The organism is Gluconobacter sp. ESL1110 (genome assembly GCF_058107395.1).
Map to the genome: position 1 here is coordinate 334,476 of NZ_JBYLUK010000008.1, position 115,343 is coordinate 449,818.

The 115,343-nt window shown below is 52.2% G+C and carries 81 protein-coding genes, 6 pseudogenes and 3 riboswitches (2 of these 90 cut by a window edge); of the genes and pseudogenes, 47 read left to right on the forward strand and 40 right to left on the reverse strand.

The genetic code is table 11. The annotated features are described in order from the left end of the window. Positions 1-148, reverse strand: the start of a protein-coding gene (gene cbiE / locus AC3B6F_RS10175) for a precorrin-6y C5,15-methyltransferase (decarboxylating) subunit CbiE (RefSeq protein ID WP_489824264.1). 1,073 nt of this gene lie to the left of the window's left edge; 148 of the gene's 1,221 nt are visible here — the first part of the coding sequence; the start codon lies at positions 146-148; its stop codon lies off the left edge, out of view. Positions 149-177: 29 nt separating this feature from the next. Between cbiE and AC3B6F_RS10180 the strand changes: the two genes are divergently transcribed. Then, the gene (locus tag AC3B6F_RS10180) at positions 178-939 is read left to right on the forward strand and encodes a cobalt-precorrin-6A reductase (protein ID WP_489824265.1); all 762 of its coding nucleotides are present in this window, start codon (positions 178-180) and stop codon (positions 937-939) included. Here AC3B6F_RS10180 and cobJ read toward each other — a convergent pair. The 8 genes from cobJ to cobU all read right to left on the reverse strand — a co-directional run bounded on the left by cobJ (position 912) and on the right by cobU (position 9,941). Then, positions 912-1,664 carry a precorrin-3B C(17)-methyltransferase gene (cobJ, locus tag AC3B6F_RS10185; protein ID WP_489824266.1) on the reverse strand — a complete coding sequence of 251 codons (753 nt, stop codon included), beginning with the start codon at positions 1,662-1,664 and terminating at the stop codon, positions 912-914. The two genes, AC3B6F_RS10180 and cobJ, sit on opposite strands and share 28 nt — an antisense overlap. Continuing rightward, positions 1,661-2,386, reverse strand: a complete 726-nt coding sequence (locus AC3B6F_RS10190; RefSeq protein ID WP_489824267.1) for a precorrin-2 C(20)-methyltransferase — start codon at positions 2,384-2,386, stop codon at positions 1,661-1,663. The genes cobJ and AC3B6F_RS10190 overlap by 4 nt, the downstream gene beginning before the upstream one ends. Then, positions 2,383-3,024, reverse strand: a complete 642-nt coding sequence (locus tag AC3B6F_RS10195) for a precorrin-8X methylmutase (RefSeq protein WP_489824268.1) — start codon at positions 3,022-3,024, stop codon at positions 2,383-2,385. Before AC3B6F_RS10195 ends, AC3B6F_RS10190 begins: the two co-directional genes overlap by 4 nt. After that, the gene (gene cobG / locus AC3B6F_RS10200; RefSeq protein WP_489824269.1) at positions 3,021-4,205 is read right to left on the reverse strand and encodes a precorrin-3B synthase; all 1,185 of its coding nucleotides are present in this window, start codon (positions 4,203-4,205) and stop codon (positions 3,021-3,023) included. Before cobG ends, AC3B6F_RS10195 begins: the two co-directional genes overlap by 4 nt. After that, the gene (gene cobN, locus AC3B6F_RS10205; protein ID WP_489824270.1) at positions 4,202-7,570 is read right to left on the reverse strand and encodes a cobaltochelatase subunit CobN; all 3,369 of its coding nucleotides are present in this window, start codon (positions 7,568-7,570) and stop codon (positions 4,202-4,204) included. Before cobN ends, cobG begins: the two co-directional genes overlap by 4 nt. Before the next feature lie 7 nt (positions 7,571-7,577). Beyond that, positions 7,578-8,630 (reverse strand): cobalamin biosynthesis protein CobW, encoded by a 1,053-nt coding sequence (gene cobW / locus AC3B6F_RS10210; RefSeq protein WP_489824271.1) that lies wholly within the window; start codon positions 8,628-8,630, stop codon positions 7,578-7,580. Continuing rightward, positions 8,627-9,019 (reverse strand): DUF1636 family protein, encoded by a 393-nt coding sequence (locus AC3B6F_RS10215; protein ID WP_489824272.1) that lies wholly within the window; start codon positions 9,017-9,019, stop codon positions 8,627-8,629. Before AC3B6F_RS10215 ends, cobW begins: the two co-directional genes overlap by 4 nt. 120 nt (positions 9,020-9,139) lie before the next feature. Then, positions 9,140-9,373: riboswitch (cobalamin riboswitch) on the reverse strand. Positions 9,374-9,410: 37 nt separating this feature from the next. Next, on the reverse strand, positions 9,411-9,941 hold the full coding sequence (gene cobU / locus AC3B6F_RS10220; RefSeq protein WP_489824509.1) for a bifunctional adenosylcobinamide kinase/adenosylcobinamide-phosphate guanylyltransferase: 531 nt from the start codon (positions 9,939-9,941) through the stop codon (positions 9,411-9,413). Between the two features lie 60 nt (positions 9,942-10,001). On the opposite strand from cobU, the gene cobT reads away from it, so the two are divergent. The 5 genes from cobT (at position 10,002) to bluB (ending at position 13,608) form a co-directional block, all read left to right on the forward strand. Next, positions 10,002-11,063 (forward strand): nicotinate-nucleotide--dimethylbenzimidazole phosphoribosyltransferase, encoded by a 1,062-nt coding sequence (cobT, locus tag AC3B6F_RS10225; RefSeq protein WP_489824273.1) that lies wholly within the window; start codon positions 10,002-10,004, stop codon positions 11,061-11,063. Next, a complete protein-coding gene (gene cobS / locus AC3B6F_RS10230; protein WP_489824274.1) occupies positions 11,060-11,827 on the forward strand; it encodes an adenosylcobinamide-GDP ribazoletransferase in 768 nt (255 codons plus the stop codon). Before cobT ends, cobS begins: the two co-directional genes overlap by 4 nt. Next, positions 11,825-11,963: riboswitch (cobalamin riboswitch) on the forward strand. Its footprint overlaps the gene before it by 3 nt. Positions 11,964-11,996: 33 nt before the next feature. After that, on the forward strand, positions 11,997-12,215 hold the full coding sequence (locus AC3B6F_RS10235) for a CbtB domain-containing protein (RefSeq protein WP_489824275.1): 219 nt from the start codon (positions 11,997-11,999) through the stop codon (positions 12,213-12,215). Positions 12,216-12,230: 15 nt separating this feature from the next. Next, positions 12,231-12,947, forward strand: a complete 717-nt coding sequence (locus AC3B6F_RS10240) for a CbtA family protein (RefSeq protein WP_489824276.1) — start codon at positions 12,231-12,233, stop codon at positions 12,945-12,947. Between the two features lie 22 nt (positions 12,948-12,969). Beyond that, a complete protein-coding gene (bluB, locus tag AC3B6F_RS10245; protein WP_489824277.1) occupies positions 12,970-13,608 on the forward strand; it encodes a 5,6-dimethylbenzimidazole synthase in 639 nt (212 codons plus the stop codon). Here the strand turns inward: bluB and AC3B6F_RS10250 are convergent. Next, positions 13,598-14,152 carry a histidine phosphatase family protein gene (locus AC3B6F_RS10250; protein WP_489824278.1) on the reverse strand — a complete coding sequence of 185 codons (555 nt, stop codon included), beginning with the start codon at positions 14,150-14,152 and terminating at the stop codon, positions 13,598-13,600. The genes bluB and AC3B6F_RS10250 overlap by 11 nt on opposite strands. 136 nt (positions 14,153-14,288) lie before the next feature. On the opposite strand from AC3B6F_RS10250, the gene AC3B6F_RS10255 reads away from it, so the two are divergent. After that, positions 14,289-16,007 carry a M20/M25/M40 family metallo-hydrolase gene (locus AC3B6F_RS10255; RefSeq protein WP_489824279.1) on the forward strand — a complete coding sequence of 573 codons (1,719 nt, stop codon included), beginning with the start codon at positions 14,289-14,291 and terminating at the stop codon, positions 16,005-16,007. 38 nt (positions 16,008-16,045) lie between these two features. Here AC3B6F_RS10255 and AC3B6F_RS10260 read toward each other — a convergent pair whose 3' ends face one another. After that, positions 16,046-16,936: an NAD-dependent epimerase/dehydratase family protein gene (locus AC3B6F_RS10260; protein ID WP_489824280.1), complete on the reverse strand. Its 891-nt coding sequence runs from the start codon at positions 16,934-16,936 to the stop codon at positions 16,046-16,048. Between the two features lie 119 nt (positions 16,937-17,055). Between AC3B6F_RS10260 and AC3B6F_RS10265 the strand changes: the two genes are divergently transcribed. Then, positions 17,056-17,961: a LysR substrate-binding domain-containing protein gene (locus AC3B6F_RS10265; protein WP_489824281.1), complete on the forward strand. Its 906-nt coding sequence runs from the start codon at positions 17,056-17,058 to the stop codon at positions 17,959-17,961. Here AC3B6F_RS10265 and panS read toward each other — a convergent pair. After that, a complete protein-coding gene (panS, locus tag AC3B6F_RS10270; protein ID WP_489824282.1) occupies positions 17,943-18,878 on the reverse strand; it encodes a ketopantoate/pantoate/pantothenate transporter PanS in 936 nt (311 codons plus the stop codon). The genes AC3B6F_RS10265 and panS overlap by 19 nt on opposite strands. Positions 18,879-19,082: 204 nt before the next feature. On the opposite strand from panS, the gene AC3B6F_RS10275 reads away from it, so the two are divergent. Then, positions 19,083-21,716, forward strand: coding sequence for a M1 family metallopeptidase (locus tag AC3B6F_RS10275; RefSeq protein ID WP_489824283.1), 2,634 nt, complete (start codon positions 19,083-19,085; stop codon positions 21,714-21,716). 46 nt (positions 21,717-21,762) lie between these two features. On the opposite strand, the gene AC3B6F_RS10280 is transcribed toward AC3B6F_RS10275, so the two are convergent. From AC3B6F_RS10280 to AC3B6F_RS10300, 5 genes are all read right to left on the reverse strand, one after another. Next, positions 21,763-22,980 carry a cation:proton antiporter gene (locus tag AC3B6F_RS10280; RefSeq protein WP_489824284.1) on the reverse strand — a complete coding sequence of 406 codons (1,218 nt, stop codon included), beginning with the start codon at positions 22,978-22,980 and terminating at the stop codon, positions 21,763-21,765. A 411-nt stretch (positions 22,981-23,391) separates the two neighbouring features. Further along, positions 23,392-26,472 (reverse strand): efflux RND transporter permease subunit, encoded by a 3,081-nt coding sequence (locus AC3B6F_RS10285; protein ID WP_489824285.1) that lies wholly within the window; start codon positions 26,470-26,472, stop codon positions 23,392-23,394. Between the two features lie 10 nt (positions 26,473-26,482). Beyond that, positions 26,483-27,637: an efflux RND transporter periplasmic adaptor subunit gene (locus AC3B6F_RS10290; protein ID WP_489824286.1), complete on the reverse strand. Its 1,155-nt coding sequence runs from the start codon at positions 27,635-27,637 to the stop codon at positions 26,483-26,485. Next, entirely contained in the window at positions 27,634-28,917 is a 1,284-nt protein-coding gene (locus AC3B6F_RS10295; protein ID WP_489824287.1) for a TolC family protein, read from the reverse strand. Before AC3B6F_RS10295 ends, AC3B6F_RS10290 begins: the two co-directional genes overlap by 4 nt. A gap of 19 nt (positions 28,918-28,936) precedes the next feature. Continuing rightward, positions 28,937-29,194, reverse strand: coding sequence for a metal-sensing transcriptional repressor (locus tag AC3B6F_RS10300; protein ID WP_034880038.1), 258 nt, complete (start codon positions 29,192-29,194; stop codon positions 28,937-28,939). A gap of 333 nt (positions 29,195-29,527) precedes the next feature. Here AC3B6F_RS10300 and nagB point away from each other — a divergent pair, with 333 nt between their 5' ends. Continuing rightward, entirely contained in the window at positions 29,528-30,280 is a 753-nt protein-coding gene (nagB, locus tag AC3B6F_RS10305; RefSeq protein ID WP_489824288.1) for a glucosamine-6-phosphate deaminase, read from the forward strand. An 823-nt stretch (positions 30,281-31,103) separates the two neighbouring features. Further along, positions 31,104-33,380, forward strand: coding sequence for a TonB-dependent receptor (locus tag AC3B6F_RS10310; RefSeq protein WP_489824510.1), 2,277 nt, complete (start codon positions 31,104-31,106; stop codon positions 33,378-33,380). Positions 33,381-33,569: 189 nt separating this feature from the next. Here AC3B6F_RS10310 and shc read toward each other — a convergent pair whose 3' ends face one another. Next, complete coding sequence (gene shc / locus AC3B6F_RS10315) at positions 33,570-35,597, reverse strand: squalene--hopene cyclase (RefSeq protein ID WP_489824289.1); 2,028 nt, start codon at positions 35,595-35,597, stop codon at positions 33,570-33,572. A gap of 330 nt (positions 35,598-35,927) precedes the next feature. Here shc and AC3B6F_RS10320 point away from each other — a divergent pair, with 330 nt between their 5' ends. The 4 genes from AC3B6F_RS10320 to AC3B6F_RS10335 are packed head-to-tail and all read left to right on the forward strand — an operon-like array spanning position 35,928 to position 40,156. Beyond that, a complete protein-coding gene (locus tag AC3B6F_RS10320; RefSeq protein ID WP_489824511.1) occupies positions 35,928-38,135 on the forward strand; it encodes a TonB-dependent siderophore receptor in 2,208 nt (735 codons plus the stop codon). 10 nt (positions 38,136-38,145) lie between these two features. Beyond that, complete coding sequence (locus AC3B6F_RS10325) at positions 38,146-38,415, forward strand: hypothetical protein (protein ID WP_489824290.1); 270 nt, start codon at positions 38,146-38,148, stop codon at positions 38,413-38,415. After that, positions 38,412-39,872, forward strand: coding sequence for a PepSY-associated TM helix domain-containing protein (locus tag AC3B6F_RS10330; RefSeq protein WP_023941905.1), 1,461 nt, complete (start codon positions 38,412-38,414; stop codon positions 39,870-39,872). Before AC3B6F_RS10325 ends, AC3B6F_RS10330 begins: the two co-directional genes overlap by 4 nt. Then, on the forward strand, positions 39,869-40,156 hold the full coding sequence (locus tag AC3B6F_RS10335) for a DUF3325 family protein (RefSeq protein WP_023941903.1): 288 nt from the start codon (positions 39,869-39,871) through the stop codon (positions 40,154-40,156). The genes AC3B6F_RS10330 and AC3B6F_RS10335 overlap by 4 nt, the downstream gene beginning before the upstream one ends. Positions 40,157-40,158: 2 nt before the next feature. Here AC3B6F_RS10335 and AC3B6F_RS10340 read toward each other — a convergent pair whose 3' ends face one another. Next, entirely contained in the window at positions 40,159-41,493 is a 1,335-nt protein-coding gene (locus AC3B6F_RS10340) for a voltage-gated chloride channel family protein (protein ID WP_489824291.1), read from the reverse strand. 15 nt (positions 41,494-41,508) lie between these two features. Next, a riboswitch (Fluoride riboswitch) is annotated at positions 41,509-41,590 on the reverse strand. 88 nt (positions 41,591-41,678) lie between these two features. After that, positions 41,679-44,093 (reverse strand): TonB-dependent receptor, encoded by a 2,415-nt coding sequence (locus AC3B6F_RS10345; RefSeq protein ID WP_489824292.1) that lies wholly within the window; start codon positions 44,091-44,093, stop codon positions 41,679-41,681. Positions 44,094-44,810: 717 nt separating this feature from the next. Between AC3B6F_RS10345 and ybaK the strand changes: the two genes are divergently transcribed. The 3 genes from ybaK (at position 44,811) to AC3B6F_RS10360 (ending at position 47,765) form a co-directional block, all read left to right on the forward strand. Beyond that, the gene (gene ybaK, locus AC3B6F_RS10350) at positions 44,811-45,290 is read left to right on the forward strand and encodes a Cys-tRNA(Pro) deacylase (RefSeq protein ID WP_489824293.1); all 480 of its coding nucleotides are present in this window, start codon (positions 44,811-44,813) and stop codon (positions 45,288-45,290) included. Next, positions 45,274-46,518, forward strand: a complete 1,245-nt coding sequence (locus AC3B6F_RS10355; RefSeq protein ID WP_489824294.1) for a DUF2075 domain-containing protein — start codon at positions 45,274-45,276, stop codon at positions 46,516-46,518. Before ybaK ends, AC3B6F_RS10355 begins: the two co-directional genes overlap by 17 nt. Positions 46,519-46,646: 128 nt before the next feature. Beyond that, a complete protein-coding gene (locus AC3B6F_RS10360) occupies positions 46,647-47,765 on the forward strand; it encodes an SMP-30/gluconolactonase/LRE family protein (protein ID WP_489824295.1) in 1,119 nt (372 codons plus the stop codon). 70 nt (positions 47,766-47,835) lie between these two features. Here AC3B6F_RS10360 and AC3B6F_RS10365 read toward each other — a convergent pair whose 3' ends face one another. Beyond that, positions 47,836-50,190 carry a TonB-dependent receptor gene (locus AC3B6F_RS10365; protein WP_489824296.1) on the reverse strand — a complete coding sequence of 785 codons (2,355 nt, stop codon included), beginning with the start codon at positions 50,188-50,190 and terminating at the stop codon, positions 47,836-47,838. A gap of 419 nt (positions 50,191-50,609) precedes the next feature. On the opposite strand from AC3B6F_RS10365, the gene AC3B6F_RS10370 reads away from it, so the two are divergent. The 9 genes from AC3B6F_RS10370 (at position 50,610) to AC3B6F_RS10410 (ending at position 61,357) form a co-directional block, all read left to right on the forward strand. Continuing rightward, on the forward strand, positions 50,610-50,768 hold the full coding sequence (locus AC3B6F_RS10370; RefSeq protein ID WP_489824297.1) for a hypothetical protein: 159 nt from the start codon (positions 50,610-50,612) through the stop codon (positions 50,766-50,768). Positions 50,769-50,770: 2 nt separating this feature from the next. Then, entirely contained in the window at positions 50,771-51,820 is a 1,050-nt protein-coding gene (mdtN, locus tag AC3B6F_RS10375) for a multidrug transporter subunit MdtN (protein ID WP_489824512.1), read from the forward strand. Further along, positions 51,801-53,633 (forward strand): FUSC family protein, encoded by a 1,833-nt coding sequence (locus AC3B6F_RS10380; RefSeq protein ID WP_489824298.1) that lies wholly within the window; start codon positions 51,801-51,803, stop codon positions 53,631-53,633. The genes mdtN and AC3B6F_RS10380 overlap by 20 nt, the downstream gene beginning before the upstream one ends. After that, the gene (locus tag AC3B6F_RS10385; protein ID WP_489824299.1) at positions 53,633-55,288 is read left to right on the forward strand and encodes a TolC family protein; all 1,656 of its coding nucleotides are present in this window, start codon (positions 53,633-53,635) and stop codon (positions 55,286-55,288) included. The genes AC3B6F_RS10380 and AC3B6F_RS10385 overlap by 1 nt, the downstream gene beginning before the upstream one ends. Positions 55,289-55,700: 412 nt before the next feature. Then, on the forward strand, positions 55,701-56,252 hold the full coding sequence (locus tag AC3B6F_RS10390; protein WP_282859295.1) for a sorbitol dehydrogenase family protein: 552 nt from the start codon (positions 55,701-55,703) through the stop codon (positions 56,250-56,252). A gap of 18 nt (positions 56,253-56,270) precedes the next feature. Then, positions 56,271-57,731, forward strand: a complete 1,461-nt coding sequence (locus AC3B6F_RS10395; protein ID WP_489824513.1) for a c-type cytochrome — start codon at positions 56,271-56,273, stop codon at positions 57,729-57,731. A gap of 22 nt (positions 57,732-57,753) precedes the next feature. Then, on the forward strand, positions 57,754-59,388 hold the full coding sequence (locus AC3B6F_RS10400) for a GMC family oxidoreductase (protein WP_062018623.1): 1,635 nt from the start codon (positions 57,754-57,756) through the stop codon (positions 59,386-59,388). A gap of 104 nt (positions 59,389-59,492) precedes the next feature. Further along, positions 59,493-59,903 carry a GlcG/HbpS family heme-binding protein gene (locus AC3B6F_RS10405; protein ID WP_034881338.1) on the forward strand — a complete coding sequence of 137 codons (411 nt, stop codon included), beginning with the start codon at positions 59,493-59,495 and terminating at the stop codon, positions 59,901-59,903. Continuing rightward, positions 59,900-61,357, forward strand: a complete 1,458-nt coding sequence (locus AC3B6F_RS10410; protein WP_489824300.1) for a carbohydrate porin — start codon at positions 59,900-59,902, stop codon at positions 61,355-61,357. Before AC3B6F_RS10405 ends, AC3B6F_RS10410 begins: the two co-directional genes overlap by 4 nt. A 20-nt stretch (positions 61,358-61,377) precedes the next feature. On the opposite strand, the pseudogene AC3B6F_RS10415 reads toward AC3B6F_RS10410, so the two are convergent. Continuing rightward, positions 61,378-61,668, reverse strand: a pseudogene (locus tag AC3B6F_RS10415) (transposase); the annotation flags it as partial. 53 nt (positions 61,669-61,721) lie between these two features. On the opposite strand from AC3B6F_RS10415, the pseudogene AC3B6F_RS10420 reads away from it, so the two are divergent. Then, positions 61,722-62,438 (forward strand): annotated as a pseudogene (locus AC3B6F_RS10420) (IS5 family transposase). A gap of 18 nt (positions 62,439-62,456) precedes the next feature. On the opposite strand, the pseudogene AC3B6F_RS10425 reads toward AC3B6F_RS10420, so the two are convergent. Both AC3B6F_RS10425 and AC3B6F_RS10430 read right to left on the reverse strand, forming a co-directional pair. After that, positions 62,457-62,577, reverse strand: a pseudogene (locus AC3B6F_RS10425) (IS5/IS1182 family transposase); the annotation flags it as partial. Further along, positions 62,572-63,507: pseudogene (locus tag AC3B6F_RS10430) on the reverse strand (LysR family transcriptional regulator); the annotation flags it as partial. The pseudogenes AC3B6F_RS10425 and AC3B6F_RS10430, both read right to left, overlap by 6 nt. A 192-nt stretch (positions 63,508-63,699) precedes the next feature. Between AC3B6F_RS10430 and AC3B6F_RS10435 the strand changes: the two are divergent. Genes AC3B6F_RS10435 through AC3B6F_RS10445 form a run of 3 tightly spaced genes read left to right on the forward strand, consistent with a single transcriptional unit; the run spans position 63,700 to position 67,973 of the window. Next, on the forward strand, positions 63,700-65,364 hold the full coding sequence (locus tag AC3B6F_RS10435) for an MFS transporter (protein ID WP_489824301.1): 1,665 nt from the start codon (positions 63,700-63,702) through the stop codon (positions 65,362-65,364). 18 nt (positions 65,365-65,382) lie between these two features. Next, positions 65,383-66,459 carry an HlyD family secretion protein gene (locus AC3B6F_RS10440; RefSeq protein ID WP_489824302.1) on the forward strand — a complete coding sequence of 359 codons (1,077 nt, stop codon included), beginning with the start codon at positions 65,383-65,385 and terminating at the stop codon, positions 66,457-66,459. 8 nt (positions 66,460-66,467) lie between these two features. Beyond that, on the forward strand, positions 66,468-67,973 hold the full coding sequence (locus AC3B6F_RS10445; protein ID WP_489824303.1) for an efflux transporter outer membrane subunit: 1,506 nt from the start codon (positions 66,468-66,470) through the stop codon (positions 67,971-67,973). A gap of 140 nt (positions 67,974-68,113) precedes the next feature. On the opposite strand, the gene AC3B6F_RS10450 is transcribed toward AC3B6F_RS10445, so the two are convergent. After that, the gene (locus tag AC3B6F_RS10450) at positions 68,114-70,546 is read right to left on the reverse strand and encodes a membrane-bound PQQ-dependent dehydrogenase, glucose/quinate/shikimate family (RefSeq protein WP_489824304.1); all 2,433 of its coding nucleotides are present in this window, start codon (positions 70,544-70,546) and stop codon (positions 68,114-68,116) included. A gap of 188 nt (positions 70,547-70,734) precedes the next feature. Next, positions 70,735-72,426 carry an alpha-keto acid decarboxylase family protein gene (locus AC3B6F_RS10455; RefSeq protein ID WP_489824305.1) on the reverse strand — a complete coding sequence of 564 codons (1,692 nt, stop codon included), beginning with the start codon at positions 72,424-72,426 and terminating at the stop codon, positions 70,735-70,737. A 101-nt stretch (positions 72,427-72,527) separates the two neighbouring features. Here AC3B6F_RS10455 and AC3B6F_RS10460 point away from each other — a divergent pair, with 101 nt between their 5' ends. From AC3B6F_RS10460 to AC3B6F_RS10510, 11 genes are all read left to right on the forward strand, one after another. Continuing rightward, positions 72,528-73,457 carry a LysR family transcriptional regulator gene (locus tag AC3B6F_RS10460; protein ID WP_489824306.1) on the forward strand — a complete coding sequence of 310 codons (930 nt, stop codon included), beginning with the start codon at positions 72,528-72,530 and terminating at the stop codon, positions 73,455-73,457. Positions 73,458-73,945: 488 nt separating this feature from the next. Continuing rightward, the gene (lldD, locus tag AC3B6F_RS10465) at positions 73,946-75,094 is read left to right on the forward strand and encodes an FMN-dependent L-lactate dehydrogenase LldD (RefSeq protein ID WP_489824307.1); all 1,149 of its coding nucleotides are present in this window, start codon (positions 73,946-73,948) and stop codon (positions 75,092-75,094) included. 87 nt (positions 75,095-75,181) lie between these two features. Next, positions 75,182-76,762: a carbohydrate porin gene (locus tag AC3B6F_RS10470; RefSeq protein ID WP_489824308.1), complete on the forward strand. Its 1,581-nt coding sequence runs from the start codon at positions 75,182-75,184 to the stop codon at positions 76,760-76,762. 69 nt (positions 76,763-76,831) lie between these two features. Next, on the forward strand, positions 76,832-78,472 hold the full coding sequence (locus tag AC3B6F_RS10475) for a lactate permease LctP family transporter (RefSeq protein ID WP_415516096.1): 1,641 nt from the start codon (positions 76,832-76,834) through the stop codon (positions 78,470-78,472). A 437-nt stretch (positions 78,473-78,909) separates the two neighbouring features. Then, complete coding sequence (locus AC3B6F_RS10480) at positions 78,910-79,674, forward strand: triose-phosphate isomerase (RefSeq protein WP_023941870.1); 765 nt, start codon at positions 78,910-78,912, stop codon at positions 79,672-79,674. Beyond that, positions 79,671-80,510 (forward strand): DeoR/GlpR family DNA-binding transcription regulator, encoded by an 840-nt coding sequence (locus AC3B6F_RS10485; protein WP_489824309.1) that lies wholly within the window; start codon positions 79,671-79,673, stop codon positions 80,508-80,510. The genes AC3B6F_RS10480 and AC3B6F_RS10485 overlap by 4 nt, the downstream gene beginning before the upstream one ends. Positions 80,511-80,524: 14 nt before the next feature. Next, positions 80,525-81,007: a D-erythrulose-4-phosphate isomerase gene (gene derI, locus AC3B6F_RS10490; RefSeq protein ID WP_489824310.1), complete on the forward strand. Its 483-nt coding sequence runs from the start codon at positions 80,525-80,527 to the stop codon at positions 81,005-81,007. A 60-nt stretch (positions 81,008-81,067) separates the two neighbouring features. Next, complete coding sequence (locus AC3B6F_RS10495; RefSeq protein WP_489824311.1) at positions 81,068-81,988, forward strand: substrate-binding domain-containing protein; 921 nt, start codon at positions 81,068-81,070, stop codon at positions 81,986-81,988. A gap of 28 nt (positions 81,989-82,016) precedes the next feature. Then, entirely contained in the window at positions 82,017-83,522 is a 1,506-nt protein-coding gene (locus AC3B6F_RS10500) for a sugar ABC transporter ATP-binding protein (RefSeq protein WP_489824312.1), read from the forward strand. Then, on the forward strand, positions 83,512-84,531 hold the full coding sequence (locus tag AC3B6F_RS10505; RefSeq protein WP_489824313.1) for an ABC transporter permease: 1,020 nt from the start codon (positions 83,512-83,514) through the stop codon (positions 84,529-84,531). The genes AC3B6F_RS10500 and AC3B6F_RS10505 overlap by 11 nt, the downstream gene beginning before the upstream one ends. Positions 84,532-84,571: 40 nt before the next feature. Beyond that, on the forward strand, positions 84,572-86,335 hold the full coding sequence (locus tag AC3B6F_RS10510) for a dihydroxyacetone kinase family protein (RefSeq protein ID WP_489824314.1): 1,764 nt from the start codon (positions 84,572-84,574) through the stop codon (positions 86,333-86,335). Between the two features lie 127 nt (positions 86,336-86,462). On the opposite strand, the gene AC3B6F_RS10515 is transcribed toward AC3B6F_RS10510, so the two are convergent. From AC3B6F_RS10515 to AC3B6F_RS10525, 3 genes are all read right to left on the reverse strand, one after another. Next, positions 86,463-87,524 (reverse strand): Ldh family oxidoreductase, encoded by a 1,062-nt coding sequence (locus AC3B6F_RS10515; RefSeq protein WP_489824315.1) that lies wholly within the window; start codon positions 87,522-87,524, stop codon positions 86,463-86,465. After that, on the reverse strand, positions 87,521-88,834 hold the full coding sequence (locus AC3B6F_RS10520; protein WP_489824316.1) for a cation:dicarboxylate symporter family transporter: 1,314 nt from the start codon (positions 88,832-88,834) through the stop codon (positions 87,521-87,523). Before AC3B6F_RS10520 ends, AC3B6F_RS10515 begins: the two co-directional genes overlap by 4 nt. An 85-nt stretch (positions 88,835-88,919) precedes the next feature. Continuing rightward, positions 88,920-91,133 (reverse strand): TonB-dependent receptor, encoded by a 2,214-nt coding sequence (locus tag AC3B6F_RS10525; RefSeq protein WP_489824317.1) that lies wholly within the window; start codon positions 91,131-91,133, stop codon positions 88,920-88,922. A gap of 312 nt (positions 91,134-91,445) precedes the next feature. On the opposite strand from AC3B6F_RS10525, the gene AC3B6F_RS10530 reads away from it, so the two are divergent. Further along, a complete protein-coding gene (locus tag AC3B6F_RS10530) occupies positions 91,446-92,150 on the forward strand; it encodes a GntR family transcriptional regulator (protein WP_211569259.1) in 705 nt (234 codons plus the stop codon). A 188-nt stretch (positions 92,151-92,338) separates the two neighbouring features. Here the strand turns inward: AC3B6F_RS10530 and AC3B6F_RS10535 are convergent, their stop codons facing one another. The 7 genes and pseudogenes from AC3B6F_RS10535 to AC3B6F_RS10565 form a co-directional block, all read right to left on the reverse strand. Then, positions 92,339-93,226 (reverse strand): NAD(P)-dependent oxidoreductase, encoded by an 888-nt coding sequence (locus tag AC3B6F_RS10535; RefSeq protein ID WP_489824318.1) that lies wholly within the window; start codon positions 93,224-93,226, stop codon positions 92,339-92,341. A 1,359-nt stretch (positions 93,227-94,585) separates the two neighbouring features. Beyond that, complete coding sequence (locus AC3B6F_RS10540; protein ID WP_489824319.1) at positions 94,586-95,812, reverse strand: dicarboxylate/amino acid:cation symporter; 1,227 nt, start codon at positions 95,810-95,812, stop codon at positions 94,586-94,588. A 928-nt stretch (positions 95,813-96,740) separates the two neighbouring features. Further along, positions 96,741-97,634 (reverse strand): LysR family transcriptional regulator, encoded by an 894-nt coding sequence (locus tag AC3B6F_RS10545; RefSeq protein ID WP_023941852.1) that lies wholly within the window; start codon positions 97,632-97,634, stop codon positions 96,741-96,743. Between the two features lie 671 nt (positions 97,635-98,305). Next, the gene (locus AC3B6F_RS10550; protein ID WP_489824320.1) at positions 98,306-99,334 is read right to left on the reverse strand and encodes a methionine synthase; all 1,029 of its coding nucleotides are present in this window, start codon (positions 99,332-99,334) and stop codon (positions 98,306-98,308) included. Between the two features lie 29 nt (positions 99,335-99,363). After that, on the reverse strand, positions 99,364-100,347 hold the full coding sequence (locus AC3B6F_RS10555) for a DUF1852 domain-containing protein (protein ID WP_489824321.1): 984 nt from the start codon (positions 100,345-100,347) through the stop codon (positions 99,364-99,366). A gap of 414 nt (positions 100,348-100,761) precedes the next feature. Beyond that, positions 100,762-102,101: pseudogene (locus AC3B6F_RS10560) on the reverse strand (autotransporter strand-loop-strand O-heptosyltransferase). Beyond that, positions 102,098-102,340 carry a hypothetical protein gene (locus AC3B6F_RS10565; RefSeq protein WP_489824322.1) on the reverse strand — a complete coding sequence of 81 codons (243 nt, stop codon included), beginning with the start codon at positions 102,338-102,340 and terminating at the stop codon, positions 102,098-102,100. Before AC3B6F_RS10565 ends, AC3B6F_RS10560 begins: the two are co-directional and overlap by 4 nt. A gap of 115 nt (positions 102,341-102,455) precedes the next feature. On the opposite strand from AC3B6F_RS10565, the gene AC3B6F_RS10570 reads away from it, so the two are divergent. The 3 genes from AC3B6F_RS10570 (at position 102,456) to AC3B6F_RS10580 (ending at position 106,865) form a co-directional block, all read left to right on the forward strand. After that, on the forward strand, positions 102,456-103,535 hold the full coding sequence (locus AC3B6F_RS10570; protein WP_489823012.1) for an IS5 family transposase: 1,080 nt from the start codon (positions 102,456-102,458) through the stop codon (positions 103,533-103,535). A gap of 151 nt (positions 103,536-103,686) precedes the next feature. Further along, positions 103,687-103,977: an MFS transporter gene (locus tag AC3B6F_RS10575; protein ID WP_489824514.1), complete on the forward strand. Its 291-nt coding sequence runs from the start codon at positions 103,687-103,689 to the stop codon at positions 103,975-103,977. Between the two features lie 497 nt (positions 103,978-104,474). Continuing rightward, complete coding sequence (locus tag AC3B6F_RS10580) at positions 104,475-106,865, forward strand: TonB-dependent siderophore receptor (RefSeq protein ID WP_489824323.1); 2,391 nt, start codon at positions 104,475-104,477, stop codon at positions 106,863-106,865. 172 nt (positions 106,866-107,037) lie between these two features. Here AC3B6F_RS10580 and AC3B6F_RS10585 read toward each other — a convergent pair whose 3' ends face one another. Continuing rightward, complete coding sequence (locus tag AC3B6F_RS10585; RefSeq protein ID WP_489824324.1) at positions 107,038-108,276, reverse strand: YdcF family protein; 1,239 nt, start codon at positions 108,274-108,276, stop codon at positions 107,038-107,040. A 247-nt stretch (positions 108,277-108,523) separates the two neighbouring features. Here AC3B6F_RS10585 and AC3B6F_RS10590 point away from each other — a divergent pair, with 247 nt between their 5' ends. Continuing rightward, positions 108,524-110,941, forward strand: a complete 2,418-nt coding sequence (locus tag AC3B6F_RS10590) for a TonB-dependent receptor (protein WP_489824325.1) — start codon at positions 108,524-108,526, stop codon at positions 110,939-110,941. Between the two features lie 88 nt (positions 110,942-111,029). Here the strand turns inward: AC3B6F_RS10590 and AC3B6F_RS10595 are convergent, their stop codons facing one another. From AC3B6F_RS10595 to AC3B6F_RS10605, 3 genes and pseudogenes are all read right to left on the reverse strand, one after another. Further along, the gene (locus AC3B6F_RS10595; RefSeq protein ID WP_489824326.1) at positions 111,030-113,087 is read right to left on the reverse strand and encodes a phosphocholine-specific phospholipase C; all 2,058 of its coding nucleotides are present in this window, start codon (positions 113,085-113,087) and stop codon (positions 111,030-111,032) included. A gap of 99 nt (positions 113,088-113,186) precedes the next feature. Continuing rightward, positions 113,187-113,842, reverse strand: a pseudogene (locus AC3B6F_RS10600) (IS5 family transposase). A gap of 78 nt (positions 113,843-113,920) precedes the next feature. Next, positions 113,921-115,343, reverse strand: partial view of a TonB-dependent siderophore receptor gene (locus AC3B6F_RS10605; RefSeq protein ID WP_489824327.1) — the 3' portion only. Its footprint extends 791 nt past the window's final position; only the last 1,423 of its 2,214 coding nucleotides appear in the window; the start codon falls outside the window, past its right edge; the stop codon is at positions 113,921-113,923.

Consider the following 115,343-nt stretch of genomic DNA (forward strand, 5'->3'; position numbering starts at 1 on the left):
CTCCCCGGATCACGCTGCCCGCCAGCCTCAGATGACGCTCTCCGCCGACAACGATTTCCGCCTGAGCGATGATCTGACGCGCAAGAGAGGAAAGCCCCTCGACACCATCCTCGCCAATTCCGATAACGCTGAGCCATGGGGCTGTCATCGGCCTGCTCCGGCAGAGGGACAAATTCTATGCGCGTTCTGATCCTTGGGGGCACTACCCAAGCCAGCCAACTGGCTCAGCTGCTTGGCTCTCGTGACGAGTATGACACCGTTTTCTCCCTCGCCGGGGTAACGAAAAATCCGGTTTTGCCAACTGTTTCGGTGCGAATTGGTGGGTTTGGTGGAGCGGACGGACTGCGTGATTTCCTGCGGGACCAGAACGTGGGGGCCGTTGTGGATGCCACGCATCCTTTTGCAGCCCAGATGAGCCGCCATGCTGCGATGGCCTGTGCCCGCAGCGGTATTCCATTGCTTCGGATAGACCGCCCAGCCTGGACGGAAGTCGAGGGAGACCAATGGACGCATGTTTCGAGTATTGAAGCTGCCGCGGCGGCGCTTGGAGATGCTCCCCAGACCGTCTTTTTGACGACGGGTCGGAAGGATCTCGACCCGTTTCAACGCGCCTCTCAACATCATTACGTCCTGCGTAGCATTGACGCACCTGAGCCTTCGTCCCTGCCGCCGAACGTAACGCTTTTCCTCGCCCGGCCGCCGTTTACTGTTGTCAGTGAAATGGCCCTCATGAAAGATCATGCCATTGAGGTACTGGTCACGAAGAATGCGGGCTCCGATGCGACCTCCGCCAAGCTTGCTGCAGCCCGAAACCTTGGGGTGCCGGTTATCATGATTGATCGTCCGGTATCGCCACTGGCAGAGACTGTCTCGACCGTCCGTGAGGCACTTCTTTGGCTGCAAAAGCATCGTCATGCTGGAACTGACCGGGACGTGTAAAGCCAGGCTTCTCCCTGAGGCCTCTCAATCTTCCGGGTCAGTTCACTGCCGATAAGAACCAGCGTGCTCATATCAACACACTCTGGATCAGCATTCGTCAGATCCGTGAGCGTGAGGCGTTCATCGGGACGTCCAATGGCGCGGGCAAACGCAACTGGCACTGTACCCGGCAGACAGGTTCGGAGAATATCCAACGCCTCACCAAGCTGCCATGGCCTCGCTTTGGACCGTGGATTGTACAGTGCAATCACAAATCCGGCCTCTGCTGCCAGCTTTAATCTGCGGCAAACAACATCCCATGGCTTGAGATTGTCTGACAGGGACATGACACAAAAATCACCTCCCAAAGGCGCGCCGATCCGGGCCGCCGCCGCGAGTACGGCTGACACGCCGGGAACGACAGTGACCTCGGTAGTCCGCCATAGCTCCAATCCATAGTCGATCGCCTCAAACAGCGCGCTAGCCATACCAAAGACACCGGCATCCCCGCCTGAAACGATCGCAACACAGCGTCCCTGCCCTGCAAGTTCCAGAGCATGTCGGGCGCGATCCAGTTCCACCCTGTTGTCAGAGGGGTGACGCACAACGGTTTCGGGCAGTTCAAGACGGGCTACGTAAGGCCCGTAGCCAATCACGTCCGTTACCAGAGATAGCGCCTTGCGCGCTTCTGGCGTCTGCTGATCCGGATTACCCGGCCCAAGTCCGATGACGAAAATGCGACTCATCGGATACCCCGGCGCCCTGGCAGGAGAGCGAGGGAAAAATAGGGTGCAGGTTCGGACATGTCTGCCAGAGGCATGACGCGGGCATCATCCTGCGTTCCACGCTCAACGTAAACTGCGTCCTGCATCCTGCCAGCGCGTTTCAGGGCCGCCTCAAGCTTGGGAAGATTGCGCCCAAGCTTCATCACGACGGCCGCATCCGCCTTTTCAAGCCAGTGAGCCAGATCATCTTCCGGCATGGTGGCAGGCAGGACGCACAATACATCGTCACCATGGGTCATGGGAAGCGCGGCTTCCGTCCAGCATCCACTCATGCCCGTGATGCCGGGAATGACCTCACAGGGGATACCGGCTTTCAGACGATCAAACAGATACATCGCAGACCCGTATAGAAACGGATCTCCCTCGCACAGGATCGCCACATCTCGTCCAAGCTGGATTTCAGCTTCGATCTGCCCCGTGCAGCCATCATAGAAAGACGACATATCAGAATGATAGGACGGATCATTGACCTGACGTTCTGTGGTGAACGGATACGCAAATCGCAATTCGCGCGTCCCTTCCGCAATGTGAGCGTCCGCAATGCGGCGCGCATGGCCCATCCGGTCATGCCGACAGAAATACGCGATTGTGGGAGACTGGGCGATAACCTTCGCTGCCTTGAACGTCATGAGTTCAGGATCACCCGGGCCCACACCCACAACATAGACCGTAGCGTCTGTCATTCGGTTTCACTAGCCAGTGCATTGATGGCTGCGGCAGCCATTGAACTTCCTCCCAGACGCCCGCGAACAATCACATGCGGCAAGTCTAATCTTTCAGCCAAGGCATCCTTGGATTCAGCGGCCCCAACAAATCCTACCGGCATACCGATAATGGCTGCAGGTCGTGGGCCGCCCGCGTCAATCAACTCCAGAAGATGGAACAAGGCAGTCGGGGCATTCCCGATTGCAACAACGGCTCCTTCAAGCTGGTCTCCCCACAGATCGAGAGCAGCGGCTGAGCGCGTATTCCCAATGGTCCGTGCGAGTTCCGGCGTGCGGGGATCACGCAGAGTACAGATTACAGCGTTATTCGCTGGAAGCCGCGCCCGGGTGATACCGTGCGCGACCATCTCTGAATCGCACAAAATGGGCTTACCCGCTTTCAAAGCGTCCCGTGCAGCACTCACAAGATCGGCTGTCATGCTGACTGAACCTGCGACATCAACCATCCCACAGGCATGAATGATGCGAACCACGATCTGTGCCTGCTCGGGTGTGAAAGCAGACAGGTCCGCTTCGCCCCGGATGGTGGCAAAGGATCGGGCGTAAATGGCAGCGCCATCCCGGATGTAGTCGTAAGAATAAGGTCCGGCGCTCAAGCCTGTATCTCCTTCAGTTCGCGGGATAGCAGGGCCCGGATGTCGGGTAAGTCCCTGTTGGACCACGAGACCGTATCTTTCGTGCACCCATTGCGCACAGCATCATATTGTCCGTTTCTGGCAATGAGCGTCATATCCGCTGCGCCGGGATGAGCGCATCCTTTTACGCAGCCTGAAACATGCAGCACACAGCCAGGAGGAACGTCAGATGCCAGAGCCAGGGCAGTTTCGGCAACATCCTCTGTTGCTCTTTCACATCCTGACACACCGACACATGCTTCAATCCGAAGGCGCGGGTCAGCAGCGTCCACGATAAAACCTGGATGGTTTGTGGTATTTTCAGGCATGATGACACCTCGCCAAGGCGTCACGCGCAAACGGTCTTCTCCGAGCTGTTCGGCCAAAAAACTGAAGTTAGCAGCCTGTAGTCTACCGAGTGGAAGCCCTATTCCGGCCCTGCATCCGGGAAGTTGGCCCACAGGAAGCACGAAAACAGGGACAGGTTCGGTTGGAAGATATTTCCGGAAGCCTACCTTCTCCAACAAGGATTTTGTGACGCCATCATTATGGGCTGGACGCTTGATGCTTGACTGTCTGGCGAACGCATCAGAGAGGGCGATAACCCTTTGGACCGCCATCTTTTCGTCCAGGATCTCGGTTGTCAGACCACCACAGCGCACTGCCCACCCATCCTGCTGCGCCTGAAGAACTATATCGGCGCAGATTGCTCCTGCAGACACAAATCCGCCGCCATCCACACCCCACCCGAACTTACCGCTCAGGCTGTCAAGCCGATCATGCGCCAGGAGCTCTGCCTGAAGTCTTCTGGAAACAGCGAGTGTATCAGGGTTACACGCCGGATCATGTCCAGCCAAGGGAGAGACAAGAACTGCCCGTCTTCGCTCCCGTGCCGGGTTAGGGTCAGCAATTCCCCATTCCACTGCAATTTTACCGGCCAAGTGAACGCCGTCGAGCGAAAAGCCGCGAAGTTGCAGGTTTCCCCGGTTTGTCAGTTCGATTGTACCATTTCCATGTTCGGACGCGATGGCGGCTATCGCGTGCGCCTGCCCAGCATCGAGCCCCTCTATTGGAGGTCTGATCCGCACGAGAAAACCGTCGCGAGCCTTCATCGGCGCAAAAAGATCGGGACACCAGCCACGGACCAGAAAGGTATCGCTCATCCCTGCCCCTCATCCAGAAAAGCTGTTACACTATTGCTCCGAGGATGCCACAGGCCGCGACGGATCATGTCCTGAAAGCGCTCTCGCATCGCGTGTCTCGCCTGCGGATTGGCGCGTTGCAGGAACGTATTGCAGGTTTCGTCTCCAAGGGTAGCCGCAAAGACAAGATCGAACTGATGATCGAACCGCGTTGGCACAGTCGCCGCGAAGGCGCATAGTGCGTCCAGCCCACGTGCCATTTCCGCGGCCCCACGATAATCATGCCGCCGCATACCCTCCAGCCACCGCGGGTTTGCCAAGCGCCCCCGGACGATCCGCGCAACTTCTGCTTCAGTATCGCGCAGACGTGGTGCGTCCGGACGGGATGTGTCTCCATGCCAGAGGGCAGGATCTGCTCCCAGCATCTCAGCAGCAGCAAAAAGTCCACCCTCATGTGCGGCTACGTCAGGACTCTCTAGAATATCGGTTTCCGCATGGTCCTGAACATGCAGAATAGCATCCGTCTGTTTGAGCTTTTCTGCCAAAGCTGCCGCATTCCGCGTACCGTCACGTCCCCCCCCATACATCCAGTCATTCCCTTCAAGATAGGACTGACCGAGTTCACATCGTGTCTCCCACGTTCCTCTTGCCAGCATCTCCTCAATACCGGTTCCGTACGTTCCCGGAGCGGCTCCGAAGATCCGTGCTGTTGCCGCTTTGCGCTCTTCTCCTTCAAGATCGTGGACACTGGCGGCGAGAGGGTTCCACTCTTCCCCTTCCTCGCGGGCAGAGACGGCCTGAACGGCCTGATCGAACAAGGCAATCTGACCGGGAAAAGCATCTCGGAACAGGCCGGAAATTCTGAGTGTGACGTCTACCCGTGGCCTATCCAGAACAGCGATTGGCGTAACCTCAATTCCGGAAACACGCCCACTGGACGCATCCCAGAGAGGTTCAACGCCCATCAGAAGAAGCGCCAGTGCCAGATCCTCCCCACCAGTCCGGAGCGTAGATGAGCCCCACAGATCCATCACGATGCGCAGGAGTGGTTCACCCTCTTCCTGAAGATGTCGCAAAAGGATCTGCTGCGCCTGCGCTCTTGCCAACTCCACAGCGGATGCCGTTGGCACGGCCCGAGGGTCCATGGTGAACAGATTACGACCAGTCGGAAGAACATCTACTCGTCCTCGGGTCGGCGCGCCCGAAGGACCAGGTCGAACAAAACGTCCTTCCAGTCCAGCAAGCAGCGAAGCCATTTCCGCGTCCGCACTGGCTTCAATCAGGGAAGCAATCTCGCCCGCTGGAGTCTGAGCGACCGAAGACACCATCGTCGCGAGCCTGTCTGCATGAGGAGCGATTTTCCCGAAAACATGCAGTCCGTCCCGGATCTGAAGATCTTTCACATCACAAAGATAAGCATCCAGACGGGCCAGAGCCTCAGCTTCATCCCCCTCGCCCGCTTTTACACCGCTTTCTGCCAGCAAGCCCATTCCGGATGCACGGTCCAGAATGTCACGCCGTAGGATGGCACCCCGTCGACGGTCCAGACCGTCGGCTTCCGCGAATTCGTCAATCAACTGCTCCAGTTCGGCCATTCCAGCATCAAGTCCCACCTTCATGACAGGTGGCGTCATGTGACCGATGGTGACAGCACCAAGACGCCGTTTGGCAGCCGCAGCCTCCCCTGGATTATTGACGATAAAAGGATAGAGAACAGGCAATGCGCCCCGCAGAACAGCAGGAGCACAGTCTTGCGATAGTGCAACGGCTTTTCCCGGTAGCCACTCCAAAGTGCCATGCGTTCCAAGATGAACCATCACGTCAATCTGGCACACCTGACGCAGCCAGAGATGAAACGCGACATAGGCATGACGCGGGGGCGTATCAGGATCGTGATACTGTGCCTTGCGGTCCAGTGCTGCGCCACGATCAGGCTGGACTGCGATGACTATATGCCCAAGTCTCAGGGCTTTCAGGCAGAAGCCATCGTCCTGAAAAGCGGCGTCGTCCTCTGGCTCGCCCCACGCGCTCAGAACAGACTGCCGGAACTGATCCTGCAGACTTTCAAACGCTTCTCGATACTCCTGAAGGCTGAGAAGCTGTTGGACTGGCTTGTTACATAACGAGTTTACAAACTGGGCCTTGGACCATGTTTCGGCGCCTCCGCAATTATACCCTTCGTCTTTCAGTGCCTCCACAATGGCACAGAGACTGGCAAGCGTGTCCAGGCCAACGGCGTGAGCCGACTGGCCTTCTGCGCCCGGATAGTCAGACAGGATCAAGGCCAGATGTCTGCTTTCAGGCTTGAGATGCCTCAGTCTTGCCCACGCATTTGCCTGGGCGACAACAGCCGATATGCCTGCCGGATAAGGATCATGCCTCGCTGCATCCCCGGGAGCCGTTTCTGACTTGAACGAAATAGGCCCTGCCAGAAGCCGCCCATCCAGTTCGGGAAGAACAACCTGCATTGCGAGATCGGATTGAGACAGGCCGCGTCCGCTCTCTTCCCATGACTGACAGGTTGAATTGGGTTGCAACACCTGAAGGACCGGCACATCCGCGTCGTCCAGTGGAGAACATCCGTCCTCTCCCCGAGCAGAAAAGAAGGTTGCATTCAGGATGATGTCGGGGCGTGACTGGGTCAGATAATGACGCAGGTATTCGGCGACGTCAGGATTTTTGAGAGAGGAAACATAGAGCACGTCTGCGGAGAGACCCGCCACCTCCAAGGCATCTGCCAGATAGTCGATGGGCGCTGTGTCCGCGGCAAGAAGATGGGCGCGATAGAAAACAACTGTTGCCCGCAAAGAGAGGTTGGGCTTTCCGGCGCGATAGAACCCGACAGATGGCACAGGCTCCGGCATCCCAGCCAAATCTGCGCAACATCCGGCAAGATATGCCATCAGAATCAGTGCACGGCGGGCGTTGTCCGGACCTCCTTCTTTCAGAAAGCTCGTGAGCCGTTCATGATCGGTCGCGTGAACATTGGACCATTCTTCCAGCCTTGCGTCCTGACGGGCATCTCCGGGTAACAAAGCTAGCGAAATGGACTTTCTGGCACAGGAGTTTCTGACTTCTTCCGCACCATATCGCCAGTAATCAATCCCCCCCAGAAGACGCACCACAACACAATGCGCTTCAGAAAGTGTCTGCTCGATATACAGATCGACGGACATCGGATGTCTGAGCCGCGAGAGATTGACCAGTCTCAGCGAGAAGCCAGCCCCTCCCTGGGACGAGGCGTTCAGCTTTTCGTAGGCCTGTTCCAGCGCCAAAAGATCACTGTCCGAAAAAGACAGAAACACGACGTCCGTTGGCGCATGGTCGAGATCCTCGGCCACGTCCTGATCGTCTATTCCATGTCGTTCGCGGACAAGCAGATGCATGACGAACTCAGACGCCCAGTAACGCGGCTTCGATGGCGGCACGATCCAGACCGGTCTGTCCGATCACGACCAAGCGTCCGTCACGCGTGCCGTCTGTCCAGGGCACATCGAATTCATGACGAAAGCGTGTTCCCACGCCCTGTACAGCCAGGCGCATTTTTTTGCCCTGTACTGCCACAAAACCCTTCATTCTCAGGATATCAAACGTGCCAGACACATCACTGAGGCGCTTCAGGACCGCATCAGCACTGACCTGCTCCGGCATGACAACAACAAAGCTCTCAAAATCATCATGTTCATGATCATCCGCTCCATCATGATTGGACGGTCGCGCCTGAAGATCATCTTCCGCACTGGCTGCAATTCCAAGTAAAACGGCCGGATCAAGACGTCCTTCCACGGCCCGCAATATTACGACCTTACGCGGTACAGCCTTGATGATGCCTGCCTCGACAGCATCCGCCTCGACGGTTTCCAGAAGATCGGTTTTGTTGAGAACAATCAGATCTGCCGCATTCAGCTGATCCTCATAGACTTCAGCGAGAGGATTATCGTGATCAAGAGACGGATCAGCCGCCCGCTGGGCTGCTACTGCAGCCGGATCATCGGCAAAACGGCCTGCTGCTACGGCAGGTGCATCAACCAGCGTAATCACGCCATCCACCGTCATGCGTGTACGGATATCAGGCCAGCTGAACGCTTTCAGGAGAGGCTTGGGGAGCGCAAGACCGGACGTCTCGATGACAATATGTTCCGGCGGATCGGGACGATCAATCAGGGCCTGCATGGTGGGAATGAAATCGTCTGCAACGGTGCAGCACAGGCAGCCGTTTGTCAGTTCGACAATATCTTCATCCGGGCAGTTTTCGATGCCACAGGAGCGCAGAATTTCTCCATCGATTCCAAGAGAACCAAATTCGTTGACCACAATGGCGATCCTGCGCCCGTTCGCTTGCGCCAGTAGATTGCGCAAAAGCGTCGTTTTTCCGGCACCGAGGAAGCCTGTGATGATCGTAACGGGAATCTTGCGACCGATACCTGAAATGGACTGGGACATCATGAAAGTTCCTGTGAGGCAGAAAGGGACGCTGGCAGACGGGCGAGGATCATATCAGAAAGAGAGGCCGGGCGCTTTGACGGCATGACCGTTCCCGTTTTTGAGGCTCGGTAGAGGCCCAGGAACGTCCGTAGGTCCTCGATTTTCTCTGGACCAAGTTGCCCCAGGATCAAGGTCCATTTTTCCGGCATCGACACAGCCGCGACGCAGCCGCGACTACATGTGGCCATACAGTCTACAGGCTGGATGCTGAAATTGTCTTTCTCGGCATGCTGGGCAAGTGCCTCGTAAAGCTGACGCCCCTGAACGGGATCGTCAGTCAGCGGCAATCCACGACGGCATGTTACGCAGACATGCAGGACGGGTCTGGTCTGAGGCAGGGTTTCTGCCATGGTTTCGTCTCTCTTGCAGCCCGGACGGGCATGACAAAAGGCGCAGTAAAAGGCCTCCGCACTTCGGAGGGGACGTACCACAACGGCGCGCCCTCACAGTCCGGGCACCCCGCCGGATCATGACACTTGGCTCTGATGGCAGGTCTCCTGACTTACGACCGAGACGCGTTCAGCGCCTCCTCTCCTGCCAGACCTTCCCGGACGTATTTCCAGTGGTCGCATGATCCGAAAGCCATGCTGGCAGGACAGATAACCGTCCACAGTTGCGGGGGCAGTGCCGGATTTGATCCGCAAGATCGCACCGGCTTCCCTTTTCATCCTCCTTTCGGAGGAACCATCACTTTCTTTCCTATCGCTGGTATTCTGGAGTGTCAAAAGCCTTGTAGGGCACCTACTTGAGTTTCAGCGATAACCCCGCAGCAACAAAGAGCACCTCGTCCGCGATAGCGGCAATCCGCTGATGCAGAAGACCCGCCTCATCCCGGAAACGCCGTGCCAGAGCATTGTCCGGAACAATTCCCAGCCCCACTTCATTGCCCACCAGAACGGTCTGATGCGCGCGCGCTGAGAGCGCGGAAAACAGGTCTTCTGTCGCTGCGCTTACATCTCTTTCATCCAGAACGAGATTGGTCAGCCAGAGTGTGAGGCAATCGACCAGAACAGGTTCCGGCCCTGCATTCCGAAGTACGTTCGCGATATCATAAGGTTCTTCGATCGTCTGCCATCCCAAAGCTCCACGACTGGCACGGTGTAAGGCGATCCTGGCGTGCATTTCTTCGTCGTAGGCACGACCGGTCGCCAGATAGATCCATGGCGCAGGCTGGCTAGTGACAAGGGCTTCAGCAACGCCACTTTTCCCGGATCGTGCTCCCCCCAGAACAAGCGATAATTGTCGCTGGCCTGTTGGGCCATCCGAATGCATCACGTCTTCTCCCGTCTCATTATCTTGCATGTGCCCGGATAACAGCACAAAAGACACCTCATGCCGACTGATGCTTTATTTTCCGTTCCAGACATTTCTTTCCCCAGCATGAAGGACCTCAGGACGGCCTGTCTGTCGCTACCTGAGCCAGATCGTGCCTGTAGAGACCGCATCAGGCAACGGGATGCCCTGCTGACCAAACCTCCCGGTAGCCTGGGGCGACTTGAAGAGCTTGCGCTCTGGCTTGGTGAATGGCAGGGCACGGACAGCCCTGTTCTGGATAAAGTCCAGATCACAATTTTCGCGGGCAATCATGGTGTTGTTCAGCGTGGCGTCTCGCCCTGGCCCTCGGACGTTACAAGCCAGATGGTTGCAAACTTTGAGCATGGCGGAGCCGCTATTAATCAACTTGCCCGTACTGCCGGAGCCGATCTGAACGTGGTTTGCCTTCAGAACCTGAAGGCAACGGAAGACCTTTCACAAACCGCAGCAATGACGGAAGAGGATTTTCTGTCTGCTGTTTCAGCCGGGTACAGAGCTGTGCCAAAGGACGCAGATTTGTTTTGCCCCGGTGAAATGGGAATTGGCAATACAACACCCGCCGCAGCTCTATGCGCGGCTCTTCTGGGCGGAACAGGCAAAGACTGGGCAGGTCGTGGGACGGGACTTAACGATGAAGGTCTCAAGCTGAAAGCAGCGGTCATTGATGAGGCCATCACGCTTCACAGGGGCACTCTGTGTGACCCATTAGAGGTCGCCCGCCGCCTTGGTGGATACGAGCTGGCAGCTATCATGGGAAGCGTTCTGGCCGCGCGTCATCATGGCATTCCCGTCGTGCTCGATGGATTTGTATGTACCGCGGCAATTCTTCCTCTTGTGAAGATAGCCCCGGAAGCACTTGATCATACACGTCTTTCCCATTGCTCCGCAGAAGCGGGGCACCGCAACCTGGCTGCATCTCTCATGCTGGAACCTCTTCTGGATTTCGGACTGAGACTGGGAGAAGCATCAGGATCAGGTCTGGCCATTCCGCTTCTGCGCGGCGCCATAGCCTGCCATAATGGCATGGCAACATTCGCGGAAGCTTCTGTTTCCCAGAAGTCCGCGCCCTCAACAGAATGAAACTCTGGCGAACCATTCGGGAAGATATTGCCTGTGGTGCAGGGTTATTGACGCGCCTTCCCTTGGGATGGCTGCGCGTCACGGGAGAGGAATGGTCCTTGTCCCGGTCGGTCTGGTGCTGGCCACTTATTGGCGCTTTTACAGGTGTTTTAACCGGCCTTGTTTTTCTGGGCCTATGCGCTGTTCATGTGCCGGTTACAGTCGCGGCAGTCTGGAGCATTGCAATACAGATCCTTCTGACAGGAGGCCTGCATGAAGATGGTTTGGCCGATATGGCTGATGGCTGTGGCGGCGGTTATACTGCAGAGCGACGACTGGAGATCATGCGTGATAGCAGGATTGGAAGTTACGGAGCATTGGCACTCGGGCTCTGCATTCTGATCCGTGTTACAGCACTTGCTGCATTACCAATTATTCTGGTCGTTCCTGCTCTTGCCCTGACAGGCGCCTTATCGAGAGCTGTGCTACCACTTCTGCCTCTTACTTTGCGTCCCGCTCGGGACAATGGCCTGGCACGGCAATTGGAGAGGTTGACGCGGGATCAGGTCCTAGGATGCCTGTTCTCGGCGTTTTGTGTCACGGTGCTCTCCGTTTCATGCCGTATCGCTGTATTAACGTGTCTACTGTCTCTGTGCGTCGCAGTGGTCTCAAGAGCTACGGCAAAGAGGTTTTTGAACGGATATACAGGTGATGTTCTAGGAGCCACAGCCAGCATCACGGAGTGTGTTATTCTGACAGCACTCGTTGCGACAGGAAACAGTTGACACGCCTGTATGGAAGATTACTTTGGTAACCAGAAAAGTAAGGGGAAATCGGTGTAAACCCGGTGCGGTCGCGCCACTGTAACGCATTTGCTATCGTAATGCGGAGTCAGACCTCCTTTTCCAAAGCAGTTTTCACCGCAGAACGCGCATTTTCCTTGCGGAGCCCAGCATGAGCCAGAGCCTCTCCTCACTTTCCAGCAGCGCCACAGCACCAATCGCTATTCCTGTCCGCGCTCTTGTGCCGTGGGCTGTTTTTACGGTCATACTGAGCCTGATACTGCTCTACTTCGTAGGCGCAGAACAGGGTGCAACATCCCTGATCTCAGGCCACGAAGTGCATGAATTCGTTCATGATGGCCGTCATTTGCTTGGCTTCCCCTGCCACTAACGGCAAGTCTCAAACATGGCTGGTCGCCTTCTGACCCGCGGCATGATGGCCGGGGTTGCTGCTGCTTTTCTCGCATTTCTGTTCGCTCGTATCTTTGGGGAGCCTCAGGTCAATCTGGCCATCGCTTTTGAAGGTGCTAAAGATCTTGCTTCTGGGGAGCTGCCCGAACCTGAACTGGTCAGCCGATCCGTACAGGCTTCCTTTGGACTTCTAACGGCTGCTGTCATGTACGGTGCAGCGTATGGTGGGATTTTCGCAACGATTTTCGCATTTGCCTACGGCCGCGTAGGGCGCTTTTCGCCACGCGCACTTTCAGCCCTGCTGGCAGCCGCTGCCTTCGTAATTTTTGTGCTTGTCCCGGATCTGAAATATCCTCCCAACCCTCCTGCCGTAGGTTTGCCCGAAACGATCACGCTCCGAACTGAAACCTATTTCGGGATGATCCTTCTTTCGCTCTGTGCAGCAACCGCCGCTTTCATGACCAGCCGACCTCTTGTCCGGCGCCTTGGTCAATGGAATGGAATACTCGTGACCATCGCAGTGTTCATCAGCCTTATCGTGGCAGCTCAAGCTGGAATGCCTGATATTGATGAAGTGCCTACGGATTTTCCTGCGACGGTTCTCTGGCGGTTTCGTGAAGCGGCGCTTGGAATGCAGGCCGTTCTGTGGATTACGCTCGGATTACTTTTTGGTCCGCTGGCCGCTCGCGTCCTTCAGAAACAAGTCGACTGAAAAGTTCGGAAAAGAAAAAACTGTGACAACTGCTGCATTTTCTGAAGATTTTCGGCTTGATCTTGAGCGTCTTTTTACCTGGCGGCGGGATGTCCGTCATTTCAGGCGTGAACCTGTTGCTCCTTCACTTCTTGATGATCTGCTTCAGGCGTCAACGCTCGCTCCTTCTGTAGGATTGAGCGAGCCGTGGCGCTTTGTTCTTGTAGAAGATCAAACCCGAAAATCAGCGGTTCGAAAAAGCTTCGAAACGTGCAATGCCCGCGCACTTGAAGGATATGACGGAGAACAGGCAGCTGGATATGCCAGCCTCAAACTGGCCGGGCTGGATGATGCTCCTCACCATGTTGCAGTTTTTTGCGAAACCACACCAGATCAGGGGCATGGCCTTGGACGCGCAACAATGCCCGAAACCACGACATGGTCTGCCGTCATGGCAATCCATACCTTCTGGCTTGCCGCAACAGCATCGGGGGTCGGGCTCGGATGGGTGTCAATTCTTGATCCTGAGACCGTTTCAACAATACTGAACGCTGAACCTAACTGGGATCTCGTAGCCTATCTCTGCGTGGGATACCCCACAGAACAGGCGAATACGCCTGAACTGGAACGCATGGGCTGGGAAAAACGGAATCCGGAACGTCGTCAGTGGATCAGACGCTAACGTAGTACAGTCGGCTGCTTCCCTGCGGCATGGAGGGCGCCAGAAGATCCGGTTGGTTTATTCCGCGGGCCAGACCGTCCAGCAGGCGTAATGGTCCACCATGAGAAATGACCAGCGCTGGTCGCGCTACCCGAAGCAGGTCTAACCAGAAGGACTGCACTCTCTCCTGAAGGCTTTTTCCGTTTTCTCCTCCGGGTGGAGAAAAACCCTCTGGATCGCTAGCCCAGTGGTCCAGAGCCTGACGCGGAATAGAAGCCCACTCCAGCCCCTCCCAACATCCAAAATACAGTTCTTGAAGACGATCATCCTGCAACACTGGCAAACCGCTTCGCTCTGCCATTTTTTGCGCGACAGCCAGACAACGCGAAGACGGCGATGTATAAATAACTGAGCTGCCAATTCCTTTGGCAAGCGTCAACAGGCCAGCCGCAACTGGCTCCCATCCTGCCACCAGTGTCATATCCTTTCGTCCGTAACAGACGCCTTCAGCCTCTGCGACCTGGGGATGACGTGAGAGAAGAACCGGGAATGTGGCAAGTTTCATGTGTGGAAACATGGGGGTGGCGCATGTTTTTCGTCAACCCGCCCTACAAGCAATTTTAGACCATTTCCGGAACGGCCGTGTGATGTGTAAAGTGCCTGTTATCTCATCAGACCTGCCTTCAAAACACACTGAGGACATGATGCACACATTGTCTTTCCGCCAGCGTTTACGGCTGGCCACCGGGTTAGCGGCTTTCGCTTCAACTTCTTTTTTAATTGGCCTTTCCACCGCGCAGGCAGCTCCCAACACCGGCGCCTCCGGCCCTATTGATCCCGCCCGGATGTCCGAAACAATGCGTGTGCTGTCGTCGGATGAGTTCGAGGGTCGTGCACCGGGTACGCCGGGAGAAGCCGTTACGGTCAAATGGCTGATCGAGCAGTATCAGAAGATCGGTCTTGAACCGGGTGGCGAGAACGGTGGCTGGACGCAGAACGTCCCGATGATCCGCACCCGCCCTGACCCCAAAGCCACAGCGACCGTCACCACGCGCGGCCATACTTTGGAACTGCACCAGCTTAAGGACGTGGCGCTCTCCACGTTGCAGCCCATCCAGCGCCTCCGTCTGTCCCATGTTCCGATGGTATTCGTCGGGTATGGTGTCACCGCTCCCGAGCGTCGCTGGAACGATTTCAAACAGGTTGACCTGCACGGAAAAATTGCGGTCTTTCTTGTCAACGATCCGGATTTTGACGCTGGACCAGAAGAGCCTGTAGCCGGACGTTTTGGCGGCAAGACCATGACCTATTATGGCCGCTGGACGTACAAGTTCGAGGAAGCAGCCCGTCGCGGTGCCGCAGGTGCGCTCATCATTCATGACACGCCGGGCGCATCCTATCCGTGGAGCACCGTTGTTGCGCCGCAGGGTGAGGAATATGACATCCTGCATGACGACAAGGATCTGAAGTCCGTTCCGCTGATTGGCTGGATCGAAGGCAATGCGGCCCATGCGCTCTTTGCCCAGGCCGGTCTGGATCTGAATCGTCTGCGTCGTCAGGCCCGTTCGCCAGACTTCCACCCGGTCAATATTCATGACACGACGTTCTCGCTTGATATGTCGGTCAAGGTGGATCATCTCCAGAGCCAGAACGTGATCGGCAAGATCACAGGTTCGACCTATCCGGATGAAACCGTCATGTTCGGTGCTCACTGGGATGCATTTGGCAAGAGCACCGATGCACAGGGTAACACCGTCATCCGCCGTGGCGCGATCGACGACGGTTCCGGCATTGCCGCTGTTCTTGAAATCGCGCGTGCTTTCAAAAACGGCCCGAAGCCAAAGCGCACTGTGAGCTTTGCGTCCTGGACGGGTGAAGAGCGTGGCCTACTGGGATCAAGCTGGTATGTGGCGCATCCGCTCGCCCCGCTGGACAAGACTGCCGCCAATCTGACGATGGATGTTCTTCAGATGGCGGGACCGGCTCATAATGCCTTCATCATCGGTGCGGGCCAGGACACGCTTCAAGATGACTTTGCTGCAGCAGCTCTGAAGCAGGGCCGTACAACGCAGCCGGAAGCCATGCCGGAGCGTGGCGCGTTCTATCGTGCAGACCACCTCCCCTTCGCTCGTGCAGGCGTACCCGTTCTCGCCGTTATGGACATGGCTGGGCCGTTTGATCTGCTCAATGGCGGAACAGCAGCAGGCAGCAAATGGTTGACGTCTTACATGGCTTGCTATCATCAGGCCTGTGATGCTTGGAGCGCCGACTGGGATGTGCGTGGCGCGGCGCAGGACGTCGAAGTCGTGCGTCAGGTTGGCTATAGCGCCGCCTTTTCGCATGACTGGCCGACCTGGAAGGGTGGTTCGGAGTTCCGCGCTATTCGTGAGAAGAGCGACGCCACCCGCTCGGTTCACTGAGCTATAAGATCCGAGCGGTTCATTCCATTCGGATCTTTTCAGGCAATATCCTGCCGGATCCAGTCCGTCACTGAATGATGGGCTGGTGTCCAGCCAAGTTCCCGCCTCGCTTTGTCAGCCCGGACACGGCTGTTGGAACTCAGGCCAAACACCGCAAGTTCACGTCCCCAGCGCTTGATCGCCTCGTCAGGGGCCCAATCCTGCGATGACCCAAGACCTAAAGCGGCACCAATCGCATCCGTAATCTCGCGGAATGAAGCTTCGCCGTTTTCAACAAAGTAGAAGCTGCCAGCTGGCGCTTTCGTCAGAGCCAGTTCGTATAACGCGGCAACGTCTGCAATATGGACGTTTGACCAGCGATTGAGACCACGGCCGATATGTCGGCTGATGCCGCTTTCCCGGGCCTGCGCCACGAGAGGCGGAATCTGAACACTTCGCGAAACTGGCCCCAGATGGCGTCCGTAGATCATGGTGTTGCACAGAACCACTGAGCGGACATCAGGTGCGGCATTCCGAATGAGAGTATCGATTGCGATACGCGCGACCTTATCTGGCGCCGGAGCTACAGGGGTTTCTTCCGTAAAAATCGCATCGGACGGTTCACCAAGAGCTTCGTCTCCGACCAAGGAGCTGCCACTTGTATGCAAAAACGGCTTTCCGCTGCCTTCGAGCCCCTTCAAGAGCGCTTCAACTGCACCACGGTGATCACTGTCGGCTGCATTGATCACGGCATCTGAATTCTGTGCCTCGGCCATCAGAAGGTCGTTCTCATCGAGGGTGCCTACAACGGGTTCGATGCCAAAAGATCGAAGTTCTCCCGCGCGGGATTCATTGCGGATCAGGCCTCGGATCTGATGGCCTTTTGCGGCGAGATGGGCTGCGACGGAACCCCCGATATAGCCACTTGCGCCGGTGATGAAGATTTTCATCTGTTTTGCCTCTGCTTCAGTAAAGCTGGAACGTGAGGGGAAGATGATCTTTTCTTTGAGACTTGATAATTCCCTCAGATTGCACAAAACCTATGAAAGGAATTCATAGGTGGCGTTGTATGGATAATCGCGTCGGCGAAATGCAGGTTTTCGTGCGCGTTGTGGAAAGTGGCAGTTTTTCAGAGGCAGCGCGTCTTCTGAGAATGACGCCTTCGACGGTCAGCAAGCTGATTGCACGCATCGAGGCACGTCTGGGATTGCGTCTGATTGAACGATCCACACGTCGCCTTTCCGTGACACAGGAAGGGCAAGCTTATTACGCACGGGCCACAGCCCTGATTGCGGACCTTGATGACATTGAACGCAGTCTAACGACCGGCAACATGCAGCCACAGGGTACGGTTCGGGTGAATGCTTCGGTTGCATTCGGAACGCTTGGGCTTGAACCCCTTCTGCCTGCTTTCTGGGAGACTTACCCGGATATTGTGATTGACCTCTCCCTGTCAGACGAAATGACCGACCTTTATCTGGATCGAACGGATGTTGCGTTCCGGGTAGGGCGTTTGCAGGATTCAGGATTGACCGCCCGGCATCTTGGATCTGCTCCGCGCAAGATCGTGGCCTCTTCTGCCTATCTGGCCCGATATGGAACGCCTCAGACTGCCAGAGATCTGAGCCATCACCGGTGTCTGGGTTTCAATTTCCAACGATCAGCGCCTGTCTGGCCTCTTCATGAAAAAGGTAGATTGGTTGATCGGCTAGTGCGTGGGCCGCTTCTGGCCAACAACGGGGAAACCGTACGGAGGCTGGCCGTTCAGGGTGCGGGATTGGCACGGTTAGGCGAATATCATGTGCGGAATGATATTCAGGCAGGGCGGCTGATCGAAGTGTTAGCGGATGCAGGCGTGCAGGATGAGGAAGACATTCATGCGCTCTATCCGGGAGGCCGTCAGAGCCCACCCCGAGTGAGAGCCTTTCTGAATTTCATGGTCCCTCGCCTTCAGGATTATCTGGCGGTGTCCTGAATGTCAGGATTTTTCGCTTTTAACGGACGGGCAGCCCAGAATGTGGCGAGAACAGACCCTGACACGTTGTGCCATACCGAGAACACAGCTCCCGGAAGAGCTGCCACGGGCGAGAAATACAGTCGGCCTAGTGTGGCTGCGAGAGCGGAATTCTGCATCCCGACTTCAAGAGCCAGTGTTCGGCAAACGGACTCATCAAAGCCTAGAAGCCGTCCTCCCCAATACCCTCCCGCAAGCCCGATAGCGTTATGCAGAACGACGCCCAACATAAGGAGCGGACCAGCCTGAGCAAGGGAAGGCCCTGCTCCAGCCACTACACAGCCAATAATCAGCAGGATGGACACCATGGCGATGGGTGGAAGAGCAGCCTCAACGCGCTTCACCATGCGCTGGCAGAGTGTATTGACCACAACACCCGCCAGAACAGGCAACGCCACCATCGTAATGATACTGCGGAACAGGCCCCAGCTATCAACGGACACTCCCGCCGAGACATAAAGACGGGTGAGCAAGGGGGTCGCAAAAATCCCGACCAGGGTGGAGAGCGCGCTGATACTGACAGACAGGGCGACATCCCCTTTGGACAGGAAGATCATGACGTTAGACGCAGTGCCGCTAGAAACGCACCCAACGAGGATCATGCCCGTCGCCAGTGCAGGTGGCATTCCAAGCAGATGCGCAATACCCCAGGCGGCGAGAGGCATCACCAGATAATGAAGGCCCACCCCCGCCAGAACGGGATAGGGGCGGCGCGCGATCCGGGAGAAATCCTGAACCGTAAGGGAAACGCCCATCGTGAACATGATGAATGCCAGAAGTGGCGTGATGATGGGCAGAAGCTTCAGGAATGGTGCAGGAAATACAACAGCACCGACCGTCACCAGAATGGCCCAGACAGGGAAAAGGCGTGTCATCATCTAACGGGACGTCTCCATTCTCGCGCAGTGGGCTTCCTCATACTGGCATCGGGGAGATTTTAACACATGCCAAGATGGAGAGGTCCGGCAATCTCACTTCCACCCTTTCCTGTCCTAACCGAGTATGCAACGTTCAGATCACCATTGAAACACAGCGTCATACGCCGTTTTCGCTATTCCTTTTACCGATCAAGGACAGACTTCATGATGCGTCGCCTTTTGGCTCTTAGTACACTTCTTGCCGGCCTGCCCTATGCGATGGCTCATGCCGAGGGCACTTTCTCGTTCCAGCAGACGCCAGGAGAACTTCCAAAGACAGTTGCTCCGGAAACCTACGTCATTGATCTTGAAACTGATCCTGAGCACCTGACCCTCAAAGGGCAGGAAACCATTGACGTGAACGTCCTGACCGATACGCAGGATATTGTCCTCAATCAGGCTGGCCTGAAACTCTCGGCAGCCATTCTGGATGGCACGCGTCACGCCATCATCAAGCAGGATGATGCCGCACAGACAGCGACCCTCCATTTCGAGCAGGTGGTCCCTAAAGGCCCCCATACGCTCGCCATCAGTTATACGGGACCGATCCTCAAAACACCGAACGGCCTGTATATCAACGACTACACCTCAGCCAAAGGCGAGAAGCGCCGGATGCTGGTGACGCAGTTTGAAGTCGCCGATGCACGCCGGATGTTTCCGGGGTGGGACGAGCCCGCGTTCAAGGCCAGCTTCCAGCTCAACGTGACCCTGCCCTTCGATGATGTCGCCGTCAGCAATATGCCCATCATCGGCACCACGCAGCAGGATACAAAAACCAAGCGCGTGTCTTTCGCTCCTACTCCCCGCATGTCCAGCTATCTTCTGGCGCTTGTTGCGGGTGATATGGGTGCAGTCCATGGCGGCGCTGACGGCACGGACATGAGCGTGTATGCGCCAGCAGGCCTTGAGGAACAGGGCCGTTACGCCCTTGAATCCGCCGAGAAGATCTTGCCGTATTACAACACCTATTTCGGTGTAAAATATCCTCTTCCCAAGATGGATATGCTGGCTATTCCCGGCAATTATCAGGCCGGTGCGATGGAGAACTGGGGCGCCCTCACCTACATCGACAATGTTCTTCTCTTTGATCCGAAGAACAGCACGCCCCGTACTCGCGAGTTGATCCACGAAGTCGTTGCGCATGAAATGGCCCATCAGTGGTCGGGCGATCTCGTGACGATGGGCTGGTGGAACAATATCTGGCTCAATGAAGGTTTCGCGTCCTGGATGGAAATCAAGGTCACGGACAAGCTGAACCCTCAGTGGGACATTTGGCCGCGCCAGCATGAGACCCGCGAAGAGACGATGGCAATTGATGCTCTCGCCACCACACATCCGATCCAGCAGACGATCCATAACGTCAGCGAAGCCAATTCGGCGTTTGACAGCATCAGCTATGGCAAGGGTGAACTCGTCATCCGGATGCTGGAAGGCTGGCTGGGCGAAGACAAGTTCCGCGATGGAATGCGCGCTTACATGAAGGCCCATGCGTACGGAAACGCCACCAGTCAGGATCTGTGGAACGCCTTGTCCTCCACATCCGGCGAGGACGTTGCCAAGGTCGCCCGCAGCTTTACGGAACAGCCGGGTATTCCGCAGGTTAATGTGACGTCGTTTTGCCAGAACAATCAGGCGACTTATACGCTAACGCAGAGCCGCTTCACCATTCATGACCCGCAGGCCCAGCCCTTGACGTGGAGCATCCCGGTTGTTTCTGGTGGCCCCGGACTTCCCAGCAAGACGATCGTTTTGGGAACGGAGCCTGTCACCATCACGACGCGGTACTGTGGTGCATCGTTCAAGCTCAATCTTGGCGAAAGCGGCTACTATCGTGTGTCCTACGACAAGGGCGCGTTGGCTGCACTGGCTGCGTCCATCAGCAAATTCTCGCCTGTGGATCGCGCCAATCTGCTTGGAGACCAGTATGCCCTCTTCCGGTCAGGTCAGGCGGGGCTGGCTCCGTATCTGGATCTCGTGGACCGTCTGACGGCGGCACATGAGAGCGATATTGCGGTTCTCGAAGAGATTATCGACCGTCTGGAAACGATTGACCTTTATGAAATTGGCAATCCGGATCGCGCTGATTTCCAGGCCTATGCCCGAAGCCGTCTGGTCCCTGTTCTGGCGCGTCTTGGCTGGGACGAAAAGCCTCACGAGAATGTTCTGGATACGATGCTGCGTCCATCGGTCATCAGCGCACTCGGAGCTTTCAACGATCCAAAGGTTACCGCGGAAGCCAAGCGTCGCTTTGCGCTCTGGAAGGCCAATCCGGCGTCCCTACGTCCTGATCTTGTCGCCGCGGTCACAACGATTGCCATGAAAAGCGCTGACGAGCAGACTTGGGCCTTTATGGCCGACAAGGTTCGCACGACGCAGGCCACTGAGTTGAAGCTGCGCTATTTCGCTGCACTCGCCAGCGCAACAAACCCGGATCTGATCCGGAAGACTGTCCAACTGGCTTATAGCGGTGCCATTCCGAATGGAAGAATTGCCCGTTCGCTCGCGGTCGTTGCAGCCTCCAGCGAAAACCCGGATTTGGTGTGGAAGTTGGTGAAGGAACACGAGGCCGATATCCGCACCCATCTTGCACCTTGGTCGCAAGACGACTTCCTCGCCACCATTGCTGCTCACTCCAACAGCCCGCAGGTTCTGGCGGCTCTGCAGAGCGATCCATGGGGCACGAAGACAACCGGCTCCAAGATTGCGACGGCCAAGGCGGTCAATACAATCAATGCCCGTCAGGACGCCATCCGTGCCACCCAGACACAGATCCACGACTGGCTTTCAACGCATCGCTAATTTTTAGAAAACAGAGTTTGGGAGGATCCAATGATCCTCCCATTCCTCAGGCTTCGATTTTGGGTCGAGGCGCGACAAGCTTGAACATCGGGCCTGTCAGGATTGTGGAAATCACAGCCAGAACCATTAAAGATGCAAACGCAAATTCTGAGATCATGCCCTGAGCATGGAAGATCGTTGCGGCGACAATCTCCATCAACCCTTTGCATTGCAGCAGCACGCCGACGCTCAGCGCCTGACGACGACTGAGACCTGCTGCGGGCGGGAAAATGTACACGGCAACAATCTTGGTCACGATCGAAATGGCGACCAAAGATAGCGAAGCAATGACAGAAGGCCATGTCAGGGCGTCACCATCAATATTCAGGCCGCTATGGCCGAAGAACATTGGAGCAAGCCAGATCAAGGAGAATGCCCCGACCTTCTCAACAGGAAGGCGACGGACCCAGGATGGTGGCATAATCGCACCCGCGAAATAGGCGCCAATCAGTTCATGGAGACCAAGCTGCATACTCGCCCAGGACCCGGCCGCAAGATAGACGGGAACAGCAAGCCAGATTACGGCCAGAGGCGGATGGCGAAAATGACGAGACGCCCAGTTCCCAAGCAGAGCCAGTCCGACTAGCAGTGCAATCGCCAGCACTTCCAGACCGGTCCAGCCATGCAGTGCAGTTGTGCCACGTTCTGCAACCTGCAAAGCAGCCAGCCCGATCCAGAGCGCCGCATCGTCTACAACCGCAAGTTTGAGTGCAAGCTGACCCAGTGGGCGCTGTGCTGGATTAAGCTCCCTGACGACACCAATCAGAACAGGCAGCGCGCTGACCGCAATACATAGCCCGATCGACGCTGCGGCAACCCATGGCTGGGCATGGGGAGGATGCCATCCCGGCAAGGGCAGGAAAAATTCGTAAGCGAGAACAGACCCTACCAGCAGCGGTCCACCAAGGGCCACAGCAGCTCCGCCCAGAAGCCGCCCCAAAGAGGGAGCCGGCAAGGTATGGTCTGCTGCTGTCTCCTCGGGGGACTGCCACATCTCCAGCCCGGCAGTAAACGCTAGAACCAGAACAGCAACCCAGCCAATATCGCTCCCGTACATAGACGGAATACCAAGTGATTTAACCGGAAGATGCCAGACGGAGATCACTATACCGATAAGTATAGGAAGGACAACAATCGGTATTGCTCTGTAAAGAAGACGCCACAAAACCCACGGGAGAAAAACGAAAACCGCAGCATCTGCAAAAAGTGCCGTAATGTTTGTCATCAGCCTCCCCTAATTTACCTATATGGAGGGACAGGATACGCGATTATAAGCCATAAGTGCAAACCGATACAATCGCGATGGCGCCAGTGAGGCGGGCGGAGACTGCTGTCCACCTCCTCGCCTGCTCCTTAGAACCGACTGTCGTCGTTACGACGGAAAGCGAACAAGACAGTCACCGCAAGACGATACTTCGCAAAGGTCACAAGTCCGACCGCAATCTATCTTCGCTCGGAAATCAAACTGTCTGAACAAACTAGAATAACCGCCGTAATCAGATCAGTTCCAATCCAATTCTGTCAGAACACCTTCCTGAGTGACAGTCAATCAACAAGGAAATCACCTTGACCGTGACCTTAATGGCGCGAACGCACAGGTCTTAGTCATATCTTGGAAAATAAAGGGCCCCTCCTTTTAAGCTTCCGGATCTGTCACTTGATCAGATTTATCCTTGAAAAACCGCGCATAAAGTGTTGGAAGAACAAGAAGCGTCAGAAGTGTCGACGAAATGAGGCCACCGATTACAACGGTAGCCAAAGGCCGTTCGACCTCGGCACCGGCACTGCCAGAAAACGCCATCGGGAAGAATCCGAGACTTGCGACCGACGCCGTTGCAATCACTGGTCTGAACCGTGCGCTGGCAGCAGAAAAAGCAGCTTTGGCCGCACTCATACCCTGCAGGCGGTAGGTTCGGATCTGACTGAGCAGGACCACGCCATTCAGGATCGCTACACCAAAAAGTGCGATAAATCCGATACCAGCGGCAATACTGAATGGCAGTCCACGTAAAACAAGTGCCAGAATACCACCAGTTGCAGCTACAGGCAGATTGACGAATACCAATACCGCTGCCCCGAATGAGCCGAGTGCTGCAATCAACAAACCAAAAATAAGGGCAAGGGCGATAGGGACAACAATTTCCAGACGCTTCATTGCTGACTGAAGATTTCTGAACTGTCCCGCCCAATCCATGCGGTAACCATGGGGCAGTTTGACCTGCTTTGTAACCGCTACCTGTGCAGCCGCCACAAAGGAGTTTACGTCCCGTCCCCGTACATTGGCCTGAACGACGACACGTCGATGGGTGGTATCCCGATCAATACGTGACGTCCCATCCACAAGCGAGATATGTGCTACATCCGCCAAAAGTACCCAGCCCGTCCCATCCACACGCCTTATCTGAAGATGTGCAATTTTATCCTGAGAGTTTGCGATCCCCTCTCTAAACTGTACTTGAGTTGGGATGATGGCATTGTCGACTGTGACTGATCGGCCGATATGGCCACCAATCGCCTCGACTTCGGCAAGAATATCCGAAACGGAAACCCCCAGACGCGCTGCAGAATCACGGTCCACATCTACATGAAGATATGGGATTGTACCCTCGCTTTCTGAAGAGACATCTGCCGCACCTGGTACGCGCTGCACCACCGTCACAACCTTTTGAGCCAGCCGATTCAAGGTATCCAGATCATCTCCATAAATCGAAATGGCAAGCTGGGTACGGACGCCGGAAAGAAGGTCATCCATCCGCATCTGGATCGGCTGCGTCCAGGAGTAGTGAGCGTCAGGGACTTTTGTGGTCAGTTCCGCATTCATCTTCTCAACAAGGCCAGCCTCATTGGACGAGGTGGTCCATTGGGAACGGGGCTTGAGAAAGACGTATGTATCGGTCTCAGATGTTCCCATAGGATCTGTAGGAATGGCAGACGTGCCGGTATTGCTGACGACCGTCTCAACGTCGGGAAAAGATTTGAGAATTTTTTCCTGCTGTGTCACGCCATCCAGAACAGTTGGAAGTGAGGCGCTTGGGAGGCGAACCCCGACCACAAGCAATGCCCCCTCATCCAGTTGGGGGACGAACTCTCCACCAAGACGACCGGCAAGAAACACGGAAAGCAGAAACGCTCCGCCCGTGAGAACGATCAGGGTTCTGCTATGGTTTTCACTCCATACCAGTGCTGGCTCGTAATAACGACGTAGTGTCCGGACGAAACGTGTCTCGTGGTCTGGCGGGCTTCGGTGCATGACCAGCGCGGTCAGAACCGGAATACAGACCACACAATAAATCAACGATGCCAGCAGCGCCATAATAACAGTCTGCGCCATCGGGCTGAACATGCGCCCCTCAATGCTTTGAAGCGTCAGGATGGGCAGATACACCATAATGATCACGAAAATCGCAAACGTCACAGGGCGAATGACGGCTCTTAGCGCTTCCGTCGCCAGTTCGGGCAAGGCAGCCCGATCTCTGTTCGTCCCCCGGATAGCAAGCAAATGCTCGACCACGACGAGGGAACTGTCGACAATCATGCCAAAATCGATCGCTCCGAGGCTTAGCAGGTTGGCAGAAACACCAAAGAACCTCATACCAGCCATGGCAAAGATCAGGGCAGCCGGAATGACGGATGCGATAACAAGCGCAGCGCGCCAGTCTCCCAGAACGACAATCAGAACGAGCAGAACCAAGGCCGCGCCAATGAGCAGGTTTTCCTTGACCGTATCAATCGTCTCACCCGTCAGGGTCGAGCGTGTATAGAACGGGTCCAGAGTCACACCTGCGGGAAGCGACTGGGCAATTCCAGGTAAAGCGGCATTGATGGCTGCAAGCGTGGCATTGGAACTGGCCCCATTCTGCATAAGAACGACACCATTCACAATTTCACCCTTCCCATCTCGCGTTACAGCGCCAAGTCGTGTTCGAGGCCCCTTGGTTACCTGCCCGACGTCTCGCAGACGCACCACATTACCGTTTACCCCCATCCGGACAGGAATGGCCCCGAAAGCTTCGAGACTGCCAATCAGAGCCCGCCCTACAATGACCTGCTGTTCAGCGTGATGAGCAATCCAACCGCCCCCTGCGGAGGCATTGTTCTCATCAACAGCTTTGTAGACATCACTTACCGTAACACCCAAGGCGCGCAGTAGAGCGGGATCCAGCAAAACCTGATATGTTTCTTCCGCACCACCATTGACGTTAACATCGACCACTCCCGGCACGAGTTTGAGCTGTGGAACAACAGTCCACTGCATCAAGCGATTGAGATCCATGAGAGAGTATCCCTCCCCCTTGATCTGGATCTGCATGATTTCGCCCATGCCGGTGGCAAGTGGCCCCATGGAAACCGAAATATTAGGAACAGTAATTGTTTCCCGAGCGATCTGCATCTGCGCGCTGACGCGTGTACGATCAAGATCAATATCCGTATGATCGTCAAACTGAAGATAGACAACAGAAACACCCGTACGAGAAACGGACCTAAGGTCCGTCACTCCAGGAATCCCGGTCATGCTGGCTTCGAGTGGAAATGTAATGAGTTTTTCCACTTCTTCAGTTGCCAGACCGGGGGCAGTTACGGATACGAGTACCTGCTTCGGCGAGATATCCGGTACTGGCTCAACAGGAAGCCCGGGAATTGTCAGCAAGCCACCAATCAGCAGGACGCAGACAAGCCCCAACAGAACGAAGCGGTTCGTCTGGAAAAATTTCAGCATGATAGTTTGCTCAGTCCTCGTCATTTCCAAGGAGCGACATACTCTTCAGCATGAAACTTCCATGCCCGACGACAGACGCTCCTTGTGGTACATCCGCGTCCACAACAGCCTGTTCGTCATTTTCGAGGAGGAGTTTAACGTCATGAGGCTGAAAGTCCTGCTGGCCGGTTTTGACATAAACGACGGTATGGCCATCCACCCGTTCAACAGCAGATGCAGGAACCACAAGGCCATGCACCGCCCTGCTGGTTTCAATCGATGCATCCAGCATACTACCCGGCCGCAATTGCTCTTCTGGATGATCGACGACACAGACAACCCGCACCAACCCTGTCGTGGCATCAGTCATGCCATCAATGGTCGAGATATGTGCGATCAGTGGCTTTACTGATGCGTCTCCTGCTGGCTTTACAAAAAGCCTGTTCCCGATTGCTAGTTGCGACGCCTCCTGAGAGCGGACCTGAGCCACGATCCAGACAGCAGACAGATCGACGACCGTAGCAAGAGCTTCGCCGGGATTGATATCCGACGCTGCTGACGTACTGACGGTCTGCACAACACCATCGACAGGTGAGATCAGACTAGAAGCTTCATCCTGGACGATTTTCTCGGTAACGGACGTGAATTCCTCATTCACTCTATGCTCAATCGTGCCCATATCAGCTTCACGAGCCACCACAACACTTCGCTCCTGCTGAAGTGCTGCCAGTCGTCGTTTGACTTCACCTACCGAAACAGTACTGCCCGATAGAGCCAGTCCACGTTTATAGGCCTGTTCTGCCTCGGCGACTGCGGCTCGCGCGGACATCAGGGCGGCTTGAACCTGCATTCGCTGCAGATGCAGTTCGTGCAGCGTGTGGTCTGTATAATTAATCAGAGTTTGTCCCTGATGGACGCGTTGCCCTGGAGTAACCAGAACATCGGTGACCTTTCCACCTCCTGCCGGACGGATAACCACCACACGCGACATGTCTGCGGTTACGGTAGCCATGGCGGATATAGTGTCATGCAGATCGCCATACCCTATCGTGCAGAGCTGAAAATTTGCGTTTCGTTGCGCTACAGGGTCAAGTTTCAAAGGAAGAAGCCAGTGAGGCGTTTCTGCCATAAGAGGCTGGATAAAGCCTGACATGAGCAGAACGGCCAGACCTGTGACTTTTTTCATGGCATCGTCCCTGTTGCGATTCCAATCCGGATAATGGCCTCATGCCATGCAATTTCAGCCCGGTTCAGCGTGAGAAGGCTTCTATAAGCGTCCGTCCGCGCTCTAAGGGCTTCAATCAATGGAGTTTCTCCGATCCGCCAGGAGTGTTCCATAGCATCGGCACGACGCAGCATCGCACTCGCAGAAACACGGGCATCATCCAGTGTTGCTGTTGCCGTTTCCACACGGGCACGCACCTGTGCCATTTCATTCTGAACGGCTCTACGGGCCTGAATTTCCTGCCGGCTAGCCATGGCAAGACGGTCCCGTGCAGCAGACGTCACCGGCGTCGTTGTCACCGCGTTGGGAAGTGGCACACGGACGTTGAAACCGACCTGCGTATCCCATGGACTGCCGTACTGGGCTTGGTCAATCGCATCCACCCCCACTTCAGGGTTTGGCATGAAGCTCGCGCGCGCGAGATGGACCTGTTCCTGCGCAGCAATCACCTCTTGATGAGCAGCCCGAACCCGCGGGTCATCATCTTCCATCCATCGCAGATTATTAGCGCGCGTCAGAACCAGCCAACGACGATCTGCCTGTGTAATATCAGGAATTCCCTCACCCCCTAGCAGGGTTTGAAGGGCCGTACGGGACGTCACGATTTCTTCCCTTGAACTTTCAAGTTCCGTCCGCGCATCTGCAAGTTGTGCCATGACGGCCTGACTGTCTACCGACGCGGCTTCTCCTGCCCGAACAGCACGAAAAACAGCATCGGATATCCTTTGCAGTGCGGTCAGGGTCGAAAGAACCGCAGTTTCTCTTTTACGCGCCAGAATGGCATTCCCAGCCGCCTCGACGACACGAACGGCCACCACCATTCTCTCGACATCAAGTCTCATGAGCGCCGTGCGAGCATCTGCATGAGCAACTTTTTCGGTCGCGGTTCCCTGCCCTGGCAGCCATAGAGGAACAGAAACACCACCCTGCCAGGTAATATATCCCAGATTGGAACCCCCAATGCGATCATCATAGTAATCAGCACTCAACGTGGGACCACCTGCAAACCATGATTGAGCAGCCTTGGCCCGTGCATCTGCTGATTGCTGATTGGTCTGCAATTCGGTTCTTACAGGATCGTTATTCCAGGCCGCTGCAATGGCTTCATGAACAGATATTGAAACTTCGCGCGGTGCAGTTTGCCCCTGCGCCTGACTGCAAAAAATGAGCGTTACTAAACCCAGAGCACAGCCAAGATAAGTGCGAATGTTCGGAAGAGGCTTTGAAAGAAGGCCGTACATAAGCACAAAAAGTCCTGCTTTAGAGATATTTCGCTAGGGCGGAAAATTCTCGGATGGCCGTTTCCCGACTCATATTTCCATTCGCCACTTCATCTACAACGCAATGTTCAAGATGATCCTGAATCAAACGGCGCTTGGCGTTATGAATAGTACTCTCAACAGCCTGGATCTGCTGGACAAGCTCTCCGCACGGCCGCTCTTCTGTCATCATCTCAAGAATTTTGGCTAGATGACCATGCGCCTGCTTTAGACTCTGAACATGTGTTCTATGCTTCATAAACCCCTATCCCCTAGGGGGGGTGGGGATGTCAATATTCTTCTCTCAACAAGAGACCAACTTTAGCGGGCTATCAGTAAATTTCTGTTTAATCCACTGCTCCGTTTCAGTTTAATTTCCACGAAACCGCATTGAAATGATCATATGGATGATTTATTCTTGTAATTTACGATCATAATTATGACTTGACATGATCGATCATGAGCACCTCAATATCACTCAGATCTGAACAAATTTCTCAAGAACTGCTCATCCCTTGTGAACGAACGTCAAAACTTACCCTCTGGCACACGCTTTCTTTCTAACGGCATCAGACAGGACGTCATTCCGACTATGAATATCATCGTCACCGATCGCCCAGAGCAGGCTTTCAAAAAAGCTGCGGACATAATTGCCTGCGAAATTCATCATAATCCTCGGCCTGTGTTGGGGCTGGCAACAGGCCGCACGATGGAAAGTGTGTATCGACTTCTGGTCGAACGGTACGAAACTGCTATGCTGGATTTTTCCACAACAACGTCTTTCAATCTGGATGAGTATGTTGGCCTCCCTCCAACAGACAAAAATTCATATCGTCATTACATGCAGAAGCATCTGTTCGCGCATGTGAACATGCCAGTCGCACAAATTCACGTACCAAACGGAACCGCGACAGATCTGGATGCAGAATGTGCTGAGTATGAAGCAAATATCCAAGGCACTGGAGGTATTGGACTTCAGATTTTGGGAATAGGGAACACCGGACATATCGGCTTCAATGAGCCCCCCTCCCCATTCGACAGTCGCACGCGCGTCGTACATCTTGATGACATCACACGCCGTCAAAATTCCGGAATGTTTGGCAATGATCCAGCACGCGTTCCTGAGCGCGCCTTGACCATGGGAGTCGGAACGATCCTGGAAGCGCGCAAGCTCGTACTTGTGGCAATTGGCGCAGGAAAAGCCTCTATTGTTGATGCAGCGCTGAATGGACCAATAAACGAAAACGTCAGCGCTACAGCCATTCGTTTACACCCTGACTGCACCGTCATTCTAGATGACGCCGCCGCTTCAATCTGGAAGGGAAATCGTAGGCAAGGCTCTTAATGGAAAAATTAAGAATATATAGGCAGTCTGGTCAACACACCTTGAGTTCAAAACTTTATTTTCAAAGCTGATACAAGCTGGGGCGATCCAAGCGAAACATGATTGACATATTTTTACATAATAGGTGCCATAAATATACGCATGATAGATGATCTCTTCGCGTAAAAATCTGCGCCTCAGACCATCACACTCCCTAAATTCTGCTGTATAAGCTTAAGTTATTGATCAAAGCGCGAGATAAATTTTCGTGACGAATTAAGAACGAAATCCATTCAGTTTCTTTGACGACACCCCCATGAACAGTGACACACACTTCACAGCCTTTCTGGGCATTTCTTCATCGCAGGACAGGCACTGGGCAATCATGAATATGGCATCGTATCACACCGAACGATAACGAATGTCCAAATGTCTTTTCTTAATTCCTCCACCTCACATTTCCTCATTTCATTACAAACAAGAGCCATATGTTACAATTAACAATAATAATGAAATATTATTATATATATCAATCATATCAACATAGTAAAAAACAGTTTCATTGGTAATTATAAAATTACTTGTAATATAATATTCAAAATTAAGCTTAAAATTATTATTTTTTTCTTATGAAGATAATGCCAATAAGCACTCCATGAAGAAAACATCCTTCCCTGCAAGAGGCATCATGCTTTTTCGTTTGAAAAATTTCTTGTTCGCAACGTCTGCCTTGGCGATCAGCGCCTCTTGGGCGTCCGCTCAGACAACGGGGACGAGCAGTAAGGTTGTGAGTAATCACAGCCACAAGAAAACAGCACAAATCAATCGGGACGGTGGTCCATCAATGATGGGCGCAACAGCGCCGACAGATGCTGAAAAAGCAGAAACTGTTCAAGTCCACGGTGCCCGCCATAACGCGCCAGGCGGAGGATTGATGGTCCATGAAGATGCTGCAAAATCCCGCTCGACCGTAACGCAGGAGTTCATAGCCACCCAGACGCCCGGCGTTAACCCGATGCAACTTATCGCGCTACTTCCAGGCGTGAATACAACATCGGTTGATCCGCTCGGATTAAATGGCGGCAATATGACCCTTCGTGGACTGAATTCCAGCCAGATCGGCTTCACACTCGAAGGGTTTCCAATCAACGATATTGGTAACTATGCTGTTTATCCTCAAGAAATCGTAGATTCTGAGAATCTTCGTACGATTAACGTTGAGCAAGGGTCCGCCGACCTAGACAGCCCGCACATCAGCGCATCAGGCGGCTCAGTCAACATGTATCTGCTTGATCCGAAAGATAAATTTGGCGGTCACCTTGACGGCACGTATGGCAGCTACAATGCTCGTCGTATCTTTGCTCGCGTTGACACAGGCAAGATCGGCAATACCAATCTGAAAGGATATATTTCGTTCTCTGCTGCAGATGAAAATTCATGGCGCGGCCCCGGAAGCCAGAAGAAACTGCACGGCGAAACAAAATGGGTCAATGAATGGGGCAACGGTAACCGCGTCTCCCTTGCCATCGTAGGAAACCAGTCAGACAGCACTCTTTTTCCATCCATGTCTCTGGCAAACTGGAAAAAATATGGAGTGAACTACACCTATCAATCCAAATGGGATTCAAATAACCCAAGTGCCAATTACTATAAACTTCATCAAAACCCCTTCACAAACATTTATGCGAGTGCTCCATCTACATTCCGCCTCACAGATAACCTGACCTTAACCGAAACTCCCTATTTCTGGTACGGAAACGGAAATGGCGGCGGCGCATATTCAGAAAGCCTCAGCAGTCAGCAGTACGGCAGTCAGACCATGTCTGCCTCGATTGGCCAGTATAATTCTTCCAACACCAAAAGCATTCTTCTCTATAATCCTTCCAACACCCAGACTTATCGCCCTGGAGCAGTAACGAAGCTAACGCTCCATACCGGAATCAACCGTTTGATGGTTGGTTATTGGTTCGAATATTCAAAACAAATTCAAACCTCCCCCTATAGTCTGGTCAACATGACAACGGGTGAGCCTTATGATGTCTATGGTGGCGGCGTGAACATGGTTCTCGCGAACGGTCAGACGGCACAGTATCGGAATACTCTGACGCAGACCCGCATCCACACCATGTTCATCGATGACAGCCTGTCACTACTGAACAACACACTGACACTCGAAGCTGGCCTGAAATATGCCATCGTCATGCGTAACGGGCACAATTTCCTACCTGATACATCGACAGGCTCTTATATTAATGGTTCCTGGAACGAGCCTCTGCCTGCAGTTTCCATCCGCTACAAGCTGAATAACCAGATCCAGCTTTTTGCGTCTTCCACTACCAATTTCCGTATTCCAATGAATACATCATTGTATGATGCAGGAACCTATACGTCTGGCAGGGGATACAGCACCCAAGCCAATACAAACATGAAGCCGGAAATTTCTATTTCCGAAGAAGCCGGAATTCGCTATCAGGGCGATCTGATCAACAGTACACTGACATACTTCCATTATAACTTTACTAACCGTCTTTACAGCCAGACAGTTGTTATGGCTAACGGAAGTTATTACTCTCAAAGCATTAACGGCGGAAGTTCACATGCAGATGGCGTAGATTTTGAAATCGGAACAAGACCGATTTTGTACCATCTCCGTCCATATATCTCTGCAGAATACATAGATGCCAGAACGGACAGCAATGTAGCGGCATCCAGTTCTGGCGATTACGTGTTTAGTAAAGGAAAATTTGCACCGCAGACGCCAAAATTCCAAGTCGCCTTCCACCTCGATTACGATGATGGCCACCTCTTCAGCGGTTTTGGACTGAAGTATGTCGACAAACAATATGCGACATTCAACAATGACACTTCCATTCCAAATTATGTAACAATGGATGTTCACGCAGGCTATCGTTTCAAGGACTTCAGTTTTCTCAAAAACCCGATCCTGCGCCTGAATATTCAAAACATCACAAACAAGCAGTATCTCGGTTTTGTAAACGGCACGGCTGCAAATGGGAAAGCGACAACCGGTGTCTACGGATCAAAGCTTTCAGCGGGCAGCAGCACATATTATGTTGCCGCTCCTTTCTTTGTAGGTGGCAGCGCAAGCGTCGATTTCTAAGACCGGTATTCATAGGTAAAATATAATCACGATTACTGCGGGACAGATGGTTGAAAAGAAGATATTCAGGCATCTGTCATCGCATGTCATGCGAGTACAGTTCTAACGAACTATCAAAAACCAAGATCAATCCAATCCCCAAAAGAGAAAGAGGGCTATGGCTCTCTTTCTCGGGGGGCGGTTAAAAAATCATATGTCCTCAGCCAGCAAACGGGATGCTCGCGCAAGCGCCATGATCGGGAAATACTGACGGTACATATCGTAACGCAACATAAACGCCCGGGAGAGTTCCGCTCCTTGCATCAGACGCTTTGACAAAGCTGGGTCATCCAGTTTGATCGTCTGACCAACGCCGTAGCCCGGAAAGCCGGTACCAGTGAACTCCTCTTCCGTCCAGCTTCCGTCTGCCTCCTGCCGATCAATCAGAAACCGGCATCCCTTGGCAATTGCCTCATGGTCCTGAGGACGACCCACAGCGATCAGTCCCATCAAGGCCCAGGCCGTTTGAGACGCAGTTGTACTTCCGCGACCTATGGATGAAATATCCATATAGGACGCACAGCTTTCTCCCCATCCACCGTTATCCTGCTGACAGGAAACCAGCCACTCACACGCCTTGAGGATGTAAGGCTGCGTCATATCTTCCCCAATAGCCGCAAGAGCAGGCAGAACGGCTCCTGTTCCATACAGGTAATTTACACCCCATCGGCCAAACCACGGTCCTTGAGGGTCCTGCTCCAACCGAACATACGCAAGTGCTTTTTGCACCACGGGAAGATCGCGCGACAAACCAAGAAGACCAAACGCTTCCAGAATATGGGCCGTGACATCAACAGACGGCGGATCAAGAGCCTCGCCAAAATCACAGAACGGAATTTTGGAGAGCAGGATTTTGTTATTATCCTTGTCAAAAGCACCCCACCCGCCGCAAGAGCTTTGCATGGCGATCAGCCAGTTCACAGCCCGATCAATCGCCTCATCAACACCCTTACGCTTCCACTCTTCCTTGTGGCGGCAGAATGACAGTGCAATCAGGGCGACAGCCGTATCATCGGTATCCGGGTACCGATCATTTGCGTATTCAAAAGACCATCCGCCCGGTTCGACATCCGGAAGCTTGATGGACCAATCTCCCTTGACGCGCACCTGTCGGTTCAGAAGCCAGTCCAACGCCTTGTCCATTTCCGGCGTAAAGCGCTCCTGTGCATTTGCGTCATGCAAGGCCATCAGAGCCAGCATGGTATCCCAGACAGGACTATTCGTTGCCTGAATCCAGGATGCTTCTCCCCTGTCATAACGCCATCCCGGATCATCAAGAGCCGCCAGAGCCTTGGCCATGACAGGATGATGAAACGGGTAACCCTCTCCATGTAGCGCCATTAGGCCGTATACCCATGGTGGCTGGATACCGCCCCATCCGCCATCTGCATCCTGATGTCGGATGATCCATTCCAGCATGTGGCGAATTGCAGCTTCACGAACTGTATTACGCTTGAGAAATCTGGACTGAAGCCAGTGCAACCCTTTGTCAGTCGTCCTAAAAAAGCTTGACCACAGATCCACCCGGTCTTTTTTGGGAAGAGTGTAATCAAACTTTTCGCGCCCCTCGGGGAACAATGCATCCAGACGGTCCTGTGGACGCAAAGGACGACTGGGCCGACGTGCGGACAGAATGGCAAGTGGAGCCAGAGTTGCGCGTGCCCATTGAGCAAAATTATAAATGGAAAAAACGAAATTATTGGGGAACCAGATGATCTCAGGCGGAAGATTGGGCGTTTTTTCCCATGGCCACTCGCCAATCAGAGCCAACCAGTAGCGCGTGAAAACACGGATGTTTTTCAGGCCGCCTTTCTCGGAAATCCACGCACCGGCCTTGAGAAGCACAGGGCTGTTCGCGGAATAGCCAAGAGAGCGCAAGGCGGCGTAAGCCTCTACCGTTGCATTGATGTCACCACTTTGAGCACCAAGGTACACGCCCCAGGCTCCATCATCCCGCTGCATTTCCAGCAGCGCATTCCCCAGTCGTGGACGGAGCGGATGATCTTCCAGTCCAAGAAACCAAAGAGCGAGGCACCACTCCGCTTCCATGGATGCATTGGATTCAACTGATCCAACCCAGTGGCCGTCTGCTTTTTGTTGTCCAATCAACCAGTCACAGGCGCAAGACACGGTATGAGCCAGACTGTTACTCATCCCCTTGAGTATTGGTGCACTCATTCTCCAAACACCCACATAGTCTATAAAATCATGTTTCGGGGAGCTTATTATCAGTCTTACCTCACAACGTCAGCCTCTGATATCTGCAGATGCGACAATTTATTTCAGACCTTTTAAGTCCAGAAATTTCGGAGGGTTACAAAACGGCACTTGATGCTGCCTGAAAGCCATCATTTGGATCTCTGCAGCCACAGGATCTGTAACGTGTGGCTTCTCCGCCGCACTCCTGACAAGGATGAAGCATCCAAATCAATCCTACTTGCAAATGACTCTCAATACCGATAGGAGCCGTGACCCATACGCAAGCAGGAGCGAGTAAAGATGTTGGGTATGCATCGTAACAGGGCCGTTTATGTAATCCCCCTGTCCCTGCTCATGGGCAGTGAAGCCTTCGCAGCAGATCAGACCGTAAAGCAGCCTGACCAAACAGGAAACGTGAAAGCCGCTGCCCAGACCCGACAGGTCCTCCCGTCCGAAACGCGAGCAACAGCTGTGGAAAGCCTGCGTGTGCAAGGACGCAAGCCTTCTACAGTGGCGTCGTCTGCAACAAAAACGGACACTCCTCTTGTCGAAACAGCGCAATCCGTTACAGTCATCACCCGTAACGAAATGGACATTCGAGGGGTCCTGAACCTCAATCAGGCCGTTAGGTACGCTGCTGGTATTACGCCTGATTTACGCGGGGGCGAAGGCACGCGATATGATCAGTTTCTGCTACGTGGGTTTATGGTCCCGACATTCCTCGATGGCCTGAAACTTCAGGACAGTCCCACGGGTTACGCCAGTGCTCAGACCGACACTTCAAGGCTGGAACGCATTGAGATCCTCAAGGGTCCTGCATCCGCAATCTACGGTCAGTCGAGCCCTGGTGGTCTTACGGCTCTCTCCAGTAAACTTCCGACGGACCAGAGATTCTACGGAGGAGTCAATGCGACTGGCGGCATGTTCGATCTGTATCGCGTAGACGCAGATGTAGGTGGCTTTGCAACGGATAACGGGTTTGTCCGATATCGTATCAACGGCACAGTCAACGGCCAGCATACACAGCTTGCCAGGACAGGAAGCCGCCGTTTCAGCATCAGCCCGTCCTTTACTCTTGGTGGTGACGGCCCCACGACACTCACGATTCTTGGTAACTATCAATACGATCCCGAAAACGGATCATATGGCGGCGTGCCGCTGGTTGGCTCTCTCAAGCGCGCATCTTTTGGCTATCTGCCGCGCAATTTCTATGATGGTGATGCCAACTACGAGAAGTTCAACCGCAAACACGGTTCTATCACGTATATCTTCAATCATCGCTTTAACAAGGACTGGTCGTTCACGTCACGCGGCCGCTACGATGACATTAAAACACAATACCGCAGCGTCTATAACAGCGGTTATTATACAGACGAAGCAAACGGCCTCCTCGCCCGATCTGCTTTCGGGACGAATGAACACACGCATAATCTGGCTTTCGACAGTCAGTTCAAAGGGCGTGTCCACACAGGGCCTCTTACTCACTCACTGATGTTTGGCTTTGACTACATGCAGCAAACGGCCTCGGAACAGGGTTTCTATGGTTCTGCACCAGATCTGAACGTTTTCCACCCAGTCTCCTACATGGCCATCCCCGCTGCGGCCCCCTACATCAGCTACAACACAACATCCCATCAGATCGGAGCCTACGGTCAGGACGAAATTCGCTGGAAGCATCTGATCCTCACGGGCAGCATTCGGAACGACTGGTACCGCTCTCACCAGGTTGAACATATTTACGGATCAGACACCCGCCAAAGTCCGAGCCAGATCACCTGGCGTGCTTCAGGTCTCTACCATTTCAACTTCGGTTTGGCGCCGTATATCAGCTACTCGACATCCTTCCAGCCACAGTCTGGTCTGGTTTCCAGCAATGGAGGAGCAACCCTCCGTCAGGCCAATCCATCACTTGGCAAGCAGCTTGAAGGCGGTGTGAAGTATCAGGTTCCGGGAACGTCCATCCTGCTGAGTGCGGCCGGTTTCCACATTGAGCAAACAAACGTCCTTGTGGCTGTAGCCAACACATCATACAGCCTCGAAAGTGGCAAAGTTCATTCGGACGGATTTGAGTTTGAAGCGCACGCCGAACCTTTCAAAAATCTGATGCTCACTGCAGCCGTCAGCTTCCAGAAGGTTAAGGATGATTCTACTGGCAAGCCACTCATCCAGTCTGGCCGTGGTAATGCCTCCCTCTTTGCGTTCTATACCCTGCCGTCTGGCCCACTGAAGGGCTTCGGTTTCGGTGGCGGCATGCGTTACACAAACAAGTCTTACGGTGGCGAAGCGAACTATGGCAGCGTCTGGGTTCCACAGTACGCCGTCTTCGATGCCTCTATCCGCTATGACCTCTCAAAGATGTCGCACTCTCTTCGTGGCTGGAATGCTTCAGCGAGCGTCCGCAACCTGTTCGACAAGAACTTCGTTGCGAACTGCCTGAGCTATGCCTCCTATGGTCAGGAATTCTGCTATTACGGAGAGCGTAGAAACGCTCAGGCGACCATTGGCTATAGCTGGTAAATCATCGCCGTTGAAACGCTGGGATCTGACCTGCCGAATTCTGGCAGCCGTTCCCGGCGGTTATGCACTCTCGGCTTTCGCCGGGATCTGCATTGCCCTTTGGCTACCCGGCTTGCGGGTCGAACGCGCCATGATTGGGATGCTGATTGGCCTCTTGATCTGGCCTGTCGCTTTCATGATGAGCTTCGCTATTTCTAACGGACGCAAAGTCTTGGGAGGCACCGTGGTTGTCCTCCTTGCCCTGATAGGTCTGGCAGTACTTAAAGGGTGGCGCCCATGAAGGGAAGATTCCGGGCGTCCATGGCATGGCTGCATACAGGTCTTGGTCTGATCACAGGCTGGATCCTGTTCGCAATCGCACTGTCAGGAACCCTCAGCGTCTTCAGGGAAAGCATCAGTACCTGGATGCGGCCGGAACTCCCGACTGCCCCCGTGCAAACCATTGATGCAACAGCCCGTGCAGTATCCTGGCTTACAGATCAAACACCCAAATCACCGGCCTGGTATCTTGCCGTTCCCAACCATCGCGCACCTTATGTCTTTGGAACTTGGGAACGACCTGATGGAAGCTACATCCAGAAAGCCCTGAACCCTCTCACCGGCAGCCCGGACGGTATCCGTGATACTCTGGGAGGCGAGTTCTTCTATCGTTTTCATTTTGAACTCCAACTCCCTTACCCCTATGGTCGTCTGATCGCTGCCGTCGCTGCGCTCGCTTTAGTCGTAGGTCTCATTACCGGCCTGATCATTCATCGGCGCATCTTCGCAGATTTTTTCACATTCCGTCCAAACAAGGGACAGAGAAGCTGGCTGGATGCCCATAATCTTCTGGGTGTTATCGCTTTTCCTTTCCACCTGATGATTTCCTTCACGGGAGCCGTCACTCTTGTCACGATGTTACTGCCATGGGGACCGCAAGCTGTTTACAAGCAGGACATCATGGCAGGCTATACGGACCTCAATCCAGCCATTGAATCCCGCCCTGCCAGCGGAAAACCCGGTCATCTGACGCCTATCATCCCTGTGCTGCAAGAGGCTGAAAAACGCTTCAAAGGAGCTGGAATCTCACAGGTCTATATTTACAACCCCTCAGACGCGGCTTCCCTGATCACAGTTATGGCCGGGAATAACGGTACCATCAGTACCCTTTCTCACAGCCTGACGTTCGATGGGACGACAGGACTTCTCATGAAAGAGCACATCGAGACGCGTCCAGCCGTTCGCACCTACACGTTTCTGTATGGGCTACACATTGCACGCTTCACACCGGACGTAACACGATGGCTCTATTTCATTTCCGGCCTGATGCTGACCGCCGTCATTGGGAGTGGGATGCGTCTGTGGACTGTCAAACGCCTTCGCCTGCCCCATCTTGGGCATGTTCTGACAGATCGTCTGAACGTTGGCGTGCTGGCTGGCGCGCCTCTCGCCTTCGCATCCTACTTTTTGGCCAACAGACTATTGCCCCCGATGTCTGCGCACCGTGCAGATCATGAAGTGCAATGCGTTTTCATTGTCTGGGGGTTGGCACTGGTGTTTGCTCTCGTGCGCCCTGCCAGACGCACATGGCCCGAGATGCTAACAGCCTGCACATTGGCCTGCTTTGGAATTGCAGTGATGAGCAGTCCATGGATCAATCCTGTCACCCAAAGCACCGCCCTTGTGAGCCTGTTCTTCTCTGGTGCTTTTGGTTACGCCGCCTTCCGTGCGCTCAACGGAAAAGCAAAGCAGACATGATCGGGCCGTCTTTCCTGTGCGGGCAATTCGCAATGCTGCTCCTCGCCGCTGGATCAGCTCGTGGCGGTGGCATTTTCTTCCGAAAATCTCCCCCCGGCTCTTATCGGCTTGGACTGCAAGCAGCTGGCTTTGCGCTTCTAACGCTCAGCCTGCTTCTGGAACTCTATGACAGCGATTTCCCGATCGTTGCCACGACAACCTGGATAGGGCTGCTCAGCCTTGAGGTGCTGATCACGGCATTGATCTGCACAGCTTTAAATGCCCGCAAGCGGTCATCGCGGTAGTTTCATTTCCTGAGATCCCGCAAAACCGCTCCTGAGCGTTCGAGCGCAAGCGATGTCTTGGGCGTTCCAATCCGCTGCGCCTGATAAATTCCACTGTGGCCGGACGCCAGATAGGCAATGAAGCATCCCGCCGCATAGTAAACGACATCCGTTGCCCCGAAGAGCTCAACGGCCATGAACGTACAGGCCAGAGGCGTATTCGCTGCCCCTGCAAAGACCGCTACAAACCCCACACCAGCCAGCAGATCTGCTGGCACACCAAGTACCGGCGACAGCGCATTTCCAAGCCCGGCGCCAATGAAGAAAAGCGGCGTAACTTCCCCGCCCTTAAATCCGGACGCGAGTGCTACCAGCGTGAAGACCAGCTTCCAGAACCAGCTCCAGGGATAATACCCGTGGCCGAAAAAATTCATGATGCTGGCGCCGTCGATGTCAGGAGACACCACGCCAAGACCGAGATAGTCCCGCGTTCCCAATAGACCGACCAAAAAAATCGTCAGAACTCCACCCAGTGCGGGGCGCAACCATGTCTGCGGGCAGAGTTTCTGAAAAATACCCGCCAGCCGATGAACACCCAAGGCAAAAGCCCGACTGGCAAGACCAAAGCACATGGCGGCAAAACTGACTTTTACAAGAAGCAGCGCATCGACATGGAACATCGTGCCATCGGCAGACGGAATACCCCGAAAACCAACATGATATGCTGCATGGTGAATACCCCAGGCATGGCAAGTCCAGTCCGCAACAATGGAGGCCACGGCGACTGGAAGAAGCGCTGCATAGTCCAACCGCCCCAGCGTCAGAACTTCCAGACCGAAAATGGCACCCGCGACCGGGGTTCCAAACACGGCCCCAAAGCCTGCAGCAATCCCCGCCATCAGAAAGAGGCGCATTGCGCGGTCATTGAGGCGGAACATCCGCCCGATTGCCGCAGCAAAGCTGCCACCAATCTGAACAGCCGTCCCTTCGCGACCAACCGAAGCGCCAAAAAGATGGCTGATGACCGTCCCAAACAGGACAAGAGGCGCCATGCAGAACGGCACACCCCCGCCCGGCTTGTGAATTTCATCGATAATCAGATTATTACCCGCCGCAGCCCTGCCACCGTAACGCTGATAGAGAAGCGCTACCCCGACACCCGCTGCGGGAAGCCCTATGAGCAAAGACAGATGCAGAAACCGTAAATGCGTCGCCTGATCGAGAAGCCAAAGAAACAGCGCACAGACGGAGCCGACACTAACGCCCAACAGCGCCAGGATCAGTCCCCAATGCAACGCGATCCGAAGAAGTCGTGGGAAATTCTGAAGCGTGCGCATTGGATACATCTCTCCTGTCATGCTTCTAGAGAAGCGGGTTTGACAGGAATCATCAGCATCTCGCCGTGGAGAGCGGTTCGACCATAATGGTCAGGCAGAATCCATTGCCATTACGAAGATGCTAGCGATGACGCCCTACGATGTCACCCCTATCATCTGAAAATGGCTTTCCCTGAAAATAGAGAAAGCCATTTTTTAACCTAATATCAGAACCCGACGGAAATATTCCCCGTTACGCTGAAGCGTGGATACAGGTAGTAGGTGGGCGTACCACTGGAACTGATGGTGCTGCCATAAATACCCTTGGCAGCCTTGGCGTTGGAGACGAGGCTGTAGACACCAGTTCGCACAAAATCACCTCCAAGATTGCTGAAGTTCAGCTGGAACTTCGGCGCCTTGAAACGGCCGAACGAATTGAAGCGATAACCGAGCGACAGATTATCGGTGATATAACCCGGAATCTTCTCGTCATTCATGAATGTTGCATACTGGGACGAGACATAGCTGACGCTGCCATTGGCAAAGAAATGCCCATCGTCATAGGTCAGACCCGCGCTGGCATGAACATGCGGAGACTGAACGGCCTTCTTGCCCTTCGTCGGCAACAGGTCGCTGACTGTCTGGCCATTCAGCGACCCCGTCGTCAAGATATTGGAATCCATTGTCGCGTTCAGGTACTCGACAGAGACATACGGGCTGAAATGATGCCACGGATGGGCTGAGATCATGAAATCTACCCCACGCGCAGTCTGATTACCCGCATTAATCGTAGAACTGATCGCCTGATTGTTGATGTAAACGCTCGTAGAAAGCAGACGATTGGTGATGGAATAGTTGAACATTTCCAGATCGGTCATGAAGTAATCATTGTCAAAGCGCCATCCGAGTTCTTCCTTGATGGAATATTGCGGCTTCGGATTATAAGGATTTCCGACATAGCCGCCCGTCTGCGCGTCATAGACCTGACCAAGCGATCCCGGATCAGGCATACGGAAGTCACCCTCAGCATTCACATAAATCATGTTGTGCTGATCAATGCGATAGCTGATCCCCACCTGTGGCAGCGGGACGACCTGGTTCTGCTCCGTACGAGGTGTTGATGAGGCCCCGTTGACCGTCCAGCGATTGATCATGGCAACCTTGATGCCACCGTTCAACGTCAGGCGGTCATTCAGCAGCTTTGCTGTATTCTGGAAGAACAGCGAGTGAATTTTCCAGCCCGCATCTCCCTGATAAGGCATGTAACGCTCACCATTGACGTACACTCCTCTGGAACTGTTGTACGGGAAATACTGTCGGCCGTTGCTTTGCAGCACAGAATACATGTTATTGACCTGGTTGTCCTGATAGTCGAACCAGTACCCCAGTTCCATATGATCCCAACTGACAGGATCATAATTCAGCTTGGCAACAGTCCCGGCATGCGGACGATACACGCTGTAATAGGATGCGGCCGGGACACTTCCCGTAATACTGCTTCCACCCTGCCCGATCGTCGCGTTACGGCCAGAGCCGTTAAATAGGCTACCGTTGTAAGTATAGCCACCGTTATAAACGTAATATGGTTTAAAATCGAAAGAGAATTTTTCTGCCAGATGCAGATGTACGGGCAGAGTCACGAAGACCTGATCCCACATGTTACCATTCAGCATTCCATACTTTGAAGGATTGGATGGGTCATAAGATGAAGAATAGTTATACGTCCCCAGCCCATCTTTCTTGTTATAGAACTGCTTCGCCGTAGGCTTGAGTGGTTCCATTGTGAACTGATGGTTCCACGATACGAACAGATTTACAGACGAACCGTCCTCAAAGTCCTTGGCAGCACCGAAATCCAGATGACGGCGCTCGTTAGTGCCGGGGCCATTCCAGTTGCGAGAATGGGTATGGGAAAATGATGCAAACGTACGGATCCCGGAATTGCCGATGTCACCGCTCTCAACACGAATGAACTCACGGGATAGGTTGTTGGTCCCGTATGAGAAGTCCATCAGACCGCCAAACTTGTGAGACGGAGTCATGGTCTGAGAGTCCATGATGCCAGCAGCCGCAGACGTCACAGGCAGATCAATGGCAGATGACCCCGGTGTGACCGAAATCATGTTGACGTTCTCTGTATCGACGTTCTGATTCAGATAATATGCCGTGGCAACCGGCACACCATTCAGAAGAATGCCCATATCTGAATCTGTCAGGCTGCGGCTGTTGATCTTGCCTCCCAGAATACCCGAACTATCGACAGTCGAAACCGTGACGCTCGGCAGGTTCTTGATCATGTCGAGCGCCGTGCTGGCGGGGCTTTGCATCTCAATATACTGCTTCGTAACCGTCTGAACGGAATGAGGCGCGATTTCCCGGCGCATCATGCCACCACCACCATTCAGGGCCTGACGCGACACACGAACGGAAATGGCTTCCGCATCCTGCGCATTAACGGAAGTACGCGGATGCATGATCTTCACCGGCACCCGACCATGTGCCTTCACCTGCGAACCACCCGTTGCAGCAGGATGGTTGCCACGGGACTGCGAAGCAGCATGGCCGCTTCCATCACAAAATACCCCAGCCAGCACGGTAGCTGTTAGCAATATAAGGCGTCTGGCACCAGTTTTCATCTTCATCCGTCCTCAGATATGTCGTCTGTTGCGCAGAAAATATTTATAACAGCACCCATGACAAGTCAGACAAAGAAAATATATGACATTTATTCTAAATCATTTCATTCATAATCTTTTAATGTGACTTTTTTGTCGCAAAATATTATTTTATATATTGTAATATATTTAATTATTTCCAAAATAAATCTATAAGTATTTGTGTATGATTTGAAATATTTACATACCTATAAAATGCACCACATCGTTGCATATAAGAGAACACTTAATTTTCAAGACTATCCCTCTGGTGATTTTTTTCAGATATCCGTCTTGTTATGCGCGCGGAACGACGAAAGAAAATCATGAAAATCGCCCGATTTGTGCAACAAATTATGCCATGCTTTTGTGCCCTCCTTCCCCTGAGGAGGAGCTTTTAGATTTCAAATGCCTAACAAGTGGCTGGCTTGGCGTCGCCAAGGGCGAAAAACTCTTGGCCACCCCAAAGTTATCCGCCCTAAAAACGTAAAGGACCATTTATGCACGGTCGTCATAGAGCAAATATTGCGACGCTTGTCTAAAGCGTTCATACACCATATCCAACCTCCCTGTGCGTAAGGCGAGGATAGACATAGAAGCACCCGTCCTTCTGCTTCAGTGGTCAACAGGACATGTTTTCTTTCAGTCATGCTCTTGCTGACGGCTCCTGTCGGGAATGCTTCGCGACAAAATGGGAGATCACATATGACCCGCGAAACCGGCGCTACCCTTTTTCTTGAAAAACAAAATATTCCATTCAGTCTGCACAACTACGAATATAACCCAAACGGCGGCTTGATCGGAATGCAGGCTGCAGACGCAATTGGTGCTGATCCAGCGAGCGTTCTGAAAACCCTGGTTGTTGAAATTGACAAAAAACAACCCGCTTGCGTGGTGGCACCCGCACACCAAAAGTTAAATCTCAAGAAGGTTGCAGCACTTTTCGGTGGGCGAAACGCTCGCATGATGCCTCCTGAAAAAGCTCATGAACTGACAGGATACCAATCCGGCGGGACCAGTCCCTTCGGGCAACTCACGCCCATTCCCGTTGTTTTGTCGCAGGATGCGATAAACCAGACATATGTCTATATCAATGCGGGCCATCAAGGCTTCGTTGTACGCATCTCCCCACAAGACGCCCAGCGCATTACAGACGCCAGAGTTGCCGATGTCGCGGCTGACTAACCAACAGAACGAGTTCATTCGGGAAGCACTGCCCTCGTACGCAAACACAGCGACATCAAAGCTCTCTCCGTGTCGTTCTCTGTCCAAGGAACAGAGCACTCTTGTCCAGGAAGTCCTGACATTCTGCTCTGAACACTTGCACGACCGAAGTGCACTTCTCGTCATTGAAGGCGCGGCGGGCACCGGCAAGAGCGTTGTGCTGAATGCTATTTTTAATAACATTCAGACACGAGCGCGTTCCAAAAATTCTGCCGATCCACTCAATGGTACGCGCAATGCGCTTCTGGTTAACCATCCCGAAATGCTGAAACTCTACCGCAATATCGCGGCAGACATGCCGGCGCTTAAAAAAGCGGATTTCGAACGCCCTACAACATTTATTAATCGCCACCATAAAGCTGAGACCAAAGCAGATATCGTGCTGGTCGACGAGGCCCACCTGCTTCTTACCCGGCCAGATCGCTACAACCATTTTAAACAACAGAATCATCTGGAAGAAATCCTGGATCTGGCTCGGGTGGTTATTATCGTTTTTGATCCATCCCAGGTTCTAAAATTCAAAAGTCATTGGTCCAGCGCCCTACTGGATCAGTTCTGCCAAGGTCGTTTGACCCGAACCCTGCATCTGACTACTCAATTCCGGATTGAAGCAGGGCCTGCAATCAGACATTGGCTTGATGCGCTGACAAAGGGCCACCTCTTGCCCCGCCCCCGGGATCAGAAGTTTGACCTACGCGTCTATGACGACTGCGCAAAGCTTTACGAAGATCTGCAGGCTCGCAACCGGGAAGTCGGTCTCTGCCGACTGCTATCGACCTACGACTATCCCTACCGTTTAGACGGCAAAGACCATTTCATTGAAGAAGGAGATTTCCGCCTGCGCTGGGACCGCTCCAAGCCAGAAGAGAAACTGCCTTGGGCAGAGCGCCCGGACACCATTGATGAAGTCGGCTCCGTTTATACCATTCAAGGCTTCGACCTGAACTACGCTGGCGTCATTCTGGGGCCTTCCCTGGTCTACGATGACACAACCGACAGAATTCGTGTTAATCCGTCGCGTTATGAGGATAGTGCGGCATTTCAGGGACGTGAAGGCATAGAAGCTCCTGATGAGGCGAAACAACATATCATTTTGAATGCTTTGAATGTTCTCCTGACACGCGGGATGAAAGGACTTTATCTCTACGCACATGATCCTGCTCTCCGGAAACGACTTTTAGACAATTGAAGATTCCTGACAGAACAGTTCACCATCACGTGCGTTCAGTCCTGGTTACCCAATAATGTTTAGCGCTCAAGAATGATTGACTTGCTATTCTTCTGTACGCCGCTCAAATCATGCAAGGAGATCCCGTTATGACGTTCAAGTCCCCATTTGCTCTTGCCGCATTTTTTAGTGCGTCCTTTCTTTGTTACAGCGCATATGCAGCTGACACTATTGACAAAGGCTCTATCTCGTCAGGTAATGTCGAGATCATTGGGCGTTTTCAGGAGGCTCAGCCTTCCGGGATTGCTGCATTACCAGATGGCCGCCTGGTCCTGGGCTTCCCTCGCAGCGTCAAAGATCACTCCGGGCCACGTCTGGCCACCTATGCAGACGGACATTTGACCCCTTTCCCAGATGCAGCAACTCAGGATCGCTTTGTTTCCCCCCTGGGCATGACTTTAGACACGAGAGGTCATCTGTGGGTTCTGGATGAGGGAATGTTGGCTGGACAGGGAACGGTTCCTGGAGCACAGAAATTGTTCGAGATCGACCCGGGCACTAACACCATCTTGAACGTCCTCTCACTTTCTGCGCCAACCCTACTACCAGACAGCCACGTCAACGACGTACGGATTGATCTGACCCACGGTAAAGTAGGTACAGCCTTCATTACCGATACCTCTACCGGCGTTCACCCCGCCTTGATTGTTGTGGATCTCGCTTCGGGAAGACAGCGTCGCATTCTGGCCGATACGAAACCTGTGATGCCGGAAACGGGCTTCGTCGCAGTTATGGATGGTCGTGCTGCGCGTTATGATGCCAATCATGCCCAGATGCCCCAAGGTGGAGCAAACGGGATCGGTATCAGCCCGGACCAACAGACACTTTACTGGCAGCCACAGACCAGCCGTAGGCTCTATTCAGCCCCAACTTCCGTGCTCTCTGATCGTACCGCGACAGAAAAGCGGATAGAAGCTTCCGTCCATGATGAAGGCGAAACAGGCATGGGCGATGGTATGGCAACGGGGCCAGACGGCTCGCTTTACATCACTGACGACGAACGTCACGCCATTTTAAGGCATGCCCCGGATGGAACACTCTCCGTAATCGCACATGATCCCCGCATGATCGAGCCTGATGGTCTGACTTACGGAAAGGATGGCCTGTACTCAACAATCGGCCAGTGGGCACGACTGCCAGATTTCCACAATGGGAAAGATATGCAGGAATTACCCTACATCGTAGTTAAAATCACACTTCCACAATAATTATATGAAATAAAATAATAAACCCACGCGTGCATAATCGTGGGTTTATTATTACTTAGAAAATATTCTCTCAGTATGCGACGCTAACTTCACCCAGGAACATACGTCCTGCAGACGGCGTTGCTCGGTTTGAGAAAAGACTCTGGTAATTCAGTCTATTTGCCAGATTGTAGCCATTCATGGAAACTTTCCAATGCTGGTTAAATCGATGGGAAATCATGGCACTGAAATCCAGATTTGCCGGAGCGCGCAAGGTATTGGCTGCATTTAGCCAGACATGCTCACGCCATGTCAGTCCTCCACCCATTGTTAGGTTGTAAGGTTTGTTCGGGAAAGCACTATATGCTGACCAGAGTGTCGCCTGATTATGCGGCACATACTGAACATTCTTGCCGCGGTTCGCCTTGGTGGCAGAATACGTCGTACTACTGTCGTAAAGAGCATAGGTCGCAGAGATATTCCATCCTGGTAGAATGACACCTCCGACAGAAAGCTCCAGGCCCTGATTGCGCTGCCGATCAGAAGAGCCCTGAATTTCGCCGGTCACAGGATCAGCATTCAATGCATTCCCCTTGTCCAGCCGGAACAGCGATGCTGTCAGACCCAAACGGTCATGCAAAATACTGTACTTGGCACCGAGTTCGTAAAGCTGGGCTTTTTCCGGGCTCGCAAAGGAGTTGGTTCCTGGCCGGATCGGTACAGACCCATTGGTCACATACATGCCCATAGGGGTCGTCGAATTAGCCCATGTAAAGTAATACGTCTGATGCGCATCCGGCGTGATGACAAGACTTGCATTAGGGTTAAAAACGCCCGTGACATCATGAAAGTGTTGATCGGGATTTTTGGCGACGTTTCCGCCAGTCAGATTGTAGCTCGTCTGCCAGCGGTCCCAGCGGAAACCACCTTTCACAGAGAGCCACTTGGTGAACCAGACCTGATCGAAAAAGAACAGACCCGTATCAAACCCATATCCATTACTATGAGACTTTGCGCCCAAAGAACCCAGAGAGACCAGTCCTCCAGGGTTCAGGTCTCCCGGAACCAGTTCAAGATTACCCACATGCGGATTGGGGTTCACAAGGCTCGCATAGGGTTTTGGTTTCAGATAAGTCGACTGTGATCGAACATCATTAACACGCTCGATATCAAATCCTGTCACAATCTGATGCCGAAGAAAGCCAGTATGGAAGTCCGCAACCATAGAGCCGACATTCTGTACCGACCAACTCGTCTGCTCATATGGCAAAGGCGCCATGTATGTTCCTGCTCCGGTGCCATTTCCCGCCCCGCTAGGACCAGAGCGCGCAACAAGAGCCTTTGATGCATCTCCATTGAAGTAATTATTCACGCAAGTCGTGTCACAGGTCGCTTTCGAGGCTGCAAACGAGCGGAAATATTCTCCTCCCCGCAAATCATCGTAAAACGTGATGTGTTTGTTCAGCTTAAAGCTGAAGCGTGCGGTTTCCATGTTGGCATTTGTGGCGTTCTGATCGTTATCGGTGCCGTACCAGTTCGTACGACGGATGCCATATTCCGTGATGGGCTGGCCATATTTCGCTCCCGGCTTCGTAACGACGGGAACACCGAAATCAGGAACAGAATTTTCCTGCTGATGCATGTATTGAAGAACCAGCGTCGTTCTTTTTCCAATACCGAATGCAAGGGACGGAGCAACCCCCCAGCGATGGGAGAAGATATAATCCCGCCCTACAACGTTATGTTCATCCCCCATCCCAGTAATCCGGAAAGCAGTAGAATCATTGATTTTCTGATTCACATCCAGGGTGCCACGGTAATAACTTCCTGACCCTCCGGAAAAATCAGCATTATAATGATTTTGCAAGCCAGGCGTCTTGGTCACCATATTAATCGCGCCGCCTGTCGTCCCATTTCCGAAGACTTCGGAAGATGGCCCCTTGATGACAGACACACTTTCAAAGTTGAATAAATCACGCGAATAAACGCCGAAATCTCTCAGGCCATCTTCGTAAATATCATTCTGTGCCTGAAATCCACGGATCAGAAACTGATCCCCGTTCATTCCACCAGCACCTTCACCGATGGACGTAGTCACACCCGGCACATTCCTCAGAGCCTCATCAAGAGATTTGACATTCTGCTGCTGCATCAAAGCTTGCGGCACAACATTGATGTTCTGCGGCGTATGCATCACATCCTGCGGCATGCGGGAAAGCCCAAGAGCCTGATGCATGGTGTTAAAACCATGTCCCTGCACTGTCAGATGTTCGACATCTGACCCTTCAATATCCGCAGTCTCCTTTGAATGCCGCGTTGATGTGTCAGGTTTTCGATCTGGCTTTTGACCGTGTGTCTCAGGCGCTGCAGCATAACCCTGCGAAGACATTAAAAGAGTACCAGCAATGGAAAGAGACGTGATGTGCGTACGCAATGAATTTGTCACCAAAAACCTCTTTTATGTGAGCTGATGTTTCACAACATGACACCCATATAGTTTTAGTGATAATCATTCGCAACAAAAATTTTTACAGCCAGAATTGCACTGGATTTTCCCTAGGTTCAACTACGCTATCGGGATGTGCCCCTCACGCAGAGGTCTTCCCAATCTCTTCATCTCTGATGATCCAAAAGACACTTCAAATGACGAAAATTGATTGACTACCATGCCGACGTAGTAGCGTTTGAAAAGGAATGTGATAGATTTGCTCTCTCGTTTTTCAAACGCAGAAAGCTCTGACATTGACCATGAGATATATTCGGCTGCGTTTTTTCATCCCATATTTTTCTTTACTTGCAAGTGAAGGGTGTTCCTTTCAGGGAGCCCCCTCTTTTCCTGTAGCCGGTGCATACTTTCCAGGCTGGATGGTCTGTGGGCTTATTGGTGTGGCAGTCGCTGTGGGATTGCGAGTGGTATTTCTTCTAACCGGAATTGATGCCAGTCTCAGCTTTCGGCTTTTTACTTATGTGGCTCTGGGCGTCATCGCTGCGCTGACGGTGTGGACGCTGGTGTTTGGTCCCTGATGATGCAGCGCACTCGTATCTCTCATACAAAGCCAATTGGTATCATCATTGCAGTTCTCTGTGTGAGCGCGGCTCTTTTGTTTGGCATCCATGTCTCACACGAAGACAGCACTCACCCTTCCTCCGACAGCGCGAGCATTGATGCAGAAGTGGTCCATATCGCCTCTACAGTTGGCGGCCGGTTGAAGGACTTGCACGTTTCGGTCAATCAGCATGTCCATAAAGGCGAAGTCCTTTATCAGCTCGATCCGGAACCTTACGAACTGATCGTCCGACAGGCTCAGGCCAATCTGGATCTCGCCAATGCGGAAGTTGAAAACCAGACACGCCTACTCAGTATCAAGACATCGAACGCAGCTACAGCGGAAGATCAGGTCGTTCGTGCCAGAACCAACCGCGATCTGGCCGCACGTACAGTTGAGCGACTAAAACCACTTGCGGGACAATCTTATATTCCATGGCAGCAGTATGATCAGGCCCGTGTCGCATTGCATGACGCTGAAGTCTCACTTTCGCAGTCACAAAACCAATCAACTGCGGCAACAACGGCAATTGGAAATCTGAAAAGCTCTCTTGCTGCACGGGATGCTAGCCAGGCAGCTCTCGATCATGCCAGATACGAACTTCGTCAGACCGTCGTGAGTGCCCCAACCGATGGGTATGTCACTAGTCTGCGCGTCAAAGAAGGCGAAGTTCTCGCGCCATCCCAGGTTCTTTTCACGCTGATTTCCGATGATGAATGGTACGCGACTGCCAATATTCGTGAAATCAATCTTTCTTCCGTGCAGATTGATGACTGCGTGACCGTTTATTCCATGATTGATCGACATATTCCCCTAAGAGGACATATCGAGAGTATTGGCTGGGGTGTTCTGTCCGTAGACTCTGCTGGGATTGCCCGATCGTTACCTGTTGTCCCGCGTCAGATGGACTGGGTTCACGTCGCCCAGCGCTTCCCGGTCCGTATCAGGTTGGAAAAAACAAATCCACATCTTCTAAGGCTCGGCGCTACAGCGACTGTGGAGATCCGACATGGCGCAGCCTGTCCCTGATACGGCGGCGAGCGCGCCCTCTCCCCCTCCCAACACACAGATGATGCCAGGACTGACCATGGCCCGGATCTGGCGACTAATCTGCGATCAATCGCCTGGGCGCCTTGGATATGCCCTTCGTATGGCCGCAGCCTGCACGACGACCGTTCTGATTGGAGAAATCTGGCAGGTACCCGAACTGGCAGTTCCGGCTCTCGTAACAATGGCACTCTGGCAGAAAGACCGCGTCACCAATGCAGTAGCCGGGATCGCCGTCAATGTGCTCATCCTCATCCTGCTTCTGGTCATCTACGGTCTGGTCCGCGTGACGCTTGATCATCCCATGGGACTGGTAATCGTTATTGCCCTGTTGTCATTCAGTTTCTTTTTCCTGGGGTCAGCCAGCAAACTCAAACCCGTAGCCTATATGCTGGGTCTGATTACAGTTTACGGATTGGTGGCGATCGATCAGGTTCCCGTAGGAGAAATCGTAACACGCGCACTCCTTTATACGGATTTGTTTCTGGCCATCCCCGGGGCTGTCATGATCGTACTTGGCCTTCTGATTTGCCCATCCCCAAAAAAAATCCTGACAGACGACATCGCTGCCCGGCTCCACATGGCCGCCTCTCTTCTTCAGAACCCTAGCCTCCAGACACGTGAACGGGCTACTGCTCTGCTTAGAGACGGTACGACAGGGATGATGAAGTCTGCCAGAATGGCTGCACTTGAAAAAATCTGGTCTACCCATGATCTGGCTTGCCTGAAACAGGCTGCCAGCAACAGTTTTGCCATTCTGGCACTTGCCGATCATGCGAGCCGAACATCCCTGAGAGAAGAACCGTCCAGTTGTCTTTTAAAAACTCTTGAAAGCATGGCGGATATTTTTTCAGACGGCGATTATCCTACAAATATTCAAAGACCTGTCATAAAGCCCGAGCAACCCATTCTAGAAGCGATGGCCAATCTTCTGCCGAATTTTACAACCCCATCTGCCGCTTACAATGAAACGCCATCCAAGTCGAAAAAATCCGGCTTTTTTACAGAAGATGCTTTTAGCAACCCTGATCATGTCCGTTTCGCAGTGAAAGGGACCGCTGCGGTGATGCTAAGCTATCTGACCTTCAAAGTACTGGACTGGCCCGGTATCCATACCTGTATCATCACCTGCTTCATCGTAGCACTTCCTACGATGGGCGAAATGATTTCAAAGCTGACATTACGAATTACAGGCGCTCTGATGGGAGGTTCTTTGGGAATTATCTCCATCATCACGATCATGCCGCATCTGAATGACATCACTGGTTTTCTGATATTGGTTTTCGTCATTTCCCTGCTTGCCGCGTGGATCAAGACAGGAGATGAACGGATTGCCTATGCTGGTTTTCAGATCGGTCTGGCCTTTTATCTAACGGATTTGAAAGGCTATGGCCCAACCGCTGACATGGCCACCGCACGAGACCGCATTGTCGGTATCATGCTTGGGAATTTTATCACGTATATGATGTTCACCAGTTTCTGGCCTTCGAGTGCCTATGACCATCTCGGGTCCAGCCTTCGAAAGTTGGCGGAGTGCCTAAAGAACCAAGGTAAGGTACAAGCCGTTCAGGATAAAATCCAGGCTGCTATCAGCAGTCAGGCAGCATTGGCTGAAAGCGAGCGAACACTTGAGTATGCCATGTCCGAGCCGCTCCATATGCGCGCAGACAAGCCACGCCTTCGGGCTGCCAGAGAGGCTCTCGATGATACGGCAAACCTCACTGAAGAACTGCTCGTCACTTGTGAGAAAACTGACCTTCTCGATCGCATAGCACGACTGAAACCGATTATCTGATGACCTATTCCACCCAAACTTCCTCACAGTTCGTATCGTCTTCCAGACCGCCCTCTAGCCGCCTCTGGTTTTTATTGACGCCGTTGCTGTTGTCTGGCTGTGCTACGCAAGCTCTCGATACGGCTCCAGGCCGCCCTGATCGTCCCTGGCAGCCTAATGTCGCAGTGGGGGGAGAATTGGTACCCGGAAAACCAAGTTCGCACACACTGACTGTTCCAGCGGGATATACCCTTCCTTCCAATGAGAAAATTCATGTTCGGCCACCAGCTTCCGAGTTGAGTTTCCAAACGGGGCATGCCTATTCCCTGTCTGAACTGATTGATATTGCGCAGTCCTCCAATCCTGAAACACGACGCGCCTGGAACCTTGCCCGTGATGCCGCTTTGGCTGTCGGCATCACGAAGAGCACCTATCTTCCCCGCCTGACAGCAACTGTCGTTGGAGGCTACAATCACAGTCGTAATGATGGTGCCAGCCCTTCCATCAGTAATGGGGGCCTTGCAGGAGACGCTATCAATTCAGGTTTGAACGGCCTGAACAGCGCCTTGGGAGGAATCCGCAATAATAGATCGGGAGCCGGTGAAATTCAGACCCTTGGTCTGGAATGGCTTTTGTTCGACTTCGGAAAACGTGAAGCGATCATCGCAGCCACAGAGCAATCACAGATTGCGACCAATATCCTCTTCACTGCAGCCCACCAGAAGATCATCTATAACGTTACGACCGCCTATTACACGCATGCTGCTGCACAAAACCGCGTTGCTCTGCTGCACAAAGCACAAGATAATGCTCGCTTCGTTGAAGCAGCCGCGACTGCCAGGTTACATCAGGGTCAAGGAACTATTGTCGATGTTACCCAGGCGCGCCAGGCAACAGCTCAAACTGAGCTCAGACTTGTTCAAGCAGAAGGCGACGAGCAGAATACTGCACTGGAGCTTCTGAATGCCATCGGGCTTTCGCCCAACACAAAACTTGAGACGCTGGATATTTCCGGGCGCCCTCTGGGTCTGAACGATATTCGATTAACGGATGCCCTCGTCCAGCAGGCTGTTTCACGTCGCCCAGATGTTCTGGCGGCATATGCTCATGCCAAAGCCGCCAAAAGCAGAGTTCAGGCCGCCAAAAGCGAGTTCCTTCCGAAAATCTTCATGACCGGGAACGTCGCCTATACCACAGGCCGACTTGCACTTTCCTCTGTACCAGGCGTTGGAAGCGAAGCACCTCCCACCCTCAATCTTTCGAGTAATGCATTCAGCAGCCTGATCCTGGGTGGAATTACCGTACCCATTTTTGATGGTGGGACACGAATGGCCCTCCTCAAGCAGGCAGAAGACCAATCAGACAGTGCGGAAGCCACAGTACAACAGACAGTCGATAGTTCGGTGAAGCAGATCGTGGCTGCGGAAAATGCACTGCATACAAGCCTAAGTGCCTATGCTGCATCCGACAAGCTCGAGACAGCTGCAATGACGGGTTTCAAGGCATCCACAGCAGCGTATCAGAGTGGCGTAGGATCAATGACCCAAGTCAGCATCTCGCAAAATGCTTATCTGGATGCGATGCTCAGTCACTCGGATGCGTATTATGCAGCCTTGATCGCAGCGGCCAGCCTTGCTTTTGGGACCGGATCCTTGAGTCAAAATGAAGGACTGTAGACTGCGTCCGGTATCTGCCTAAACAAAGCGAGCCGCCCCAGACCTCGATGGAAATACATGATGTGATTTCAAAATTATTTCTTGATGACATTCTTTAGAGAATAAATTTCTTATTTTTCTTTAACGATACAGATATTATAAGATATATTAATTCAAGATAATAATAGTAATTAATAAAACTAAAATAAGTTAAAAATAATTTTTTTAAGGAATTTCTCAACTAGAGATAATTTTTATCAACAAAAAATATGAATATATTATTTTATAATAACTATCTCGGAAACGTTACCAGTAACAAAACAAAAAATCACCATCGCGTTATTCCAAACAAAAAATAGTCATTTCTGTTATTCGTGAAAATTTTGAATGAAGAGGCACACGCATATCAAATTATGTCTTCAGGAGAAGGCCATTGGAAAAAATAGCTGATTCCGGCCCTGTTCAAATCTTTCTTTCGCGTAGAAAGCTTCTGGCTTTTTCCGGTGCCTGCCTAACAGTCGCAGCAATTGGAACACCATCGAAAGGATCTACTCAGGACGTTGTGGCATCAAATCGCGATAGCATTTCGGATTTTATGCAGCTTTCTGCTTTTGCCACCGGTCACAAAAATCTGGATCTCAATATCGGATCAGCACTTCTCTTGGCATTTGAAGCTCAGAAGCATGATTTTTCTGCTCAAATAAAGGCTCTCCGCGAACATATTACTAAAAATAATTATCAGGATGTTGAAGCACTGGATGCAGCCATAAAAGATGATCCTCTGCATTCTACACTCCTTCAAATTATCCGAGGCTGGTATTCAGGCGTTGTTGAGAGTGGAACAAACGCTAAAGTTTACGCCTTCGAAAAAGCACTCATGTATCAGCCGTCCCGCGATGTCGTGGTCATTCCGACATATGCTCATAACGGACCCAATTATTGGGTCTCGGAACCCGCATCCGTCGATGTCATGCCGGCATTTTAAGGACTTTATTCCGTGATTATGCGATATTTTCGCCCTCTGTCCGCCACAGCCATGACAACCGTTCTGCTTCTCGCAGGGACGAACGTACGGGCGCAACCGACAGAACCAACACCCGTTTCAGCGCATCGCCCCTCCATCAGCCGCGGTCATTATCTGGCAATTGCCGCCGATTGTGCGGCCTGCCATACCAATGGGCGGGACGGTCAATTTCTTGCTGGTGGTTATGCCATTTCTTCCCCAATGGGGAATATCTATTCAACCAATATTACGCCGTCGAAGACGCATGGTATCGGAAACTATACACTGGAGCAGTTTTCTAAGGCTCTCCGGCACGGTATTCGCGCCGATGGTGCGCAACTGTATCCCGCCATGCCTTATGACGCTTACAATCGTCTGACGGATGAAGACGTCAAATCGCTCTACGCTTACATAATGACTGAAGTAAAACCCGTAGATGCACCTTCCCCCAAGACGCAACTCCCCTTCCCGTTTTCAATTCGTGCATCACTCGGTATTTGGAAAATTGCGGCAAGGATCGAAGGCAAACCCTATGTCTTTGATCATACGCACAATGACGACTGGAATCGTGGTCGCTACCTGGTCGATGAACTCGCCCATTGCGGTGAATGTCATACACCCCGTAACTTTTTTCTGGCTCCTAATCAGTCCGCTTATCTTGCTGGTGCGGACATAGGATCATGGCGTGCGCCAAATATTACCAATGACCCTCAAAGCGGTATTGGCAGTTGGTCGGATCAGGATCTCTTCCAATATCTGAAGACTGGAAAAACCGCACATGCTCGTGCAGCAGGACCAATGGCAGAAGCAATCGAGCATAGCCTACAATATCTTCCGGATGCCGATATTTCTGCCATAGTTACATATCTGCGTTCGGTTCCAGCAAAGGCAGAAAGCGGTCAAACAGTCGCTAATTTTGGGCATGCCGGCCGCCCATCCAGTTACAGTGTTGCTGACGCTAACTCCCGTCGCAGCAATAGTACTCTGACAAAAACAACCGATGGTGCTGCGCTCTACGAGGCTGTGTGCGCCAGTTGCCACCAATCTGACGGTAAAGGGTCCAAAGACGGTTATTATCCGTCCCTCGTAGGAAATACGACGACCGGACAGCTCAATCCAAATGATCTGATCGCCAGTATTCTTTACGGTGTGGACCGCACAACGGATAACCACGAAATCCTGATGCCGGCTTTTGGTCCAGACTCTCTCGTACAGCCCCTGACAGATGAGCAGATCGCCACAATCGCGGACTACGTTTTAAGTCACTTTGGCAATGCCCAGGCCACGGTCTCGGCAGATGCGGTCAAACAGGTGCGGGCGGGCGGGAAACAGGTTCCTCTCGCCAGGCTCGCCAGCCCGGGCGTGATGCTGCTTCTCGGAACTGGTGGCATCTTGGGAGCCATTCTGGTGGTAGGCGGCCTGTGGTGGCTGATCAGCCGTCGCAAAAAGCGTTCCGCTTAAATAAGATTCAAGGGTCAAAATTATGTCTAATGAAACGCTTTCGGCTGATGTCGTCATCATTGGAGCAGGCATTTGCGGTTCCCTGCTCGCACACAAACTTGTCCGCAACGGACTTTCTGTGCTGCTCCTGGATGCAGGTCCCCGCCGGGACCGCTCCCAGATCGTAGAAAACTGGCGGAACATGCCGCCTGACAACAAGTCCCAGTACGATTATGCAACACCTTACCCCAGCGTACCTTGGGCTCCGCATACCAACTACTTCCCAGACAATAACTACCTGATTGTCAAAGGCCCGGACCGGACGGCTTACAAACAGGGAATCATCAAAGGCGTCGGGGGTACAACCTGGCACTGGGCGGCTTCAAGCTGGCGGTACCTACCCAACGACTTCAAGCTGCATTCCACATATGGCGTGGGCCGCGATTACGCCATGAGCTACGACGAACTTGAGCCTTACTATTACGAGGCCGAGTGCGAAATGGGCGTGATGGGACCAAACGGCGAAGAGATTACACCGTCTGCGCCTCGCCAAAATCCATGGCCGATGACCTCCATGCCTTACGGATATGGAGACCGGACTTTCACGGAGATCGTCAGCAAGCTCGGCTTCTCAAACACTCCTGTTCCGCAGGCACGGAACAGCCGCCCTTATGATGGCCGACCACAATGCTGTGGCAACAACAACTGCATGCCAATTTGCCCGATTGGCGCGATGTACAACGGCGTATACGCGGCAATAAAAGCGGAAAAGCTGGGCGCAAAAATTATCCCCAATGCTGTCGTCTATGCGATGGAAACGGATGCAAAAAACCGGATCACAGCGATTAGCTTCTATGATCCCGACAAGCAGTCCCATCGCGTCGTTGCAAAAACATTCGTGATCGCCGCAAACGGGATCGAAACACCGAAACTGCTGCTTCTGGCGGCAAATGATCGAAACCCTCATGGGATTGCCAACTCATCAGACCTTGTTGGCCGGAACATGATGGACCATCCGGGCATCGGCATGAGCTTCCAGTCTGCGGAGCCCATCTGGGCTGGTGGAGGCTCAGTCCAGATGAGTTCCATCACCAACTTCCGTGATGGTGATTTCCGCTCGGAGTATGCTGCCACGCAGATCGGCTACAACAATACGGCCCAGAACTCCCGCGCTGGCATGAAAGCCCTGTCCATGGGGTTGGTTGGCAAGAAGCTGGATGAAGAAATCCGCCGCCGCACAGCACATGGTGTGGACATTTATGCCAACCATGAAGTCCTCCCGGACCCCAACAACCGCCTTGTTCTCTCCAAAGACCATAAGGATGCTCTCGGTATTCCACATCCTGAAGTCACCTACGATGTTGGGGAGTATGTTCGGAAGTCAGCTGCCATCTCACGACAACGCCTGATGGATATCGCCAAAGCCATGGGCGGTACGGAAATCGAGATGACTCCGTACTTTACGCCCAACAACCACATCACCGGTGGCACTATCATGGGCCACGATCCACGGGACTCAGTGGTCGATGAATGGCTCCGGACCCATGATCATTCCAATCTGTTCCTTGCAACAGGCGCGACCATGGCAGCGTCCGGTACGGTCAATTCAACGTTAACAATGGCCGCACTGTCATTACGCGCGGCAGATGCCATTCTCAATGACCTGAAACAGGGGTAAGTCTTTTGAACACAGTGTTTCAACGCCACGCTATTGGCGCTTTTCTAAGTATTTTCATCGTATCAGCAAGTCTGACTGGTCTCGCATCAGCAAAGGATTTGACCGTGAATCTGGAAACATCCAATACTCTCATCGACCAAGCCAAGAAACTGGCAACTGCCAGTCATAACCGCGTCGCCATCGCTATTGTCGATGCAGGCGGAAATCTTGTCTCTTTTCAGAAAATGGATGGTACCCAACTTGGGAGCATCGAACTGGCGATCCGTAAGGCCAAGACAGCCCTTTCCTTCGCCCGCCCGACTGCTGACATGGAACATGCCCTCAATAGTGGGAATTACATGATCAGCACGCTCCCCAATGCTCTGCCCGCAGGTGGAGGATACCCGATCATGGTGAACAATGAACTTGTGGGGGCTCTTGGCCTCAGCGGTGGCGAAGGCGAAACTGACGCTCATCTGGCTCAGTCCGCAGTCACTGCATTCCTGCAGACCTCAAAGGCAAAGACCACGGAATGAAAACCCGACGTCACATGCACAGGAAAAAACTGGCTGTTTTTTTTCTGTGTGCGGTTTTCGGGAGTGTTGGCTCCAGCCATCATGCGTTCGCACAGAGCGAAACGTCTCAAAACCTCTCTACGCCTGACTTTTACAAATCCCGCGCTTTCGCGATGGAAGGCGTCGGCACATTCGCGGTAGGACCGTTGGTTCCATCTCTGTATGGAAACCCGCATCTTTTCGGAGACTGGGGAGGCGCGCAGACATGGCTGACCAAGCATGGCATGTATCTGAACGTCGCCCTTAACGAAGAATATATGGCCAATGTAACAGGTGGCCGGACACGGGATAATGTTCTTGCAGGGCAGGTCGCAGCAGAACTGGACGTAGACTGGCAACAGCTTGCGGGGATCAAGGGTCTTTGGACTCATCTTCTCGTGATTAACGGTCATGGGCGAAGCTTCAGCCATACGCTTGGGGATTCAGTCACCAACCCGGAACAGATCTATGGCGCCCGCGGCAATGTCGTGGCTCATCTTGTTTCCATGTATGCGGATAAGTCTTTCCTGAATGACCGTATCATCCTGTCATTAGGTGACATTCCAACGGGTAGTTTCTTTGCTTTCGATTATGTTGCCTGCTCTTTCATGAACGTTTCGGTTTGCAGTAACTTCGCGCCCGGGAAATATGTTCCAGGCGGTCGAGACTGGCCCTCAGGCAATCTTGGCGGTGTACTGCGTCTTCGGCCGACAGAAGAAACTTACATCATGGGCGGTGTTTTCGCGGTTTCTCCCCATAGTTACAATGGTGGGATATCCGGCTGGGCTTTAGCACAGAGTGGTCTGGGAAAAGTCTCTTCACAGATTGAAATCGGCTGGATGCCCTCTTTTGGCAAAAACAAGCTCCGAGGAAATTACAAGATCGGTGCCTGGTACGACAACTCCCGTTATCCCAACCTCTATGAGGACATCAACGGAAATTCTTTTCAGGCTACAGGACTGGAACGCCGCTATGAAGCTGGAATGACATCTGCCTGGTTTATGTTCGATCAGATGCTGGTTCGCAACGGACCAGGCATCACGGACGGTCTTATTCTGCTTGGAGGTGTGGGATATGCGCAAGGCAATCTCGTCGCCATGCGAGACCATGAATGGATCGGCGCGGTCGAGAGTGGAACGCCCTGGCACCGCAGTGGCGATCAGGCAGGTATCATGTTTCAACACATGGACATGAGCCGCACCGTTTCCCTCCAGCAGGAATCCTCTCTGGCTCTTGGGCTTCCTTTTCTGGCTAATCAGTGGGGCCCTGTCTATGGGGTACAGAATTGGGAAAATGTCTACGAGGCATTTTACAGCACCCATATCATGCGCGGCACAACCTTACAGGCCGACTTTCAGTATCTTCAACGCCCGGGAGCCACAACGACATTCAAAGATGCTGCGGTTATTGGTGGGCAGTTAACATCAAACTTCTAAACTATCGTTAGGCTCAGGACTCATAACCAGAATATAATGGTTGCGGCGAGGCAGATGGCTGAAAAGGAGACGCTCGGGCATTTGTCGTAGTGGGTTGTGACCCGCCGCCAGTCCTTGAACCTTCCGAATATAATTTCGATGCGGCTGCATCTTTTGTATTTTCTCGTGTCATATTTGACCGACTGTCTGCGAGATTTCCATCCCAGGATGCAAAGCCTGATCCCTTTTTTCTCTAGGGCACTCCTGAACCAGTCAGCATCATAACCCTAGTCTACCGGCATCCATTGTGCAGCAGGAAGGCTGTCTAGGACCTTTTATGCCTTGAATAACGGAACGGACTGCATGGCTGTGTATGATGAGCGTGATGCAGTCTGTCTTTTCCGATACCGCCTGGTCCGTATGGGAGCCATTAATCTAGGAGGTCCATCCGAAGGGGAAGACGCCACAAAAAAACCTCGACGAACGATTTTCGCGATTTTCTGAGGACATCAGAATGACGCGAAATGGCGCGCCCTTCCGCCTGGGTTTGGTCCCTGGTGGGTTGCTGCACAGTTGTTCATTCGATGGTTGAAATTCGGAGTATGGCAGCGCTTCTTTGAAAAGGTCAAAGACAGGGATCAGGCTCTCCACATGATCTTTCTCGAGGGCACGACCCCTGCCCATCACAAGGCGATCGAGGCCGCCAAAAAGGACGATGCAGAGAGTGCCTCAGGCGCTTGGCCGCTCATGTAGAGGCTTTGGCACGAAGGTCTGGTAACTACAGATGACATGGCAGGGCACTGTCCTTCACGCTGTCGCCCGGCCAAACCCATCAGCCTATGTCGTCTGTGACCGTGGGTATGCATCGCATAAATTCCGTGAATATCTCTGGAACCTAGGATCTCGCCCTGTCATTCCACCAAGGAAGAATGATCCAGAAGTCGCCTGTCCCAGATGAGCTTACAAACACCGACATCTGGTCGAAAATCTGTGGGCAAGGCTTAAGGAGTAGCGGGCAGTCGCAACCCGATATGAGAAAACCACCACATCTTTCCTCCACGTCATCCTCATCGCTGCTACAGCAGACCATATCAAGGCCTAACAGGCCCTAGCAAGGCACCGCACCGGTATAATCACTGATCTGTCCCGCAGTCATGAAAAAGCTCAGCGGTCGTCCGTTCTGATCGGTGAACACATTACAGCTTCGTGTTCATGTCGCCCTTTGTCCGTTCGATCAGTCGATCTTGCTCTTCACGAATAGCGAAATAAACCGTGTTTCTAAACCAGCGATGAAGAGGATCAGCATCTACACGAGGATGCCAAGCCTGAAACGCGCGAACAGGAGGCAGATCAAAGGGAAAAGAAAAGGTTTTCAAACCTAGTGAATTCAATGGCAACCGATCAGTCACAATTTCCGGCAAAGGAAGTATAACATCCGTTTCTTTCATGGATTCAATAAGAGAGTAATAGGTTGGAACCACCAAAGCAATTCTACGAGATAACCCGTATCTCTCCTTTAAAACGGTATCAATAGGACCATTCTGCTTCCCTTTTCGTGATACACTAACATGATCATACTTTACTAATTCCTTGGGCGTAATTTCGCTGTCGAATATTGGATGATTTTTTCTAACCAGAGCATTGAAATTCGTTTCAAAAAGAGTTTTCCGCATAATTTCAGGGCGCAGATCATCTGTAGCCCCAATATAAAGATCTATCCTGTTTCCCCTTAGGGATTCACTGGCCGTTTCCTCGGACTCAGGCGAAAAAACAATTCGGCAGTTCGGGCAGTCCTGACGGAGCGCCAGAAGAATAACCCGCCCAAACGCCCCAACAACAAGATCATTGGCACGAATAGTAAACAGAGGTGCCATTCCTTGCAGGTTGAGAGTTGCCCCTTCACTTAACAGATCGTCCGCTTCACGCACCAAAACCTGAACTCTGTCACGGATACGGTTCGCAAAGGCTGTCGCAACCATCCTGCGACCTGACATAACGAGGATTGGATCGCCGAAAACAGTTCTGAGTTTGGCCAAGTGCCGGCTCATGGCAGGCTCACTGACTTTAAGCCGTCGCGCAGCAAGAGAAACGCTCTGTTCCTCCACCAGAACCTGAAGGTAACGCAAAAGATCCAGATCATAGCGACGCCCGAGCGACTGCTTTTCCGACATGGCATTTTCCTTCCTTCAGATAACGGCAAACATTCCCGTGACCATAAACAGGAACGATGAAGTCCAACATACAGAAATGAAAGACTTCTCAGCCATCCTTCCAAAAAGTGAAATCCTAACCTGTTCGAAGTGAGGGTTTTCTCCTCACAGAGTTACCCCGATAGATGCGCTCAGACAGCAAGAGAGCAGCTGATGGCATCACCTTCACAAACCGCAGCACCACCCGCGCAACCGTCCTACATGCCTCCTTTCGGAATACGCACCCTGATCGGGTGTCTGGGTATGTTGCTGGCCGTGCATGTCGCAGGGTTTAACGAACACATCACCGAAATCGGCCTGTCGGACATCCGCGGCGCCATGCATATCGGCCGTGATGAAGGCACGTGGTTCATCTCGACCTACGAAGCCTTCAACATTGCCGCCATGGCCTTCACGCCATGGTTCTACATGACGTTCTCAATCTACCGCTTTTCGATCTTCATGACGGCAGTTCTGGCTCTTCTGTCCATTCCCCTGCCCTTCATGCCGGACATGGTTTCCCTGTGTTTTCTACGTGCGGCACAGGGTCTCAGTGCGGGATGTCTGCCACCCGTCCTCATGACCGTGATGCTTAAATATCTGCCACCTCCCATCAAGGTGTTTGGTGTGGGTGGGTACGCCATGAGTGCGACATTTGGCCCCAATCTTGGTGGTCCGCTGGAAGCCCTGTGGTTTGAGCACTTCGGCTGGCACTGGCTGTACTGGGAAGTCATTCCCCTGAGCGCCGTTGCCATCGCCATGATGGCTTACGGCCTTCCCAGAGACCCGGTGCATCTCGAACGGTTCATGAAGTTCAACTGGCGTGGCTTCTTCATCGGTGTGCCGTCCATTCTGTGCGTGGTCACAGTCCTTTATCAGGGCGATCGACTAGACTGGTTCCGTTCTCCGATCATTTCCCATCTGACATTCTGGGGCGGTGCGCTGTTTGTGGGTTTCCTGTTCCACGAATGGCACCATCACAGTCCGTTCTTCCGCCTTCAGTACTGGAAGAACCGGAACATCGCGATGTCCATGCTTACCCTTGTGGGCGTTCTGGTCATCTGCGGTCTGATGATGGAAATTCCGTCCACGTATCTGGCGGAAGTGCGCGGATACCGCCCGTCTCAGACAGCTCCTATCGCGCTGATGGTGGCTCTGCCACAGCTCATCATGCTTCCGCTGACGGCGGCCCTTTGCAACATGCGATCGGTGGACTGCCGTTATCTGCTTGGCATCGGCATGAGCTGCCTCGGGCTGGCGGCATTCCTCGGAACCTGGCTTACGCCGGACTGGGTGCGGGATAATTTCTATCTTCTACAGGGCCTCCAGATCGTGGGACAGCCCATGGTGGTCATTCCCGTGCTGATGCTGGCAACCATGTCCCTTGGCCCGGCGGACGGTCCGTTCATTTCCGGCATGGTGAACATGCTCAAAGGAATGGCCAATGCCGTGGCTGCGGCCCTGTTCGCAGTCCTGCTTCGGCGGCGCGAGCAGTATCATTCCAACATGCTCCTGGACCGCTCCGGCAATAACGCGACGTCCCTGTCCAGCATGGGAAACCCGATTGAGAGCGCGATCCAGAATACCTCCCCGGATACGGCGCATGTTTCCCGCAACACATTGGAAATCTTTCATGACTACCTGCACGAACAGTCTGTCGTGCTCGCTCTGGCCGATATCTATCTGGTCGTTGCCGTGCTGTGCGCAGGTTACGTCGTTCTGAATTTCATTCTTCCAAAACGCGTCTATCCGCCCGGCAAAGGCCCGGCACCCAAGCCTGCTCCCGTCCCCGTCTCCACTCCTGTTCCGGCGGCTCAAGTGTCCGCCCCCGCACATTAAGATCCGGATCTCTCAGACATGATTTATGGAAAGCCTCTTCTTCTCGCCGGCTGTGCCGTCGTGGTTCTGACTGGACTGGCCTGGAGTGCCGATCGTTTCTTCGTAGGTGACGGCGTTCATCAGAAAACCAATGACGCATATGTCACGGCTGACTTCACGACCGTTGCCCCCAAAGTCTCGGGCCGGATCGACCGCGTCCTGGCAGAAGACAACGAAACCGTTCACGCGGGCGAAGAACTCGCCCACATCGAAGACGACGACTATCGCGCTGCTCTCGCAGCAGCCAAAGGTGACGTGGCAGCCGCAGAAGGCGATGTGACCAACCTTCAGGCGATGCTGACCCGACAGGGCAGCCTGATTGCCGCAGCATCCGATACCGTCAAGGCTGACGAAGCCAGTCTAGCCTTCGCCCAGCAGAACGCTACCCGCTATCACAATCTTTCCGCAGGCGGTGCCAGCACCCTTGAACAACAGCAGGGTGCCGATGCCCATCTCCGGGAAGCCATGGCAGCCCTCGCCCGGGACAAGGCTGGCGTTGACAGCGCCCGGCAGCAGATCCCGGTTCTTCAGGCACAGATCCAGCGTGCGCAGGGTGCTCTGCTCAAAGCACAAAGCGCCGAACATCAGGCCGAACTGAACCTGTCTTACTGCACCGTCCCTGCACCCGTTGACGGCATTGTCGGTGAGCGCGGTGTTCGTATTGGCGCGTATGTTCACCCGGGCTCAGGTCTGCTGGCTGTCGTGCCCGTTCAGAAAGCGTATGTGCTGGCCAATTTTCAAGAAACCCAGCTCACCAAGATGCAGACAGGCCAGCGGGCTACCATCTGGGTCGATACTTTCCCCGGCCATCCGCTCCATGCCCATGTAGACAGTCTGGCCCCAGCGACCGGCGTCGCCTTCGCTGCGATCCAGCCGGATAATGCGACAGGCAACTTCACAAAGGTGGTCCAGCGTGTGCCGGTCAAGCTGACATTCGATGCCGGACAGCCTCTGGCAGCCAAGGTTCGCGTCGGCATGTCTGTTGAAGCGGAAGTGGATACGGCCTCACAGCCGGAAGGACCACATGCCCGCGACAACCGTTACGCCTGGCAGTGAGACGGTCCATGCGCCTTTTCCTATCGCCGCGAATAGCCACTCTTCTGTCCGTCACAGCTCTGAGCGCCTGCACCGTTGGACCGGACTATCATAAGCCGACTGACAACTCGCCCGCGCACTATCATGAGAGTGTCGCCCCAGCGACAGACCATCCAACCGAAGCGGCCCTCAATCCGCAATGGTGGCACCTCTACAACGACCCTGTGCTGACGCAGCTTGAAGCAGAAGTGGTCCGCAGCAATCTGGATCTGCGGACGGCCACCCTGAACCTTGCTGAAAGTCAGGCGGAGCGCCGCATTGCCAGTGCGGCACAGATGCCCCGACTGGATGGGGCTGCGTCCTATGCGCGCGAGCGTGCCAGCACTAACGGTATCCTCGGCCTTTTGGGAACCACTGAACAGGCCAGTCCGGGGGATATTGCTAGCGGAGCGCAGGGCTTCGGACCTGCAGCAGCTGATGGCGCCAAGGGCAATCCCGCCTTTAATCTCCCACAATATGGGCTGAGCGCGTCCTGGGAAGTGGATTTCTGGGGGCATGTTCGTCGGCAGGTTGAAGCAGCTACGGCAGCCATGCATGCCACGGAAGACATGCAGCGTAATGTGCTTGTTTCCCTGATGGCGGAAACAGCCCAGAATTATATCGCGCTAAGGAATATTCAGGCCCAGATCGCCATCACACAGCAGAGCATCGAGATCGCACGTCATAGCGTTGATCTGACAAATCTCCGCTTTACTCAAGGAACAGCGACCAAACTCGATGTCGCCTATTCCCGTGGGCAGATGCATAGCTTCGAGGCGCGCCTTCCTGTTCTGAAAAGTCAGGAAGTGCATCTCATCAATGCCCTCAGTTTCCTTGTCGCTCGTGAGCCAGGTGCTTTGGCCAACACCCTCGGCAAGCCCGGCGCCATTCCGCCTGTGCCCACAATCATCCCGACCGGCCTACCCTCACAACTGGCAGACCGGCGACCGGATATTCGTGCCGCACAGGAACGCCTCCATGCCGCGACGGCCAGTATCGGCGTCGCCATTGCAGATTTTTATCCGCGTATCACCCTCTCTGGCAGCCTTGATATTCAGGCTCTCCAATTCAGTGGACTTGGGTCTTGGGCCTCTCGTCAGTATGGCTTTGGCCCGACCATGACATTGCCTCTCTTTGAAGGGGGGCGGCTCACAGGCCAGCTTCATCTTCGTAAAGCCCAGCAAAAAGAAGCTGCGATCGCGCTTCAGAAAACAATTCTGCATGCCTGGGAAGAAATCGACGACGCCATGACCGATCTGAGCACCGCTCAGGAGCGTCAGAAGCGGCTGGAGGAAAGTGTCACGGAGAACGAGACAGCCGTTCATATTGCTCAACTACAATATAGTCAGGGCGCTGGAGACTTCCTAAATGTCCTGACAGCACAAAGTGCTCTTCTATCAACCCGGAGTGCACTCTCTGAAGCCCGCGCAAACGTCGCTCAATCCGTAGCGCATTTGTATCGAGCTCTTGGAGGAGGATGGGAGAAAGTGCTTTAAACCATAATCCTCTAAGTAATACCAAAGAACAGGATGGAAGACAGGCGATCTTTGCTTCTACCTTCCATCCTGTTCATAACGATCAAGACCGTTTATCGAAATTAACCCAAGTAATCATACCTTGGGTCAATATAAAATAGTTATTCCCCTTCTCCGTCAGGCAGCGTGTAAGCAATAATTTCATCGCTCACATCTGGCGAGTGGCTCATGCCTCCTGCCGAAATCACGACATATTCCTTGCCATTCTTCGGAGAGCGAAACACCAGAGGTGCTGCCGGAGCCCCGGCTGGCAGCCGGGCCTTCCACAGCTCTTTGCCAGTCAATGAATTCAACGCTCTTAAATAATAATCCTGCGTCCCCGCGAAGAACAGAACACCTGATGCCGTAGCCGTTGGACCTCCCAGCGTCGGCAGCCCCATTGGTACAGACATATGCGTCTTCAAACCCATGGGGCCGGTGTCTTTCACCGTTCCAAGAGGAACCTGCCACAGCAGCTTCTTCGTATGCAGATCAATGGCGTTCATCGTTCCAAATGGCGGCGTATTACACGGTACAGCCAGTGGCGACTGAAGAATATCAATACGAACACCACGATAAGGGCCTGCCACCTGCGGGCGCAAAGTGCCCATGAATCCTGGAACCTCATCCATCGAGATTGTGTAATGAGAAGCGTTCTTTTCGTTCACAAGCATCATGCGCAGCGGTACGCGCATGTCATTCACGAACATCAGACCCCGGGCTTCATCAATAGCGATACCGCCCCAGTTCATCCCACCAAGCAGACTTGGATATTCAATATAGGGCTTCTCGCCAGGTGGCGTAAACGGACCTTCATAAACAGAGTTACGGAACATAATCCGGCAGTAAAGCTGATCGAACGTGCTCACGCCCCACATTGAATTTTCCGTAAGCGGCTTATTGCCGATACCCGGCATCCCAACAGAAAATGGCTGCGTCCTGGCCAGATGCTCCCCTTCCGCCGCACCTTGGAGTGGAACACTTTTCTCGACCACATCTGTCACCGGCTTCCCGGTCCGACGATCAACAACAAAGATATTGCCCGTCTTTGTGGTCTGGATCAGAGCAGGAACTCTCTCACCCTTGGCGTTACTCACATCATAAAGAACAGGCTGGGACGGAATATCATAGTCCCAGACATCATGATGAACTGTCTGGAACAACCATTTTGTCTGCCCAGTCGTAGCATCAACCGCCACGATCGCCGCGCCGAACTTCTCTTTCACTGCATCGCGATCACCACCCCAGTAATCCGGCGGGCCACCACCCGTCGGCAGATAGACCAGGTTCAGATCACGGTCATATGTCGGAATGGTCCAGACATTTGGTGTTTCCAACGTATAGGTCTTGGAAGGGTCTGTGGCATTGGCGTTATCCGGATCACCAACATCCCATGTCCAGGTCTGAGCCCCCGTCCGCACATCAAATGCCCGCACGGCCCCTGAAGGTTCGCCATGCACAATATCACGCACCCAGCCACCAATCACCGTCGTATGACCCATGATGACGGGAATACCCGTAGGATGATACCGTTTGCCGTTTTCCACCGGCCCCATGCGGGACTTCAGATCAACAACGCCATTGTTTCCAAACTTCGGGCACAGCTTTCCCGTATGTGCATCAAGAGCGATCAGACGGGCATCGACCGTGTTTACAATGACGCTCTGACGGCAAGGCGCCTCCAGATCGACAGATTTTTCCTCGGCTGTCAGCATCAGATCTTTGTCGGTATCGTAATACCCTACCCCACGGCAGCTTACATGCTCTGCGGAATGAGCCTGTGGGTCAAACGTCCACAGAGCATGCCCCGTATCGCCTTCAATCGCGGCAACCTTATTTTCCGGGGTGCAGGAATAAAGAACATTACCAATCTGCTGCGGCGTATTTTCATCAACGCCCGTACCAGTCCCAGTCACGCGCCGCCCTGTGTGATAAACCCAGGCAACTTTTAGATGGCGAACATTCTCAGGCGTAATGGCCGTATACGGCACATAACGTGTTCCATGTGCATTTCGACCGAAATACGCCCAGTCATCCGGAACATCATCACTGGCCACGACATCTTTAGCGCGTGTCGCAACATCGCTCTCATTGTGGATGGCACCATGCGGTGTAAAGGCTTCAAACACAGTAACGAGAAGAGCAAGTACAAGACCCGCGCCACCGATAACGCTGCCCTTGCGAGCCCCGGAACCAACATCTGCAAGTGTCGCCGTTCCCCATAGTCCCAGAACACACAGGACTGCTGGAACGGTCAGACGAGGCAACAGCGCCCAGTAACCGATTTCCGGCGTATCAGCCAACGCCCAGAGCAAAGTGGCGAGAAAAACCGCAACCGTCGCAGGCAACGCCAAACGCTGCCGCAGAAACATAAGACTACCAATGGCAAGATACGCCAAACCTGCGGCGCAATAATAAAGAGATCCGCCCAAAAGAATAAGCCGGAACCCTCCAGCCAAAAGCGCAATGCCAACACAGAAGATAACTGCCGCAAACAGAATACGACATGCGGAGCGTATATCGGCGCCGACTTTTCCTGAAATATTATTCTTCACACCAAAAAACTCCGCATGAGCGACCTTCTATCCGCCACAATATTTTCTATTTCTGCGCTGCAGAACGTCATATGGACACTCTGGAACCGTGGTTCCTGCCTTATGCCGACAGACCAGACCGAGCACCAGTGGCATAAAAAAACCAGAGCCCGCAAAGGCTCTGGTTTTTCCGTCTCAGATTTGTGCTTTCAGCTACGCTGTGGCTTCCGGGAGTTAGCAGCAGCGACGCGCTTACCCCATGCGACAAGTGCATCCGTGCAATCCGTACGATCAAGTTTACACTCGATCAGAGTTGGACCACGGGTGTTCTTTCTCGCTTTTTCAATAGCCTCCGCCAGTTCTGCACCCGTCGTAGCCTTCAGGCCCAGACCCGACTTGCCACTTGCTTCACCTGGAACACCACCATTGAAGACATTGACAAGTGCGGCGTAGTCCCAGTTCTGGATATAGTTATATGGCCCGTCGTGAATCTTGATTTCAATCACATAACCATAGTTGTTGATCAGGAAAATAATGACCGGCAGTTCATACCGAACCATCTGTGCGACTTCCTGAGCTGTAAGCTGGAACGAACCATCACCGACCATCAGAACGTGCTGACGCTCCGGCGAGCCTGCCGCGTTCCCGAAAACAGACGGGACGGACCAGCCGATATGCCCCCACTGCATCTCGGATTCAACGCGCGCGCCTTCCGGCAGATGCATACGGGTCGCATTGAACCAGGAATCGCCCGTCTCGGCGAAAAGAGTCGTGTTACCATCCACCAAAGCGTTGATCTGACGCGTCATCTCGTCATTCGTCAGTGGAGCAGACGGTTCAGCCTTTGGCAGAACGACAGGCTCATAGCGTCCGGTCAAGGATGCAGACTTATGAGGAGCCTTTGCAGTGAGAGCCTTCACGAATTCCTTTAGACGGAAGCCTTCAAACGTCTTGCCATTGACCGTTACGCGGTCCGGGTTAACCTCAAGGACGTTCTCACCACGGATCAGATCATTCCAACCCACGGAAGAATAGTCGTTCCAGACAGGTGCGAGCGTAATGACGCCATCTGCACTTTTGACGACCGCTTCTGCACCGGGGCTGCTGACTTCACCCCAGTAAACGCCACGGAAACCCGGGTGCGTCTCAGGGAAGAAGCTTTTAGCCGCACTCATGACTGTAACGGCACAACCCAGCTTGTCCGCCAGAGCTACGGTTTCCTCAAGAGCTTCAGCCGCACGAAGCTTGCTTCCAACAAGGATAACAACCTTCTCACGCTGCTTGAGGAATTCTTCCGCTTCCTTAAGAGCGGCTTTCAGACTGGCATCGTCCGGAGCCGGATAGGACAGCAGGGAGTCCACCGGGCCAGGGCGAGCACAGGGAGCCGCAGCCACGTTGCAGGAAATTTCCAGATAGGCAGGCTTCTTTTCACGAAGAGCCGTGCGGATGACATGGTCAATCTTGGCTGGTGCTGATTCAGCATCCGTGATGCTCTCAGCCGCGCAGGTGACATGCTTTACCATTTCAAGCTGGTAATTATAGTCCGTCGTGCCGATCGTATGATGCAGCACGCGCCCCGAACCATAGTCATTCGTATTGGGCGCGCCCGAAATCACGATAACAGGCAGGTTCTCGGCATAAGATCCACCAAGACCGTTCATGGCTGAAATGGCACCGACGCTGAACGTCACGATAGCTGCAGCAGCCCCTTTGGCCCGCGCATACCCTTCAGCAGAAAAGCTGCAGTTCAGCTCATTACAGCTGTAGATCTGGCGCATGCCGCCATGTTCGAGAAGCTGATCCAGTAGGACGAGGTTGTAATCTCCCGCTACGGCAAAATGGTCTTTCAAACCGATCTGCGTCAGCCGTTCAGCAAGATAATGTCCAACAGTAAAGCTCATCACGATATCCTCTGAGGAATGTCTGACACGACTCTCGGCAGGATACGGAATAAAGTCCAATATATAGTTGAATGCATTTCCATACATGATACATATGGATCATGGACCTGCGCCACTTACGCTATTTCGTCTCCATTGCGGATCACGGGAGTTTTACCCGTGCAGCCGAAGCTCTGCATATCGAGCAGCCACCACTCAGCCAGCAGATCAAAGCGCTGGAAACAGAACTGGGGCTCTCCCTCTTTCATCGTTCCCGACGGGGTGCCACCTTGACGGAAGGGGGCATACACCTCCTGGCAAAGGCGCGACATATTCTGGAAATGGAACGCGAGTTCTATTTACTGGCAGGAGGGCTGGCACGAGGTGAGCAAGGGCGACTGCGCCTTGGTATGGCAGGTGCGGTCGCCCTCCTCCCCCTCATTCCGCGCGCTATCCGACTGTTTCGAGAACGCTGGCCAGATATCGTCATCACTTTGGACGAAAGCAATACTCCTGCACTCTGCGAAGCTTTGCATGAACACCGACTGGACATTGCCATCGTCCGTCCGCCAGCGCCGGATCCGCGTATCACCCTTCACCCCCTGTTTGATGAACCCACGGTTCTGGCCATTCCCAAAGGCCACCCCCTCTCGCAGCAGGATCGTATCCCGCTTTCCGCCGTGGCCAACGAACCTTTCCTGATTTTCAAACGCGAACTTGGCCCCGGTTTTTATGACGCTATCATCGCAGCATGCCAGAAAGCGGGCTTTACACCCCGGTTGGGTCAGTCCACTCCACAGATTGCGGCAACAGTTCCCATGGTGGCAGCCGGGATGGGTGTTTCGATTGTTCCCGCCTATCTGAGTCAAATCCACGCTGAGGGCGCGACATTCCATCCTATCGACGGCCCCATGCCCCGCGCCTCTATCGCCCTAGCCTCCAGCCAGCCTGAACTCTCAGGGCCGAGCGCACGGTTTCACCATCTTCTCAGCGAACTCGCTGGACGAATGCCAACCGCATCACTCCCATCTGCACCTGCTTCAGTGCCTTAAACGATCATCACGTGATTTCTCGAACAGAGAATTTTTCCACACATCCTGCTGAAGCGTAATTAACGAGGTAGGACCAACGCCTTCAAGTGCGGCGTCGTCAGAAAATTAAATCCTGTACAATCCTAAATGGAGAAGTATTAACCAATTAGTTACCAGATGATTAAGTAAAAAGAAATTGGATAGTCCCAATTTCCCAAAATAAAAAACACCCCTTTGACTAAAAATCAAACAACACAGAAAGTAATCACGTCTCTTTGATAGAGAGTCATCAAGAAGCAAAGCCCCGCTCTAAATCCTTAAAATATATAGATATTTTATAAGAAATTATTCTTATATATCGAAAACATATGGATAAAACCAGTTTCAGCGAATGGATGTTCGCTCATTTCTCTTCCAGACAATGCGCTAGACGGACCGCAAGAAAGACGGGCCGACGGAAACATAAACAAAGCGCAAGCGGGATCAGATCACCGCCAAGGAGAGTTGCAATGATTATTTCGGCAGCGACGGATTATCGAAAAGCAGCAGCTCGAAAACTTCCTCCATTTTTATTCCATTACATTGATGGTGGATCGTATTCTGAACATACATTGAAAAGAAACACTGCAGACCTTGCGGACCTTGCTTTGAGGCAGCGTATTTTGCGCAATGTGTCCGACCTGGATACTTCTACTGAATTATTTGGTCGCAAACTGGCTTTTCCAGCTGCCCTCGCCCCGGTTGGCCTGACAGGAATGTATGCTCGCCGAGGCGAAGTACAGGCCGCGCGTGCTGCAAGCCGCAAATGCATTCCCTTTACCCTCTCTACCGTATCGGTTTGCCCAATCGCAGAAGTACAGGCTGCAGTTCGGGAACCAATCTGGTTTCAGCTTTATGTGCTGAAAGACCGCGGTTTCATGCGAGACGCCCTGGAGCGTGCAAAAGCCGCTGGCGTAACAACTCTTGTTTTTACGGTCGATATGCCCACACCCGGCGCGCGTTATCGCGATGCCCATTCGGGCATGTCCGGCCCGATGGCCAAATGGCGGCGCTATGCTCAGGCCATAACACATCCGCAATGGGCCTGCGATGTTGGTTTGCGTGGGCGCCCGCATGACCTGGGTAATATTTCAACATATCGCGGTACGCCTACAGCCCTTGAAGATTATATCGGCTGGCTCGCAGGTAATTTCGATCCCTCAATAAGCTGGAAAGATCTGCAATGGATCCGCGATTTCTGGGAAGGGCCAATGATCATCAAAGGCATTCTAGACCCTGAAGACGCAAAAGACGCCGTCAAATTCGGCGCGAATGGGATTGTCGTTTCCAATCATGGTGGACGGCAACTTGACGGTGTCCTGTCCACCATTCGGGCCCTTCCCGCGATCGCGGATGCTGTGAAAGGGGATCTGAAAATTCTGGCTGATTCAGGGATCCGCAGCGGGCTGGATATAGCGCGAATGGTCGCTTGCGGAGCCGATGCCGTCCTGCTTGGGCGCGCCTTTGTTTATGCACTCGCAGCAGCCGGCGAACGCGGAGTTTCGAACGTGCTGGACATCATTGAAAAAGAACTCCGCGTTGCAATGACACTGACTGGAGCACGCTCCATCTCGGAGATTACCTCCAACAGCGTCGAAAAGCTTGCGCGGGATCAATAAATTAAAAAATATGAAGTAAAAATACAGCATGTTGTGTCTCTTTATAAGAATACAACATGCAAAACACCCTATCCCTACACATAACCTATGCCGATTAGGAATATTGCAGTTATGTGCGATACTTTCTTTCAATGGTCTGCGTCGTCTTTATCGCACATCAGGAATAAAAAAATATCTGGAAGTGTAACGCTGACAGGCATCATCTTGCTTGTTGCACTCTTAGTGTTCCACTCCGCCCGAAGCGCTCCCAAGGCCCCCTCTACTCAACTGAATACAACAACCCATGCCACATCTACTCACCCCCGACTGAGAGAACATCTTTCAGACCCCAATCAGCTCGAAAGCCTTTTCAATACTGAAAGTCTATCTGCGCTCCTCAATCACAGAGACGATGCATTGAGGGAACGCGACCTGTCTGCGGGCTATTTCGTGCCTGCCCAAGCCTTCGGCAATCTGGTTCCACAACTATCCCCAGCGAGAGCATGGCTTGGCAAACACGGCTACACATTCCAGTTCGCCTATAAAGGAGAAGCGCTTGCCAACGTAAGCGGGGGCCTGAGCCGAGGCATGTCTTATGCCCATGAACTCACGCTGATCAACAACCTCGACCTTGGAAAACTGCTCGGTCTGAATGGATGGATTTTGCATGGCGTTCTAATGGAACGGGCAGGTCGACAGATCAGTTTCGATCACGTCGGAGAGCGACGCATTCTACTCTCGGAAGTTTACAGCCTTTCTGGACACATGGCTGCTCATCTGGCGGATTTTTATGTCGAAAAATCCTTCCGACGCAACAGCATCAATATCAATCTTGGTCGCCTCACCCTCACCCATACCTATGGCACATCCCTGCTCTTGTGCACATTCATGATCCAATGTTCTGCTCCAGTGGGGATCAAAGGCGTTCAGGGATGGAGCGTCTATCCCAAGGCAACATGGGGCGGCACAGTTCGACTGCGCCCCACACGCGATCTGACTTTAAGAACCGGCGTTTATGCGTCCTCCGTACTCACATCCAACCCATCGGGATGGGCATGGGGCAGCGAGAAGCAAACCGGCGTCATGCTCCCGATCGAACTAACTTGGGAACCCTTCTTCGGCCCCCGGAAACTGCCAGGCCACTACAAACTGGGCTTTGGTCACGACACCAGCGGCTTCGCGGACCTGATTGGGAATGTCCCCTCTTCCATGGCCCTTCGCTATGCCGTGCGCAGGCCTCAAGCACGCGATACGTTCTACATTGAGGCCGATCAAATGATTTACCGCAGTCATGGTCTGCATCAGATGGCGGGAGGCTATCTGATGGCAGGATATATTCACAATACTCCGCAAGTCTCTGTCTTCTCAGACCAGTTTTACGTCGGCACCTCGCTTCTTGGCGTCATACCGTTTCGTCCGCTCGACCGCTTTGGCGTGATGTACTCCTATTACCAGATCAGTAAACGCCTCACGCTCGGACAAAATCTTCTCCAACAGGCCGGACTCCCCTTTCCGGCAGGCGTGAACGGTCCACAGACCCATACCGCAACGCTGGAAGCCTATTATGGCATTCCAATAATGCCGGGTCTGCTGTTTCAGCCCTCTTTCGAATACCAGATGCGACCAGGGGAAACCTCCGTCATCCCGAACGCAACGATCATCGGCCTCAAACTTATCGGCAACCTTTAAACCCTCACATCCAGAGCCGGACATCGGCATGGATACGCATCATCGGCACGCAGTCAGGAGAATAAACCCATGTCCCCCTGGAACCAGATTTACGACCCAGCCGGAAATATCATTGTTTCAAGCCTGGTCGCTCTTATACCGATTGCATTCTTTTTCGTGGCGTTACTGGTTCTCCGCATGAAGGGCCATATCGCCTGCACCATTACTGTCATCCTCACAGCCATCATTGCAGTCCTGTTTTACGGCATGCCGGTACCGTACCTGATCGCGACAGGAATATACGGCTTTCTATATGGCTTATGGCCTATAGCATGGATTATTCTGGCTGCCGTCTTCCTGTACAAGCTCTCGGTCAAAACCGGATATTTCGATATTATTCGATATTCAATCGTCACAGTTTCTGATGATCAGCGCATTCAGATCCTGCTCGTCTCCTATGGGTTCGGTGCCTTTCTTGAAGGTGCCGCAGGATTTGGTGCTCCGGTCGCAATTACAACCGCGCTTCTCGTGGGTCTTGGCGTCCCTCCCCTTTACGCGGGTGGTCTCTGCCTTCTCGCCAATGCTGCCCCTGGCGCATTCGGAGCAATGGGCATTCCCGTCATCGTCGGTGGTCAGGTTATCGGTGCAGATCCGTTCCTGATCTCCCGCCTTGCAATGCCCCTTCTGGCAGGATTGGCTTTTATCATTCCTTTCCTTCTGGTGCTGATCGTCGATGGCCTACGAGGACTACGAGAAGTCTGGCCAATTACCCTCGTTGCAGCCCTGACTTTCACCATCACACAGACTTTGGTCGCTGTGTTCGTCGGTCCTGAACTTCCTGATATTGCGGCAGCGCTGGCAACTCTGGTGGTCATTCCTCTCTTTCTGAAGTTTTGGACGCCCGCGACCAGTTTCCGTTTTCCTCAGAACAGCAAGGCGACGTCTGTTACCGGACCTGAAAAGGCTTATGGCACCAGCGATATTATCCGTGCCTGGATGCCGTTTGTCATTCTGACGGTGTTCGTAGCGATCTGGAGCATTGCGCCCTTCAAAAACCTTTTCAAACCGGGTGGTCCGCTGGCTTCAACCGTCATCACGTTTCCCTTTCCCTATCTGAATGACCTAATCATCAAAATGCCTCCGGTGTCGCTGGAGCCCACGCCATATCACTCCATCTTCAAACTCGATCTTATATCCTCGGTTGGCACAAGCATCATGCTGACGGCGATCCTTTCGACATTCGTCCTGCGTGCCCGTCCCCGGGATGCAGCAGCAATCTTTTTCCAGACACTCAATGAGCTGAAAATTCCGATCTATTCTATCGGCATGGTTCTTTCATTTGCTTATCTGGCAAACTACTCCGGCTTGTCTGCAACGCTTGCTCTCCTGTTTGCCGCCACATCTTCTGCCTTTACATTTCTGTCTCCAATCCTTGGATGGCTGGGCGTTTTCCTCACAGGATCGGATACATCCTCAAACGCCCTGTTCGGAGGACTACAGGCAGCCACAGGTCAACAGATCAATGTCAGCGGCCCCCTGCTCGTCGCTGCCAATGCTGTTGGGGGTTCAGTAGGAAAAATGATTTCACCACAGTCCATTGCCGTGGCCTGTGCGGCCGTCGGAATTGTTGGACGCGAAGGAGAAATGCTCAAATTCACACTGAAATGGAGCATCTTACTTGTTCTTATGGTGAGTAGCCTGCTCATAATACGGATCTATCTGTTTGGTTAGATCCCGATCCTGGCGGCCTTCTGATAAAAGACAGCTCTGGGCTCTGTAAATTCAAAAACTATACTGGCTGACGGACGCGCAAATCAGGCGTCCGTCAGCCTTTTTTGTCCAAGGGCTACAAGCCCTTTTCCTGCAAAATAACCATGACATACCAAGCGCGCTCATTTCGCAGGACACAAAAATCCCATAAAAATAACATTTAAATCACAGATTAGTGTGATGAGTATCAATTTATGACCATAAATCCCACCATGACGGAAACCCCATATATTTTCCTTTTAAAACAATTATTTATATTATTTTAAGTTCTAATAATCTCCGAAACAGAACACCGAAATCAGATATGAGGTCTTTTTTATGAGATAATTCTATCATTGTCACAGTTATATATAACAGTGTAGTCGTTACGCATGAGATGCTCGAATCGGAGATGAGCGATGGAGCGTGACGCTACCTGGGTTGGTACAAGCTGGAAGATGAACAAAGGTCCTTCAGCCGCCGCTGAAGCTGCCGACAGACTGGCCCGGTTATCATTCCCGGCAACCATTCAACCGTTCGTCATTCCACCTTTTACGTCCCTGAAGGATGTCTGTGACAGTCTTTCAGGGAGCCGTGTGATTGTTGGCGCCCAGAATATGCACTGGGAAGACAGCGGCGCCTGGACGGGAGAAATATCACCCGTCATGATTTCCGAATGCGGGGCAGAACTGGTCGAAATCGGCCATTCAGAACGTCGTGCATACTTCGGAGAAACGGACTGGACCGTTAATCTCAAGGTGCATTCCGCGCTGCATCATGGATTAAGACCACTCGTCTGTATCGGCGATACCGCTGAAGAATATTCTCATGATGTCACACTGGAAACGCTCGCCCGACAGTTGAAAATCGCTCTGCACGGCGTTTCCGAACACGACATTCCAAGAGTGCTCATCGCATACGAGCCTGTCTGGGCCATTGGAGCAGGTGGACGGCCTGCCGACGTGCCGTTCATTGATAAAGCCCATAACCATCTGCGAAGTGTTCTGATCAATCTCGCAGGGTTGGAAGCAGGCTCCGCAGTACGCCTTCTCTATGGTGGAAGCGTCACTCAGGATAATGCGGCCAGTTACAGCAGCCTCCAGAACGTCAATGGGGTGTTCGTCGGACGCGCAGCCTGGAATGTCGAGCATTTCCACGCTCTGGCAGAAGGCGTCGTCGCATGACTGCTCAGACAGCTTTCGAAACACGCTCCGTTTCTGCCCGCCGGCAGAATATTCTGGATTACGTCCGGGATCGAGGCGGCGCTCAGATCGACGAATTGGCAGGCCATTTTGTGACGAGCAGAATGACCATCCACCGCGATTTACAGGTTTTGTCAGAACGCGGCGTCCTGCGACGTGTTCATGGCGGCGTCACAACTGTGCCCAAAGCCTTCTCGGAAGGAAGTACGGCCCAGCGCAGCCACCGTGCCGTCGAAGCCAAAAAGGCAATCGCAGCTTTGGCCACAACCTTCGTGCAGGACGGAGAAATCATTGCACTGGATGATTCCACTACATCCCGTTTTCTTGCAGAACGCCTGACAGAAAATCTTGCTCTGACAGTTGTGACGAACAGCATGGGAACAGCCAACCTGTTCACCAGCAATGCCAACGTTAATCTTCTGCTGCTTGGCGGTCGCTATAACACGGATTTCGACGCCTTCTTCGGAACGTTGTGCGAGCAGGCTGCGGCATCCCTGCGCGTCAACACATTGTTCCTGTCCGTGGCAGCAATCCGCGGAATGACAGCCTACCATCAGGAGCAGGACATCATCAAAGCCAAACAGGCTCTGATGAATATCTCCGACCGGCGCATCCTGCTGGTGGATAGCACCAAATTCGGCGTCATCACGCTCAACCGTTTTTCTGATCTGACGGAATTTGACGTGGTGATTACGGACTCAGGTCTTGAAAAGGACCTGGAAGACACACTCCGCAACGCCGGGATTAACCTGGTAATTGCGGAAATACCCGTCACGAGGGTGAATAAAACCAACGTTATTCCTGAATACCTCCCTTAAAAATGGAGAAAAACATGCGTATCGCAATTGGTGGCGATAAGGCTGGTGAAGGCTTGGCCTCTCTCATTGCAGCACATCTGCAAGCCACAACACCCCATACCATCGTTGATATGTCTCACCCCGAAGACAACCAGCCGGAACTTTATTCCGAACTGAGTGAACGGGTTGGTCTTGCCATCACGGAGGGTAATTTTGATCGCGGTATCCTGTGCTGTGGAACAGGAATTGGCGTGTGCATTTCCGCCAACAAAATTCCCGGTATCCGCGCCGCCCTGACGCATGACACCTATTCCGCTGAACGTGCCGCGCTCTCCAACAATGCCCAGATCATCACCATGGGCGCACGAGTCATCGGACCGGAATTGGCCAAGAGCATTGTGGATGCCTGGCTGGCACACAGCTTTGACCCGTCCGGCCCTTCAGCAGGCAACGTGGCCGGAATTGAGACGCTGAGCCGGAAGTATTCCGAGCACCATCTGCCAACACCAAGCTGCTGACATCACATCGTACCGTTTTCCGGCACGGGACCGGAACGGATCATACGGAAAGACAGAAACATGAAGAAAGCTCTTTTCCTTGGCGCTCTCCTAGCAGCAACGCCCTTGGCAGCACAGGCCACCGACAGCAGCACACCACTGCGGTTCGTGCTGATCCCGAAGGTCGTCCATCCCTGGTTCGACAAGCTCAATAACGGTGCCCACGCTGCAGCCGATATGATTGCCAAGACAACTGGCCAGAAGATTGAGATCGAATATCGCGCGCCCCAAACCGCTGATGTGTCCTCCCAGAACGACATTATCGAGCGCGCCATTGCAACCCATCCGGATGGGTTGATCCTCGATCTGCTCGACGAAAAGGGTAATCGCGCCACGATGGATGAAGCCATCGAGCAAAAAATCCCCATGACCGTGTTCGACTCCCTCCCCCCGGAAGGTATGAACATCACGGCTGTTGGCGCGGATTTCTGCGAGCAGGGAACGATTGCGGCCGAACGTCTCGCCACGCTGATTGGCAAGAAAGGTGAAGTCGCCATCATGATGGGCGTCCCGACCGCACCAAACCACACCCTGCGAGCAGAGTGCGAAAAGAAAGTGTTCGCAAAATATCCAGAGATCAAAGTCGTCGCGACAGGGATTGATAACGACAGCATCGAGACCGGCCAGAAACAGGCCTCTGCCATTATGCAGGCCCACCCCAATCTTGCTGGATGGGTCGCGTGTGACGCTTCCGGACCAGTGGGTATCGGTCAGGCCATTCGTGAAAGCGGAAAAGCTGGCAAGGTACAGGAAGTTGGCCTCGATAACCTGAATGACATGCTTCAGCTCATTAAGGATGGCGTTGCTGAATCCACTGCCTCCAGCCGTCCGGAAATGCAGGGTTACTGGGCCGTCGTCTCCGCTTGGCAGAGCGCCATGGGTCAGAAAACCCCAAAATACATCGATACCGGCATCGACGTCATCACCAAGAAATCTCTCTGAACTCTGCTCTGAAGCAGGAGGCACGATCATGGCGGTTCTTCAGGTAGAAGCTGTCCGTAAAAGCTACCCCGGCGTGGTCGCGCTTGACCACGTCGATCTGACGCTTGAACCGGGCAAGATCCATATTCTCGCTGGCGAAAACGGCGCGGGCAAATCGACGTTGATCAAAACCCTGACGGGTCTGGTCAAACCCGACGAAGGAAAAGTGGTGATCGAGGGACATGATGCTCTTGCGGATCATAGCCTGTTCTCCCGTATCGCTTACGTCCCGCAGGAACTGAATCTGTTCCCGTCCATGACGGTGGCGGAAAACATGTTCATGCCCTTCCATCATTCGGGATTTGGTCGCGTGACCATTTCCCGCAAGGCGATGGAAGCGGAAGCCGCAAAGTTCATTGAACGATTTGGCATTCATGCCCGCCCAGGACAAACTGTCAGTCGCATCAGTGTGCCAGACCAGCAGTTGCTCCAAATTGCCCGCGCAGCCTGCCGCGACGAATTCAAGGTCCTGATCCTGGATGAACCGACATCGTCCCTGACGGCCAATGAGACAGAGCATCTGTTCCGCATCATCACCACGCTGCGCGACAGTGGATGTGCCATCGTTTTCGTCTCACACAAGATGGAAGAAATTTTCAGTCTTGGCGATACAGTCACTGTTCTTCGGAACGGACGAAGCGTCGGTACTTTCCCCATGGACGGCATGACGGAAGAGCATCTTATTCGTCTCATGTCTGGCAACTCCGTCCAACTGGAAGAAAAATTCCAGCCCCGTGGCGCGATTGACGACAACGACATTCTGCTTCGCGTGGAAGGACTGACAGGTCCCGGCTTTTCGGACGTCTCGTTTCAGCTTCGCAAAGGCGAAATCCTTGGCTTTGCAGGCCTTGTCGGTGCTGGCCGGTCAGAGGTCATGCAGACCATGTTCGGATACCATTCTGCAAAAGCCGGTCGCTGCATCTTGAGCGATAAAGAAATTCCACGTGGACGGACGGATCGCGCCGTTGCCATGGGAATGGTCTATCTCTCCGAAGAACGGAAGCATCATGGCATTTTCCCGCTGCTCAGTGTGCGGGAAAATATCAGCCTGTCCGTTCTGGAAAAGATGAAACGCGGCGGAATCATTTCTTCCGGCAAAGAGAAATCCATCGTCTCCGACACGATTGAGAAGTTCGATGTCCGCACATCGTCAGCCGCCAAGAAGATTGTTTATCTGTCTGGTGGAAACCAGCAAAAAGCCATTATTGGCCGCGCCATGGCCCGGCGCCCCCGTATCCTGATTTTCGATGAACCCACAAAAGGGATCGATATCGGAACCAAATTCCAGATTTATCGCATCATGCAGCAACTCGCCGAAGAAGGCGTCGGCATCATTCTCGTATCGTCCGAAATGACCGAGCTCCAACGCTGCGCCACCCGCATCATCACCATGTACGACGGCCGCACCACCGGTTCGTTCGATCAGGCCACCACTGACGTCAACACGCTTGTCGGCGCGATCATCGGCGCCACGGAGACCCGCCATGTCGCTTGAAACCACACTCCCTGGAGCTACCCCCACCCCTCCTAAGACGTCCTCCCTGCGCACGCTGATCGCCCGGATGGTTGCCAACCCACTTGGAGGCGTCATTGGCGCGATGATCCTGATTTTCGGGATCTCCTGCCTGCTCTCCCCGCACTTCCTGACGTCTTTCAACATGATCATCATCGCGCGTGCACTGGCCTTTATTGGTCTGGTCACGATTGGACAGGCCGTCCTGATGATCCTTGGAGAACTTGATCTGTCCGTTGGGGCCATCGGTGGCCTGGCCGGTGTCGTTGGCGGCATGCTGATGGTGCAAATGGGGCTAAATCCCTGGCTTTCCCTCGGCCTGTGCCTGTTGATGGGCGCTGGGTGCGGCCTGCTGAACGGTCTGCTCATCACACAATTACGGCTACATTCCCTTGTGCTGACCATCGGCATGGCAGGCGTCTATGGCGGTGCCAATCTTGTGGCCACCCGTGGCGTTGCCATTACAGGCGTGCCACATGAAATCAGCTTTCTGGGTAGAGGTCTGGTTTTCGGACTACCCGTCCCCTTCCTGATCCTTCTCGTCTGCCTGACAATCGTTGCCTTCGTCATGATGCGCACCCCCGTCGGACGTTACATCTACGCAATCGGCAGCAATCCACAGGCCGCGAAAATGCTCGGCATCCGCGTCAACGCCATTCGCGTTGGAGCTTTTGCTCTGGCTGGTTTTCTGTCCGCGCTGGCCGGTATCCTGATGGTGGCCCGTCTCGGAACGGCTCAGCCCTCGATTGGTGACACCTGGGTACTCTCCCCCATCGCCGCAGCCGTCATTGGCGGAGTTGCCACCACAGGGGGGCTGGGAAGCCCGGTTGGCGCCGTGTTTGGCGCCGTCATCATTGGCATCATTGAGGACATCATCGTCCTCTTCGGCATCTCGCCTTACTGGCAGTCCATCGTGAGCGGCGGCATCGTTGTGCTGGCCATCTCTCTGGACTCTCTCGCACGCCATTACCTCAACCGCGACGCGTCCTGACCCGTCCGCAGCTTTCCATCCTGCAAAAGGAGAGACTTACATGACCAAAATCTGCGGCAATGCCTCCGAATTCGCAGCCTCCGCCCTCCATGGATACAGCATGGTCCACAGAGATCTTGTCAAAATGATCCGTGGTGGCGTCATGCGTGCCAAACCGGGAGCACAAGGAAAGGTCGCCGTGGTTGTCGGAGGTGGCTCCGGCCACTACCCCGCTTTCATCGGATATGTCGGCAGCGGCTTTGCGGATGCAGCCATTGCAGGCGACATCTTCGCTTCACCATCCACCCAGGCCATCCAGAGCGTGGTCCGTCAGGCAGATCTGGGAGGAGGCATTCTCCTCGGTTTCGGAAATTATGCCGGAGACGTTCTGAACTTCGGCATCGCCGCAGACAGACTGCGCGCGGAAGGCTACGACGTGCGCATCCTTGCCACGATGGATGATGTTGCCAGCGCCACCGAAGGCGAGAGAGAACGCCGCCGAGGCATCGCGGGTGATCTGACAATATTCAAGATCGTCGGAGCTGCGGCCGAAGCCGGTCTTGATCTGGATGCCGTCGAAGAAATCGGGCACCGGGTGAACCGCCAGACGAGAACCTTTGGCGTGGCATTCGATGGCTGTACGCTCCCCGGAGAGAAAGACAAGCTGTTCCATGTTCCCTCCGCCCGCATGGCTCTTGGACTGGGAGTTCACGGAGAACCCGGCATCGGGGAAGACAACATTCCCACGCCTCAGGCCCTCGCCCAGATCCTTCTGGACAAGGTTGTCAGAGAACTCCCGGCGGATGCCCCGCGCCGCGTTGCCATTACCCTGAACGGCCTAGGAAGCACGAAACAGGAAGAGCTTTTTGTTCTCTGGGAAGCCCTCGCGCCTCTGCTAGAAAAAGCCGGGCTGACGGCCATTGCTCCCCTGGTTGGAGAATACGTTACAAGCCTTGATATGGCAGGCTGCTCCCTGACCCTGACCTGGCTTGATGAGGAACTGGAACAACTCTGGCGTGCTCCCGTCGATACGGCAGCCCTACGTCACGGCCAGATCGAAGACGTAGAGACGCAGCCTGAAGATCTCGTTACTGAGAGCAGCGTTACCTACATGAAATCCTCAACAGCCGCGGGCCGCCATGGAGGACAATGCGTTTCTGATATGATGGCTCATCTGGCAGACGCTCTCGCCAAAGCAGAGGCGGAACTTGGCCATATTGATGCCGTAGCTGGCGACGGAGATCATGGGCAGGGCATGGCCCGAGGGTCAGCAGCGGCACGGGCAGCCGCTTCCAAAGCCGCAGCCTCCGGAGCTGGTCCTGCCACGGTCCTGTCCGCTGCGGCAGATGCGTGGGCGGACCGCGCAGGCGGGACATCTGGCGCGCTTTGGGGCGAAGGCCTGAGAGCATTCAGTCTGGCTCTGGACGATAATGCTCTCCCCTCCTCCCAACATCTCGCATTGGGTGCCCGACAGGCCATGGAACGCATCATGACCTTGGGTAAGGCTAAACCCGGCGACAAAACCCTGATTGATGCGCTCGTTCCGTTTGTCGAAACACTTGAGACCCAACTGGCTGAAGCAACACCCCTTCCACAAGCATGGGCAGAAGCTGCCAAGGCCTCCCAGGCCGCCGCGGAAGCCACAAAGGACCTGCTGCCAAGACTTGGTCGCGCCCGAACACATGGGGAAAGAAGCAAGGGCCATCCCGATGCGGGCGCTCTGTCTCTTGCTCTCTGCACTGATGTCGTAGGTCAAAAACTGCAAGCATCACTACAGGAAAATTATTACCCCACAGAACAACGGCACCAATCTGCCAGCCTATAATATCCTTTTATCAGACGGCGGGATCGACACTTTTTCAAAATACTAATGATCTCGCCGATACAAATCCTTTCAAGTCAGGCACTGCAATTCCTGGAAGTTCGAAGATAAAAAAATCGAAAAGCTATCATTATAAATAGTTTTTCGATCCATCCAGTTGAAGGGTGCGTTCGGTTTCAAGATCAATCGGAATACCTGTGATGATCCGTCGTCTGGCTTCCGCCCATTCACGATCTCCCGGCGCCATCACGGGGTGTTGCGGATCTACTGACGGACTTCTGCGCAGAAGATCCAGATAGCTGCCCATCGCTAAATCATAGGCAGCCTGCCCGACAAACCTTGCCGGATCTATTGCAATCGCAAAATGGCCGACATTCTGGCGCTTCCGGAAGTTCTGCTCTTCATCTGTCCCGACCATAACCGGGTCCAACGCTGCCCCCGTCAATGCGCCGGCCAATATTGTTACCAATCCTGCCAGTGCAGCGCCCTTAAACCCGAAATCCTCTCCCCCAAGAGGTTGAAGAAAAGATGCCGCCAACGCGTCCTGCGTGGCATACCCGGAATTGTCCGCCGCAGCCCCCGCAGGTAACGGGAGACCCAGCGAGCGATAAAGCTTCACACGATTGAAAGGGATGGAAGATGTGGCAATGTCCATGAACCATGGATCGGAGTTCTTTACAGGCGCTGCCATGGCAATCGGATTTGTCCCATGGAACGGTTTCGCTCCCCCGAAAAGGGACACAGCAGCATCAGAATTGCTCATGATCAGACCGATCATGCCTTGTCGGGCAGCTTCCACCACAAATGCCCCAGCCGCCCCAAAATGGGAGGAATGATGCACGCCCACAGCTCCGATCCCGGCCTCCCGCGCGAGCAGGACGGCTTCATCCATGGCGCGATAGGCTGCAGGATGGGCGAGCCCACCGTCAGCGTTCAGTTGACCAGTCGCAGGCCCGGTCCTTTCAAAAACAGTGGAAGGCCGCGGATTGATCCCCCCGCTTTGGAGCAGCCGGACGTAATGCCCCACCAGACGGACGCCATGACTGTCCACACCAATACGGGACGCATGCAGAAGAGCGCGTGTCGTAGCGTCCGCATCCCTGTCCTGCGCACCGGCTTGAACCAGTTGGGCTTTGACCTGCCGGGAAAGAACGGCTTCCGGATAATAATGAACGTTCGTCATGCCATTCATGAAGAAGATCCCATTTTTCCACGAGGGGCCAGAACGTCCTGAACGCGACTACGATCAAGGGACCCGTTCCAGACTGCCATAACAACGGGCGCTACACAGTTTCCGGCCAGATTACCCACAGCGCGCGCAATTCCGATAAACCAGTCCACAGCCAGCAGCAGGACCAGACTGGACAGAGGGATCGACGGTGCAGCAGACAGCGTCGCTGCAAGCACAACAATCGCAATACCTGGTACACCATGCGCGCCCTTGGAGGTAATCAGTGCCGTCGCCAGCATGGAGAGCATCTGGGTCAGGGTCAGGGGTGTTCCGGTAACGTCAGCCAGAAAGACAATGGCAAAGCCGAGATAAATGGAGAGCGCATCCAGATTGAGGGAATACCCCGCTGGCACAACAAGCCCCACCACTTGTCGAGGAATACCCATAGTCTCCAGCTTGGCCATAATGCTGGGAAGTACGGAATCTGAACTGGTCGTCGCCGTGACAATCAGGATTTCTTCACGGAAATAACGGGCAAAACGCCCTGGATGCACACCGCAGGCCAGCAGACAGCCGCCAAGAATCACCACGATGAAAACGGCAATCGCCACAAAATAGAGCACAACAAACGATGCCAGCCGACCAATGGCATCCAAACCGTATTCAGCAACGGTTGTAGCAACAGCTCCAAGTACACCCAGCGGCGCAAGAGCAATGATCAGGCGCATCATACGCGAGAAAAGTGTCGAAAGACTTTCAATCAGGCGCGTCACAGGCGCCCCTGCTTCTCCAATACGAGACAGACAGCAACCAACCAGAATAGCGAAAAACAGAATTTGCAGAATGTTTCCATCAGCAAATGCAGCGACTGGAGAGCGTGGAATCAGACCCAGAATGAAACCAGTAAAACCCTGCCCGTGCAGAACATGGGCGTTCGCTGCATAGGACGACACAATATGCAGATCTTCCGCGCTTGGCGTGAAGGTCATTCCCTGCCCCGGTCGAAGCAGCATTGCAGCCCCGACTGAGAGCAGAAGCACAAGCGTTGTCATGCCTTCAAAATAGATCAGCGATCGAAAACCGAGACGTCCCACGGCACTCAGAGATCCGGCTCCTGTGATGCCGGTCACAACGATACAAAACAGGAGAGGACCAACAGCCATCAGGATAAGCCGCAGGAACAGGTCCGTCAGCCACCGGCACTCTCCTGCCAGGTGCGGAACAAACAGGCCCAGCAAAATGCCCAGACATGTCGCCGCGACCACCTGAGAGAAAATTCCTGGACGAAACCTGTGCTTTGCACCTGCCGGGAGGATCGTGTCGTTTTTCATCCAGCTCTTCTTCTTACTATCGTTTCAGAAACCTGGATCCAGTAGGAGAAATCCTTCTGGATCACAGGCCTCCAATCTTCTGCCTTCAGTATGTTACGTTCATCTTTGCACCCACGAAACGTGGTAGACCAGGCATCACGCCATAGAATGTCGCCTGTGTACCACCGGAGAGCCAGTAGCGACGATCCGCAAGATTCTGGCCATACACCGTGACAGACCAATGCTGTTTCGGTGCGGCAAAGGTCAGGAAGGAGTTTACGAGGAAGTATGCCGGGGCACGGTAAATGCCACCGTCACCAATGTGCTGCGGCTGCGTCTGTGCCCCACGATAGTTGTAATCCACGTCGAAAGTCATCTTGTAGTCGCGGAACATCGACCATGAGTAGGTGGCAGCGCCAGACAGCGTCAGATTTGCCAGCCCCATATTATAGCCATTGTAGTTCGTGTTAACCGGCGACCAGACGCCTGTTGCGGCAAACTGGGCCGTGGTTGCACTACGGTTAAGGCTCTGGAACTGGGAATAGGAACCGTTCTGATAACCGAAATTCTGTGTCAGGACGAGACCACTGAACGGATGTGCTTCCATGTCAAACTCAGCACCATAGATATTGGAGCGCGGAGCGTTCACATAACCACCAAGCACCCCATACGGAGGCACAAGAATGGTACCCAGAAGCTGCTGATCACGATAGTCGTAATAGAACCCTGCGGCATTAAAGCGCAAACGGCGGTTAAAGAGCATGGTCTTGAAACCACCCTCGTAAGTCAGGACCTGTTCGGCCTTGAAAGGCTTCAGCTGGCTGGCTTCCTGGGTAATATTGGCGGAGAAACCGCCCGGCTTGAAACCACGCGAAAACATTACGTAGCCCATAATATTCGGCTTGAACTGGTACTGTGCTCCGACACGCCCGGCAAACTGGTTGGTCAGCGCTCCTGAGTTACCGAAGTTCTGCACACGTGTTCTGGCCCCCGTGTTCAGATCATAATCGGCACTGACAACATTCAGCATCTGACGGTCATCAGACTCATGGCTGATGGCCCCGATCAAGGTCAGTTTGGGCAATATTCGATAAGAGAGCTGCACGTACTGGTTGAAGTTCTGCTGATTTTGACGATAGGAAGTCTCGTTCAGAGGCGTAGTGTTTGGGCGGTCAGAGGAATCATACCAGAAGTTCTGCGCCATCCGGGCCCGACTGTAATACATGCCCACTTCCCAATGGAACCTGGCATGAGGGTTCAGGGACTCAAGCTTGACTTCCTGGGAAAACACATTCGTCTGGTTATTGCGGAACATGTTGCCATACGACGCAACGGAATTCGTCTGGTTGGTCAGCTCATGCTCATCGACCGTTTCGAAAGCACTCAGCGTCCACAGTCGACCCCAGCTGAAATCCTTCGTGTATCGGACATTAGCCCCCCAGAACATATTGTCTTCACGAGGCTTCTTGTCGTTCGCATTAATACCGATGATCTTTGCAAATCTCGGATCAAGCCCCCATTCCGTTTCCATGATATCGGATGTAATTGGCACACCGTAGCTGTTGTACAGATTGTGACCTGAGGAAGCTTCAGACTGATCTGTCGTCCAATGTCCCCCGATATCAAGCGTCGAGGTCTCGTCAATCTTCCAACGCAGCTTCCCACGAAGAGCACCGATATTGGCATTGCCGTATCCTTCCCCCTTGGAATTATGCTGGAACCCTCCGCCAGTCATGGACTGCCCTGCCAAACGGAACGAAACAGACCGCGAGAGTGGTCCCGAAACGTACCCTTCCACACGGTTGCGGCCATAACTGGCAATATCTTCCGTCAGGCCAGCATGAAAATCAGGCGTTGGATCTGCCGTATGAAAATTGATTTCACCACCCGTGGTGGACTGTCCATGCGTAAAGCCAGATGCTCCGGGTGCCACGGAGATATCGTCCATGTCAAAGAGCATCCCGGACGTCATGATACTGACCGGATAAGCCACACCATCCACATACGGCATGACAGACGGCGTGTTGTTCTGGGTGAAGTCCATCAACCCGACGCCACGAAGAGCAAAGTTCAGAGCAGAGCTACCAAACGAAGGCTGGATCGTCAGGTTAGGAGCGACACGAACGATATCGGTCAACTGACGGACGTTACGGTTCTGGAGCTCCTGGCGAGACAAAACGGTTTCGGAATGAGCTTCATGCTGACCCGCTCCAGTCACGCCCCGTCGAACGCTGACATGAACCATTTCACTACCGGAAGCAGAAACAGTTTTAGGAGCATGACGCTTCACACTGTTCGCACGCCCGTATGTGGTGTGCATGCTCTGCTTTGTTGCTGCAACCGCCTCAGAGCCCCCCGCACATGACAATAGAGCCGTGGACAAGAGCAAAGTGCGCGCAGAAAACTGGTAGAGGAAACCTCGACAGGAAGAAGCATACAACATCAGGCGTTTCCAGATCGACAGGATGGGGCATTCAGAAAATCTGATGATTCACGGGCATTGCGAATCTTGTATACCAGATAAGACAAATTCACATTGAACGCCACCCAAAAAGAGACGGACCCGGAATGTTTTGAATGTGAACCACCAACCTACTTGCACTTATGCTAGGGCAGGTTCATAAAATTTTTTATGTGCAACGATATCACAAGCGCATTGCCATGCAGCGGCATCGCAATTGACGACCGCATCATGACGGCCATCCTTTCAGGAAAAATTTTACCCGGTGAAAGACTGGGCGAAAAAGATTTAGGACAGACATTCGGCGTTTCCCGCACGTTGGTAAGAGAGGCCATGATGCGCCTTAGCAGTCGCGGCATTGTGGCCGTTTCACCTCGTCGGGGCTGGTTTGTTATCGAGCCCACCATCGAGGAAGCCCGAGAGACAATTGAGGCCCGCCGATCCGTTGAAATTGGCCTCCTTTTTACCCAGAAAAACATTCCTCAAGGAGCTCTAAATGAATTAGAAAACCATGTCACCGAACAACAAAAAGCCATTGATGCGCGGGATCTCGCTAAAAGAAGTTATCTGCTTGGGCATTTCCACGTTAAACTTGCAGAAATTTATGGAAATTCTGTTGTTGTTGAAATACTTGAAACGCTTACGGCCAGAATTTTATTAATAGCAACCCTTTACCAGTCTACACATGAAGCTCAAATATCCTGCAACAACCACAGAGATATGGTAAATTCACTAAGAAAAAACGATAAAAGGGAGGCGATCAAGATTATGAATGAACATTTCTCACATCTTGATAAGGCTTTAAGTAACAGATCAATAAAAAAAGATTCTCCCTTACGGGTTTATGAAATCTCTAACCTCCCTGGAAATACATAATCGCTTCTGTTCCCATTTTTTCAATACAACCACACGAATTTTTTTCGCGATATCTCAAGACAGGAAGAATATGCTCCTCAGTTATAAGACCTTCCACTTCCTTCCTGGACCAGTCACCTTCCACACTTACAAGCGTGTATTTTCCAGAACTTTCTGCATATTCATCAATTATTCTCTTTATCCTTTCTTTATTCCGATCTCAAACCACTGCTCTGACGTACACGCTCCATAAGAACAACAAAATCTCTATCAGCATCGCCTGCACTAATAGCACTCAACAGGCGATCCCGGACGATAGAGGCATAAGGCAATGGAACTGCGTAATCTCCACCCGCATCCAGGAACATCCCAATATCTTTCAGTCCAAGTGTCACAGGCGCCCCAGGGGAATCAAAGTCTTGATTGACCATCAGCTGACCGTAGTTCATGTGAACCGGCGCGTCATAAAAACTACCTGTCATGACTTCGAAAATTTTCCGCGGATCAGTCCCCGCTTTTTCGTTGAGTGCAAAGACTTCTGCCATTTGTTCAATGGTCGAATAAATCATAAAATTCAAAGAGAGTTTTGCGAGATTGGCTTGGGTCGGATCATCGCCCAGCCTGAAGATTTTCGGCCCAAAGCATTTTAATACTGGTTCCAACCGATCCAATGCTTGACTGGCTCCACCAGCCATGACGAACAACTCTCCCGCTTCGGCTGCAGGCGGTCGACCGAGAACATTGGCACTGACATAGATCTGCCCACGCTCGGTGTGCCCGTCTCTCAGCCGTCGCGCCAGAGTCAGCGAGATTGTGCTGCAACAGACATGGATGGCCTGTGATGTCAGTCCAACTGCGATCCCGTCCTTGCCAAACGTTATTTCTTCGGTGGTCGCATCGTCTAACATCATCGAGAAAACGATTTCGCTATCCCGGGCAACAGAAGCAGGAGTTTCGCATCGTGTCGCCCCATGCGCCACCAGATCGTCCGCTTTCGTTGCAGTTCGGTTGTAAACAACAACCTCATGTCCTGCATCGAGAAGACGCCTTGCCATAGGGTGCCCCATGGCACCGAGCCCTACAAATCCGATCTTCATAACACTCTCTCCCGTTTCTCATCTGAGCAATGTCAGATGGCATTTTATTGCTAACGTTCTTCGCACACCGGCTTTGGCAGGCCATATTCAGCCTCGTATGCGCCCAATTACTCCTCACTCCTTCGAGGATGAACTTTCCGGATACAATCAGCCCCCATGGCCACCTGGCAGAAGCGTGCAACAGACACGCCGTCGTGTCACGAATTTGCATACCCAAAGGCGGATTTTCAGGATCGGACATCGTATCATGACCATAGGCATCGAAAAAATGTGCTGGCTGACAGGTTCCGGCAGGCTCCATGACTCCCTCCTCAGCTACAGCACTACGCGCGCTCGCACAGAGGAGTTTAGAAATTGAGTCCAGGATCGCTATGCGGCTGCACTGATCCTCTCAAAGAACAGAAAGCTACGCATGTTGTAGACGATGCTGACCAGCAGTACGGATGAAGAGTTGAGCTGCCGCCCATCGATGGCCAAGTTCAGGCGGAATGGATCGACACTTCGCCTCATTCTGATGACGTCAGAAAATCGCCGACATGCTCCGTCGCAAATCGCGAGGCGGAGTTTTGCTTTTCGGACAGGCCGTCTGGATCAGAAGTTCCCGGACCAACCACGCATCATCGGGAAATACAAACTGTATCATACTTGCCATAAAGAGCTATGTAGGTCCCGCTATCATTCAAGACCTAACAGATCCTAGAGGGTTTTTCGCCCCCTCCCCACGTTATTCGAAACGAGCCTTTGACTCTTCCATGTTTCTCATAAGCTCATGGGCTCGCTTGAGTGCTGTTAGCAGCACTTTCGTTCTTTCGGACACGGCGTGAAGATCATGTGTGTCAATGCCGTAAAAGAGTTGTTTCTGTTTATGATCTATTGCCTTCGCAAGCACATCTGCATGTTCTGCGAAAGCCATTTGAGCATCAGCAACACGCCTGTTGAAGGATACCAAATCACCCTGAGCGCTTGTCGGACGATATGTCAGACGATCCCCTGTCTTTGATTTTCCAAATTGGGCGTCCTACATTTACATTCTTTTTTAAGAACAGTTTTGAAGACCGCACCGATAGATCGCCCCCTCAGCCCCACTCTTTCGGCACTCCAACATTTCTATAAACTGTAAAGTGCGCTTTGTGCCCCGGATTGCCCATCGCATCATACCAACGCAGCACAAATAGATAACGCGCCTTAATGCGTGAGCTTCATCAACGCACAGTGCGGCCGCGTTTCTTTGAAAAAAGGACGCAACGATCCGGTTATGTGTCCGTCGAAAAACACAGGCCACGCTCGACTTCAGTCTTCTTGAAAAGTCTGAAGCCTTCCCCATAAGATCAACAGATCCCGAACCTCAACATCTGATAACTAGACACTTGGGCGCGTGCCCTCCCATTTATCAATCACTGCGGCAGCCAAAGAATTTCCGATCACATTCGTGGCAGATCGTCCCATATCCAAAAAAGTATCGATTCCAAGAATCAACAGAATTCCTTCTTCTGGAATATTAAACTGTCCAAGTGTCGCAACAATCACAACTGAAGATGCTCTTGGAATTCCTGCCATTCCCTTACTTGTCAGCATCAGTACAAGAAGCATGGCAATCTGCGTGCTCCAGGAAAGTGTAATATCGTATGCTTGGGCAATGAATATACTAGCGAAAGTACAATACATCATCGTGCCATCAAGATTGAAGGAATACCCAAGTGGAAGAACGAAAGACGAAACCTTCCGTGATACGGGCAGCTTGGCCAACTGCTCCAGGATGAGCGGATAAGCAGCCTCGGAACTGGCTGTTGAAAATGCTAAAAGAAATGGTTCACGCATCAGGCCCACAAGTCTTTTGGCCTTCGTACCGAGAAAGGCGAATGCAATGCCAATCAAAACCGCCCACAGGATCGCGAGTGCAAGATAGAACTCCCCCATGAACTTTCCATAGATGGTCAAAATGGAAAATCCATTCGTTGTGACAGTCGCTGCCATGGCACAAAAGACGGCCAGAGGGGCAATCATCATAACATATGCGGTCACCTTCAATATAATGTAGGATAGACTTTCCGCCCATTCCAAAACAGCTCTTGCCTTACCTGGCAGAGACGCGCAGGCAATACCAAAGAAAATTGAGAAGACCACAATCTGAAGAACTTCATTATCCGTCATCGCACGGAAAATGGAATCCGGAACCATATGCTGGATAAAGCCGTCTAAAGTTAACGAATGCGCCGCCAGATGAGTATCTGTCATCATGTTGACTTTGTGCATACCCACACCTGGCTGGAAAATATTTACAAGAACCACACCAAGAGTGAGAGACAACAAAGACGCACAGACAAACCATAACATGGCCTTGCCGCCAATCCTTCCAACCGCGGCAGCATCAGACATATGACCGATCCCAACAACGAGCGTGGAGAAAATCAAGGGGGCCAAAATCATTTTGATAAGCCGCAAAAATACGGTCGAACCAATCGACAGATCACCGGCAATCATCTGCTGTGTTGCAGGAGATGGGAAAAACGCATGCGCGACACCTCCTACCAAACTCCCCAGTATCATTGCGGCAAGAATGAGCAGCATCATCCGGTTTTTATGCAACAAAATGGTTCCTTTAATTTAACGTTTGCCTTCTATGCAGGAGACACGGGAAAGTAGAAATATATCGCATCGCAATCAACAAAATTAGACAATTCCTTCAAGATCATTTTTTGGTCTCTCTCTTCTGGACATGTCCCGCTTAAGATGAGCCATGGGCTGCCTGTTAAGCCACTTCGCGTCATGATCCAGGAGAGCACTAGAACAGTCTCTGCAGGTTATAGGCTCTGTTGAGACAGAGTATTGTGGCTTGCTCGGCTTTTCTTCCGCGTACCCCAAGCCAGTCACTCTTCGATAGAAAAGATTCAGCCACCGCAGACAGGTCAATCCAGCCTCATGTGTTCAGATATAGCTGATATACCTTGTCGATCTCTGGCTGACAGCTGTTACCGAGAAGTCCCTCCCGCTCCATCAGGTTGAGTTCAATGGTCTGTCTGAGAGACGCTCATCGAGAAAATCCGTCCAAAAAGCAAGACCGAGCCTAGGCTCCTTCAACAGACGATATCTGCGATTTCCTGGCACCATCAGAACGGCACGAAATGGCGTGCCATGTCATCTGAGTTTAGTCTCTTGTGGATTGCCTCACAGGCGTTCATTCGATGCTCGCAGTTCGTGTCTGGCAACGCCTATTTGAAAAGGTCAGAGACGTGGATCAGGTCATCGGGCGATAGCATGGCGGACTGACCATCAAAATCCCTGTCATTGTCGATGCTGTGAGAAAGACTGCGATGCCTTCCTAGACGCCCGAGTAAAGGACAACAGTCACTGAAGCACAACTCTTGTTCGATGACGTCTATCCCAAAGCCTTTATCGCCTACGAGGATTACGACGCTAATCCACATGTCGGAAGAGGATTTCGCCAGACATAGTCATAAAATCACCTGCTGTGAGCAGCTAAAACGCATTGAGCTTTTGAAACATAACGCTTACATCATCCCTGCGGATCAGCGGCAAAGTGTACAAAATCCTTGAGATATTGCAGATCCTCATCTGCTTCGCGGCGCCCCAGAAAAATCTGTTTAGCAATTCCACGTTTACCAATCCTCATGGAATGCAAATCAAAACGTGATGCATATTCTTCGACCAGCCAGCGCGGAAGAACTGCAATACCTCTACCATGCGCGACCATCACCAGCATGATATCGGTAGTTTCGATCTGCTTTTGCTGACGTGGGGCAATACCAGCAGGCTGAAGAAACTGGGTATAGATATCCAACCTTTCAGCAGGAACCGGGTAGGTAATAAGCGTTTCATCTGCCAGTTGTTCGGGCGTAATAAATGTCAAACCATGAAGTTTGTGAGAACTTCCTACAACAAGAACAAGTTCATAATCAAAAACAGGAGTAAAAATGAGACCCGGCTTATAAAGAGGGTCAGGGGTTACAAGAATATCGATTTCATTACTCAACAATGCCCCAATCCCGCCAAACTGGAACTTCTGACGAACATCGACATCCACTTTCGGCCAACGCTCAAGGTAAGGCGAAACAACGTTGAGTAGCCATTGATAACAGGGATGACACTCCATCCCGATCCTGAGAATACCCCGTTCGCCGTTAGCAAACTGTTCCAGCCGCTCTTCCGCGAGAGAAAATTGGGGAAGTAGACGGTCCGCAAGGGAGAGAAGCCACTGGCCGGCCTGCGTGAGAACCAAGGACCGCCCCTCCCGTCGCCATATCTTCACACCGAGCTGAGTCTCAATCTTGCGGACAGCATGGCTAAGAGCAGGCTGTGTCAGATTCAACCGTGCTCCCGCAGCTGTGAGCGATCCTTCCCGGGCTACTTCCTGGATGATCATCAGATGATTGCGTTCGAGAATGGCCATGTCTCACCAAATGGTATGCATTGAATTCATACAATTATTGCAAATTATCATTTATATTCATTATTTAAAACCTGCCTCTGAGATGAAATTTCCATACGTCCGATTACCAGTTAAGAGCATGTCACCGCCATCTGATAGGAAGACTTGACGAATATCTTTCAGAATATAACGATGGAAGTAAGCCTTAATTATTTTCTTCTACCAAAATATCGTCCACGTCCCGCATCAAAAAACATCCTCCGCTTCCTCGACGTTTTCACAAATCATCATATGAGGGCGAGGCATAAGAGCCCGAAGATCAGAAAGCGATTACGCCGCTTCAAAGCCCTTCTTGATACCGGTATTCTCTCGATCAGAATGACTGAATATCTCAAAAATCTTGTTTATAACTATTTACCAAATCTGCCGCAGCCTTCTTACGCCCAAAGCGGTTCAAAAACTCGTGCTGTGCTAATTCTGGGCACACTCGCTGAAAAAAGAGGATAAACTCCAACCGGTGGCTATAAAAATTATCAAAAATTGAGGCTGCTTTCCGCTGGCACTTTACTGCGCAGTAAGCTGCCCCAGATCTACTGAAGTCGCTAGAAATCTCGAGAACGTGGAGAAATTTTACTCTTCACGTTACTACACGCACACAGCGTACCTCTTGCTTAAAGCGAAAACTCAAACAATTAAGCAGAGAGTTCTTTCCGAACAATTGCAGCCCCTGCGCTCAGAGCGTTCAATTTTCCTGTTGCGACCTGCCGGGACAGCGGCGTCATTCCGCAATTGGTCGACGGATACAGTTTGTCTACATCGACAAACTGTAGAGCTTTCCGCAAGGTGCTGGCGACTTCTTCGGGGGTTTCAACAGTACTGGTAGCTACGTCGATGGCGCCGACCATCACTTTCTTGCCACGGATGAGTTCGATGAGATCCATCGGAACGCGCGAGTTCTGACACTCCAGCGAGATAAGATCGATGTTCGACTGCTGCAGCTTGGGGAAAATCTCCTCATACTGTCTCCATTCCGAGCCCAGAGTATTTTTCCAGTCGATATTCGCCTTGATCCCGTAGCCATAACAGATATGAACGGCTGTTTCGCACTTCAGGCCTTCAATAGCCTTTTCCAGAGTCGCAATGCCCCAGTCATTCACTTCATCAAAGAAAACGTTGAAGGCAGGTTCATCGAACTGAATGATATCGACACCAGCGGCTTCAAGTTCGCGAGCTTCCTGGTTCAGGATTCCGGCAAATTCCCAAGCTAGTTTTTCTCGACTCTTGTAATGCGCGTCATGCAGGGTATCGATCATGGTCATGGGACCAGGAAGAGCCCATTTGATCGACTTCTTCGTAAGTTTGCGCAGAAACCTGGCATCTTCGACGAAGACAGGCTTTTCGCGCGATACAGCACCCACAACGGACGGGACGCTTGCGTCGTAGCGATTGCGGATTTTGACAGTCTGACGTTTCTCGAAATCGACGCCGCTCAGATGCTCGATAAACGTTGTAACGAAATGCTGGCGTGTCTGCTCGCCATCGCTGACGATATCAATGCCGGCACGGTCCTGATTGTCCAGTGTCAGACGAAGGGCATCCTGCTTGCCTTCGACAAGTTCCTCACCCTGCAGTTTCCAAGGAGACCAAAGCGTTTCCGGCTTTGCGAGCCATGAAGGCTTTGGGAGACTGCCGGCGGTCGAGGTCGGGAGAAGTGTTTTCATGATCATTCGGCCTTGGTGTTTTTGATGGATCAGACAGGAAACTGGACAGACCACTGCTCAAGCAGATCCTGATACGGCTTGATAAAGCGTTCTTCCGTAAACTTTCCCTGTTCAACGGCCAGCCTGCTACGCTCCTCACGGTCATAAACGATCCTGGTCAGTGAATAATCCTGATGCGTCAGGCTCGGCTGATAGCAGTCGGACGCTGGGGAGTTGGCATTGTAGATTTCAGGACGATAGATCTTCTGGAAAGATTCCATCGTGCTGATTGTGCTGATCAGTTCCAGATCGGAATAGTCCGACAGAAGATCGCCGATAAAATAGAACGCCAAAGGAGCGCTGGCAAAAGCAGGCATGAAATACCGAACCTGCATGCCCATTTTCCCGAAATACTGATCGGTCAGAGAAAACTCTCGCTGTTCATATTCGGTACCCAAAACCGGATGATGGTTTTCTGTCCGATGGTAGCTTCTATTACTAGAAACGCTCAGACAGATGACAGGGTTCTTGCCAAACAGAGCTTTGTAAGCGTCCGAATGGATCGCCGATTTGAACAGATTGCCATGCAGATCTCCATAATGATCGGGAACCTGAAACTCAAAGCGCCCCTGATTGTGTTCCGGGAGAAAAATACTGAAATCGTAATCACGAACATAAGAAGAAAAACTATTTCCGGTAATACCCGGGATCTGTTCGTTTTTAATTCTATCAATAATGGTCGTATTGAGAATTTCTATAAGTGGAAAGACATCTGGTCTTTCACCCGTATTGATTGTCATTTCAATAGAAATAATATCAAGATTAACAGAATAACGATCTGCTTTCGGGTTATCCCAGTGTGCAAGGGAGTTGAAACGGTTATCAATCATCTGCAAGACTTTCTGTAGATTTTCCTGCCGGTGTTCACCTCTGGCTAGATTGGCGAAATTGGTTGTCAGGCGTGTTTCGTCTGAAGGCGTGTAGTCTTCATCAAACCGGGTTTTCTTGATCGAGAACGTAAATTTGGCAGACATTCCTGTTTCACCTTGCTCGGGCAAAAATTCCCCAGATCAGGCTGTGAACCTATGGAGAATTTTACGTGTGTGCAGCTTCCAATCGGCGATTTTCAGGCCGGTTATGTTGAGACGCGTTGGATGCTGTTATGCCCGAGAGGATTAGTGAGAAAAAATGATTTTATTTCATAAAAACATGAAATTCATGCATACATATCTACGTCCAGAAAATTCTAGCTTTAACACTTGGGGAGCAGATCCACAGACCGTCATAATTGATACGCCCTCCCTCGCGGCACATCACACGATTTCGATCCTACGGCTAAAAAAATTTCAAATCGCCTGATTGACGCCTCAAGGACGGAAGGCATGTCGCAACACGCGATCACAAATGCCAGACCGTTTTCTTCCTAGCCATTTGCCTCGCTACACCCGTCATGTTCTGGCTTTGACGTCTGCTTCTATGCAAATATGGGATATTGCTTCCTCAATGGCGGCAATCACATGGCCCGAACTAATATGCCGTGTACACTCGAACTGTCGGGGGGTGTCTTTGTGGCGAGGACAGAAAAGAAAATTGCTGTGTTCGAAGGGATGACGAATATCGTGCCAGCAACTATTACATACATGAGTGTTGAAGACCCTATACGGCGTTTCGAACTCATTCGTCGGATGGGTAAAACCGGAAATCATCACAACAGGTGTTCCTGCAGCCCAAGCAAGCCAGCTTAACCCGCTTGAGAGACCAACAAAAAATTCCGCATGCTTGAGCCAGTTGGCGCGTTCCGAGAGAGAGGGCGAGCACCAGTTTGATCTTCGCATCCATTCGGAATCTGGTTCCAGTGTAGGCCTTGTCCCCAGACCATATCTTTATCGATACAAACAACACGATAACCGGATCGTTTGAGGAATTCTATGACATCATGCCATCCTTCGGGATTGTTCCAGTATTTGCACTGGGAACTTGCCTGCGTCGCAATGACAACATATGGCTCCTCGATTGGCCTTTGACCTGAAATAACAAGTTGTGGACGTTCTTCCTCGGGAGAAACACCAAGGATATATCCTGCAGTGCGATGAAGTCCGACCATCCGGAAATCTGCCGGCTGCCAGGAATTATCTTCATCCTCAAAGAACAGGCCAAGATGATACGTTGCGTAGTATTCGTTGTTTTTTAAGAGATAATCTTTTCTAAGAATGAAAGTGATATCTGGATAGGATGGCTCCAGAAGTTCCTTCATCTGATCTGCGAGAACAACAACAAGTTTGCATCCATGTTGTTTTTTGAAGCGAGCCGCGTAGGTGAACCATGCAATGCTATCACCAATGGTTCCGCCCGGCATCAAGATAGCGACAGGTCGATCGGTAGCATCATAAATATGAGAAAAAATGAGCACCCCGTCCCGGAATACTTCTATTTTTGCCCTCAGATAGTGTTTTTTTCGGCTGCCAAAAGTGCATTTGCTTCCTTCTCCATCGAAAAAAACCGTTTCGGTATCAAGATCAAAGAAGCGTACGCGCCATTTTCCTTCCGGAACCTGAACACGCAATCCAATATTGAAATCATATCTGATTCCTTCCGGTCCCTCCTGTGTGGGTATGGCAGCAGCAGTCAGAATACCGCCTTGATTGTCCGCATCACCCGACGAAGCTGAACTTTCATTCGCCTTGTTTTGATCAGCGTCTTTCAAACTGGGCGCAGGGCCTGCTGAATCAGGAATTTTGCCAACCTGCAGAATGGATTTGAAGATGTCGGCCGCCTTTGGGTCGGTCATGGCGTAACCTCCAGAAGGTTGGGAATTGTCTTGATAATGTCCATGACCTGTTCTGGGGCGATCAGTTTGGAGCACTCGAACTGTCTGGGTGTCCCCTCATGGCGCGGGCACCAGAGGTAATTGGAGGTATCGAGAACGCAGCGAATATCGTTTGAGCAGCCGTTGCAGGCATGCCAGTTTATGACGCGATATGGCGTAGAGAATTCATTTTCCGGTCGGGTAAAACCACTGATAAGCACGACAGGCGTTGTGCCTACGCACCAGGCGAGCCAGCTGGAGGGTTCGAAAAACTCTCTGTTTTTGATGCTTTCTATGTGATTCCCTTTCTTTGGTTTTGGTTGAGGGAATGCCGCTATGAAACAGCTTGGTTTCTTTGATGTTGAAGAGCGGCTTGCCCGTTTGAGCGGGCTTGGCGATCAGCTCGAAGCGTTCTCCCGGACAGTGGATTTTGAAGTGTTCCGCCCTGATCTGGAGCAGGCTTTGGCCTATTCAGACGGCAGTAAAGGCGGGCGTCCGCCGTTTGATCCGGTACTGATGTTCAAGATCCTGGTGATCCAGACGCTGAACAATTTGTCTGATGAACGGACGGAATATCTGATCAACGACCGCCTCTCTTTCATGCGCTTTTTAGGTCTGAGGCTGTCGGACCGTGTGCCTGATGCCAAAACGGTCTGGCTGTTCCGTGAACGCCTGACCCAGGCGGGGGCCATTGAAAGACTGTTTGACCGGTTTGACGCGACCCTGCGGAACGCGGGCTATCTGCCGATGTCGGGCCAGATCCTGGATGCAACATTGGTAGCCGCTCCAAAGCAGCGCAATACGAACGCTGAGAAAGCCGACCTCCGGGCAGGACGTACCCCCGAAGACTGGCAGGACAAGCCGGCAAAGCTGTCGCATAAGGATCGTCATGCACGATGGACACTGAAGTTCACGAAGGCGAAGCGTCAGGATGACGGGACGATCCCCACAACGGATCTGGCCATTCCGTTCTTTGGCTACAAGTCCCATGTCTCCATCGACAGGAAGTTCCGGTTCATCCGGAAATGGAAGACGACAGATGCCGCCGCCAGTGATGGTGCGCGATTGCGAGAAGGGCTGTTGGATAACACCAATACGGCCTCAAGCGTCTGGGCAGACACGGCGTATCGCTCCAAAGCCAATGAAGACTTCATGGAAAAGCAGGGATTTGTTTCGAAGGTTCACAGAAAAAAACCGCATCTCAAACCGATGCCCCGGCATATCCAGAGATCCAATGCAGGAAAGTCTGTGATCCGATCTCGTGTCGAGCATGTCTTTGCCGATCAGAAATCGCAGACGGGACTGTTCATCCGAACTGTCGGTATCACCCGGGCCACCATGAGGATCGGACTGGCCAATATTGTCTACAACATGCGCCGCTTTCTCTTCCTCGAACGATTGAGCGCGAGCGCGTAGTCATCCAGCGGGAAACAGCACTCGATCTGCTCAAAACGCAAACAGAAAACGCCCCAAAGAACCGTCAATCAAATCGCCAAAACCCAGAAATCACGGGCCAAGCACATCAATTGATGGTTCTTCGATCCCTCCACCTCTATACTTTACACTCCTGTCAAGTGCGATTGATGATGGCCTAAAGAAAACAGGCGTCAACACTACAGGGATAGCTTATTCATTAAATACGCTCGTTACAAAATTTTCAATGGGCATAACTGGGTTTATACTGGCGTGTTTACTTTCATACGGACACTATACAGCAGATAAGGCTGTTTTCTCCATCAATACACAAAAATGGATTTCAGACGGATTTTTAGGTTTGCCTCTTGTGGCAGCATGCTTACAATTTGGATTAATTGTCTTATGGCCCCGTAAAGGTGCACTAGGATCTGTTAGATCTTGAGGCAAAGCCAGCAGAGTTTCGACCAGATGACCGTATCTGCAAGCCCATTTCGGGCATAAAACCAGTGAATCGTTGCGTTTTAGTGAAATGACGGGTCGCGAAACCCTGCTCAAACTTCCTCACAAAATCAATTCGAAACATCACTCCCATCATAAACGACGTAGCGTGGTACAACCGGCAAGATGCAGAGAAACCTCATGCTGCCAAAGCCTCCATACGCACGGCCAAGTACCTGACAATCATTCCAGCACCATCTTGAAGAGAGACAACCTCAACAGGGTAGAACTTATCCAATTCACAAAACTGTCCGAACAAACGAAGCCGACTTCCTCCCTCCTCATCAAGATCAGCTTCCGGACTAGGATTTTTATCAATACAATTCACGTCAAGAAATCATTTGTAATAACTCCGTTTCTTTTCATTGCAAAAGCACACTGCTATCTAGCCTTAAATGATAATGATTATCATTTGAATCAACCTCATTTGGAACTGCCGACGTGAACCTCCGCCCTTTAACGCGTTACGCCATAACCACTCTTCTGGCTTCCACATTCCTAGCAACGGTTGTTCCTATCCCTACCCACGCCGAAGACATAAAAAAGAAATCTTCAGACTTGGAAAAAACTCAAAAACCGGTTGATACAAAAAAGAAAAATACGACAAGAAGAAAGCGTTCAGAAAAAGATCATGCCACGGCAGCATCTGCCAAAACCGTTCAGACAGCCGAAAATATCATTGTTCATTCTCAGAGATGGGAACGAGGAAGTTATACCGCACCTTCAACAAGTGCCTCCACGGGACTCCCGCTCAGTCTGCGCGAAACCCCTCAGACCGTAACCGTCATGACCCGACAGATCATGGACGACCAACAGATCAACAGTCTTGATGACGTCCTGAACACAACACCCGGTGTCACGTCTTACGCCAACGACAATGCTGGCCGCACAACCTATCGTGCTCGTGGTTTCAACATCACCAACTACAAAATCGATGGTATGCAGATCGATGCCACCACCAGTTTTGGAGGTGTTGGATCATCCATGAATATGGACCTGTATGAGAATGTTCAGATCGTCCGGGGTGCCAACGGCCTCCTGGGCGGAACAGGTGACCCTTCCGCAACCATCTATCTTCAGCGGAAAACTCCGACCAAAGAGTTCTCCGCCAATGGTTTACTCCGGTTGGGAAACTGGAATGAGCACCGCGTAATGGCGGATCTTAACACCCCGCTGAACCATTCTGGTACGATTCGTAGTCGATATGTTTTCACATGGGATGACACAGACACATTCCGCGTTCGTGAACACGTCAACCGTCTTGGCGCACTTGCCAATTTCGCTGCGGATCTCTCTACACGAGATACGATAAACTTCGGTTTTCAGTATGAACGAACCCGCAATGACGGAGCTTCATGGGGCACCAACGTTCCTATCTGGTATGCAGATGGCACCAAAACACACCTGCCCCGCAGCACCAATCCGGTGGCGGATTGGAGTCAGGCCACGCGTGACCAGTACACGGCTTTCATCAATTATGACCATGATTTCTCCGCCGGCTGGCACCTTAAGGTCGGCTACATGCGGACGCAAGGCAGTTCCTATAACAATCTTGGCGTTGCTAAAATCAACAATGCAGCAAGAAATGTTGGAGGCTATGCCGGTTTCTGGAATCAGGACGGTACAGGCGCCTACCTCAATGCCCTTCACGCAGAATATGCTGACGCACGCGACAATGCGGACGTGCATATCTCCGGTCCAATGCATTTTTTTGGACATGAACATCAGATCATTTTCGGTTTTAACGGATATAATGACGAACTGACGCAATACACCTTCAGCAAAGCGCTCGGAAATTGCAGTATTCTCGGCGTCACGCCGTATTCTGGCTGTCAGTACCGTGCGGCTGGCCTTCCTGTAGCCAATTGGCAGACCTGGGATGGCGCATACCCGAATTTTACGACGCATCGGACCAAAGCCAGAGAAGTCGATGTAACGCGCAACTACGGCGCCTATGCATCTGGACGTTTCATTCTCGCCAAAGGCCTTTCCCTGATCCTCGGAGGAAGGGTCAGCACCTATGAAGCGTATAGCGGAACCTACAATACACAGAACCAGTATTCTGGCGCGACAGGCACAGGGCGCCAGAACGCTGTCCTGACACCTTATGCAGGAATGGTGTATGATTTCACCAAGACCATGTCGATCTATGGCAGTTACACCAATATCTACACGCCTCAATCCAATCTCAGAGATGCCAATAACCAACCCCTCAGCCCCGTTATGGGCAAAAGCTACGAAACAGGCTTGAAAGGATCCTTTTTCAAACAGCGCCTGAACGCGTCTCTTGCTTTTTACCTGAATAGACAAAGCAATGTGGCAGAGGCGACAGGTGCCACCAATACAACGACAGGCGAATCCATTTATCGCTCTATCAATGGGGTCAAAACCGAAGGCATTGACCTTGATGCATCAGGTGAACTGTTGCCGGGATGGAATGTCTTCTTCGGTTACAGCTACCTGTATGAAAAAGGTCTGAGCTATAGACAGGATCCGCATCATTTGGTGCGCCTGACAACAAGCTATACATTCCCAGGCGCCCTGCATCACCTGACCATTGGCGGCGGCATTTCCAGCCAGACGAATACGGAATGGGCAACCAATCCGGGACGCCCTCTAGGAAACAGGAAATATGACAATTCCAACCTGCGTGTTGGTGGTTACACACTCATCAATCTTATGGCCCGCTACCGTCTGACCAAATGGCTCGACGTGGCTGGCAATATCACCAACCTGACGGACAAAACCTACGTGCGACAGGCGGGCTTCTACGATGGTATGATTTTTGGCGAACCCCGTACTTTCAGTTTCACAATCCGTGGCCATTATTAATACAAACTATAGCGTCACAGGTTGTATAAAAAGCACTACCTTACTATGGAGTAGTGCTTTTTCAAAAAAATCTCACGTCAGTGAAAGATAAATTTATTATCTAAATTATAAAATTTCATACAATTATTTATATATAATTTGAATTATACGGATCTCCCCCTTCTTTTATTATTTATGGATCTAATGGATCCCAAGGGTCAACCTTATTGCAATCTTCATTAGGAATGAAAATCGTCAAAAATTGCGTGATTCTTTGACCAACTATTCCTGGTTCACACCTCAGTTCGGTCATATTTCGGCTAAAAAAAACAGGGCTTGAGATATAAGCACTTTGGCCCTGATCTGTCACTATAAGCGCAGGTCTATTCTTTGGAGACCCCAGAATTTGCAGGTCTCGCGAAGCATTGCGCAGGTTTGTTGTGGTGTGACGCGCATAAGGCTCAGTAACAATGCTTCTTTCAGGAATATGAAACCGCTCAATCAGAAAGTGCCTCATTTGAGCGGCTTCTACGAAATCCGTATGAGCAGGATGCACTGCTCCACCGGAAACAATTATAAAGGGAGCCAATCTTTGATTGAAGCTCTCAACAGCCAGTTTAAGACGAAATTTTCCTAACGCTGAGAGTTGCGTACGTGGGTCTTCAGGACCTTCCCCAGGAACAATGATAGCGGTATAAGGATAGCTTTTCCAACTCAGATGGCGCGCGAAATTCAGTGCTGGAGCATTCCAGTTATTCCACAAACCAGAGAAATGAATGGCGTCCATTCTATCATTTCCGTCGAGAAGAAAGATTGAATTCGCGATAGCATCCTTAAAAAAAGGATCAATTTTGTTACTACTCTGGAGTGAGTTTTTCAGAATATTAGCTTGCATTCCAGAAATAAGGTTAGAAAAATACTCTGCCGTTACATCGATAGAAGCAGAATCAATTTTTGGATAGTGAGGGGCATGACCCTCACCATAAACAGAAAAAATATAATTAATGGCATCCGCGTCTCGGTTCCATTGAATTTCGTCATATTGTCGCCGGTAGTGCTGAGAGAGTCTGTGCAAAACGATACCAAAAACTTCTCGCTCATGTGAAGTAATTTCCCATAAATGGACGATACAAACTGGATGTGGTTTACAGTTTGAATTATCGCTTAACCTTTGAAGACGCTCATGAGATAAAGTGATAATATCTGGAGTGGAAAACACTTCTTTCTTCCACGCTGCATCCCTCATAACAGTCATGAGCCGAGGAAATATTTTCTCTTGTAACTCTTGAATTTTAATATCGTGATCAAGAGATGGTTGCACAGGCGAGGCGACTGTCAGATAGGCACCCGTAAGAACAAAAAGAACCAGAAAAAATAACGCACCCGATAAAGCTAACGCAGGTTTGAATGCTTGAAGAAAATATCGTTTCAAATCAGGCATCTCCAACAAAATCGTTCGTTAATTTATAATAATTCAGGAAACCTACGAGACCAGACGACACATTGAAACCCACTCCTTGATACACACGGTGGATTTCAACAAAGCATCACAAGACCATCATAAAAGCATCACACACAGAAATTTACACCTCCCGTAAAAGGTTGCCCGCTCATGACGGACGATGTCGTGGGTATCCATGACGCTTTCACACCGAGGCAGCGGTCTCTTCAGGATAACAATGACCACTAAGCACTCCAAGGCTTTTCATAGCCTTTTCCGACGACGGCTTCTTTCCTCCTGTATCATGGTGACATGTGGTCTCACCGTTCTTGATGGAAATGCTTTGGCAGCACTCCCCAAGAAGACGCAGCCACATCATAAAGCTACCCTCCAGACAAAAGAAGGGACACCCCGCAGCCACCCCTCTCCTGCAAACCAAATTGAATCGCAATCCAAAGCAGAAGAATTCAGCATTCACGCGCAACAGCATAATGTTGGGGGTGGGCTTTTGGTCAGACAAACAGCCCCCGTCTCTGTCAGCGAAGTATCACGCGCTTATATTTCCAAACAGGTTCCCACGATCTCTCCAACACAACTAATTGCCAGTTTACCTGGTGTTCAGGCCGGCAACGAAGGGCCTATCAACACAGAAACTGAAACCATGCACATCCGGGGCCTCGATCAGTCCCAAATCGGCTTTCTCTTCGAAGGCGTACCTGTTTCCGATGCATTCAGTTATGCGCCATGGGCGACATCCATGGTGGACAATGAAAACCTTGCTTCTGTCAAAGTGACGCAGGGATCCGTTGACCTGACAGCACCTCTTTATAATGCGGACGGAGCGATAGTTTCGATGCAGGAGATCCGTCCCACCGATAAATTTGGAGGATATATTGACCTATCAGGTGGAACACACAGCTTGCAAAAGCAGTTTCTTCGCTTAAACACAGGTGAGATTGGCCACAGCGACGTTCGTGCATTTGCCTCTTTTTCTCACTCTGCTGCCAATGTATGGAGAGGTCCCGGAAAAATCGAGCGTTACCACGTAGATGCTAACGTTGAGAAGCGATGGGCCCCAGAAAGCAGCACAGATATCGTTTTTGGCTACACCCGTTCACATCAGAATATTTACAGAAATCCAAGCCTCGCACAGTGGAAGAAGTATGGAACAAGTTTTAATTATAGTGGAACATACACTACTGGAGACACAAGTTACTACAAAATAAATGAAAGATTTACTAATGTAATATTCGGCGCAATGCACAATGATTTTAAATTATCCGATGAGCTGACACTTCATATAGAGCCCTATACGACGTTCCAAAGAGGCCCCAACAATTACGGATCAACCATTCCCATTGCAGGTGGTTATCTTGGCACTCAGCAGTATGGCACCTTGGATGGATATGAAGGGCAATCAGGAAAAGTCACCGTCGAAAGCGTACATCCCTGGAAACAGAACACCAGTGGTTTCACAACTAATCTTGACTGGAAAACACGCCACAACACACTTTCACTATTTTATTGGTATTCTTATGGAAATCATACGGAATATCAGCATCAATATGCTTTATCTTCGTCTGGAGACTGGAGCTACAACCAAAAGTATCTAACTGTTAATGGTGTAGCCATTACAGGTTATCAGGAAAACACGGTTCAGCAGGTCAACGCACTCGGATTGGATGATAAGCTGACCCTGTTTGGTGATAAGCTTCTGATTGACGCCGGTTTCAAAGCCTCCATGGCCTCCGTCAGTGCAACACAGAATCTCCCTGGTGCTGATCCTTACAAAGCTGGCAAAAATTATTTTGAACCTACGCCTCAGTTACTTACCAGCTATCACATTACCAAGAACGATCAAGTCTACATGAATGCAACGACATCCTACAGGTTGCCATCCGGTTGGAGCCCCTACGTTCCACAGTTTTCAATGACGTCTGCAACGCCTTCCAGCACACCTTCAAAAAATCTGGGCGCTGAATACTTCATTGGAGAAGAAGTTGGCTACCGTCATAGTGGACCTATCAATGTCTCTGCATCGTGGTTCCACTATAATCTGACCAATCATCAGATCGGCAGTTCATCCTATCTACCTGGAACAAGTGTCCTTATCAGCACCCAGATTGCTGCGGGCGGTGAAGAAGCTTGGGGATTCCAAGGAGAAATCGGAACGCGGCCGTGGCATCACATTAGTGCTTACGCATCTGGACAGTTTCTACATACCCGAATTGGCAATAATGTTGATGCTGGGACAGATTATCTTCCAACAAAAGGAAAGCAGGAACCCGGCGCACCGAAATGGAGCGGTGCTATTGGCCTGACGTATGATGACGGGATTTATTTCGGGAACTTTAATCTACGATATCAGGGCCCCCAGTACTCAACCTTAATGAACGATCAGAAAATTCCTGGGTACATGACTGCCGACCTTAATCTTGGTCGAACCCTCCCATCTTTCAATACGCGAATTCATCCAAAAATCATGCTAAATCTCGTCAATATGGGAGGAGTAAATTACCTGTCATCGATTAGCGGATTCGGGCTGACTGCTGTGAAGCAGAAAGGTATTTTTGGAAACACTGTTAACGCATCCACACCAAGCTACGTGGTTGGCTCAGCATTCACCGCTGTTGTAAGCCTCTCAGCAGACTTCTAATTCCGAATACGCCCACTCTGATTGAGTAGGTAAATTATTCAGATCAAGAACCCGGAAGCAATTAAATGCTTTCGGGTTCTTGATTGCTTCAGACAGTCTCTTGGGCAATTGCGGGGTCAGTCATGCTCGGATTTCCATTTTCAATGTGCCCTCCAAGACGCCAGATCATGCCATTGCCTCTTACGGTTATATCATACCAACCGTGGGTTTCTGTCGTGTCAATTTCGATCTGGGCAGGGGCGGAGTTCAGGGTATGTGATGTCTTGCAATGATTATACCTATTTTCCACTGAAAAATTTGTAATCGAGGCGTCGAGAGACAGAAGTAAGCGTTGTGATGTGGGTTTGGACATACTTGTCAGCCTAGCGGCTTCTGTCTGGTTCGTCACTTGTCCCGAAAACTGACGAAAGAATCCATTTGGACCATAAATATCGATATCATAATGATCAGACTTCGATATTGACCAGTGATCTTCAAGGTTTTTACCCGGCTCAACGGTATAAAACTTCGGGGGCGTTCCCCCCGACTGATCGCGAACATGAAAAACAGCTGCAGCGTTTCCTGAATTGTGAAATTTGATTTTCAGACGAGCCTCTGACGGTAGAATCCATGTCGTAACATGAAGATCATAAGGCAATGCCCGTGCCCGTCGTATACCGACTTCCTGACGTGGCATGATCTGTTCGATGGGTAATTTTACCACCGAATTGGTGTGAGTAACATGATCTGGCGGCTCATAAGACGCCGTAGAAGGAAGGTATAACGAAGAGCTGTTCGGGCTTGAAAAATCAAAAGCAGATGTGAGATCGCCACACACGGCGCGACGCCAAGGCGTGATCTGTGCTTCAATTAACTTGGGATGCTCGTCACTAAAGCGACGCTCAATAAACTGAATCAGAGATGTATGATCAAAAACCTCTGAATTAACCCACCCTCCCTTACTCCATGGCGAGATAACCAGCATTGGCACTCGCGGACCCAACCCATAGGGACCGGCATCATGGGTAGCACTCCCAGCAAAAATCTCATGATCAACAGGAATGGTAGATTGACCATGAGCGGCGCTTATGGGTGGCACAGGAGGAATAACATGATCAAAAAAACCATCATTTTCATCATAGGTAAGAAAAAGAGCCGTACGGCTCCAGACGTCGGGGTTGGAAGTTAGAGTATCGATGACGCGTGAAATGAACCAAGCACCATAATTAGCTGGCCAGTTCGGATGTTCATCATACGCATTGGGACACATCAACCAGGAAACTTGAGGCAGTGTCCCACCGGTGACGTCCCTTTGCAGATCATCAAACAGAGTTCCTGAAACAGCTATGTTAGTCCCTGTGCGAGCCTTCAAAGCAAGAGCTTCTTGAGGAAGAGCAGTCTGATATTTAACAAACCGAAGAAGCGTGTTGTTGGCAGAATTACCAATATAATGATCCGAGTCATCTCCCCAGTTATTTTCCGCAGTCAGTCCCGAACCAATATCCTGATAGATTTTCCAAGATATGCCTGCTGCTTCCAGCCGTTCTGGATAGGTTGGCCAATCACAGACCAATGCATCAGTTTCCAGTTGAGGCCCATGTCCTTTACCGTCGTTACCAGTCCATCCGGTGAACATATAGTTGCGATTGGGATATGTAGGTCCCATGACAGAGCAATGATAAGCATCACAGATGGTAAATGCGTCTGCAAGAGCGTAATGAAAGGGAATATCTGTCCGATTAAAATGAATCATCGTCGAAGCGGTTTTATGCGCGATCCAATCATCCCATCGTCCTTCATTCCAAGCACGGTGTGTCGTGTTCCAATCGTGAGGTGTATCTCCAATAAAGCTTAAACCTAGATTTTCCTGTTTAGGCCTGAAAGGAAGTAGCTCTCCATCTCCATGCCGTTGCCGCCAAACCGGATTTCCATTGGGTAGCCGTGCTGTGCGTGGATCCCCGAAACCCCGAACACCTGAAAGAGCACCGTAATAATGATCGAAAGAACGATTTTCCTGCATCAGGATGACAATGTGTTCCACATCCTTAATGGATCTTGCCCTGTTATTGGCTGGCAACGCCATTGCTTTTCGAATACTGCCTTGTAAAGCAGTTGTAGCAAAACCAGTTCCCATAAACTTTAAAAATGTACGACGATCTTGAGACATACGCTTTTTTTCCAATAGAATTTTTCAGATTTTATTGAATTTTCTACGGACTAATGTGAATTTTTTATTTAGTTATAAAGATCAACTCAGGCTCAGGCCTCATAGCCAGAACAAGACGGTCGGGCATCTGTCATAGCGTGTTGCGACCCTTCTCCAGTCTTTGAGCCTGCCGAACATGATCTCGATACGATTGCATCTTTTGTATTTCAATTTGTCGTATTTGACCGGTTTGCCACGAGATTTTCAGCCAGGAATACAGGGCTTTATCCCTTTTTCCTCCAAGGCCTCCCTGAACCAGCAAGCGTCATAGCCCCGGTCTGCCAGCATTCATTCGGCTGGTGGCAGACTGTTCAGAAGGGCAGCTGCACCGGTGTAATCACTGATCTGGCCTGTTGTCATGAAGAAGTCGAGCGGACATCCGTTCCTGTCAGTGACGGCATGTAGCTTCGTATTCATCCCGCCTTTAGCGCCCCTAATCAGGCGGCCCGGAACCCCTTTTTTCAACTGCAGGCTCGTAGTCGTGCGACGTACTTTGAGAGAGGTCGCATTAATTATGATCGTCTAGGGCTCTGTCTTTCCAGCGGCCGAACCATCTATATTCCCAGGGGCATCACGCCCGCGCAGACCATTTCTGTTCACGAAAATGATCCCGCTCAACACACGACGGTCATCAACGCGAGGTTTGCCATGGCTCTTCGGGAAAAAGGGCGGCAGACGGACCATCTGCTCGCCCGTCAACCATACAGGTCACTCATCTTCAGGCTCTTCAAGGAAGCCTGAATTACATCCTGCCGCCCATATCAATAGGTTCTGAACCTAGCCTAATATCAACTTTACCAGCTATATCCTATACTGGCCTGAGCGTTCCGGCGTTCACCATAATAGCAGTATTGCCCATCAGCGCCGTAAGCGAAGCAGTTCGCAATATAATTTTTATCAAACAGGTTTCTTACACTTGCAGACATTTTCCAGCCACGCAGGGAATGAGACATGTTTTTCAGATCATAAGCCACGGATGCATCGAAAAGAGCGTATTGCGGAAGCCAGACACTTCCATACGTCGCTTCGCCACCATAAGTCTTGTTCGAATAACGCATACCGCCGCCAAAACCGAATCCTTTGAGCGGGCCGGAAGGCATCGTATAGAAAGCAAACAGGGAGGCGTTCCCCTTGCCAGACTGGATCAGAGGCTTTCCAGTTGAATCATCCTTGACCTTCTGGAAACTGACTGCCGCTGTGACCATCAGATTATGGAATGGCTGGACATGCGCTTCAAACTCGAAACCATCCGAATGAACAAGCCCGCTTTGCAAACTATACCCAGTATTGGCAACGGAGACGAGCACGTTGCTTTGCTCGATATGAAAGCCTGCCGCAGTAAAAAGGACGGACGTACCGGGGATCTGGTATTTAAGGCCACCTTCAAGCTGCTTTCCGATGGACGGATGAGCCTGACGCAGTGTTGCCCCTCCGTCATTCGATACCGTACCGGACTGTGGCTGAAAAGACGTCGAGTAGCTGATATAGGGTGAAAGACCGAAATCGAAATGATACAGACCTGAAGCGCGCCAAGTGATCTGGCTTGCGCTCTGCCTGGTATTCGACTGCTCGAAATATTCGTCCTGTCTGGACCGGTACCAGTCATTACGGATACTACCCGTCAGAATCAGACGCTTCCAGCGGATCTCGTCCTGCCCATATGCGCCTGCCTGATGGGATTTCGTAACATAACGCAGATAAGGCGTCAGATCGGAAATGGCCATGTGATAATCGGGATGCAACACGTCCAGATCCGGCGCATCGCCATAGGATTCCGTATCGTTCGCCTTCTGTTGCATGTAGTCAAAGCCGAACATCAACGCATGGCGCAGCGGACCCGTGCGGACATTCCCCTTGAACTGGCTGTCAAAGGCCAGATTATAGGTATGCTCCTGCGTACCATAAGCGGAGCGGGACAGCATCTGACCACTGGTGCCGTCATCGCTGTCATAATATCCGTTGTTATAGACACTGCGATAGATCGTCCTGATATCATCATAACGGCCGCGCGTACTGAAACTCCAGTCATCATTGAAGCGGTGGTTTAGAATATAAGTAATGGCACCCTGACGACGGTTGAATTTCTCTGCCGATACATCCCCGTCATAGAAATTGCGCGGTAGATACCCGTAGGACGCCCGCTTGAGAGAGCCGATCAGTGGAACACCTCCATAAGAGCCGTTCTCCGGATCATACTGGTAGTTCCCAAGCAGTGTC

What these genes read in the sequence shown, in the direction of transcription:
- AC3B6F_RS10180 (WP_489824265.1), top strand. Translation starts at nt 178, where the DNA reads ATGCGCGTTCTGATCCTTGGGGGCACTACCCAAGCCAGCCAACTGGCT.
- cobJ (WP_489824266.1), bottom strand. Translation starts at nt 1,664, where the DNA reads ATGAGTCGCATTTTCGTCATCGGACTTGGGCCGGGTAATCCGGATCAG.
- AC3B6F_RS10190 (WP_489824267.1), bottom strand. Translation starts at nt 2,386, where the DNA reads ATGACAGACGCTACGGTCTATGTTGTGGGTGTGGGCCCGGGTGATCCT.
- cobG (WP_489824269.1), bottom strand. Translation starts at nt 4,205, where the DNA reads ATGAGCGATACCTTTCTGGTCCGTGGCTGGTGTCCCGATCTTTTTGCG.
- cobN (WP_489824270.1), bottom strand. Translation starts at nt 7,570, where the DNA reads ATGCATCTGCTTGTCCGCGAACGACATGGAATAGACGATCAGGACGTG.
- cobW (WP_489824271.1), bottom strand. Translation starts at nt 8,630, where the DNA reads ATGATGTCCCAGTCCATTTCAGGTATCGGTCGCAAGATTCCCGTTACG.
- AC3B6F_RS10215 (WP_489824272.1), bottom strand. Translation starts at nt 9,019, where the DNA reads ATGGCAGAAACCCTGCCTCAGACCAGACCCGTCCTGCATGTCTGCGTA.
- cobU (WP_489824509.1), bottom strand. Translation starts at nt 9,941, where the DNA reads ATGCATTCGGATGGCCCAACAGGCCAGCGACAATTATCGCTTGTTCTG.
- cobT (WP_489824273.1), top strand. Translation starts at nt 10,002, where the DNA reads ATGCCGACTGATGCTTTATTTTCCGTTCCAGACATTTCTTTCCCCAGC.
- cobS (WP_489824274.1), top strand. Translation starts at nt 11,060, where the DNA reads ATGAAACTCTGGCGAACCATTCGGGAAGATATTGCCTGTGGTGCAGGG.
- AC3B6F_RS10235 (WP_489824275.1), top strand. Translation starts at nt 11,997, where the DNA reads ATGAGCCAGAGCCTCTCCTCACTTTCCAGCAGCGCCACAGCACCAATC.
- AC3B6F_RS10240 (WP_489824276.1), top strand. Translation starts at nt 12,231, where the DNA reads ATGGCTGGTCGCCTTCTGACCCGCGGCATGATGGCCGGGGTTGCTGCT.
- AC3B6F_RS10250 (WP_489824278.1), bottom strand. Translation starts at nt 14,152, where the DNA reads ATGAAACTTGCCACATTCCCGGTTCTTCTCTCACGTCATCCCCAGGTC.
- AC3B6F_RS10255 (WP_489824279.1), top strand. Translation starts at nt 14,289, where the DNA reads ATGATGCACACATTGTCTTTCCGCCAGCGTTTACGGCTGGCCACCGGG.
- AC3B6F_RS10260 (WP_489824280.1), bottom strand. Translation starts at nt 16,936, where the DNA reads ATGAAAATCTTCATCACCGGCGCAAGTGGCTATATCGGGGGTTCCGTC.
- AC3B6F_RS10265 (WP_489824281.1), top strand. Translation starts at nt 17,056, where the DNA reads ATGGATAATCGCGTCGGCGAAATGCAGGTTTTCGTGCGCGTTGTGGAA.
- panS (WP_489824282.1), bottom strand. Translation starts at nt 18,878, where the DNA reads ATGATGACACGCCTTTTCCCTGTCTGGGCCATTCTGGTGACGGTCGGT.
- AC3B6F_RS10275 (WP_489824283.1), top strand. Translation starts at nt 19,083, where the DNA reads ATGATGCGTCGCCTTTTGGCTCTTAGTACACTTCTTGCCGGCCTGCCC.
- AC3B6F_RS10280 (WP_489824284.1), bottom strand. Translation starts at nt 22,980, where the DNA reads ATGACAAACATTACGGCACTTTTTGCAGATGCTGCGGTTTTCGTTTTT.
- AC3B6F_RS10285 (WP_489824285.1), bottom strand. Translation starts at nt 26,472, where the DNA reads ATGCTGAAATTTTTCCAGACGAACCGCTTCGTTCTGTTGGGGCTTGTC.
- AC3B6F_RS10290 (WP_489824286.1), bottom strand. Translation starts at nt 27,637, where the DNA reads ATGAAAAAAGTCACAGGTCTGGCCGTTCTGCTCATGTCAGGCTTTATC.
- AC3B6F_RS10295 (WP_489824287.1), bottom strand. Translation starts at nt 28,917, where the DNA reads ATGTACGGCCTTCTTTCAAAGCCTCTTCCGAACATTCGCACTTATCTT.
- AC3B6F_RS10300 (WP_034880038.1), bottom strand. Translation starts at nt 29,194, where the DNA reads ATGAAGCATAGAACACATGTTCAGAGTCTAAAGCAGGCGCATGGTCAT.
- nagB (WP_489824288.1), top strand. Translation starts at nt 29,528, where the DNA reads ATGAATATCATCGTCACCGATCGCCCAGAGCAGGCTTTCAAAAAAGCT.
- AC3B6F_RS10310 (WP_489824510.1), top strand. Translation starts at nt 31,104, where the DNA reads ATGATGGGCGCAACAGCGCCGACAGATGCTGAAAAAGCAGAAACTGTT.
- shc (WP_489824289.1), bottom strand. Translation starts at nt 35,597, where the DNA reads ATGAGTGCACCAATACTCAAGGGGATGAGTAACAGTCTGGCTCATACC.
- AC3B6F_RS10320 (WP_489824511.1), top strand. Translation starts at nt 35,928, where the DNA reads ATGCATCGTAACAGGGCCGTTTATGTAATCCCCCTGTCCCTGCTCATG.
- AC3B6F_RS10330 (WP_023941905.1), top strand. Translation starts at nt 38,412, where the DNA reads ATGAAGGGAAGATTCCGGGCGTCCATGGCATGGCTGCATACAGGTCTT.
- AC3B6F_RS10335 (WP_023941903.1), top strand. Translation starts at nt 39,869, where the DNA reads ATGATCGGGCCGTCTTTCCTGTGCGGGCAATTCGCAATGCTGCTCCTC.
- AC3B6F_RS10340 (WP_489824291.1), bottom strand. Translation starts at nt 41,493, where the DNA reads ATGACAGGAGAGATGTATCCAATGCGCACGCTTCAGAATTTCCCACGA.
- AC3B6F_RS10345 (WP_489824292.1), bottom strand. Translation starts at nt 44,093, where the DNA reads ATGAAGATGAAAACTGGTGCCAGACGCCTTATATTGCTAACAGCTACC.
- ybaK (WP_489824293.1), top strand. Translation starts at nt 44,811, where the DNA reads ATGACCCGCGAAACCGGCGCTACCCTTTTTCTTGAAAAACAAAATATT.
- AC3B6F_RS10355 (WP_489824294.1), top strand. Translation starts at nt 45,274, where the DNA reads ATGTCGCGGCTGACTAACCAACAGAACGAGTTCATTCGGGAAGCACTG.
- AC3B6F_RS10360 (WP_489824295.1), top strand. Translation starts at nt 46,647, where the DNA reads ATGACGTTCAAGTCCCCATTTGCTCTTGCCGCATTTTTTAGTGCGTCC.
- AC3B6F_RS10370 (WP_489824297.1), top strand. Translation starts at nt 50,610, where the DNA reads ATGGTCTGTGGGCTTATTGGTGTGGCAGTCGCTGTGGGATTGCGAGTG.
- mdtN (WP_489824512.1), top strand. Translation starts at nt 50,771, where the DNA reads ATGCAGCGCACTCGTATCTCTCATACAAAGCCAATTGGTATCATCATT.
- AC3B6F_RS10380 (WP_489824298.1), top strand. Translation starts at nt 51,801, where the DNA reads ATGGCGCAGCCTGTCCCTGATACGGCGGCGAGCGCGCCCTCTCCCCCT.
- AC3B6F_RS10385 (WP_489824299.1), top strand. Translation starts at nt 53,633, where the DNA reads ATGACCTATTCCACCCAAACTTCCTCACAGTTCGTATCGTCTTCCAGA.
- AC3B6F_RS10395 (WP_489824513.1), top strand. Translation starts at nt 56,271, where the DNA reads ATGCGATATTTTCGCCCTCTGTCCGCCACAGCCATGACAACCGTTCTG.
- AC3B6F_RS10400 (WP_062018623.1), top strand. Translation starts at nt 57,754, where the DNA reads ATGTCTAATGAAACGCTTTCGGCTGATGTCGTCATCATTGGAGCAGGC.
- AC3B6F_RS10410 (WP_489824300.1), top strand. Translation starts at nt 59,900, where the DNA reads ATGAAAACCCGACGTCACATGCACAGGAAAAAACTGGCTGTTTTTTTT.
- AC3B6F_RS10435 (WP_489824301.1), top strand. Translation starts at nt 63,700, where the DNA reads ATGGCATCACCTTCACAAACCGCAGCACCACCCGCGCAACCGTCCTAC.
- AC3B6F_RS10440 (WP_489824302.1), top strand. Translation starts at nt 65,383, where the DNA reads ATGATTTATGGAAAGCCTCTTCTTCTCGCCGGCTGTGCCGTCGTGGTT.
- AC3B6F_RS10445 (WP_489824303.1), top strand. Translation starts at nt 66,468, where the DNA reads ATGCGCCTTTTCCTATCGCCGCGAATAGCCACTCTTCTGTCCGTCACA.
- AC3B6F_RS10455 (WP_489824305.1), bottom strand. Translation starts at nt 72,426, where the DNA reads ATGAGCTTTACTGTTGGACATTATCTTGCTGAACGGCTGACGCAGATC.
- AC3B6F_RS10460 (WP_489824306.1), top strand. Translation starts at nt 72,528, where the DNA reads ATGGACCTGCGCCACTTACGCTATTTCGTCTCCATTGCGGATCACGGG.
- lldD (WP_489824307.1), top strand. Translation starts at nt 73,946, where the DNA reads ATGATTATTTCGGCAGCGACGGATTATCGAAAAGCAGCAGCTCGAAAA.
- AC3B6F_RS10470 (WP_489824308.1), top strand. Translation starts at nt 75,182, where the DNA reads ATGCCGATTAGGAATATTGCAGTTATGTGCGATACTTTCTTTCAATGG.
- AC3B6F_RS10475 (WP_415516096.1), top strand. Translation starts at nt 76,832, where the DNA reads ATGTCCCCCTGGAACCAGATTTACGACCCAGCCGGAAATATCATTGTT.
- AC3B6F_RS10480 (WP_023941870.1), top strand. Translation starts at nt 78,910, where the DNA reads ATGGAGCGTGACGCTACCTGGGTTGGTACAAGCTGGAAGATGAACAAA.
- AC3B6F_RS10485 (WP_489824309.1), top strand. Translation starts at nt 79,671, where the DNA reads ATGACTGCTCAGACAGCTTTCGAAACACGCTCCGTTTCTGCCCGCCGG.
- derI (WP_489824310.1), top strand. Translation starts at nt 80,525, where the DNA reads ATGCGTATCGCAATTGGTGGCGATAAGGCTGGTGAAGGCTTGGCCTCT.
- AC3B6F_RS10495 (WP_489824311.1), top strand. Translation starts at nt 81,068, where the DNA reads ATGAAGAAAGCTCTTTTCCTTGGCGCTCTCCTAGCAGCAACGCCCTTG.
- AC3B6F_RS10500 (WP_489824312.1), top strand. Translation starts at nt 82,017, where the DNA reads ATGGCGGTTCTTCAGGTAGAAGCTGTCCGTAAAAGCTACCCCGGCGTG.
- AC3B6F_RS10505 (WP_489824313.1), top strand. Translation starts at nt 83,512, where the DNA reads ATGTCGCTTGAAACCACACTCCCTGGAGCTACCCCCACCCCTCCTAAG.
- AC3B6F_RS10510 (WP_489824314.1), top strand. Translation starts at nt 84,572, where the DNA reads ATGACCAAAATCTGCGGCAATGCCTCCGAATTCGCAGCCTCCGCCCTC.
- AC3B6F_RS10515 (WP_489824315.1), bottom strand. Translation starts at nt 87,524, where the DNA reads ATGAATGGCATGACGAACGTTCATTATTATCCGGAAGCCGTTCTTTCC.
- AC3B6F_RS10520 (WP_489824316.1), bottom strand. Translation starts at nt 88,834, where the DNA reads ATGAAAAACGACACGATCCTCCCGGCAGGTGCAAAGCACAGGTTTCGT.
- AC3B6F_RS10525 (WP_489824317.1), bottom strand. Translation starts at nt 91,133, where the DNA reads ATGCACACCACATACGGGCGTGCGAACAGTGTGAAGCGTCATGCTCCT.
- AC3B6F_RS10530 (WP_211569259.1), top strand. Translation starts at nt 91,446, where the DNA reads ATGTGCAACGATATCACAAGCGCATTGCCATGCAGCGGCATCGCAATT.
- AC3B6F_RS10535 (WP_489824318.1), bottom strand. Translation starts at nt 93,226, where the DNA reads ATGAAGATCGGATTTGTAGGGCTCGGTGCCATGGGGCACCCTATGGCA.
- AC3B6F_RS10545 (WP_023941852.1), bottom strand. Translation starts at nt 97,634, where the DNA reads ATGGCCATTCTCGAACGCAATCATCTGATGATCATCCAGGAAGTAGCC.
- AC3B6F_RS10550 (WP_489824320.1), bottom strand. Translation starts at nt 99,334, where the DNA reads ATGAAAACACTTCTCCCGACCTCGACCGCCGGCAGTCTCCCAAAGCCT.
- AC3B6F_RS10555 (WP_489824321.1), bottom strand. Translation starts at nt 100,347, where the DNA reads ATGTCTGCCAAATTTACGTTCTCGATCAAGAAAACCCGGTTTGATGAA.
- AC3B6F_RS10570 (WP_489823012.1), top strand. Translation starts at nt 102,456, where the DNA reads ATGAAACAGCTTGGTTTCTTTGATGTTGAAGAGCGGCTTGCCCGTTTG.
- AC3B6F_RS10590 (WP_489824325.1), top strand. Translation starts at nt 108,524, where the DNA reads ATGACCACTAAGCACTCCAAGGCTTTTCATAGCCTTTTCCGACGACGG.
- AC3B6F_RS10595 (WP_489824326.1), bottom strand. Translation starts at nt 113,087, where the DNA reads ATGTCTCAAGATCGTCGTACATTTTTAAAGTTTATGGGAACTGGTTTT.